At 56.8% G+C, this 114218-nt stretch carries 108 protein-coding genes and 9 pseudogenes (2 of these 117 cut by a window edge); 53 read left to right on the top strand and 64 right to left on the bottom strand.

Features of this window, described 5'->3' with window-relative positions; translation table 11 throughout:
* From AC13RE_RS11455 to AC13RE_RS11465, 3 genes are all read right to left on the bottom strand, one after another.
* A protein-coding gene (locus tag AC13RE_RS11455) for a carbohydrate ABC transporter permease (RefSeq protein WP_488563000.1) crosses the window boundary here: on the bottom strand, nucleotides 1-149 show its start. Its footprint begins 763 nt before the window's first position; only the first 149 of its 912 coding nucleotides appear in the window; it begins with the start codon at nucleotides 147-149; the stop codon falls past the left edge of the window.
* Nucleotides 146-1012, bottom strand: coding sequence for a carbohydrate ABC transporter permease (locus AC13RE_RS11460; protein WP_488563001.1), 867 nt, complete (start codon nucleotides 1010-1012; stop codon nucleotides 146-148). The genes AC13RE_RS11455 and AC13RE_RS11460 overlap by 4 nt, the downstream gene beginning before the upstream one ends.
* A gap of 87 nt (nucleotides 1013-1099) precedes the next feature.
* Entirely contained in the window at nucleotides 1100-2332 is a 1233-nt protein-coding gene (locus AC13RE_RS11465) for an ABC transporter substrate-binding protein (RefSeq protein ID WP_488563002.1), read from the bottom strand.
* Between the two features lie 535 nt (nucleotides 2333-2867).
* Here AC13RE_RS11465 and AC13RE_RS11470 point away from each other — a divergent pair.
* Genes AC13RE_RS11470 through AC13RE_RS11480 form a run of 3 tightly spaced genes read left to right on the top strand, consistent with a single transcriptional unit; the run spans nucleotide 2868 to nucleotide 4511 of the window.
* Entirely contained in the window at nucleotides 2868-3455 is a 588-nt protein-coding gene (locus AC13RE_RS11470; RefSeq protein ID WP_488563003.1) for a helix-turn-helix domain-containing protein, read from the top strand.
* A gap of 5 nt (nucleotides 3456-3460) precedes the next feature.
* Nucleotides 3461-3805 carry a hypothetical protein gene (locus AC13RE_RS11475; RefSeq protein WP_488563004.1) on the top strand — a complete coding sequence of 115 codons (345 nt, stop codon included), beginning with the start codon at nucleotides 3461-3463 and terminating at the stop codon, nucleotides 3803-3805.
* 37 nt (nucleotides 3806-3842) lie between these two features.
* The gene (locus AC13RE_RS11480) at nucleotides 3843-4511 is read left to right on the top strand and encodes an MFS transporter (RefSeq protein WP_488563005.1); all 669 of its coding nucleotides are present in this window, start codon (nucleotides 3843-3845) and stop codon (nucleotides 4509-4511) included.
* Between the two features lie 591 nt (nucleotides 4512-5102).
* Here AC13RE_RS11480 and AC13RE_RS11485 read toward each other — a convergent pair.
* Nucleotides 5103-7300 (bottom strand): annotated as a pseudogene (locus AC13RE_RS11485) (hypothetical protein).
* 663 nt (nucleotides 7301-7963) lie between these two features.
* Between AC13RE_RS11485 and AC13RE_RS11490 the strand changes: the two are divergent.
* Complete coding sequence (locus tag AC13RE_RS11490; RefSeq protein ID WP_488563006.1) at nucleotides 7964-8593, top strand: class I SAM-dependent methyltransferase; 630 nt, start codon at nucleotides 7964-7966, stop codon at nucleotides 8591-8593.
* 380 nt (nucleotides 8594-8973) lie between these two features.
* Here AC13RE_RS11490 and AC13RE_RS11495 read toward each other — a convergent pair whose 3' ends face one another.
* Entirely contained in the window at nucleotides 8974-10071 is a 1098-nt protein-coding gene (locus AC13RE_RS11495) for a polysaccharide pyruvyl transferase family protein (protein ID WP_488563007.1), read from the bottom strand.
* Between the two features lie 871 nt (nucleotides 10072-10942).
* Here AC13RE_RS11495 and AC13RE_RS11500 point away from each other — a divergent pair.
* From AC13RE_RS11500 to AC13RE_RS11520, 5 genes are all read left to right on the top strand, one after another.
* On the top strand, nucleotides 10943-11614 hold the full coding sequence (locus tag AC13RE_RS11500; RefSeq protein ID WP_488563008.1) for a methyltransferase domain-containing protein: 672 nt from the start codon (nucleotides 10943-10945) through the stop codon (nucleotides 11612-11614).
* Nucleotides 11615-11888: 274 nt separating this feature from the next.
* Nucleotides 11889-13757 carry a class I SAM-dependent methyltransferase gene (locus tag AC13RE_RS11505; protein ID WP_488563009.1) on the top strand — a complete coding sequence of 623 codons (1869 nt, stop codon included), beginning with the start codon at nucleotides 11889-11891 and terminating at the stop codon, nucleotides 13755-13757.
* Nucleotides 13758-14114: 357 nt separating this feature from the next.
* On the top strand, nucleotides 14115-14870 hold the full coding sequence (locus AC13RE_RS11510; RefSeq protein WP_488563010.1) for a hypothetical protein: 756 nt from the start codon (nucleotides 14115-14117) through the stop codon (nucleotides 14868-14870).
* A 119-nt stretch (nucleotides 14871-14989) separates the two neighbouring features.
* Complete coding sequence (locus AC13RE_RS11515; protein ID WP_488563011.1) at nucleotides 14990-18793, top strand: glycosyltransferase; 3804 nt, start codon at nucleotides 14990-14992, stop codon at nucleotides 18791-18793.
* A gap of 58 nt (nucleotides 18794-18851) precedes the next feature.
* Entirely contained in the window at nucleotides 18852-20012 is a 1161-nt protein-coding gene (locus tag AC13RE_RS11520) for a hypothetical protein (RefSeq protein WP_488563012.1), read from the top strand.
* Between the two features lie 294 nt (nucleotides 20013-20306).
* On the opposite strand, the gene AC13RE_RS11525 is transcribed toward AC13RE_RS11520, so the two are convergent.
* Nucleotides 20307-21116 (bottom strand): ABC transporter permease, encoded by an 810-nt coding sequence (locus tag AC13RE_RS11525; RefSeq protein ID WP_488563013.1) that lies wholly within the window; start codon nucleotides 21114-21116, stop codon nucleotides 20307-20309.
* 658 nt (nucleotides 21117-21774) lie between these two features.
* Here AC13RE_RS11525 and AC13RE_RS11530 point away from each other — a divergent pair.
* Nucleotides 21775-22964 (top strand): IS3 family transposase gene (locus AC13RE_RS11530; RefSeq protein ID WP_488563014.1). Its coding sequence is split into 2 segments (ribosomal slippage): nucleotides 21775-22024 and nucleotides 22024-22964, totalling 1191 coding nucleotides; the frame shifts between segments, so codons are not numbered across the junction.
* Nucleotides 22965-23163: 199 nt separating this feature from the next.
* On the opposite strand, the gene AC13RE_RS11535 is transcribed toward AC13RE_RS11530, so the two are convergent.
* Nucleotides 23164-24954 (bottom strand): hypothetical protein, encoded by a 1791-nt coding sequence (locus tag AC13RE_RS11535; RefSeq protein ID WP_488563015.1) that lies wholly within the window; start codon nucleotides 24952-24954, stop codon nucleotides 23164-23166.
* A 653-nt stretch (nucleotides 24955-25607) separates the two neighbouring features.
* Here AC13RE_RS11535 and AC13RE_RS11540 point away from each other — a divergent pair.
* The 3 genes from AC13RE_RS11540 (at nucleotide 25608) to AC13RE_RS11550 (ending at nucleotide 28049) form a co-directional block, all read left to right on the top strand.
* Complete coding sequence (locus AC13RE_RS11540) at nucleotides 25608-25823, top strand: VOC family protein (protein WP_488563016.1); 216 nt, start codon at nucleotides 25608-25610, stop codon at nucleotides 25821-25823.
* Nucleotides 25824-26572: 749 nt separating this feature from the next.
* On the top strand, nucleotides 26573-26950 hold the full coding sequence (locus AC13RE_RS11545; RefSeq protein WP_132721975.1) for a DUF2255 family protein: 378 nt from the start codon (nucleotides 26573-26575) through the stop codon (nucleotides 26948-26950).
* 115 nt (nucleotides 26951-27065) lie between these two features.
* A complete protein-coding gene (locus AC13RE_RS11550) occupies nucleotides 27066-28049 on the top strand; it encodes an aldo/keto reductase (RefSeq protein ID WP_488563017.1) in 984 nt (327 codons plus the stop codon).
* Here AC13RE_RS11550 and AC13RE_RS11555 read toward each other — a convergent pair.
* Nucleotides 28046-28222, bottom strand: coding sequence for a hypothetical protein (locus AC13RE_RS11555; protein WP_165915371.1), 177 nt, complete (start codon nucleotides 28220-28222; stop codon nucleotides 28046-28048). The two genes, AC13RE_RS11550 and AC13RE_RS11555, sit on opposite strands and share 4 nt — an antisense overlap.
* Between AC13RE_RS11555 and AC13RE_RS11560 the strand changes: the two genes are divergently transcribed.
* A complete protein-coding gene (locus tag AC13RE_RS11560) occupies nucleotides 28200-28994 on the top strand; it encodes a carboxymuconolactone decarboxylase family protein (protein ID WP_132721979.1) in 795 nt (264 codons plus the stop codon). The genes AC13RE_RS11555 and AC13RE_RS11560 overlap by 23 nt on opposite strands.
* Before the next feature lie 133 nt (nucleotides 28995-29127).
* Nucleotides 29128-30021, top strand: coding sequence for a LysR family transcriptional regulator (locus AC13RE_RS11565; RefSeq protein WP_488563018.1), 894 nt, complete (start codon nucleotides 29128-29130; stop codon nucleotides 30019-30021).
* A 14-nt stretch (nucleotides 30022-30035) separates the two neighbouring features.
* Here AC13RE_RS11565 and AC13RE_RS11570 read toward each other — a convergent pair whose 3' ends face one another.
* Complete coding sequence (locus AC13RE_RS11570; RefSeq protein WP_488563019.1) at nucleotides 30036-30950, bottom strand: LysR family transcriptional regulator; 915 nt, start codon at nucleotides 30948-30950, stop codon at nucleotides 30036-30038.
* Nucleotides 30951-31138: 188 nt separating this feature from the next.
* Between AC13RE_RS11570 and AC13RE_RS11575 the strand changes: the two genes are divergently transcribed.
* The 5 genes from AC13RE_RS11575 (at nucleotide 31139) to AC13RE_RS11595 (ending at nucleotide 35023) form a co-directional block, all read left to right on the top strand.
* Entirely contained in the window at nucleotides 31139-31708 is a 570-nt protein-coding gene (locus AC13RE_RS11575; RefSeq protein ID WP_488563020.1) for a flavodoxin family protein, read from the top strand.
* A gap of 25 nt (nucleotides 31709-31733) precedes the next feature.
* Nucleotides 31734-32033: a superoxide dismutase gene (locus tag AC13RE_RS11580; protein ID WP_132721987.1), complete on the top strand. Its 300-nt coding sequence runs from the start codon at nucleotides 31734-31736 to the stop codon at nucleotides 32031-32033.
* 95 nt (nucleotides 32034-32128) lie between these two features.
* A complete protein-coding gene (locus AC13RE_RS11585) occupies nucleotides 32129-33178 on the top strand; it encodes an NAD(P)-dependent alcohol dehydrogenase (RefSeq protein ID WP_488563021.1) in 1050 nt (349 codons plus the stop codon).
* An 11-nt stretch (nucleotides 33179-33189) separates the two neighbouring features.
* Complete coding sequence (locus AC13RE_RS11590) at nucleotides 33190-33879, top strand: type 1 glutamine amidotransferase domain-containing protein (protein ID WP_488563022.1); 690 nt, start codon at nucleotides 33190-33192, stop codon at nucleotides 33877-33879.
* Nucleotides 33880-34015: 136 nt separating this feature from the next.
* Entirely contained in the window at nucleotides 34016-35023 is a 1008-nt protein-coding gene (locus tag AC13RE_RS11595) for an amidohydrolase family protein (RefSeq protein ID WP_488563023.1), read from the top strand.
* A gap of 268 nt (nucleotides 35024-35291) precedes the next feature.
* On the opposite strand, the gene AC13RE_RS11600 is transcribed toward AC13RE_RS11595, so the two are convergent.
* On the bottom strand, nucleotides 35292-35669 hold the full coding sequence (locus AC13RE_RS11600; RefSeq protein ID WP_132721632.1) for a winged helix-turn-helix transcriptional regulator: 378 nt from the start codon (nucleotides 35667-35669) through the stop codon (nucleotides 35292-35294).
* 86 nt (nucleotides 35670-35755) lie between these two features.
* Between AC13RE_RS11600 and AC13RE_RS11605 the strand changes: the two are divergent.
* From AC13RE_RS11605 to AC13RE_RS11620, 4 genes and pseudogenes are all read left to right on the top strand, one after another.
* A pseudogene (locus tag AC13RE_RS11605) lies at nucleotides 35756-36375 on the top strand (FMN-dependent NADH-azoreductase).
* A 94-nt stretch (nucleotides 36376-36469) separates the two neighbouring features.
* The gene (locus AC13RE_RS11610) at nucleotides 36470-37114 is read left to right on the top strand and encodes an NAD(P)-dependent oxidoreductase (RefSeq protein WP_488563024.1); all 645 of its coding nucleotides are present in this window, start codon (nucleotides 36470-36472) and stop codon (nucleotides 37112-37114) included.
* Nucleotides 37115-37266: 152 nt separating this feature from the next.
* Nucleotides 37267-38193 carry an oxidoreductase gene (locus AC13RE_RS11615; protein ID WP_488563025.1) on the top strand — a complete coding sequence of 309 codons (927 nt, stop codon included), beginning with the start codon at nucleotides 37267-37269 and terminating at the stop codon, nucleotides 38191-38193.
* 85 nt (nucleotides 38194-38278) lie between these two features.
* Nucleotides 38279-38921: pseudogene (locus tag AC13RE_RS11620) on the top strand (DsbA family oxidoreductase).
* A gap of 49 nt (nucleotides 38922-38970) precedes the next feature.
* Here the strand turns inward: AC13RE_RS11620 and AC13RE_RS11625 are convergent.
* The 8 genes from AC13RE_RS11625 to AC13RE_RS11660 form a co-directional block, all read right to left on the bottom strand.
* A complete protein-coding gene (locus AC13RE_RS11625) occupies nucleotides 38971-40416 on the bottom strand; it encodes an aldehyde dehydrogenase (RefSeq protein ID WP_488563026.1) in 1446 nt (481 codons plus the stop codon).
* A 27-nt stretch (nucleotides 40417-40443) separates the two neighbouring features.
* Nucleotides 40444-41229, bottom strand: a complete 786-nt coding sequence (locus AC13RE_RS11630; RefSeq protein ID WP_488563027.1) for a coniferyl-alcohol dehydrogenase — start codon at nucleotides 41227-41229, stop codon at nucleotides 40444-40446.
* Between the two features lie 38 nt (nucleotides 41230-41267).
* The gene (locus tag AC13RE_RS11635) at nucleotides 41268-42287 is read right to left on the bottom strand and encodes a branched-chain amino acid ABC transporter permease (protein ID WP_488563028.1); all 1020 of its coding nucleotides are present in this window, start codon (nucleotides 42285-42287) and stop codon (nucleotides 41268-41270) included.
* Nucleotides 42284-43180, bottom strand: a complete 897-nt coding sequence (locus AC13RE_RS11640; RefSeq protein ID WP_132721620.1) for a branched-chain amino acid ABC transporter permease — start codon at nucleotides 43178-43180, stop codon at nucleotides 42284-42286. Before AC13RE_RS11640 ends, AC13RE_RS11635 begins: the two co-directional genes overlap by 4 nt.
* Entirely contained in the window at nucleotides 43177-43905 is a 729-nt protein-coding gene (locus tag AC13RE_RS11645) for an ABC transporter ATP-binding protein (RefSeq protein ID WP_132721618.1), read from the bottom strand. Before AC13RE_RS11645 ends, AC13RE_RS11640 begins: the two co-directional genes overlap by 4 nt.
* The gene (locus AC13RE_RS11650; RefSeq protein ID WP_488563029.1) at nucleotides 43902-44654 is read right to left on the bottom strand and encodes an ABC transporter ATP-binding protein; all 753 of its coding nucleotides are present in this window, start codon (nucleotides 44652-44654) and stop codon (nucleotides 43902-43904) included. The genes AC13RE_RS11645 and AC13RE_RS11650 overlap by 4 nt, the downstream gene beginning before the upstream one ends.
* A 7-nt stretch (nucleotides 44655-44661) precedes the next feature.
* Complete coding sequence (locus AC13RE_RS11655; RefSeq protein WP_488563030.1) at nucleotides 44662-45972, bottom strand: ABC transporter substrate-binding protein; 1311 nt, start codon at nucleotides 45970-45972, stop codon at nucleotides 44662-44664.
* Between the two features lie 68 nt (nucleotides 45973-46040).
* Nucleotides 46041-47492 carry an aldehyde dehydrogenase gene (locus tag AC13RE_RS11660; protein ID WP_488563031.1) on the bottom strand — a complete coding sequence of 484 codons (1452 nt, stop codon included), beginning with the start codon at nucleotides 47490-47492 and terminating at the stop codon, nucleotides 46041-46043.
* 244 nt (nucleotides 47493-47736) lie between these two features.
* Here AC13RE_RS11660 and AC13RE_RS11665 point away from each other — a divergent pair, with 244 nt between their 5' ends.
* A complete protein-coding gene (locus tag AC13RE_RS11665) occupies nucleotides 47737-48636 on the top strand; it encodes a helix-turn-helix transcriptional regulator (RefSeq protein ID WP_488563032.1) in 900 nt (299 codons plus the stop codon).
* 29 nt (nucleotides 48637-48665) lie between these two features.
* Here AC13RE_RS11665 and AC13RE_RS11670 read toward each other — a convergent pair whose 3' ends face one another.
* Together AC13RE_RS11670 and AC13RE_RS11675 are read right to left on the bottom strand one after the other, a co-directional pair.
* Nucleotides 48666-50822, bottom strand: coding sequence for an acetate--CoA ligase family protein (locus AC13RE_RS11670; RefSeq protein WP_488563033.1), 2157 nt, complete (start codon nucleotides 50820-50822; stop codon nucleotides 48666-48668).
* 13 nt (nucleotides 50823-50835) lie between these two features.
* Nucleotides 50836-51675, bottom strand: a complete 840-nt coding sequence (locus AC13RE_RS11675) for a p-hydroxycinnamoyl CoA hydratase/lyase (protein ID WP_488563034.1) — start codon at nucleotides 51673-51675, stop codon at nucleotides 50836-50838.
* A gap of 309 nt (nucleotides 51676-51984) precedes the next feature.
* Between AC13RE_RS11675 and AC13RE_RS11680 the strand changes: the two genes are divergently transcribed.
* Nucleotides 51985-52488 carry a MarR family transcriptional regulator gene (locus AC13RE_RS11680; RefSeq protein ID WP_132721604.1) on the top strand — a complete coding sequence of 168 codons (504 nt, stop codon included), beginning with the start codon at nucleotides 51985-51987 and terminating at the stop codon, nucleotides 52486-52488.
* 233 nt (nucleotides 52489-52721) lie between these two features.
* On the opposite strand, the gene AC13RE_RS11685 is transcribed toward AC13RE_RS11680, so the two are convergent.
* From AC13RE_RS11685 to AC13RE_RS11700, 4 genes are all read right to left on the bottom strand, one after another.
* Nucleotides 52722-54275 (bottom strand): carboxylesterase/lipase family protein, encoded by a 1554-nt coding sequence (locus tag AC13RE_RS11685; protein ID WP_488563035.1) that lies wholly within the window; start codon nucleotides 54273-54275, stop codon nucleotides 52722-52724.
* Between the two features lie 181 nt (nucleotides 54276-54456).
* Nucleotides 54457-54606, bottom strand: a complete 150-nt coding sequence (locus tag AC13RE_RS11690; protein WP_488563036.1) for a nuclear transport factor 2 family protein — start codon at nucleotides 54604-54606, stop codon at nucleotides 54457-54459.
* Between the two features lie 246 nt (nucleotides 54607-54852).
* A complete protein-coding gene (locus AC13RE_RS11695) occupies nucleotides 54853-55686 on the bottom strand; it encodes an MBL fold metallo-hydrolase (RefSeq protein ID WP_488563149.1) in 834 nt (277 codons plus the stop codon).
* A 65-nt stretch (nucleotides 55687-55751) separates the two neighbouring features.
* Nucleotides 55752-56384: a DsbA family protein gene (locus AC13RE_RS11700; protein WP_488563037.1), complete on the bottom strand. Its 633-nt coding sequence runs from the start codon at nucleotides 56382-56384 to the stop codon at nucleotides 55752-55754.
* A gap of 112 nt (nucleotides 56385-56496) precedes the next feature.
* On the opposite strand from AC13RE_RS11700, the gene AC13RE_RS11705 reads away from it, so the two are divergent.
* A complete protein-coding gene (locus tag AC13RE_RS11705; protein ID WP_488563038.1) occupies nucleotides 56497-57408 on the top strand; it encodes a LysR family transcriptional regulator in 912 nt (303 codons plus the stop codon).
* An 83-nt stretch (nucleotides 57409-57491) separates the two neighbouring features.
* Here AC13RE_RS11705 and AC13RE_RS11710 read toward each other — a convergent pair whose 3' ends face one another.
* Entirely contained in the window at nucleotides 57492-58082 is a 591-nt protein-coding gene (locus tag AC13RE_RS11710; RefSeq protein WP_488563039.1) for a TetR/AcrR family transcriptional regulator, read from the bottom strand.
* A 323-nt stretch (nucleotides 58083-58405) separates the two neighbouring features.
* On the opposite strand from AC13RE_RS11710, the gene AC13RE_RS11715 reads away from it, so the two are divergent.
* Entirely contained in the window at nucleotides 58406-59203 is a 798-nt protein-coding gene (locus tag AC13RE_RS11715; protein ID WP_488563040.1) for an alpha/beta hydrolase, read from the top strand.
* A gap of 146 nt (nucleotides 59204-59349) precedes the next feature.
* Here AC13RE_RS11715 and AC13RE_RS11720 read toward each other — a convergent pair whose 3' ends face one another.
* Nucleotides 59350-60390: a GlxA family transcriptional regulator gene (locus AC13RE_RS11720; protein WP_488563150.1), complete on the bottom strand. Its 1041-nt coding sequence runs from the start codon at nucleotides 60388-60390 to the stop codon at nucleotides 59350-59352.
* A 25-nt stretch (nucleotides 60391-60415) separates the two neighbouring features.
* Nucleotides 60416-61165, bottom strand: a pseudogene (locus AC13RE_RS11725) (4-hydroxyproline epimerase); the annotation flags it as partial.
* Here AC13RE_RS11725 and AC13RE_RS11730 point away from each other — a divergent pair.
* A pseudogene (locus AC13RE_RS11730) lies at nucleotides 61166-61522 on the top strand (D-amino-acid oxidase); the annotation flags it as partial.
* Nucleotides 61523-61647: 125 nt separating this feature from the next.
* On the opposite strand, the gene AC13RE_RS11735 reads toward AC13RE_RS11730, so the two are convergent.
* Nucleotides 61648-62424, bottom strand: coding sequence for a TylF/MycF/NovP-related O-methyltransferase (locus AC13RE_RS11735; protein WP_488563041.1), 777 nt, complete (start codon nucleotides 62422-62424; stop codon nucleotides 61648-61650).
* Between the two features lie 586 nt (nucleotides 62425-63010).
* Nucleotides 63011-64054 (bottom strand): tetratricopeptide repeat protein, encoded by a 1044-nt coding sequence (locus AC13RE_RS11740; protein WP_488563042.1) that lies wholly within the window; start codon nucleotides 64052-64054, stop codon nucleotides 63011-63013.
* Nucleotides 64055-64476: 422 nt separating this feature from the next.
* Here AC13RE_RS11740 and AC13RE_RS11745 point away from each other — a divergent pair, with 422 nt between their 5' ends.
* Nucleotides 64477-64866 carry a hypothetical protein gene (locus tag AC13RE_RS11745; RefSeq protein ID WP_488563043.1) on the top strand — a complete coding sequence of 130 codons (390 nt, stop codon included), beginning with the start codon at nucleotides 64477-64479 and terminating at the stop codon, nucleotides 64864-64866.
* Nucleotides 64867-65369: 503 nt separating this feature from the next.
* The gene (locus AC13RE_RS11750; RefSeq protein WP_488563044.1) at nucleotides 65370-66155 is read left to right on the top strand and encodes a hypothetical protein; all 786 of its coding nucleotides are present in this window, start codon (nucleotides 65370-65372) and stop codon (nucleotides 66153-66155) included.
* 129 nt (nucleotides 66156-66284) lie between these two features.
* On the opposite strand, the gene AC13RE_RS11755 is transcribed toward AC13RE_RS11750, so the two are convergent.
* Nucleotides 66285-68180 (bottom strand): DUF4344 domain-containing metallopeptidase, encoded by a 1896-nt coding sequence (locus AC13RE_RS11755; protein WP_488563045.1) that lies wholly within the window; start codon nucleotides 68178-68180, stop codon nucleotides 66285-66287.
* A gap of 72 nt (nucleotides 68181-68252) precedes the next feature.
* A complete protein-coding gene (locus tag AC13RE_RS11760; RefSeq protein ID WP_488563046.1) occupies nucleotides 68253-69242 on the bottom strand; it encodes a DUF4424 domain-containing protein in 990 nt (329 codons plus the stop codon).
* Between the two features lie 826 nt (nucleotides 69243-70068).
* Between AC13RE_RS11760 and AC13RE_RS11765 the strand changes: the two genes are divergently transcribed.
* The gene (locus AC13RE_RS11765) at nucleotides 70069-70518 is read left to right on the top strand and encodes a lysozyme inhibitor LprI family protein (RefSeq protein WP_488563047.1); all 450 of its coding nucleotides are present in this window, start codon (nucleotides 70069-70071) and stop codon (nucleotides 70516-70518) included.
* Between the two features lie 32 nt (nucleotides 70519-70550).
* On the opposite strand, the gene AC13RE_RS11770 is transcribed toward AC13RE_RS11765, so the two are convergent.
* From AC13RE_RS11770 to AC13RE_RS11790, 5 genes are all read right to left on the bottom strand, one after another.
* Nucleotides 70551-71024, bottom strand: coding sequence for a hypothetical protein (locus AC13RE_RS11770; protein WP_488563048.1), 474 nt, complete (start codon nucleotides 71022-71024; stop codon nucleotides 70551-70553).
* Nucleotides 71021-71341 (bottom strand): lysozyme inhibitor LprI family protein, encoded by a 321-nt coding sequence (locus AC13RE_RS11775; protein ID WP_488563049.1) that lies wholly within the window; start codon nucleotides 71339-71341, stop codon nucleotides 71021-71023. The genes AC13RE_RS11770 and AC13RE_RS11775 overlap by 4 nt, the downstream gene beginning before the upstream one ends.
* Before the next feature lie 121 nt (nucleotides 71342-71462).
* Nucleotides 71463-72287, bottom strand: coding sequence for a lysozyme inhibitor LprI family protein (locus tag AC13RE_RS11780; protein WP_488563050.1), 825 nt, complete (start codon nucleotides 72285-72287; stop codon nucleotides 71463-71465).
* 155 nt (nucleotides 72288-72442) lie between these two features.
* On the bottom strand, nucleotides 72443-73132 hold the full coding sequence (locus AC13RE_RS11785) for a lysozyme inhibitor LprI family protein (protein WP_488563051.1): 690 nt from the start codon (nucleotides 73130-73132) through the stop codon (nucleotides 72443-72445).
* A 102-nt stretch (nucleotides 73133-73234) separates the two neighbouring features.
* Nucleotides 73235-73588: a hypothetical protein gene (locus AC13RE_RS11790; RefSeq protein WP_488563052.1), complete on the bottom strand. Its 354-nt coding sequence runs from the start codon at nucleotides 73586-73588 to the stop codon at nucleotides 73235-73237.
* A 322-nt stretch (nucleotides 73589-73910) separates the two neighbouring features.
* Here AC13RE_RS11790 and AC13RE_RS11795 point away from each other — a divergent pair, with 322 nt between their 5' ends.
* Nucleotides 73911-74369, top strand: coding sequence for a hypothetical protein (locus AC13RE_RS11795; protein ID WP_488563053.1), 459 nt, complete (start codon nucleotides 73911-73913; stop codon nucleotides 74367-74369).
* A gap of 105 nt (nucleotides 74370-74474) precedes the next feature.
* On the opposite strand, the gene AC13RE_RS11800 is transcribed toward AC13RE_RS11795, so the two are convergent.
* Nucleotides 74475-75062, bottom strand: a complete 588-nt coding sequence (locus AC13RE_RS11800; RefSeq protein WP_488563054.1) for a TetR/AcrR family transcriptional regulator — start codon at nucleotides 75060-75062, stop codon at nucleotides 74475-74477.
* Nucleotides 75063-75234: 172 nt separating this feature from the next.
* On the opposite strand from AC13RE_RS11800, the gene AC13RE_RS11805 reads away from it, so the two are divergent.
* The 3 genes from AC13RE_RS11805 to AC13RE_RS11815 all read left to right on the top strand — a co-directional run bounded on the left by AC13RE_RS11805 (nucleotide 75235) and on the right by AC13RE_RS11815 (nucleotide 77258).
* Nucleotides 75235-76287, top strand: coding sequence for a helix-turn-helix domain-containing protein (locus tag AC13RE_RS11805; protein ID WP_488563055.1), 1053 nt, complete (start codon nucleotides 75235-75237; stop codon nucleotides 76285-76287).
* A gap of 300 nt (nucleotides 76288-76587) precedes the next feature.
* Nucleotides 76588-76842 (top strand): FitA-like ribbon-helix-helix domain-containing protein, encoded by a 255-nt coding sequence (locus AC13RE_RS11810; RefSeq protein WP_037149590.1) that lies wholly within the window; start codon nucleotides 76588-76590, stop codon nucleotides 76840-76842.
* Nucleotides 76839-77258 (top strand): PIN domain-containing protein, encoded by a 420-nt coding sequence (locus tag AC13RE_RS11815; RefSeq protein ID WP_488563056.1) that lies wholly within the window; start codon nucleotides 76839-76841, stop codon nucleotides 77256-77258. The genes AC13RE_RS11810 and AC13RE_RS11815 overlap by 4 nt, the downstream gene beginning before the upstream one ends.
* Before the next feature lie 202 nt (nucleotides 77259-77460).
* Here the strand turns inward: AC13RE_RS11815 and AC13RE_RS11820 are convergent, their stop codons facing one another.
* From AC13RE_RS11820 to AC13RE_RS11875, 12 genes and pseudogenes are all read right to left on the bottom strand, one after another.
* Entirely contained in the window at nucleotides 77461-77859 is a 399-nt protein-coding gene (locus AC13RE_RS11820; RefSeq protein ID WP_488563057.1) for a hypothetical protein, read from the bottom strand.
* A 71-nt stretch (nucleotides 77860-77930) separates the two neighbouring features.
* Entirely contained in the window at nucleotides 77931-78650 is a 720-nt protein-coding gene (locus AC13RE_RS11825; RefSeq protein WP_488563058.1) for a hypothetical protein, read from the bottom strand.
* Nucleotides 78651-78798: 148 nt separating this feature from the next.
* Nucleotides 78799-79456: pseudogene (locus tag AC13RE_RS11830) on the bottom strand (hypothetical protein).
* A gap of 186 nt (nucleotides 79457-79642) precedes the next feature.
* Complete coding sequence (locus tag AC13RE_RS11835; RefSeq protein WP_488563059.1) at nucleotides 79643-79993, bottom strand: helix-turn-helix domain-containing protein; 351 nt, start codon at nucleotides 79991-79993, stop codon at nucleotides 79643-79645.
* Nucleotides 79994-80437: 444 nt separating this feature from the next.
* The gene (locus AC13RE_RS11840) at nucleotides 80438-81175 is read right to left on the bottom strand and encodes a tetratricopeptide repeat protein (protein WP_488563060.1); all 738 of its coding nucleotides are present in this window, start codon (nucleotides 81173-81175) and stop codon (nucleotides 80438-80440) included.
* A gap of 230 nt (nucleotides 81176-81405) precedes the next feature.
* Nucleotides 81406-81747 carry a hypothetical protein gene (locus AC13RE_RS11845; protein WP_488563061.1) on the bottom strand — a complete coding sequence of 114 codons (342 nt, stop codon included), beginning with the start codon at nucleotides 81745-81747 and terminating at the stop codon, nucleotides 81406-81408.
* Nucleotides 81748-82230: 483 nt separating this feature from the next.
* Nucleotides 82231-82692: a hypothetical protein gene (locus AC13RE_RS11850; RefSeq protein WP_488563062.1), complete on the bottom strand. Its 462-nt coding sequence runs from the start codon at nucleotides 82690-82692 to the stop codon at nucleotides 82231-82233.
* 464 nt (nucleotides 82693-83156) lie between these two features.
* Nucleotides 83157-83744, bottom strand: a complete 588-nt coding sequence (locus AC13RE_RS11855; protein WP_488563063.1) for a hypothetical protein — start codon at nucleotides 83742-83744, stop codon at nucleotides 83157-83159.
* Nucleotides 83737-83961 carry a hypothetical protein gene (locus AC13RE_RS11860; protein ID WP_488563064.1) on the bottom strand — a complete coding sequence of 75 codons (225 nt, stop codon included), beginning with the start codon at nucleotides 83959-83961 and terminating at the stop codon, nucleotides 83737-83739. Before AC13RE_RS11860 ends, AC13RE_RS11855 begins: the two co-directional genes overlap by 8 nt.
* A 1021-nt stretch (nucleotides 83962-84982) precedes the next feature.
* The gene (locus AC13RE_RS11865) at nucleotides 84983-85423 is read right to left on the bottom strand and encodes a toxin-activating lysine-acyltransferase (RefSeq protein WP_488563065.1); all 441 of its coding nucleotides are present in this window, start codon (nucleotides 85421-85423) and stop codon (nucleotides 84983-84985) included.
* 6 nt (nucleotides 85424-85429) lie between these two features.
* Nucleotides 85430-86749, bottom strand: coding sequence for an HlyD family type I secretion periplasmic adaptor subunit (locus tag AC13RE_RS11870; RefSeq protein ID WP_488563066.1), 1320 nt, complete (start codon nucleotides 86747-86749; stop codon nucleotides 85430-85432).
* Nucleotides 86750-86751: 2 nt separating this feature from the next.
* Nucleotides 86752-88410 carry a peptidase domain-containing ABC transporter gene (locus AC13RE_RS11875; protein ID WP_488563067.1) on the bottom strand — a complete coding sequence of 553 codons (1659 nt, stop codon included), beginning with the start codon at nucleotides 88408-88410 and terminating at the stop codon, nucleotides 86752-86754.
* Nucleotides 88411-89409: 999 nt separating this feature from the next.
* Here AC13RE_RS11875 and AC13RE_RS11880 point away from each other — a divergent pair.
* From AC13RE_RS11880 to AC13RE_RS11895, 4 genes and pseudogenes are all read left to right on the top strand, one after another.
* Nucleotides 89410-89859 (top strand): DUF932 domain-containing protein, encoded by a 450-nt coding sequence (locus tag AC13RE_RS11880; RefSeq protein ID WP_488563068.1) that lies wholly within the window; start codon nucleotides 89410-89412, stop codon nucleotides 89857-89859.
* A pseudogene (locus tag AC13RE_RS11885) lies at nucleotides 89856-89963 on the top strand (DUF932 domain-containing protein); the annotation flags it as partial. The gene AC13RE_RS11880 and the pseudogene AC13RE_RS11885, both read left to right, overlap by 4 nt.
* A gap of 68 nt (nucleotides 89964-90031) precedes the next feature.
* Nucleotides 90032-90256 carry a hypothetical protein gene (locus tag AC13RE_RS11890; protein WP_488563155.1) on the top strand — a complete coding sequence of 75 codons (225 nt, stop codon included), beginning with the start codon at nucleotides 90032-90034 and terminating at the stop codon, nucleotides 90254-90256.
* Between the two features lie 68 nt (nucleotides 90257-90324).
* Nucleotides 90325-90672, top strand: coding sequence for a hypothetical protein (locus AC13RE_RS11895; RefSeq protein ID WP_488563069.1), 348 nt, complete (start codon nucleotides 90325-90327; stop codon nucleotides 90670-90672).
* Nucleotides 90673-90787: 115 nt separating this feature from the next.
* On the opposite strand, the gene AC13RE_RS11900 is transcribed toward AC13RE_RS11895, so the two are convergent.
* Nucleotides 90788-91684, bottom strand: a complete 897-nt coding sequence (locus AC13RE_RS11900) for a LysR family transcriptional regulator (RefSeq protein WP_488563070.1) — start codon at nucleotides 91682-91684, stop codon at nucleotides 90788-90790.
* Between the two features lie 90 nt (nucleotides 91685-91774).
* Here AC13RE_RS11900 and AC13RE_RS11905 point away from each other — a divergent pair, with 90 nt between their 5' ends.
* Complete coding sequence (locus tag AC13RE_RS11905; RefSeq protein ID WP_488563071.1) at nucleotides 91775-92479, top strand: haloacid dehalogenase type II; 705 nt, start codon at nucleotides 91775-91777, stop codon at nucleotides 92477-92479.
* A gap of 27 nt (nucleotides 92480-92506) precedes the next feature.
* Nucleotides 92507-93298, top strand: coding sequence for an aldolase (locus AC13RE_RS11910; RefSeq protein ID WP_488563072.1), 792 nt, complete (start codon nucleotides 92507-92509; stop codon nucleotides 93296-93298).
* 100 nt (nucleotides 93299-93398) lie between these two features.
* Here AC13RE_RS11910 and AC13RE_RS11915 read toward each other — a convergent pair whose 3' ends face one another.
* From AC13RE_RS11915 to AC13RE_RS11930, 4 genes are all read right to left on the bottom strand, one after another.
* Nucleotides 93399-94421 carry a Gfo/Idh/MocA family protein gene (locus AC13RE_RS11915; RefSeq protein WP_488563073.1) on the bottom strand — a complete coding sequence of 341 codons (1023 nt, stop codon included), beginning with the start codon at nucleotides 94419-94421 and terminating at the stop codon, nucleotides 93399-93401.
* Between the two features lie 14 nt (nucleotides 94422-94435).
* Nucleotides 94436-94732: a putative quinol monooxygenase gene (locus tag AC13RE_RS11920; protein WP_488563074.1), complete on the bottom strand. Its 297-nt coding sequence runs from the start codon at nucleotides 94730-94732 to the stop codon at nucleotides 94436-94438.
* A gap of 124 nt (nucleotides 94733-94856) precedes the next feature.
* A complete protein-coding gene (locus tag AC13RE_RS11925) occupies nucleotides 94857-95696 on the bottom strand; it encodes a type 1 glutamine amidotransferase domain-containing protein (protein WP_488563075.1) in 840 nt (279 codons plus the stop codon).
* A gap of 81 nt (nucleotides 95697-95777) precedes the next feature.
* The gene (locus AC13RE_RS11930; RefSeq protein WP_488563076.1) at nucleotides 95778-96470 is read right to left on the bottom strand and encodes a type 1 glutamine amidotransferase domain-containing protein; all 693 of its coding nucleotides are present in this window, start codon (nucleotides 96468-96470) and stop codon (nucleotides 95778-95780) included.
* Between the two features lie 190 nt (nucleotides 96471-96660).
* Between AC13RE_RS11930 and AC13RE_RS11935 the strand changes: the two genes are divergently transcribed.
* Complete coding sequence (locus AC13RE_RS11935) at nucleotides 96661-97560, top strand: LysR substrate-binding domain-containing protein (protein ID WP_488563077.1); 900 nt, start codon at nucleotides 96661-96663, stop codon at nucleotides 97558-97560.
* 25 nt (nucleotides 97561-97585) lie between these two features.
* Here AC13RE_RS11935 and AC13RE_RS11940 read toward each other — a convergent pair whose 3' ends face one another.
* Together AC13RE_RS11940 and AC13RE_RS11945 are read right to left on the bottom strand one after the other, a co-directional pair.
* Nucleotides 97586-98710, bottom strand: coding sequence for a zinc-dependent alcohol dehydrogenase family protein (locus AC13RE_RS11940; protein WP_488563078.1), 1125 nt, complete (start codon nucleotides 98708-98710; stop codon nucleotides 97586-97588).
* Nucleotides 98711-98788: 78 nt separating this feature from the next.
* Nucleotides 98789-99697 carry a LysR family transcriptional regulator gene (locus tag AC13RE_RS11945; protein ID WP_488563079.1) on the bottom strand — a complete coding sequence of 303 codons (909 nt, stop codon included), beginning with the start codon at nucleotides 99695-99697 and terminating at the stop codon, nucleotides 98789-98791.
* Between the two features lie 153 nt (nucleotides 99698-99850).
* On the opposite strand from AC13RE_RS11945, the gene AC13RE_RS11950 reads away from it, so the two are divergent.
* The 7 genes and pseudogenes from AC13RE_RS11950 (at nucleotide 99851) to AC13RE_RS11980 (ending at nucleotide 104800) form a co-directional block, all read left to right on the top strand.
* On the top strand, nucleotides 99851-101032 hold the full coding sequence (locus tag AC13RE_RS11950) for an MFS transporter (protein ID WP_488484627.1): 1182 nt from the start codon (nucleotides 99851-99853) through the stop codon (nucleotides 101030-101032).
* Between the two features lie 58 nt (nucleotides 101033-101090).
* On the top strand, nucleotides 101091-102116 hold the full coding sequence (locus AC13RE_RS11955) for an LLM class oxidoreductase (RefSeq protein WP_488563080.1): 1026 nt from the start codon (nucleotides 101091-101093) through the stop codon (nucleotides 102114-102116).
* A gap of 15 nt (nucleotides 102117-102131) precedes the next feature.
* Entirely contained in the window at nucleotides 102132-102965 is an 834-nt protein-coding gene (locus tag AC13RE_RS11960; protein ID WP_488563081.1) for an aldo/keto reductase, read from the top strand.
* Nucleotides 102966-103037: 72 nt separating this feature from the next.
* Nucleotides 103038-103361, top strand: a complete 324-nt coding sequence (locus AC13RE_RS11965) for a MoaF-related domain-containing protein (protein WP_488563082.1) — start codon at nucleotides 103038-103040, stop codon at nucleotides 103359-103361.
* Nucleotides 103362-103939: 578 nt separating this feature from the next.
* Nucleotides 103940-104035: pseudogene (locus AC13RE_RS11970) on the top strand (SDR family oxidoreductase); the annotation flags it as partial.
* Nucleotides 104036-104054: 19 nt separating this feature from the next.
* Nucleotides 104055-104300: an SDR family oxidoreductase gene (locus AC13RE_RS11975; RefSeq protein ID WP_488563151.1), complete on the top strand. Its 246-nt coding sequence runs from the start codon at nucleotides 104055-104057 to the stop codon at nucleotides 104298-104300.
* Nucleotides 104301-104347: 47 nt separating this feature from the next.
* Nucleotides 104348-104800: a PPC domain-containing DNA-binding protein gene (locus AC13RE_RS11980; RefSeq protein WP_488563083.1), complete on the top strand. Its 453-nt coding sequence runs from the start codon at nucleotides 104348-104350 to the stop codon at nucleotides 104798-104800.
* Between the two features lie 291 nt (nucleotides 104801-105091).
* On the opposite strand, the gene AC13RE_RS11985 is transcribed toward AC13RE_RS11980, so the two are convergent.
* Nucleotides 105092-105253, bottom strand: a complete 162-nt coding sequence (locus tag AC13RE_RS11985; RefSeq protein WP_488563084.1) for a hypothetical protein — start codon at nucleotides 105251-105253, stop codon at nucleotides 105092-105094.
* 418 nt (nucleotides 105254-105671) lie between these two features.
* Here AC13RE_RS11985 and AC13RE_RS11990 point away from each other — a divergent pair.
* The 3 genes and pseudogenes from AC13RE_RS11990 to AC13RE_RS12000 all read left to right on the top strand — a co-directional run.
* A pseudogene (locus AC13RE_RS11990) lies at nucleotides 105672-105743 on the top strand (IS6 family transposase); the annotation flags it as partial.
* 341 nt (nucleotides 105744-106084) lie between these two features.
* Entirely contained in the window at nucleotides 106085-106426 is a 342-nt protein-coding gene (gene fdxA / locus AC13RE_RS11995) for a ferredoxin (protein ID WP_488563085.1), read from the top strand.
* Nucleotides 106427-106445: 19 nt separating this feature from the next.
* Nucleotides 106446-107336, top strand: coding sequence for a dihydrodipicolinate synthase family protein (locus AC13RE_RS12000; RefSeq protein WP_488563086.1), 891 nt, complete (start codon nucleotides 106446-106448; stop codon nucleotides 107334-107336).
* 18 nt (nucleotides 107337-107354) lie between these two features.
* Here the strand turns inward: AC13RE_RS12000 and AC13RE_RS12005 are convergent, their stop codons facing one another.
* The 7 genes in view from AC13RE_RS12005 to AC13RE_RS12035 are tightly spaced (at most 35 nt apart) and all read right to left on the bottom strand, a layout consistent with a single transcriptional unit that may run on beyond the window.
* Nucleotides 107355-108752: an amidohydrolase family protein gene (locus AC13RE_RS12005; protein WP_488563087.1), complete on the bottom strand. Its 1398-nt coding sequence runs from the start codon at nucleotides 108750-108752 to the stop codon at nucleotides 107355-107357.
* Between the two features lie 7 nt (nucleotides 108753-108759).
* Nucleotides 108760-109683: a LysR family transcriptional regulator gene (locus AC13RE_RS12010; RefSeq protein ID WP_488484632.1), complete on the bottom strand. Its 924-nt coding sequence runs from the start codon at nucleotides 109681-109683 to the stop codon at nucleotides 108760-108762.
* A 35-nt stretch (nucleotides 109684-109718) separates the two neighbouring features.
* Complete coding sequence (locus AC13RE_RS12015; protein WP_488563088.1) at nucleotides 109719-110495, bottom strand: enoyl-CoA hydratase-related protein; 777 nt, start codon at nucleotides 110493-110495, stop codon at nucleotides 109719-109721.
* Complete coding sequence (locus AC13RE_RS12020; RefSeq protein WP_488563089.1) at nucleotides 110492-111649, bottom strand: CaiB/BaiF CoA transferase family protein; 1158 nt, start codon at nucleotides 111647-111649, stop codon at nucleotides 110492-110494. The genes AC13RE_RS12015 and AC13RE_RS12020 overlap by 4 nt, the downstream gene beginning before the upstream one ends.
* Nucleotides 111646-113004 (bottom strand): FAD-dependent oxidoreductase, encoded by a 1359-nt coding sequence (locus AC13RE_RS12025; RefSeq protein WP_488563090.1) that lies wholly within the window; start codon nucleotides 113002-113004, stop codon nucleotides 111646-111648. The genes AC13RE_RS12020 and AC13RE_RS12025 overlap by 4 nt, the downstream gene beginning before the upstream one ends.
* A 26-nt stretch (nucleotides 113005-113030) precedes the next feature.
* Nucleotides 113031-113864, bottom strand: coding sequence for an ABC transporter permease (locus tag AC13RE_RS12030; protein WP_488563091.1), 834 nt, complete (start codon nucleotides 113862-113864; stop codon nucleotides 113031-113033).
* Nucleotides 113861-114218, bottom strand: the end of a protein-coding gene (locus AC13RE_RS12035; protein WP_488563092.1) for an ABC transporter ATP-binding protein. Its footprint extends 461 nt past the window's final position; only the last 358 of its 819 coding nucleotides appear in the window; the start codon falls outside the window, past its right edge; the stop codon is at nucleotides 113861-113863. The genes AC13RE_RS12030 and AC13RE_RS12035 overlap by 4 nt, the downstream gene beginning before the upstream one ends.

Raw genomic sequence — 114218 nt, forward strand, 5'->3', positions numbered from 1 at the left:
GAGATTACCAGCAGAAGAGGTATCGCGTAATAGATCAGTGCGAGCGATAGGATAATATAGAGAAGAACCCGGCCGGTCTTGGTGCTTTTCACTTTGGGCACGGCATAGACGATCGGCACGCCTGGCTGGGAGAGAGGGGTCGCACTCATCGCTTCTGCCTCTTGAGCTCGATGTAGACATAGGGAGAAAGCGCGCAGATGACCGTTACCAGCATCAGAATGGCGGCGGTAGCCGCCGTGCTGATATTGGCGCGCTGGAAAAGGAGATCCACGACAAACTTTCCGGGGACATCCGTGCTGATACCCGGGCCACCGCCCGTCATCGCGACGACGAGATCATAGCTTTTGACCACAGCCGTTGCCAGAAGGATGACGCAGGTCAGAATTAGAGGCCGCAGCATGGGAAGCACGATGCTGATATAGGAGCGCCAGACGGGGATGCCGTCGATCTTCGCTGCTTTCCAGATATCGCCGTCGATGCCACGCAGGCCGGCCAGCATGATGGCCATGACAAGACCTGAGGATTGCCAGATGGCGGCGATGGAGACGGCGTAGATTGCCTTTTCCGGGCTCGCAAGCCAGTTAAAGCTGAAATCCTGCCAGCCGAGGCTGCGCACCAGTGCTTCGATACCCGTTGTCGGGTTCAGCAGCCATTGCCAGGCAAGGCCGGTGACGACAAAGGACATGGAGAGCGGATAGAGGAAGAAGACGCGGAAGAGGCCTTCGGCCTTGACGTTGCGATCGAGAAGAGCTGCAAGTGCCGTGCCGATGACGAGCGAGCCGGCAATGAACAGGCTTCCGAAGATCATCATGTTGGCAAAGGCCATGTGCCAGCGTGGCATTGACAGAAGCGTCGCATACTGTCCGAAACCGTAGAACTTGTAGTTCGGCAGCATCGTCGAATGCGTCAGCGAGATATAAAGCGTCCAGAGGATTGTGCCGTAGAAACAGACGGCGATGACCACGACACTGGGCACAAGCGTCAGCTTGGCTGCCAGGTTCTTCTTAAACATTGCTTGCCCCCGTTGGTCGACATCGCAACTCATTTACAAAAACTGCCCCGGCAATCGTGCCGGGGCAGCGGAGACTAGCGGCAGAACTTAGTTCCGCGCAACGATATCGGCATACTGCTTTGCAGCGTCGGCAGGCGTCATGGACGGGTTGCTCCAGAACTGGGTGACCAAGTCTTTGATGGCGCCGACAGTTTCGCTGCTAAAGGAAAGCTCAGCGTTCGGGGCAAGCGCGTTCGGGTCCTTGAGCAGACCGGCTGCCTTCTGGGTGCAGATGTCCGCATCCTTGAGGTTTACGTCCAGGCGCGGGGGCAGGGCGCCCTTGATGGAGTTGAAGGCCACTTGGGTTTCGGGATCGATCATCACGTCGACCAGCAGCTTGCGAGCCGCGACCTGTTCGGGCTTGTCGCCGACCGGGAAGACGAAGGTGTCGGAAACGATGTTCAGTACGCCGTTGGTACCCGGCGCGAGTTCGCATCCGTATTCCTTGCCGGGCGTCATCTTGGCAGCCTGGAATTCGCCCTTGGCCCAGTCGCCCATGATCTGCATCGCGGCCTTGCCGGTGATCACCATGTTGGTGGCGTCGTTCCAGTTTCGGTTGGTGTTGCCGTCATCGACATAGCCGCGCAACTTACCGAAAGTCTCGAAGGATCTGACCATCAGCAGACCGCCGGCGGCATCAACGTCATGTTTGGTGTAGACATCCGTGTAAAACTTGTTGCCGCCGGTCGCGATCATGATCGAGCGGAAGACGAGGGCCTCTTGCCAGGCCTGGCCACCAAAAGCGAGAGGGATGTAGCCCTTGGCCTTGATCTTATCCGCCGCGGCAAAGAACTCGTCCCAGGTCGCCGGCGGCTTGACGCCGACATCGTCCAGCACCTTCCTGGAATACCACATCCAGTTAGCAGTGCCGATATCGATCGGAACGGCGTAAAGGTGGCCGTCAACGCTTGCCTTATCGACGACTAGCTTAGGAAGGAATGTCTGCCAGCCCTTGGTGGAGGCTATATTGTCGATCGGAGCGAGGACGCCTTGTTCGACCAGCGGCTTGATTTCGCCGAGATCGACGACCATCGAAGTCGGTGCGTCACCACCAGCGAGACGGCTGAGAACAGCGGCCCGGGCGGCTTCATAGCCGGTAACCGGGCTGTCCTTCCAGGTGCCGCTCTTCTTGGCGACATCATCGGCGATGACTTTGATGGCGGCGGCTTCGCTTCCGCTTGTCCAATAGTGCATGACTTCAGCAGTCTGCGCGAAGGTCTGGCTCGAAAGCAGGAGCGCAATTGCTGTGCTTGCGCCGGCCAGTGACAGTTTCATTCCCATTTTGATCCCCCTTATTGGCTTGATTTCCGGGGTCGAGTTAATTTCGCCACCAGTCGAATAGCAATTTCGATTTTATGTGCCATTGCGTCGCTAAAACCGATCTTCTTGAGGCCGCGGGCGTTCACAAAGTTCAGCAAAGACAAATCGAGTCACGCCGATACGCGTTCGTGACGGCTAATATCTTGAAGAAATTGCCTATTGGAGCCAACTCCATAGCAGGGGAGTTACGCCGCAGCCGGTCCTTCACATAGGAAGTCCTCAGGCTATCAATCTCTTAGAGCAACTAAGGCATGGATTTACGGTTCGATTCCACTCAAGGCGAGACATTTCGCTCGGCTTTGTTGGCCGCGCACCTGGCGCGTTCGCACGTAGAGCCATCGGTCAACGCTTGCCCACGTCGTGCAGGACGAACTGAGTTTCTATAACTTCAGACCTAACTTTCGGCAGAACGTTGCAACACACCGATGTGATATTACAAAGAAACCTTTGCAAAGATTTCTTTGTGATGTAAGCTCCTCTGCTACGGGAGAACTTCATGACAGAACGTCGTTCCATTAGTCTCATAAAACCGGATGCCACCGCTTTACGCGCGCTGGCCCACCCGCAACGGCTGCGCATGCTCGGCATCCTGCGAGTGAATGGCCCCGCAACTGCGACCAGTCTTGCGGCTCGGCTGAGTATGAATACCGGCGCCACGAGCTATCATTTGAGACAGCTCGCCAAGCATGGCTTCATTGAGGAGGATGAGGGTAGGGGAAATGCCAGAGATCGGTGGTGGCGCGCGCGGCACGAATTAACGGCATTTCCTCCGGCCGACGAAAATGAGGAGGCATTGGATGCAGGTATTGCTTTTGCGCAGGCCGCACTCACCGCCCAAATTACACAGATGAAGCGCGCCTTGGCGCGCTATGCCGAATTACCGCGAGAATGGCGTCTGGCGTCGACTGTCAGTAACTATTGCATTCAGCTTACCGCAGCTCAGGCGGAGGCATTGGTCAAAAGGCTTCATGCCATCCTGGACGAAGCTATGGAAACGGCACCGAAACTGGGCGGCTCGTACGAGCTTGACGTTCAGCCTGTCACATTTATCTTGCACGCGTTTCCGCATCCCCCTGAGGACTGAAAAAAGTGAGTGACAAGAAACCGGTCGTCGCTTTGGCTGCGGGCACCGTTGCATCTATCGGCGGCATGCGACTTTCGGCAATTGCTGTCCCATGGTTGGTATTGACGTCGACTGGCGACCCGGTGCTGACCGGTGTGGTAGGGATGGCGGAATTGCTGCCATATGTGGCGGCAAAGGCGTTCGGCGGGCCGCTCATCGATCGTATTGGAGCACGGCGGGTTGCAATTTGGAGCGATGCTTTGTCAGCGATCGCCATTGCTTCCGTGCCTTTGTTGTTTTGGATGGGGCTGTTGTCAGTTTGGCTGTTGCTGCCGGCGGTGGCCCTTCGGAATATTGCGCGCCCCGTCTGATGCCGCCAAACAAGCCTTGGTTCCCAGTGTGGCGTCTATGGGAAAAATACCCCTTGAGCGAGCAACAGGTATTCTGGGAGCCAGTGATCGGCTTGCCGGTACGTTGGGAGCGGCTGGAGGAGGGGCGTTGATCGCCTTGATCGGAGCAGCGCCAGCATTGCTGGCCAATGCGGTTGCATTTCTCTTATCCTCCCTTGTGGTTGGGTTGGGCATTCCGCGACCGACAGTGACGGAGATAGCGACGCCGAGCACTTCTGCGACCTATCTGTATGATCTGACGGCGGGATGGTCGACCTTGCGCAGTGAACCTATCTTGATGGCACTGGTCTTGATGGCACTGGTCTTGATGCTCGGAATTACAAATCTCTTCGACCAGGCCTATGCCATGGTGTTGCTACCTGTCTGGGTGCGATCGTCGGGCTTGGACGTAACATGGGTAGGTATATTCCTCGCGATTTTTTCGGGCGCAGCAGTCGCCGGTGCGGCAATGGCCGCGGCTTTTGCAGAGCGTCTCCCCCGGATGCTTGTTTATACGACTGGTTTTCTTTGTGCCGGACCTGCGCCAATGGCAGCGCTTGCCTTGGATCCCGGTCTTCATGGTATCCTCATGGTTTTGTTGACCGGTGGGTTTGCCGCCGGGTTTATCAATCCGATTTCGGGGCCATTTTGTTCGAACGCATTCCGGCAGCATTGGTGGGGCGGGTGATCGCACTCGTGGGGGCGCTAGCTTGGGCTCTTATGCCATTCGGAGGCGTCTATGCCGGCCTGTTGGTCGACACTTTCGGCATAACATTGGCATTGGGCATAACGATGCTGCTCTATTTGCTTGCGACACTCGCCCCGCTGGCGATGCCGAGCTTTCGTCAAATGAACCGAAGGCCGATCGAAAAGGTGCCGTCGACGTAAGCTGCCGGTGCAACTGGGCCTGACAAGAATGTTCGCTCACGTCGTCGCTGGAAACAACGATTTACCGAGCGCCGGAACCCTCTACGAAGCCACTTTCGCGACATTCATGGGCAACCCCGGTCGATGGATGTAAGGGGCTTTCAGTGGAGTTTATCAAATCCACTCGCGAGTTCTGGAGATCGCGAGCGGTTGGCGACGTATCTAAGATTCGCGGCCGGCCGGAATCCGGAATTTGCATCGAGGTCTCGATGTCTGCTTCCCCGACCATCTAAGCATCCGGCAATATAAGCACCTGCCGTCGAGGATATTGGGCCAGGATGCTGGCGCGTCACATCACCGCGCCAGCCCCAATAGATCAAGCAGACGTCTACCGACCCTGCGAACCTGAAGCTTATGCCGCCTCCCAAACCTGATTCAGTATCTTGGCGGCGAGCGCTGCCTTGTCTGCGGCAGGAAGCGCCCGTAGTGCTGTTGGATCATGTCTGGTGTATCCTGGATCGCATAGCTCACCTGCTCGTAGGATTCCGTCAGCTTGAGAATATGGGTGGCTAAGACATCCCGGACGTTATGGGGACCGTGTGGCAGCAAGCCTTTGATCGCCCCGCGGCCGGTATAGGGATTGTAGATCCCGTATCGCTGAATGGTCAGCCGCCAAGCCTCATAGAAGGTGGTCTGGTTGTACGAAGCCTCCGTGCTCGATTGCTTTACCGTCTTTATAAAGAAGGTTCTTGGATCATTGGCATTCGCCAGCAGGATGCGCCGGTGCCGATCGATATAGGCATTGATGTAATAATAGAGATCAAGCAGATCTGGCAGGATGAGCCGGAACGGCTTGGAGCCGAAGAAGGATAAGTTCGAATTCTTGAAGGCATTGGCGGGGATCAAAACCTCCCAGCCATTGTCCCGGTCGCTCCAGCGGATTTCGCCGCGTTTCAGTTCTTCAAGCCGGCGCTCCGAGGTTGGAATATGGCCGCGCGGGCAAAGCAGGAGCTGCCGGAGGTTCTTCTGGCGAAGTCCCAGATGAAGACCTAGCCGCAGCATCAGAAACGATCTCACGGATTCGGCTGCTGCTCTTGGATATCGATCCTTGTCGAGCATCCTGAGAAGGATCTCGTCCGTGATCTTTCGATACTCCGCCAGTGGACTTGGCGCCTCGAGCACGCACATGATCGGTTCGAATGGGTCGCGATGTATGCGCATCACACGCTGGATTTCCTTGATGCGATTGCGCGCATGGGAATGAAACGCGTCACAGCAGGCGTGCCAGTCACGCTTCGCTAAAGCGATCTGCTCCGCCGAAACCAAACCTTCAATCGGAATAACCCTCTCGATCAGTTCCGGATGCTGTCTGAGCCAGCCGGTTTCTTCGCGCGTTAGCGACAAGGCGATGCTCAGCATGTCCGCTTCCCAGGCGGTGTAAAACCCACGCCGGCGCTCGCGCCATTGCAGGTGCCAGTCCCAGATACCCGGAAACACCAGAAGACCGAAGGTGAGGGCACCCAGCGGAATACCTCGCCCCGCCACCTGACTATCGGGAGATGCGGCAAGGGCTCCGAACATGAGACCAAGGTGTTCCAGCTTCTGCGAGGCCGTTTCTTCGCCCCAGACACTGTTCCGCTGAAACCCGACCGCCGTAAGCGTCGATGTCTTGAACGAAATCAGATTTGCCATCTCGAGCGCAAGGCGGGGAGGGGCATCGATGACGTCTGACAGCAAATCCGGATCACCAAGGTCTCCAATGGGATTGCCCTGGTTCGAAGCGCCGCGTCCGATTGGGACCGCCGACGCCCGTCCACCATAAGCCATTGCCGGGAAGCGGATTGCATATCGTTGTCTGATTGCCGCCGCCTGGAAACGGCGGTAGTCGGTTGCGCCGGTGATGATGACCCTGCGAACCCATTCGAGGATCTCCTGGCGCTTTGCTTTCGGCAGCCTGTTGAAATTGTCAGGAAGATGCCAGGCCAGCCGGCGGCGCTCAGCGGGAGAAATATCTTCGTCGACGTCGTGGCCGGTGCCGGCGCGAGACCGATGCGGAAGCTTTGCCTTGAAGTAGCCAGACGGCAACCGATACCGTTGCTCGACACGATCCAGGATCTCGAAGCTTTCGACGCTGCGCGGCACCTTTGTGCCCTTCAGCCAACTGAGAAGAGTCTTCGCATCGAAATTGTCGCCAGGTCGCACAACGGCACGATGAAGATGGTAATAGGTCTCGCCGAAGCGCCTGATATGCAGCTCCAATGCCGCCTGAAACGAGACAGGCTCTGGATAGTCATCGAACAGCGCAACGGGGAATTCCTCAATCGGCTTGGGCTTTGCTCCAGGTTTTGAATTCCTATTGGCAGAGCGGCTGCAGCGAGCGGCTCGAGCTTTCGAGATCTGCGCCGAACCCGATGGTGAACTTGTGCGGTTGCGAGGTGTCGCGGTGTTCATATTCACCCAGCGGATAATGGCATCGAAGCCGTGCTGTCCAACGCGCATTAGCTTCGTGCTTGGCTTAGCAGCCAGCCGGCATGCGGCGGCGATCTCGGTCCAATCGACTGTCTTGCCCTCCATCGGAGGAAGGGCTTGATCGTTGACCAGCGCCAACATGTAAGCGGTTAGACACTCGAGCTCAGCCGGACTTACCAGTGGTGCCAGCCGGATCTCGCAATCGGATTCCTGATCATTCAGGTTTCCCTTACAGATAAGATTCCAGCCCCGGCCACGGCCTGCTAAGGAGTGAACGTTAGCGAAGGGTTAAGATCGGGCGTTCTGGGACGTGGCGGGGATTGCGCGTCAATTCGTCGATAGGACAGAGACCAGCCGTCGCAAAGGCCGAAGTCAACGGCAATCGATCGTGTCGCCGCTGTCCCGGAGCGCCATAAGGCGTTCCCGCTAAAAACGTGCAATTCCGGTAATTTTGTCTTCGAGCAAGGGACTGCTTGAGTTCTTCGGTCCATATTTCTCGCCTGACGTGGACCTTCAAGGCGCATGAGCTTCTGGCGTCGTGGCATACGTGATGAACGGCGGATTCAAGGTGCCATAGCTATATGTTTTTCCCCTTCGATCTCCATGGGTGGCGTTATGCAGAGCAAATTAAGGCCCGGGCAATTGTAATCTTAGGTAGCAACTCGCGCACAATTCTGTGAACGCGGCGGCATTTTATCCTGTCTGAGTTGCGAAATGCACCGTTGAATAAACGTCCGTGAGTTGCTATTTCTCCCTAGTGTTACAGCCAGAAGACTGCAATTTTCGCGCTATTTCTTGAGGAAAATGATGACGCTTGATGAGATTGGCCTAGAGAATGGCACTGATAAAGCCTCCACCAAAAATGACTTTTTGAGAAGATACGAGCCATTTCTCGCGTCGATGCGGGATGATCCTATCAAATTGCTGGAAATCGGAGTGCTTGGAGGCGCTTCGATCCGCACATGGCGAGACTACTTCAAGAACGGGGTGATTATCGGGGCCGACATCAATCCAGAAGTTAAGAAATACGCGGACGACCGCATCGCCATTGAGATAATTGATCAAAGCATGCCGTCCGATTTAGACGCACTCGCTTCGAAGGGCCTTTTCGATGTGATCATTGATGATGGTTCGCATATTTGGTCGCACCAAATCTTGACGCTTCGTAAGCTACTGCCTGTCTTGAAACCCAACGGAATTTTCATCATCGAAGATCTGGATACAAGCCATGGCAAATACAAGAGGACCTACGGAAGTCCCGGTTATGTCACAGCACATGACTATCTGCAGCGCATATCAGAATGGACGGTGGGAATTTGGGTTAAGGATAGAGCGGAAATTGAAGATGAGTTTCTGATCGCGGCTGCCGACACGCTTGAGTTCGTAGCGTTCACCCGCGGCGCTGCAATATTGAAGAAAAAAGCTCCACGCTGACACCCATGATGCATATGATTGCGCCTGTGCTTGTCAGTTTGGGCGTAGTCGGCGAGCAGTCGAAGGTTTGAACCAGCACCCTTTTCCGACGATGACGATAGGAACTGCGGCATGACCGCGGACAGCTACTCTGCCTCCGATCCCCAGCCTGAACTTCGACCTCATCGGAAAACTCTTCTCGAAGCTCAAAGCCTTCCTGCAAACCTGAGCAAAACCGCACCGTCGAAGAACTATGGTACATAGTCGGCGAGATCCTCACGTTCGTCAAACGCTAAGAGCGCGCTAACCACCTCAAGGCCGATATGGCACCGAATAAAATGAACGCGCCCTAGCATTGGAAAAATCAACTTGGAGATGAGATCAATTTATCGATCATATTGTCAAGTCAATTGTGCACCAATGCTTGTTGCAAGACCATTAGTCCTAAAAAATTCGAAGAATTCCTCTCGATACTTTTTGTAGGAAACGCCGAAGTCGTTATTGGCAAATGTTTCGTATAAATGAGCGAAATCCAAGTCTCGATCTATGTTAACTTGGGTGCTGAGAACATGAGGAATATTCATCGTTTTAGCAAGCTCAACCGTTCTTGCGTCATGAGCAATAAGTACTGCTGGCGTACCTGCAATCAATGACATAATTGTCCCATGAATACGGCTGCCTACGAAGAAATCCTTTGATTTGGCATACTCAAGCCATTCCTCGAAATTATGAAAGAATGCGGCATTGCTACGGAGATAACTAATTAAAGCCTCATAATTTGGCGTCCCGTAAGTGACCCCGACCATGTGTGCTACATCAAAGTCAATGTCGAACGGATCACCCCCGAACGCAATATGCAGATCTGCAAGTTCGGATTGCAGCAATATTCCAGTGCCAAGCTTGTAAGCTTGTCGATACAGAAAATTCTGAAAATCATCTGTGCCCTGTATGCCGTGGCGGGTGCCGTGGACCACTACCTGCTGCCCGATTTCCGTTGATGTGAAGTACGGGCCTTTGGCGCCGCAGAGCAGCAAGGAAGGGCAGCCCGTCGGGCTTGAGTTCTTGATACCGTAGTACTCAAGAACTTCCGAGGAAAATCGCCCACGGGTGGAAATGAGCTTTGACCGTTCCGAGACAATATTGAGGAGTCGAAGAGTCCCCGCGTTAACCTGAGGAATAGAATTGTCTAGTTCGGATTGGGCGCCGACTCCGACCAGAAAAACTGGTATGTCTGACTTCTCGATGAGATCGGCCAACCAACCATAGTCCGCGATTGTACTCAGCCAATTCGCCGCAGCAATTACGATGCAGTCTGCCTCGCCGTAGCTATCAGCGTCAGACGGACACCATGCGCTGCCGGGGAGGATCCGCAACAACGACTCAGTAAAGAGCATATTGCCAGAATTACCTCCGAGCCTTTGAAGGAGAAATTCCTTGTCCGAGACAACTGAATCGGAGATCGACAGAGAGCCCATTATCAATGCTTTAGATAGCATCATTTTCCTCTTCTTAAAAAGAGTTGGTTAAACTTAAGATCTAGCCCTTTGAGAGGGCCAGGAATGACGCGGAGCTGAAGGGCTTTCCACGACAAGCAGTCGCTAGCGCTCCAAATACAACAACACACCGCAGTTGGAGCGAACTCAGGATTGAATAAAACTCGGTGAAGTTGTCGACAGGTTGTACTGAAATTCAGTGAATTGTTCAAGTTTGCTTTTGGTGAGCCTTGATTGTTGGTTTCCGGTAGCAACTGATTCGGCACGCGTGGTCTCCGCCGCGGTGTTTAGCCGTGCATGGCCACAACGTGGTATGGGCCCAAGCTGATGACCCCATCCGCCCTAATAGGTCATTGGCGCCGCGCTTGACACTTTTTGCCTCTACGCGCGGCTGCCGACGGCATGACCATCAGCCTCGCCGGCGGTGTAAAGACCGCGGTTAACGTTGGCCGCGATGGCCTTGCCGGACGCATCAAGTCTCAGCCATCGGCTTAGACGCTGGCGCGTTGAGCTTGCTGCATCCCTCCCTTATCAATCTGTCGCGGAGCGGCACTCACGACAGCAGCTTTTCCGCGTATTCGGCGCCAATATATGGCGGCTATAATTGCTAGGCACCTGGGTGCCAAGATTGGTGCTGTCTTCGCAGGCATCTTGGGTGGTGTTCCACGTGGCCTGTCACGCCGCCGCTATATGGGGCGCGAGATATTCATTGCATAGAATTACGGAAAAGTATCGGGAGCTACCCCAATGTTGAGCGTGATTGGGGTCCGAATGTGTGCATTCGAATGCGATATAGATGGACAACCACGTCATGCTATCGGATATCCAATCCTCGTAGCAACGTCATTAAAATTTTGACCGTTTGAGGATAAGGCGCATGCACGATACCGCAATGGCGATAGGACAAAAATTTTTCAGCAACTACGCAGAGAGCTGCTGGAGAACTGTAATTGAAGTTGGATCCATGGACGTGAACGGTAGCTTACGATCAGTCGCGCCCGACAATGTAACTTATCTTGGCTTGGATACCGAATACGGAAAATCTGTAGACATCAAAGTAAAAATTGGCGATCCGCTTCCTTTTCGCGATAATTTTGCGGATTGCTTGGTCTCTTCCTCGCAGCTTGAGCATGATGAATTCTTTTGGATGACCTTTCTCGAGTATGCTCGAGTAATTAGGCCGGGTGGGCTGATTTATATCAATGCGCCATCCAACGGTGACTACCATAGGTATCCTGACGACAACTGGCGGTTCTATCCTGATTGCGGCAAAGTTCTAAAAAAATGGGCTCAGAAGAATGGTTATGCTATTGAATTGGTTGAGTCGTTTGTCGCAAATCGCCAGAATGACGTTTGGAATGACTTTGTTTGCATTTTCAGGAAGGGCTCTGAATATGTCGAGAAAGGCAAGTTTGTGGCAGATGAAATCTCTTGCAGAAACGTATGGAAGATAGGTGCTCAAGAACCAGAACGTTTTTCGGCCATCGTAGAGGATAGGGAGTTGTTTTCAAGTTTGCCTGAGAGCATACGATCATCTGATAGCAATTAAGCCAATCGATGGGTAACTGACGAAGAGGAGAGCTTTGGCGCTAGCTCCAGGAGGTAGGAGATATTCATCTCCGGAGATCGAAAGGAGATGCTTTTCGGCTGCGGTCGAACAAGAAGTTTGCATTGCGGGAATGTGGAGATAGGGTACTTCTTCATGCAAGACTGATGTTAAAACCCAGAACATTTAGGCTCAAAAAATCGTTGATAAAAGTTGAGCCGTTCTTTATTGCAGGCCAACCTATGCGAGCTGTGTCTTCGCCCGAATTGAGGATGGGATGATTGAAAGTGATATGGTGTTGTCGGACTTCCTGTCTGATTTATCGCTCCGCTCTCCGGAAATTTTAGTTCCATCTGCATGGCAGGAGCACGCTCCTTTCGCGTTCTGGTTGGTTGGTAAGCTCAGGCCAAAAATGATTGTTGAGCTAGGAACGCACCATGGCTTTTCCTACTTCACGTTCTGCCAGGCGATCAAAATGTCAGGTCTGGCGGCCTCAGCGTATGCGGTAGACCAGTGGACTGGAGATGAGCACGCTGGTTTCTACGGTTCCAATGTGTACCAAAGTGTCCAGGATATTAATGAAAACAACTATAGCGAATTTTCGAACTTAATGCGATGCGCATTTGCCGAGGCGCTACCCTACTTTGAAAACAATACTATTGATCTGCTCCATATAGATGGTCGGCATCACTATGATGATGTAAAAGAGGATTTTATGTCATGGCTACCAAAGTTGTCCAATTCGTCCGTCGTACTATTTCATGATATTAATGTTCGCGAGCGTGGTTTTGGCGTCTATAAATTTTGGTCTGAGCTTCAAGAGCAGTACCCCAGTTTCTCATTTATTCACGGATATGGCCTTGGAGTGCTAGGCGTCGGCAAAGAATTGCCTGATAGCATCGCTCAGCTATTTTCTCCAGATATGAGCGACAATCTTATCGCCTCAATCAGGTCGACATATTCACGTTTGGGGCGCGCGATAAGCTCGAGCTATAAATTGTCGAACTCGCTTGAACGTGAGACGGCGGCAGTTTCGAACATTAATATACGTAATGGCCAATTGCAGGATCTTCGAACCGAGATTCAATTTCTACGTCATGAAGGCTCAAATACTCAGGCTGGATTGGAAGAAGCTCTCGCGCGAAACGTGCTGTTGGAACAGGCGGTCAACAGAGTTGAGCTTGCACTCCTGCAGGCCGCCGAACAACATGAGAACCTCGAGAAGGCGTTGGATAAGTCGAATTTCGAGCTTCACGAAGTTAACGAGTTAGTTCGCTCATTGCGAGGCGATCTTACAGAGGCAAACGAGGCTGCGGAAATGAAGGACGCTGAGATAGCGTCTCTACGCGATGAAAGGGAAAAGCTTTCGGCCGATCGGAGCTTAGCGCTCGATGATTTGACGGCAAGCAAATCGGAGATTGTGCAGATGATGTCTATCGTCTCGCGCGAGCGCGAACGGGCATCAGATTTCTTTTATCAACTTTCCGCAGAACGGCAAAGATCCGCTGAGTTGTCAGATGCGATTGACGAATTGCGCGCCTCCGCTGAACGAAACATTGAAAAAGCACAACGTTTGCATGAAGAGAAGATCCATCTTGAGCAGCTAAATGCGAATTTGAAATTGCAAAATGAGGAAAGTATACTTGCTATTGCCGCACTTTCCGGTGAGAAAAATAAGGCAATTACTCACGCGTTGCGAATGGAGGCAGCGTTTTCTCGGCTGGAGAGATGGCGAACACAAAGTTTCGCAAGTCGGGCAAAGGAAACCAGTCACATTGTTAAATCTGCTGTCAAGAGTGGATTATTTGACGTCGCTTGGTATCTAAAAACGTATAGGGATGTCGGAGGAAATGCTGCGGAGCATTACATCAACTTTGGCTTTTGCAATAACTATAATCCTAACGAATACTTCGATACTGGCTGGTATCTCGGAGAGTATTCCGATGTTCGGAGGTCTGGAATGAATCCGCTTGTTCACTTCGACCTATATGGTTGGCGTGAAGGAAGAAATCCGGGCACTGCATTTGATACGAAATACTATCTGAGTGAAAATGAGGACGTCAATCGAAGCGGTGTAAATCCCCTCCTGCATTTCCTTAAACATGGCCGGCACGAAGGACGACGTCCATGCCCAAAGCTGTGTTAGCTAATTTCATTCGATCCCGAGCCGTGCGGTGGGAAGTAAAATTCAGGCGTTTTATCAAACATGTTACATATATCGGAGCTAGGAAGGTACCCTTTAATTGCGTACGTCTGTGTGCCTGGCGTTCGCAGTGAGGAAGTAAGTTCGTACTTGCGCGCCTGTTCCCCATATGGCTGTAGCTTAGATTCAGATGTGAATCTGCGACTTCTAGACGAAGCGGGCAAAAGTGATTGGATTTCGGTTCGTTCGACCCAGTCACATATCGCCGAATGCCTTAGTGGAATAAGCAGGAGAATTAGTTATTTTTCGTGCGTAATGGAGCCTACAAAACATGTTGCCGCTCTATTGAATGAGTTATATTTGGAAGCGAATCTGGCGAAAAGCCGCGGGCAGGACGTCACGGAATTTCAAAAAGAATTGCTCATCGTTGGAGACGACGAAAGACGGCCTATTATTGGGTTTCTGGAAAAGAATTCTGACTGCCTTTTTAATATACAATCGCGGTATATTGTCGGTGATTCCGAAGGACTTGTTAGCGTAGACTTGCCATCAAGGCTAAGTATATTTAACGCCGTAGTTTCAGATGAAAATATTACATCTATATTCGATGCGTTTGGGTTTGCCGCTTCACCGCAAGTATCCCCGATTGCGCACCTCCCTCATAATCCGTTCGACGTTCGTATTCGCTTAGATAAATCGGCGCTAGATTTGATTATTTCAAAAAGTACAGCCGATTGTGCTCTGCTGAAGGCCGTTGGTGACCTGTCGAACACGAAACCTCCGCTGCATGAAAAGAGGCCCTCTTTCCTGGAGGCGGGTTATTTTTCAGACGCAAACTTTTCCGAGAATGCTTATTTGGACTCGAATCCCGATATCGCCGGGGCAGTGGTACTGGGTCTCTTGCCGTCAGGGAAGGCACATTTTGTTGAGCACGGCTATCAAGAGGGTAGACGGATGCGATTTAAGTTCTCTCCTGGTAAAGCAGCTAATCCAGCCGCTGTCGCGCCTGTCGTGTTGAACGAGGTAGCTGAACGATACATTTTGAAATTGAAGACTGTAGTTGAACAAGATTGCTTCGCGGGCAAGAGTACACCCGTAGTTGCGCAGCCACATTGATGCCATCGGTCAGGAACAACGGAAAGCTCTGGCCTGCGATCTGGCAATAACCTTCGCGGAGACAAGACAACATGGTATTTGGGTTCTCTTCACGGCTGCGTCGTGCGGACAGGAGGAAATTGTCTGAGCAGATCGAACTGGTGCGCTCCTCCCCATTGCTAGATCCAATTTGGTATCGGGAAACTTATTCTGATCTCTCTTCGAAGCCTTTAGACGTTGCCATTCACTATCTTACCTACGGAGCTGCTGAAGGTCGTAATCCGGGGCCGAATTTCGACACGAAACTTTATCTGACGCGATATCCTGATGTGGCGGCGCGCGGAATAAACCCGCTGATTCATTTTATTCTCCATGGGGAGGCTGAAGGTCGAAGTGGTTCGATTAAGTTCAATGCTACTTTTTATACACGGCTATACCCCGACGTGGTTCTGTCGAAACTTGACCCCCTGGACCATTTTAATCTTATAGGACGTCGGCAATTCCGCCAGGCTAGTTTTGATGCCCGCTGGTACAAGAGCGAGTATGACATGCAGTCATATAGCGATGAGGAGGTCGAACGACATTTCTTCAGTTTCGGAAGAGAGCACGGTTTTCACCCTGCATTTGACCCCGACTGGTATCGATCTGAATATCCGGATATAGCGGACGGGAATATCGAACCATATCGTCACTATGTCGATCATGGGGCAGGCGAGGGACGGCATCCAGCTTTCGATCGGGACTTTTATATTAGGGAATATCCGGATATAGCGAGTTCCACATTAGATCCGTATGAGCACTATGTTTCTCACGGAAAAGGCGAAAATCGATACCCCGCATTCAACCGAAAATGGTATTCGCGTACTTACAAAATAAGTGATACGCCGGAACAGGACCTGTATGAGCATTACTCAAACGTTGGAAAGTTTCGAGGTTTCAAATTAAGCCCGCGAAGCTGGGCGAGAACACCTCTTGCAGCCGGACTGGCGCCAGTCTCCGATTATAGCAAGTCACTATCCCTCTACGGTGTCCCTCCTGCCGCAAATAACAGTTTCGAACCAAAAGTATCGGTCATTATCCCGAATTTTAACCACGGTCCGTTTCTGCGTGATAGGTTGGAATCCGTTTATGGCCAAATTTACAAGAATTTCGAAGTCATACTATTGGACGATTGCTCAACTGACGATAGTATTGAGATACTTGATGAATACGCTCGGAAGTATAGAGATAAAACAGTCTGTGCGTTTAACAAGAAGAATTCCGGCGGCGTTTTCAATCAATGGAAACATGGACTGGAATTGGCAACGGGTGAACTTGTTTGGATCGCAGAGAGCGACGATTTCTGCTCATCCAACTTTCTTCAGGAGTTGGTTCGCTTCTTCATCAATCCCGCGGTAAAGCTAGCCTTTGCGAGAACGGATTTTGTTCAAGGGAATCCCTTGAAGAAAATTTGGACGTCAGAAGATTACCTGGCGGAGATTAATTTGGATCTGGGGAGTCGGCCGGTTATTCGCTCTGCGGCGGAACTTATGAATGCCGGATGGGGCGCCCGAAACATTATCCCAAATGTCAGCGCGTCCGTTTTCCGCCATCCAGGCCATATGGCGCTTTTTGCCGATTTAAATTGGTTGAAATTGCGCATGTGCGGAGATTGGGTCTTCTACATGCATCTAATCCGCGGTGGGTTGGTCGGCTATAGCCCGGATGCGACGAATTTCTATCGACGGCATGAAGACAATACGTCGATAAATATACACGATAAAGACGTTTATTACACTGAGCATGAGGTAACGGCGAATTATATGGTTCGCCTGTTCAAAGCAGATTTGCAACTTGTTCTTACTCACGAACAGGTCTTGTACCGCCATTGGTGCATGAAGCGAGGCGAGCACACTCAAGATCAATTTCGCAAGCTCTTTGACCGAGAGAAAATTATGTCTGGCGCTATAGGGCGTTCGCCTAACATTGCAATTGCAGTGTACGCGTTGGTTTCGGGGGGAGGCGAGACATTCCCCGTGAACTTAGCGAACTTGTTGCATGACAGTGGATTTTCTGTCTCGGTCCTTAACTTTGGGATGGAGCCGACGAATCTTGGCGTTCGTAGAATGTTGCGGCCAGCGGTTCCACTAATAGAACCCTCAAATAACGCGATGGCAGCCGATATACTCGCGGACTTGGATATAGAAGTTGTCCATACTCATCATTCTTGGGTAGATATTACCTTAGGGATGCAGCTCTCACGGTATCCGCATATTCAGCAGGTCATAACTCTTCATGGAATGTATGAGCTTATGGATGCAACAGAAGTCAAGCACTACGAGAAGCATCTGGAGAAGGTGCGTGAGCTTGTTTATATCGCGGATAAGAATCTTTCGCATTTCACGGAGAATTTCCGTGCGTCGAGAAATTGGACAAAAATAGCCAACACGGTGCCGAGGCAAGAGTCGGCTTTTCAGCGTCCCAATTGGTCATCTACCGATGATGGCGGTGATTTCATTGTTTGCCTTGCGTCACGTGCGGTTGAAGAAAAGGGCTGGGAAGAAGCAATTCAAGCTGTTACGGAGGCTAACGGCCTGCCGGGGCGAAGGATCAAATTGCTGTTGGTTGGAGATGGACCGGTTGCTGAGCGGCTGCAAAAGCGCCAGCTTCCCGATTACGTCCAACTTTTAGGCTTTCAGACCAATGTGACAGAAACGTTCGCAAAGGCTCACATAGGGCTGTTAGCTTCTCGCTTTAAAGGTGAGAGCTGCCCGCTTGTGCTAATCGAATGCTTGAATGCAGGTCGTCCGATGATCGCGACGGACATAGGCGAAGTCGGCGCCATGTTGACTTCAGATAAAGGCCTTGCGGGTGTGCTCCACAAGCTCACGGATTGGCAAATTAATGTACGCGATTTGGCCTCTATCATGCGAAAGTTGGCCGACGATGGGGAGGCATATCAAAAGATTTTGGATCGCGTGGTTGCGGCTGCAACCAAATTTGACCCGAGCGAGATGCTGGAACATTATCTAAAAGTCTATGACAGAGCCTCGGCAGGCAAAAGCTATCCAGCTAAATCGCCGAAAATATCGGTTGTCCTCGTTACATACAATATGGCCCGCGAGCTGCCACGAACTCTGCTATCGTTTAGCGCCGAATACCAGACATCAATGGATGTTGCTGATTTTGAAATCGTTGTCGTTGATAATGGTTCAAAGCAAGACTACGATTGGCAAAGCTTTTTGGATCGATACGAAAATATAAGAATATGTTCCTATCTCGATCCAAAGCAGTCTCCGATCGATGCTCTTAATTATGGGATATCCATAGCTCGCGGTGAGGTGGTTTGCGCTTGTATTGATGGTGCGCGTATGGCTTCTCCAGGCCTGCTTTCCCTCGGTTACGAAGCCTGCATGTCCGCGCAAGACGTAATTGTTGGATCTTATTCATTTCATTTGGGGCTCTCACCGCAAAATGATAGTGTTAAAACTGGCTACAATCAATCGGTTGAAGACGAGCTCCTTGAATCCGTTGATTGGGAAGGTGATGGGTACCAGCTGTTCAATATTGCGAGCTTTGACCCCTCCTCGCGCTTCGGTTTGTCCAATTGCCCGGCGGAGACTAACGCACTATTTTTGCGTCGTGAAAAATGGGCAGAGCTCGGGGGCTTCGATCCGCTATTCGTCGGGCGCGGAGGTGGTTTGGCCAATCTCGATCTTTGGCGGCGGCTATGCGATGAGCCGAATAATTCCGTAGTGATGCTGATGGGGGAAGGCACATTCCATCAATTTCATGGCGGTACCGCGACAAACGCACCTGAGAGCCCATGGGGTGAATTTCATGACGAATATGTCAAAATCAGGGGGGTTGAATATGCCGTACCCACCCGAAAGCCTTACATGTTTGGTTCGCTGCGAAAAGAGTTGGTTGCGTTTTCCATGCGCGTGGATGGTGCATTGGGGTAGTAAACACCAATTTGCTGACCGAGGCGTTTAGAGAGTATGCTAATTAAGGAAACCTCGAATGAAGTATGGGGCATTTCTTAGCTTGGGACTGCTTGCTTTAGCGTCGATAGCTACAGCTCAGACCTTGCCATCTCCTTCCTATAACAGTGTCACCAGCAAGAAGGCCCTAATTGGCTCGGCGTCCACTTGGTGGAATAGGTATTTGCCAGGATCCGCAGATAATATTGTTTCGGCGGTGACAAATCCAACTGCAAAATGGGGGTCATTTCTCACGGCAACTCGCTCCAGTGAGAATGTGGGATCTCAAGACAATATTATCTCGGATACTTGCCTTGGCGTCGCAGATAACACGAAGGTTCCGCATCGCGTTTGGTGCCGCTATTCGGAAGGAGTAATTCCTTCGGATAGTTTGTATGCCAGTTATTTGGGGGAGGAGAACAGTGTAAAGAATCTCTCCGCTGATGCACCAGCGCTTGATCCCTTTTCGACAATACGCGGCGGTAATCCGCCCCGCATGATTGTGAATCTTCGGTTAAATAATGGAATTGGCGACGGAACTGTTTCGAGAAAGGTAAGTGCTTTTCTTAATTTATCGAATAATTCCAAAGCGACTGGTGGTGACGGCGGATATGCGAAGGCAGGTATCGTAATTGCCGCAGACGCACTAGACACCTCAAGCGGCACAGGCAGCGCGATCCAGATGGGTCCGAACCACGCGATCGACTGGTACAATTCTGCGTCGACACGTGGTTGGCGTATCCTGCGTCAAGGGAATACTGGCACTGGGCAAATCATCCTTGGAAATAATCGGTTTGATCTGCAGTTGAACAATGGCCTCTCGCAGCCATTCCACGTCACCGCAAATGGAGTTGGAATCAATGTGGATGCGTCTTATGCCTTCGACGTGGCCGGCACCACCCGATACTCGTACACTACAATCGCTGGTGGCTCTGCACCTGCCATCTCCGGAACATGCGCAGCGACATTCGTTGCAGGCGGTAATGTGGCGGGGAAGATGAACCTAACGTCGTCGTGCACTGCAACTTTGATAACTTTGACGTTTACCCAGAAAACGCCAAATGGCTATTTCTGCGATGCAACGAACGAAAACAATGTAAGCGCCATTGTGAAGCAGACCGCAGATACGACAACATCCGTGACGTTGACGACGACCGGCACCGCCAACGACAAGATCCTCTACAAATGCGTCGGTTTCTGATCTTTCCCTATGCCAGTTTGCTGGTGGGGAGTATAAGAAAGTATCCGCTGGGATTGATGGGCAATTTGACTGCCGCCACCAATGATGCCGTCGATTCTTCCGATCTGATCAGCCACCTTTGCGTAAGCGGTGTTTTCCTCTGACCTGCCAGCGAACTTTCATCCAACGGCGATTAGAACCTCGGTGGTTTTGACGTGCACCCCGATTTTGGGCCAGCGGGAGCTGGAATTTTCTGGGAGCACATCAGACGCACCACAACCACTCCTTTGTTCTGACACAGAGTATCGCGGTCTATCAGGTATCGTAGAGAACCCTCCGGGAAAGGCGCTCAGCGATCAGCCCGATAAACAAAGTCCCTAGGCCCACGTAGATAAGGTATTCCTTATCAAGGAGGTGGTCACTATAATTGTCGAAGTATGCTGTACGCATCCATTCGACACACTGCACAACCGGATTGTATGAAAGTGGAACGGCTATCTGTTCAGGAAGATTTGATATAAGAAACACAGCACCCGAAGAGATATATACTACGATACCGAAAAGCGCGTAAGCCGTTGCGAAAATAGGAAGAAACGAAGTGATTACGCCTGCTATCGTGCCGATCCCGAGAGCGAGTAGGATTGTGGCTAGGTACGCCATTATCGCTTGAGCTGGGTCTGCAGGATAGGGGCTAAGTCCCATCACCATAAATATAAACCAAAGAAAAAGTAAAGTAATGCACCCAGCTATTACTTCTAAAGCTGCTCGCGCGAATAATATGTCTGTCACCTTTACGATCGGAAACGAGAGCATATTCTTATTCATCAGGACGGAAAGCGACATAAATCGCGATATGTAAGTAAATGTTAGTGTGGGAATCAGGCCCGCGCCAAAGAAAATCCAGGGGCTATCTCCATATGGTGCGGCGCGACCACTGAAAGTATTGATGGATATGATAACTAGCATATGGACCAGGGGCCACAGTGACTGCACCAAAAATCCTAATCCGTGATTGAAAAAGCGTGTTCGCATATCACGCAAAATAACCGCGACCATTACATTTCGTTTTTGCTTTAGGGCGTCTACGAACGTCATCCGCTTGCGGCGCTTTTTTCCCGGTTCCATTAAGTTATCCTAAAAAAATGCAGGCACGTCATACCCCAACATACGAAATATAAAAAGGAAAATTCCAGCTATCGCAGTGGCTTTCAAAAGCAATAGGTTAAAGTTGTTGTAGGCAGCGATCCGGGATGCTCTTTAGAGATACCATCCTGCCGGTGAAATGTCTCTCTGGTTTTGGGGTAGGTTAGAATTTGGTCCAGGCGGCAGCGAGACATCAAAAGCTCCTAAAGTTTTATGTCTTTCCACACCGGCTTGCGAATAATCCGGATCTCGGTAAGACGACGGACGCTCAAGCCGACGCGCTCTTTCGCGGGCGGGCTTACCAAATCGGCGGTCAGGTAGTCCTTGCGCTGGCACCCCTCGCAGCGGAACTGGTTTGCGATTTGCCGAACCGAGAATGTTGCCGCACAGCTGCATGATGTTCACCGGCTCATAAAAGTGCTTTATCCTGCAGAACTCACAGGTGATTTTGACGAAGTGTGAGCCTTGCGCATAGCTGGACAGCGTGGGCGCCGAAAGCACATCCATTCGGCTCGGGGCCTTCTCGGGTATTCACGCGGCAGAAGGCTCGTCATCGTCGTTGCCATAGGTTTCGGTTGACCTTGCCCCGTTGAAATAATCCATTTTGAAGTAAGCTCTGGCCTATCGAGAGGACCAGAGAATGAAGCGCAACCGTTTCACAGACGAACAGATCATCGGGATTCTGAAGGAGCATGAGGCTGGAACGCCGGTCTCGGAGCTTTGCCGCAAGCACGGCGTCAGCGATGCCAGCATCTATAAACGGAAGGCCAAATTCGGCGGCATGGACGTATCCGAAGCCAAGCGGCTGAAGACGCTGGAGGACGAGAACACGAAGCTGAAACGGCTCCTGGCAGATGCGATGCTCGACAATGCGGTTTTGAAAGACCTTTTGGGAAAGAAGTGGTGACGCCCGCAATAAGGCAGAAAGCTGTCGCTCATCTGATGGATCACCACCAGATGAGCGAACGGCGGGCGTGTAAAGCCATCGGCTTTTGCCGGATGACGATCCGTTACGAAACCAGGCGCAGCGATGACCATAACCTTCGCGAGCGGATGAAGGCGCTGGCGCATGAACGACGCCGCTTTGGATATCGCTGCCTTCATGTGCTACTCAGGCGCGAAGGTCACCTTGTGAACCACAAGCGGCTCTTCCGGCTCTATCGGGAAGAGAAGTTGACGGTACGCAAGCGCGGCGGCCGCAAGCGAGCGATAGGCACGCGAGCACCGATGCTGATCCCGCTTGCCGCCAATGATCGCTGGTCCCTCGACTTCGTGTCGGATCAATTCACCGATGGCCGCAGGTTCCGGGTTCTTACGGTCGTCGACGACTGCACCAGGGAATGCCTGGCACTCGTCGCCGATACGTCTCTTTCCGGCCTGCGGGTTGCTCGTGAGTTGGATCGGATCATCGAGGGACGAGGCAAGCCGAAGATGATCGTCAGCGACAATGGCAGCGAGTTCACCAGCAATGCGATCCTGCAATGGACGGATCGGAGCAAGGTGGAATGGCACTACATCGCACCGGGCAAACCGATCCAGAACGCCTTCATCGAAAGCTTCAATGGGCGATTGCGAGACGAGTTCCTGAATGAAACGCTCATCTCGTCACTGGCCCATGCTCGATCAGCGCTTTCAAACTGGCGCAGCGATTACAACGATCATCGACCACACTCTGGACTCGGCTGGATGACACCTGCCGAGTTAGCTCAGACCAACGACCCGCGACGTGATGCGGTGCTGCGCAGCCGGAATGGCTCCGCACCGCAACCCGCCGCTACCGCCCCAAATACAGCAACCCAAAACTGCTGGAGCCAACTCAAAACTGGATAAAACTTGGGGGCAAGGTCACGGTCCAAGGCACCACGAATTCTTCGCACCACCGATCTATAAAACAAACTCAATAAGATCGATTCCAATTTGTCATGGTTTGTGCGAATATTCCTTGGCGGGACTGCTACTGGGATTGTGGCCTTTCTGATGAATGGCGGTTTTTCTGTTTGTATCGCTGACGTGATCGGCTTTAAACGGATCAGTTGAAAGTAACGCTCTTCCAGCCGCCGTCGTAGATCCAAAATTTGTGATTGGTTTTATCGTATTGCATGGGCACCATACCTGTCACGGCGTCCGGTATGCCTGTCGGAGTGCCGGTTGTCGCGGGAATATACGGGAAGCCATTTGTACCGGTTGTGGATAGGGATTGGTTTCCCATTTGAACACTGCCTCCAGAGGGGTTTAACGCCAATGGACGCGTTGAAATCCCAGCCTCGACGCTCTGAAGCACAAATAGGTTGTTGACCGGGTCGTATCCCATACCCAGACGTTTCCCAGAATTGGCAAAATCCGAAATATATACATTACCGCTATTGGGACAGGCGTTATCTCCGTAAGCGCAAGTCTTCCACGATGCATTAGGAAATGAGGCCTGTTGTCTGACCGACCCCAGGAAATCCCAGGGATAGGAAGCAGCAGGATTGTTATAACCAACACCATGCACTGATTTGCTAATGATTTGCAGTCCGGTAATCGAGCTGGCGATATTGTACGCTGCATCGACGCCTGACATCAGGCCAACTGTAATCAAACCTGTTATGTTGTTTGTTCCTGTTGCTTGAACAGCAAACCTGTGATTTTGCCCGGAGACGCTATAGTTGTTCACCGTCAAGCTCTGCGGCCAAGGGCCGCCTGAGGTATCGATAAGCAGTGCAGGGTAAAGTCCCTGTCCTCCCATACTCGAATCACTACATTGCAAATTGTTGAACGTCGCTGGCCCCTTGAATTTTATGCAGTATTTTTGAGATCCCTTGACCAAGACATTCGTCCAGATGGTGTCGAAAGAATAAAAATCGGTCCATATGCCGTAGTTCTGTGGATCATAGACGGAGACATTGCTAAAGGTTGAATTTGGGGAAAAGTTTGCAAATCCGATTCCGGATTGATCCAATCCAACGTTGTTTGGGTCAGCTAGTGCATTAATCGATATGATGTCGCTCCAGCTGCCAAATGCTCCGCCACCGACATCATTCAAGAAGCCGGCATATGACTGAACATCGATCGCATTTGAAATTATTGCGGCGCCGCCGGTCCCATTGTCGATTCCCGCTCCATTGTGTCCTAAGATTGGGCCGTTCGTTTCGTTGCCGGAGCCGCATAACGAGGTGTGAATATTGTCGAGAATTACGAAATTTGGCCTTCCGGTTATCCCATTGTTGTTACCGTCTATAGCTCCTATCCCAACACAATTATTGTACCCTTGGGTGACCCATAGGTTGTAACCGCGGAAGCGATCGCCTTCTATGACAAGTGCAACGCCGCCCCAGGGATTGGTACCAAAATATGTCGGCGTGGTATAAGAAGATCCGGCCGGCAGCGCATCCACACTGAGATCATGAATAATAGTATCTTGTGCTGACGCGAGCACGTCGATGACAGGCGCCGCCGGTGATCCGTTCGGCGCATTCCATTGGATAATTGTGGTCGCGCCCTGTCCTTGGATCTCGGTCGTCGCAGCAATCTCTAAGGTGCTTGCCGCGGTGTTCAGACAAAAGGTGCCTGAGGGCAAGAGAAGCTTCCTGCCTGCCGCGGCGGAAATCGCTGCATTTAATGATATCGTTGCGTCGATCGAGCAGGACGGATCGCTAACGAGCCCATAATCGAGCGCGTTCACCACGCCCATAGGAGATGGTGTGACGTTTAAGGCGGTTCTCGCTGCCGATGGCTTCGCGGCGATTGGTTTTTCTTGCGAGTAACTGTTGGATGCAGATAGAAAGCAGAATAGAACGCACGCGAAAATGGCTTTGAAGCCAGCAACTTCGTTCCGCATCGACATGGTCTCCCGCAAATAATTTATGCGTGCTGACAGCCGTAAACTCTTCAGGACAATATCGGGATGCACTCCGCCGGCAATGCAGTCCGCGTCACAACTATACGTTTATCCCGACAAGCGTGCTAACGGTTGTAGGGCAGCAGACAGAAATCCCTTGCAACAGGCCGTTTGGTCGAGCGTTGACTGCCTTCAGTGCTTGATCGTGTTGCGTCCTAAAGCTTCACGTCCTTCCAAACCGGTTTGCGAATAATTCTGATCTCGGTAAGACGGCGGACATTCATGCCGACACGCTCCGCTGCAGAAGGGTTCACCAGGTCGACGGTCTGGTAATCCTTCCGCTCGCACTTCTCACAACAGAACTGCTTTGCGATTTGCCGAACCGAAATGTTTCCACACAGCTGCAAGACGTTCGCGATTGGCCTACATCGTCTGATATTCCATTGAAAATGCTGCCAAAGCCATCATTGTTCTGGCCCTGGGGTCATCGGAAATGGATCGCTCGTTGCAAAAAACACCGTCGATTATGTCGACCGCCTGATTCTCACATTAAATGCCAAAATCCAAGCTGAATTCTCAGATTAAGTGCCGGTTCTCAATTTAAGTGTCTTACCAACTAGTTGAAATTGTTGGCGCAGCCTTGTCATAATTAAATGCCAAGCGACATAATCCAATTCCAGAAGATCGGCGATGTGCCGACGCAGCGGAATCGCGTCCATGTCGATGTCAAAACGCCGGATCTCGATGGCGAGACTGCTCGGTTAGTCAGCCTCGGTGCCACGGTCGTACAAAAGTTCGACCTGCCGCAAATTCGGTATACGACCCTGGCTGATCCTGACGGCAACAAGTTCGATCTCGTCGCAGAATAGCTCAGCAAGGCGACAAAGTGGGGCGACGCTTATTAAGCGACGCCGCTCCGTCCTCCACCGTAACAGCATGCCGGCATACGCCGCATCCCCTATCTCATCTCACTAGCGGCAAGCTTTGCTGTTACAGTGTGCCGGCGATGCCATTGATGTTGAAGGGTCGGTTGCATAGCCGCATCTCGCGGGTGTCTGCTTGCTGCTGGAGAAAGCCGACCTCTCAGTACCGGCTGTTAACCGACTTTGTCACGTCGTGCCACGCACCTTCAATTCCGTCGCAGTGAACTTTCAGACCTGACTCGCTAGATCGGCTTCGTCCGATGCGATCCACTCGGATATCCCTGAGCAAGGGGATTCGGTCAGCTGTTATCGAAAATGAAGAGGCACATCCGCGCCATCGTCTCGAGAAAATCGAAGCCGCAGCATTACTGCACGGCAAGCATCGGGTAGTTCGAGTCCCCTTCCGCCTCGGTTGATAAAACGTCGGGTAATTGGGGCCGTCTCGTATCAAAAGCCTTGATTAATTAGCCACGGTCATAAGCCCATGCGAATTGCTGCGCCTAATCGAACGATGGTAATCGCGCTATATTCAACTGGGCTCGTGACTGCGAAAGTGGAACGTCGAGATCATTGCAGTTTGAGGCTCCGACGAAAGCAAGTCCGCCTCGGCCGTCTGCAGGAGTATCAGCGGCTTCCATAGGCTTCCGTCCAGCGAATACGGTTGTTGACTGGCGAACGATTGATGAGGAATGGCCATGAACTGGTCACAGGATGAGCTTGCGAAAATCGATCAGGCGGACGATCTGAAGATCGCACCATTTCGCGGGGATGGTGCCACCTACGGTACCCCGACATGGATCTGGGAGGTCGTGGTTGATGGTAGTCTCTATGTGCGTGGGTACCACGGTCAGAAGTCGCGCTGGTATCAGGCCGCGCTTCATCAGAAGGCCGGCCGGATTATTGCCGCCGGCATGACGCGGGACGTCGCCTTCGAGCCGGTCGACGGGCCGATCAACGACCGCATCGACGATGCCTATCGCGCAAAATATGGCAAAAGTCCTTATCTGTCGCCGATGATCAGCGCCCGGGCGCGCGCGGCGACCGTGAGGATCGACCCCCGCGAGAAACGCTGAGGGCGAGATCGGATCGCTCGGCGGTTGTGGCGCGCAGTCCTGAGAGGCACGGATGCCTCATCCGCATCTTAGTGATGTCGGCCGTCCAACACCACTCCATAGAGGGAGACACAACATGATTAAGCGCAAACTGGGGCAAGGTCTCGAGGTTTCCGCTCTGTCGCTGGGCGCCATGGGTTACGGCAAAGCGCGCGAGCTGCCCGACCGAGCGGAAATGATCGCGCTTATCCGAACCGCGGTCGAACGCGGTATGGATTTTTTCGACACCGCCGAGGTCTACGGTCCTTGGACCAATGAGGAGATGGTGGGCGAGGCGCTCGCCCCGGTCCGCGACAAGGTCAAGATCGCGACGAAATTCGGCTGGGATATCGACCAGGAAACCGGCCGGCATCGCGGCGGCGTCAATAGCAGGCCGGCGCAGATACGCAGCTCCATCGAAGGAAGCCTGAAACGGCTACGCACCGACCATATCGACCTCTATTACCAGCATCGGGTCGACCCAGACGTGCCGATGGAAGATGTCGCCGGTACGGTGAAGGACCTGATCGCCGAGGGCAAGGTGCTGTGGTTTGGCCTGTCAGAAGCGGGCGCACAGTCCATTCGCCGGGCACATGCAGTGCAGCCGGTTGCCGCACTGCAGAGCGAATATTCGCTCTGGACCCGCGAACCGGAAGAGGAAATCATTCCGACGATCGAGGAACTCGGTATCGGGCTCGTTCCGTTCAGCCCGCTGGGCAAGGGATTTCTGACCGGAAAAATCGACGTCAGCACTACATTCGATAGCTCCGATATCCGCGCCGACATCCCGCGCTTCTCCGAGGAGGCGCGCACTGCCAACCAGAAGCTGATCGACCTGATCCGCAAGATCGGCGAGAAGCATGCTGCGACACTGGCGCAGGTTGCGCTTGCCTGGCTTTTGGCGCGGAAGCCCTGGATTGTTCCTCTGTTCGGCACACGTAAGCTGGAGCGGTTCGAGGAGAACATCGGTGCGTTGAACGTCGCTCTGGATAAGTCCGATCTCGAGGAGATCGAAAAGGCCAACATCGTGATCCAGGGCGCACGCTATCCGGAAGCCATGCTGCGCCGTTCGGGGCTCTAGATGTCATCGGTCTGAATGTCAAGCCGCCGCCACAGCCAAACATGTGGCATGTCTACACCAGTATCGCGAAGCGCCACCGAAGCCGTGTTCACGCGGATGGAGACGCGCTTGACGCGATGCTCGACAACAATCGAATTGAAAGGAATATCCATGAAACGGATCTTGGTGGCCACGGCGATCTCGCTCACCATGGGTGAGCCGGTCTTCGCTCAGGAAGGTACGGGAGGCGGAGGTATGCCGGAAAGGGCTTCGTCGCTGTCGGTCAGCGACATCCGCTCCGTATCGCCGGCTCTTGCCCGCTATGCGGAAGAAGATGTGATTGGCAATCTGTGGCAACGGCCGCAGCTCTCGCGGCGCGACCGCAGCATCGTCACGCTCTCCGTGCTGATCGCCCGAAACCAGACCATCGACCTCAAGCACTATGCAAATGTCGCTCTCGATAACGGCGTCACCCCAGGTGAAGTCTCTGAGATCATAACTCATCTTGCCTTCTACTCAGGTTGGTCGAACGCCATGTCGGCGATCGCCGCGACGAAGGAGGTATTTGCCGCACGAAACATCGCGGCCGATCAACTCCCTGCCGCCTCGCCGCAATTGCTGCCTTTGAATGAGGAGGTGGAACAGCGGCGCGCCGAGGCCGTCGAGAAAAACGTCGGGCAGATTTCGCCAGGACTGGTGCAATTTACCGCCGATCCGCTGTTTCGTGATCTCTGGCAGCGGCCGGGTCTTGCGCCACGAGACCGGAGCCTTGTGACTGTAAGCTCGCTGATCGCCTTAGGGCAGAGCGCCCAAATTACCTACCATCTCAACCGCGCCATGGATAACGGCCTAACCGCCGAAGAAGCCGGAGAAATCGTGGCTCAAACTGCCTTCTATGCCGGATGGCCGAACGCATTTTCCGCTTCGACCGTTGTCGGCGAGGTCCTGCGCAACCGGATGAAATAAATTCCGAAGTGGTGGCCGCCGGCATGCAGACGGGCGAAGGTGATCGGCGTCGTCGCCGTTCCAATCGGGGCTGCTACTATTTCATGGCCATGTGTTTTATAAATGAGCATGTGGTCATGACAAGGAATCATGAGTGGAACGACAGAACATCAATGACCTGATGGTGTTCCTGCTGGTTGCGAGAGAGCGCAGTTTCACGAAAGCGGCTGCTAAACTCGGCGTTTCGCAGTCGGCGCTTAGCCACACGATCCGTCAGCTCGAGGAGCGGCTCGGCGTGCGGCTGCTGACGAGAACGACGCGCAGTGTCTCACCGACCGAGGCCGGCGAGCGGATGCTGATCAGCATCGGTCCGCTTTTTGACGAAATCGGAATGGCGATCGATGGGCTCAACGCCTTGCGTGAAAGGCCTGCCGGAACAGTCCGGCTGACCGCTGGGGACTATCAGATCCAGCATTACATCTGGCCAAAGCTTCGCGGCTTTCTCCATCAATATCCGGACATCAGGCTGGAGCTCGATGTGAATTACGGTCTGCAGGACATTGTCAGCGATCGATATGACGCCGGCGTGCGGTTTGGCGAACAGATCGCCAAGGATATGATATCCGTCCGGATCGGCCCGGATGTGCGCTTTGCGGTCGTCGCCGCAGAATCCTATTTTGCGTCTCGGGATATTCCGGCTCACCCGAAGGAGCTTACTCTACACCGCTGTATCAATCTTCGACTTCCCACTTATGGGGGCCTTTACGCCTGGGAATTTGAGGAGAATGGACGCGAGATCAAGGTCAGGGTGGACGGGCAACTCGTCTTCAACACGATCTATAATGTTCTCGAGGCGGCACTTGATGGTTTCGGTTTTGCCTATGTTCCGGAGGATATCGCCAGGCCGTATCTCGAGACCGGGCGCCTGCATCGGTTTCTCGAAGACTATTCGCCCTACTGGGAGGGGTTTCACGTCTACTATCCCAGCCGCCGTCAGTCCTCGCCGGCCTTTTCCCTTCTTGTGAACGCGTTACGCCATTCTGGCTGATGCGGCTGGAGGAACTAAACGGCCTCCTGACCGAACCGCTTCGGCAATTCGCTCGCAAGAGCGTCGATCGCCAGCCTGGACCGTAAAGGCAGATGCTGTGCAGCCGGCCAGACGGCATAGGCTTCGATCGTCGCACTTGGCCTGTCCGCCCAAAGCTCAACCAGTCTGCCAGCACGTATGTGATCGCTGATGAGCCAATGGGGCTGCCAAGCAAGCCCCATGCCTTCGATCGCGGCATCCGTAATGGCTTCAAGGTCATCGAAACGGAGCCTCGAACTGACGGGCACATCGACGAGATCCCCCGATGCGTCCGGAAGCCGCCAGGGTAACGCGTAATCGTTGCGCCAATAGACGAGCGTGTCGTGATCCCTCAAATCGGCAAGAGTATGCGGCTGTCCACGGTCCGCAAGATATGCGGGAGACGCGCACAGCGCCTTGCGTTGGCCGACGAGCCGCCGAGCGCGCAATGACGTTCCATTGCCAAGCGCGCCGTTGCGCACCGCAAGGTCGAAGCCGTCGGCGATCATATCAACCTGGCGATCATTGAAGCTGAGTTCGAGTTCGAGCTTCGGATGCTGGCGAGCATAGGAACGCAGAATGGGCGCAACGCAATAACGGCCGAACAATACCGGCAGCGATACGCGAAGCTTGCCGACGACCTCGCGCCGTCCGGTTTCCAGCAGGGATTCGCCCGTGCGCAATTCCTCGATGGCGCGCAGGCACCGCTCGTAATATTGTTGACCGTCTTCTGTCAGGGATTGCGTGCGCGTCGTTCGTTGAAACAGGCGGACGCCAAGCCGCTCTTCCAGGCGCGCGATGGCCTTGCCGACCGCCGAAGGCGTGAGGGAGAGCCGATCGGCCGCACGTTTGAACCCACCAGCTTCGACCGCCTCCACAAACACTTCTATCCCGTCAAATCTGTCGCGCATGGCGAAACCTTTTTGGATGCTTTCGTGACGCGATTGTGGAATTTCCGGAAGTAAACAAGTGAAAAACAATCGCCACTACTGAACATCATTCTATTGTAACGATGATATCAAGCAAGTGACGTTTTCAGGGCGCTCGACCCAAATCGTCCTTCCGTCCTATGAATTCTCCTCGCAGGAAGGCGAGCAAGTTGTTGATTTCAATCGTATACGACAGCGGATTTGGTCATACCGCACGCGTCGCAGAAGCGGTGGCGGCCGGGATTGGCGAAGTAGAAGGGGCAGAGGCGAAACTGATGGCCGTCGCGGACGGCTCGATAGACTGGGAAGCACTTGAGCGAAGCGACGCCATCATCTTCGGATCGCCGACCTATAACGGCATGATTAGCGCCAAGCTCAAGCAGTTCTTCGAAGATTCGACCAAGGCGGCCTGGTCGGCGCAGAAGTGGTGCAACAAGATCGCGGCCGGCTTTACGAATTCCGGAGCCCAGCACGGCGACAAGCTGAACTCGCTGATATCCATGGCTCTATTCGCCGCTCAGCACGGCATGATCTGGGTCGGCCTCGATATAATGCCTGGCAACAGCAGCAGCACCGGCAGCGTGGACGATCTCAACCGGCTGGGAAGCTGGCTGGGGGTTATGACCCAGTCGAACGTGGACCAGGCTCCAGACGTCGCTCTGACGGATAGCGATTTGAAGACGGCTCGATACCTCGGCCGGCGCGTGACGGAGACCGCCAGCCGGTTTCAGCCGGCCTAATCATAGCGCAACTAAGGAGTCCCCTATGAAATTGCTTTGCCTTGATGTCCCGCAGCCCGGCGCCGCGCTTGAGAAGTATCAGCCGCATATGCAGGATGAGGCGCGCCATGCGTGGCAGATGTACAAGGGTGGCATCATCCGTGACATCTATTTCCGGCAGGACCGACCCGGTGTTGCTATTATCGCGGAAGCCGCCTCCGTCGATGCAGCCAAAGCGGCACTTGCCGAATTCCCCCTCGCCAAGGCCGGCCTGATCGGTTGGGAAGTAATCCCGCTCGGTCCCTTTACGAATTGGGAATCGCTGTTCGCGCCTGGGAATGCGTAGCGCGCAAACGCCCCTCGGGCTCTGCGTGCGCAGGAAGGCGACGCGGTGCGGACCGGTAGCCTGCGCACCGGCGCGACAACTCGGAGAAAGCAATCATGAACGCACTGGGCGTTGCAGCTCGATCAGCCGCCGGACCGCTTGAGCGTTTCGTCTTCGAACGGCGCTCGCCACGGTCGGATGACGTTGTTATCGACATTCTCTATTGCGGTGTCTGTCATACCGACGTCCATATGGTCCGCGACCATTTCGGCTTCACGAACTACCCCATCGTGCCGGGCCACGAAATTATCGGGCGGGTGCGGGAGGTCGGAACGGGCGTATCCCGCTTCAAGGCTGGCGACATGGTCGGGATAGGTTGCATGGTCGATTCCTGCCAGCGCTGCAAGCCCTGCCTCAAAGGCTGGGAGCAGGACTGTGTCGAGGGGCCGACCTTTAGCTATGCGAGCAGCGATCGTCAGGATGGTACGCCGACCTATGGCGGCTATTCCGACTCGATCGTGGTGCGTAACAAGTTCGTATTGTCGTTGCCCGACGGGCTCGATCCGGCCGGCGCCGCACCGTTGCTTTGCGCGGGCATCACGACCTGGTCGCCGCTGCATCGCTGGAATGTCGGCAAGAACAGCAAGGTCGCGGTGATCGGGCTGGGTGGGCTCGGCCACATGGCTCTGAAGCTTGCCAAGGCGCTCGGGGCCGATGTCACCCTGTTCACGCGTTCTGCCGGGAAGGAGGAAGACGCCTTCCGTCTCGGCGCGGACCATGTGGTGCGGTCGAGCGATGCGCAGCAGATGGAAGCCGTTGCCGGTCGCTTCGACGTCATCATCGACACCATTCCTTACGATCATGACGTCAATCCCTACATGCCGACATTGACGCTGGAAGGCGTGCTCGTTCTCGTCGGCTATCTCGGGCTGCTTGGCACGCCGGTAAACGCCGGCGGGCTGGTGCGCGGTCGCCGGGCGATCTCCGGCTCCTTCATCGGTGGCGTGCCGGAAACCCAGCAAATGCTCGATTTCTGCGGGGAGCACGGCATCGTTTCGGACATAGAGATCATTCCCATCCAGAAGATCAATGAAGCTTATGAGCGCATGTTGAAGAGCGACGTGAAATATCGCTTCGTCATCGACGTGACCTCGCTCAAATCCTGAGGAAACCGAATATGACAAACACGATCAAGCCCATCCTGTGTGTGGTGACCAGCCATCCGATCCGCGGTGACAGCGGCGAACCGACCGGCTTTGCCATGGTCGAACTCACCCATCCCCTCCAGGTCTTCGACAAAGCGGGAATCCCATACGAGATCGCCTCGATCCGCGGCGGCCACCCGCCGATTGATTTCTTCGATCTATCCGATGCCGCCAACGCCCATTATTGGAAGGACAAGGACTTCCGCAGCGCCCTTGCCGACTCGCTGATCCTGAAGGATCTCGATCCATCTCGCTACTCGGCAGTCTTCTTTGCCGGCGGTCATGGCACAATGTGGGACTTCGCCGACGACAAGGCGGTGCAAAATGTCATCCGTGACATATGGGAAGCAGGCGGCATCGTCTCCGCGGTCTGCCACGGCCCAGCCGCGCTGGTGAACGCGACACTGTCCGACGGCAGCTATCTCGTCGCCGGCAAGAAGCTTGCCTCCTTTACCGATGAGGAGGAGGCGGAGGTCAAGTATACAAAGGTGGTGCCGTATCTCCTTGCCACCACTCTCAAGCAGCGCGGGGCGCTGCATCAACCGGCACCCAACTGGTCGGAGAATGTCGTCACCGATGGCCGCCTGATCACGGGCCAGAACCCGGCTTCCGCCCATGGCGTCGGCCAGGTTCTCGTCGATCAGTTGGCTGCGAAGCAATAAGGCCGATCTCCGCATCTTCGGTCCAGCAACGGAACCCCTACGCGAGGCGATTGGCTTATTCTCACATCCACGCGGCATGATGAAACATGGCGCATCGTCTGGCGCCGCAGATGACACTGACTGAAGGGTTTCAGAGATGAAGATCATCGCGATCGAAGAGCATGTCCTTCCCGATGAGGTGAAGGATGCGTGGAAGACCATACCCGGCGCGGATGACGGGACGCTCGGCCTCAATCCGGGTATAATCGGCGAGCGGCTCGCAGATCTCGGAGAGCAGCGGTTGGCGCTGATGGATGAGACGGGCGTCGATGTTCAGGTTCTCTCCCTGACGACACCAGGTCTCAACAATCTAGGTAGTCACGGCATCGATCTCGCCCGCCGCGCCAATGATCTGCTGGCGGGGGCAGTGGCTGCCAATCCATCGCGCTTTCAGGCGATGGCGGCTTTGCCATCCGCAGATGCAGACGCGGCGGCGCCGGAATTGCGGCGATCCGTCGAGCAACTCGGATGTAAGGGTGCGGTTCTTTTCGGACGGGTCGGCGACAAAAATCTTGATCATCCGATCTTCGAGCCCACATTCGCCTGCGCGGCCGAACTCAACGTTCCGCTCCTGATCCACCCGCAAATTCCGCAGACGAGCGTGCGCGACTCCTATTATGCGGGCTTCGGCGCGCCCGTCGATCTCGCGCTGTCGACATTCGCGCTCGGATGGCATTTGGAGGCTGGCATCCAGTTCGTGCGCCTGATCCTGGGAGGCGTTTTCGACCGCTATACGAACCTCCAGGTAATTCTGGGTCACTGGGGCGAGTTGGTGATCTTCTATCTTGAGCGGCTTGTCATGCTTGATCGGGTGTCCAAGCTCCAGCGGCCGTTCATCGAATATGTTCGCAGCAATCTTTATCTGACTGCAAGCGGGATGTTCAGCCCGGCTTATTTACAGCAGGCGGTCGATGTTGTCGGCGTCGATCGCATCCTGTTTTCGACCGACTATCCCTATCAGTATCATCCGGGCGGCGATGCACGCGGTTTCCTTGCGAGGCTGGGGTTGGATGATACCAGCAAAGCGAAATTCGCTCATCGGAACTGGGAGCACTTGACCGCAGTCGGTGCCGAGATTCGGGCCCCGCTCCATCCAGGTATCTGACTAGCAGCAATACGGACTCTCTCAGGCAAGCACTGAACCTGAGGCACCTCAGCCATATTGAGCTGGAACGAAAGGCACAGTGCAGAGATTGTTATCTGGTTGTTGAGATAGGAGTTTAACACCCAAACAACGGGCCGACGGTTCTTATCCCTTCCCATCAGACGGATCCGGTTTTGTTGACTGTGAGCCGACCAATTGCCTAACAGCTTTCACGGCATGGTCCATCTCGCCGCCGCCAGATACTGGCTCAAAGCTGTCCCCACGCGCCTTAGCTCGCGTCATATCGGACGCGAGCGTCCTGGATGTTCTCCTGATTGGTGTTCGCCCACGTCACGAGACCCATGACTGGCGCAAGAAGCGTCCGTCCCACATCCGTCAATTCATAATCCACGCGCGGCGGAATAGTGGGAAACAATGTCCGCTTCACCAACCCGTCGCGCTCGAGGCCGCGCAAGTTAATCGTCAGCATCCGTTGTGAGATGCCGTCGATCCGACGCCGCAGTTCATTGAAGCGAACTGGCCCATCCTTGAGCGTTGCGATGATGTACAGGGTCCATTTGTCGCCGACGAGATCGAGGATTTCCCGGACCATCCGGCAGTCGTCACCTTCGCTCGGGGTAGGAAAATCAATGTCACCAAGTGTCATAAGAGTGCCTTCTTGCGAGGGATATGGCGGTTACCTTAATAGTGTCGGTAACAAGAGTTTACTACCCAATTCACGTCGGAGCAACCATGACCAACATCCTCCTCGTTACCTCGAGCCCTCGTGGCGCCGAAGGCCTGTCCACCCGTTTTGCGACCGAGATCGCCGAAGGCTTAAAGGCTCGCTTGGGCGGCACGCTTATGACTCGCGATCTGGCGGCCAACCCACTGCCGCATATCGCGCAAGCCTATATTAACGGCCGCGTCGCGGCTCCCGAGGCGCGCACGCCCGAGCAGGTCAAGGCGGTCGGCCTTGCCGAGGAGCTCATCGACGAGGTGAAGGCTGCTGACGTGATCGTCTTGGTTCGGGCATGATCAATTTCGGCCTGTCGTCGCAGCTCAAGGCCTGGTTCGATCATATCACTTGGCCGGGCGTGACTTTTGGTTACAGCGAAGCCGGCAGGCCGCAGGGATTGCTGACGGGCAAGAAGGTCTATCTCGTCGCTGCCGCAGGCGGCGTCTTCGCGGAAGGCGAGTGGGCCCCTTTTGATTTCCAGACCGCCTATCTGCGCCACCTCCTGGGCTTCATCGGCCTGACCGACGTCGAAATCGTCCGCGTAGAAGGCACCGTCTTCGGCCCTGAGGCGGCCAAGGCCGCCATCGCAGCCGCCGAAGTCCAGGTTCGTACGGTCTTGGAAAAGGCAGTTTGAAGGCCGGCCGGTCGGCTGCTCAGGCTGCGGGCGGTCACGCACATGTCGGCAGCCAGAGCCGCTGCACCAGCCAGAAGACGAAAAGGAAAATGAGATGAAGATTGCTCTCTTTGGAGGGACCGGACCAACCGGAAGACACATTATCGAAGAGGCACTCCGGCAAGGTTATGAGCTGTCCGTCTACACGCGTGACGCCGGAAAGCTCTCTCCATTTGGTAGCAAGATTGGGGTCGTCGTCGGCGACCTCAACAATCGCGAAGCGATCAAAGCATGCGTCGCGGGCGCAGACGCTGTCATCAGCTCGCTCGGGCCAAACAGTCTGAAAGCGCGCGAGAAGCGGCCGATCATGCGCGGCCTCGGCACGATCATCTCTGTCATGGAAGAGCTAAACGTTCGTCGCCTCATTCAGATCTCGACGGCCGCCTATCGTGATCCGAAGGACGGTTTCGACTTCAAGTCGCAAGCATTCGTCATGCTGTTCAAGCTGATTGTTCACAACGCCTATGACGACATCAAGGCGACCGCCGAACTGGTGAGCAACTCGCATCTCGATTGGACCCTGGTTCGGATTCCCAACCTCAAGGATAGGCCCGCAACAGGTCAAGTGGACGTCGGCTGGTACGGCAAGACGAAGCTCGGCATGAAGCTGTCCCGCGGTAACCTTGCGAAATTCCTGGTCGATCAGGTCGCAGCCAGGGAGTTCGTGCACGCCGCGCCGGGTATAGCCGATCGCAGCTGAGGAGAGATGGTTCATCAATTTGCGGGCATGCGCGCTGCAATTGCCGTCGATGCACCACTCGATTCGGCATAGTGGCCCATAACATCGAGTGCATCCGGTGCGGCATTCAGGAGCGACAGACCCAAACGCGCGTCGCAAGGAAGGAGAAATCTGTGTCATCCAAGGGATTTACGACGGCCGATGTGCCCGATCAGTTAGGCAGATGCTTTATTGTCACGGGGGCCAATACCGGCATAGGCTTTGAGGTGGCGAGCGCGCTGGCCGCGCGGCGTGGGCGGGTGCTGCTTGCCTGCCGCGACGAAACGAAGGCGAAGGCCGCGATGAGTCGGATTCGTCAAGAGACTTCGGGTGCTGATCTCGCGTTCCTGCCGCTTGACCTGGCGGATTTGGCGAGTGTGTTGAGCGCAGCCGAACTCGCCGCCAAGGAGCCACGTATTGACGTGCTGATCAACAATGCCGGCGTCCAGGGGCCAACGCTGAAGCACACGGCGCAGGGCTTCGAGCAGACCTTCGGCGTCAATCATCTTGGCTGCTTCGCGTTCACCGCGCTGCTACTGCCCAAGCTCATGGAAACGCCCGGATCGCGCATCGTCGTCACGAGCAGCGGTCTCCATAAGGGCGCAGAGATCGAGTGGGACGACCTCAACGCGCAGAAGAGCTTCAAATGGCTGCCGCGTTATAACGCCAGCAAGCTTGCAAACCTGCTCTTCGTTTTCGAGTTGGATCGGCGGTTGCGAGCGGCAGGAGCGCTGGCAACGGCGGTAGCCTGCCATCCGGGTCTTGTCGGAACGAACCTCGCCCGCGGCAGTTGGTGGGGCAACATAGCGATGTCCCTGATCGGCTTGCTATTCGCCACGCCCGCTATGGGCGCCTGGGGCGCGCTGCACGCAGCGACCGGACGTATAAAGCCTGGCGGTTACTACGGGCCGACGGGATTATCCGGGCTGCGGGGTCCTTCCGGTGAAGGTGCTCCCTCTGAGGAGGCGAGAAATCCGCAGCTCGCCAGGCGACTGTGGGATGTGTCCGTCAAGATGACCGGGATCGACCCCGCCTTGCCTCCCGTCAATGGCGCGTCCTGACTTATATGTACAAAGCGTCGCAGTCGCCGCCAAGCGGCTCAGATCAATCCAAGACTGTCGATTCAACGATCAGAAGGATAACGTAATGCTGCAAATCGATCTTTACACCGAGATCAGCTGCCCGTGGTGCATCATCGGGCACCACCGTCTCGATAAGGTTCTGGCCGAACGTTTCCCTGAGCTGGACGTGGATATCCGTCAGCACCCGGTCCTTCTGCTTCCCGATGCGCCAGCGGAGGGCCTCTACATCCCCGATCTTCTCCTCTCGCGCTATGGCGTGACGGATCCGAAGGCTGCATTCAGTCGGCCGGAGGCCGAAGCGCGGATATCCGGCTTTGACCTCGACCTGAGCCGCCAGCCCTGGACTTACAGGACGCAGGCAGCGCACGGATTGATCCTTGCAGCGCAAGCGCGAGGCACGCGAGCATCAGCTCGCCGTCGCGATCACCGATGCTTACTTTCTGGAAGCAAAGAACATCTCGGACGGCGATGTCCTCGCGGATATCGCCGTTGCCTATGGGGTCGAACGCGAAGAAGCCCGCGCGATAGCGCTCGATCCCGAACAACATAGACGTGTCGAGCAGGAGGCGGCCCGGTCGATGGCGGCCGGAGTCGGGTCAGTTCCTCACTTCGTCTTCGGCGGACGCACCGCTATCAACGGGGGACGCAGCGAAGACGAGATTGCAGCCGCTATCCGTGAGGCTGCTGGTGTCGCCGCGTCCGCCTGATGTCAAACTCCTCTTGTACATCAGCGATCATGAAGGGCTGCCGTGACCCTCAGAAGGGATAATGCTGGGCCGGATCCTCGATGGTAATCCACCGGAGATCGGTGAATTCGGCAATGGCTGCCTTGCCGCCGAAGCGACCGTAGCCGCTGCCTTTGACGCCGCCGAAGGGCATTTGCGCTTCGTCATGCAGGGTCGGACCATTGATGTGGCAGATGCCGGACTGGATGCGGCCCGCGACCGCAAGCGCGCGCTGCACGTCGCGGCAGAAGACGGCGGACGACAGGCCATATTCCGTATCGTTGGCAACACGCACCGCCTCATCCTCGTCTGCGACGCGGATGATCGGTTTTACCGGACCGAAGGATTCCTCCGAATAGACCCGCATGTCAGGTGTGACAAAATCGAGCAAAGTTGCTTCGACCACGGTGCCGTTACGCTTGCCGCCGGCCACGAGCTTGGCACCCTTCGCCTGCGCATCGGCGATCAACTCCTCCATCTTCTTGGCAGCCTCAAGGCTGATCAGCGAGCCGAGGACAACGTGGCCGCGCGGATCGCCGGCTGGCAGAACGGCGGCACGCGCCGCAAGCTTGGCGACGAAAGCATCCGCGATCGCCTGATGCACGATGATGCGTTCGGTCGACATGCAAATCTGGCCCTGATGCATGAAGGCGCCGAAGATCGCCGCATTGACGGCGCCGTCGATATCCGCGTCCTCAAGCACGACCAGAGGTGCCTTGCCACCGAGTTCCAGAAGAGCGGGCTTCAGGTGCTTGCCGCTCAGCTCGGCGATGATCTTGCCGACCTTCGTCGAGCCGGTGAAATTGACACGGCGAACGGCGGGATGGGCAATCAGCGCCTCGACGATCCCAGGCGCGTCTTCCGGCGCATTGGTGATGACATTGATGACGCCGGCAGGTAGACCCGCCTCCGTCAGCGTCGTCGCGATCAGCCGCTGCGTGCCGGGGCACTGCTCGGAGGCCTTGAGGATCACGGTGTTGCCGCAGGCGATCGGCATTGCAATGGCGCGCGTTGCCAGGATCACAGGCGCATTCCAGGGTGCGATGGCAAGGCAGACGCCGGCGGCCTGACGCACGCCCATGGCGAGCGTACCGGGCTTATCGGACGGAATGATCTCGCCGCCGATCTGTGTCGTCATGGCGGCCGCCTCACGCAGGATATTGGCCGCGAGCATGACGTTGAAACCGGCCCACGGCGCCGTCGCGCCCGTCTCCTCCATCATCAGCTTGGTAAACTCGCCGACCTTGGCATCCATGATATCGGCAGCCTTGGCCAGGATCGTGCGGCGTTGTCCGGGGCCTGTGCTCGACCATGCGGAAAAGGCACTGGAGGCAGCCTCAATCGCGGCGGCGACATCCTCGGGTCCTGCTGCCGGCGCCGTGCTTGCCAGCTCTCCGGTGAACGGATCGCGACGGTCGTAGGTGCGGCCACTGGCGGCCGGCTTGTCGACGCCGTTGATGAGAAGGGAAATGTTCATCTCTTGTCTCCTGATGAGGATGGTATTTCAAAAACCAAGCACGTCGGCGTTAATGGAGGCTTCCAACCCGCCATCAACCGGCAGGTTGGCGCCGTTGATCCAGCGCGCGCCGTCCGAGCAAAGGAACAGAATGGCGGGCGCGATATCAGCCGATGTGCCGGCGCGGCCGACACGGGTGATATCGCTGTCGACGCGGGCATCGCCGAGCACGGCGCGGAACTGTTTCAAAATCGGCGTCTCGACCGGACCGGGGCTGACGGCATTGACGCGAATGCCACGATCTTTGAAGAGGCCTTGATGCGCTGCGCGCATCGTCCAGAGCAGCAACAGTTCCTTGGAAAGCGGATAGCCCGCTTCGTCCTTCAGTCCGTGCTCGCTGACCAGAGAGGCCACATCCGGAAAGCCCTGGATGGCAGTCAACGTCTTTGCCCGTTCCAGATTGGCGCGCCAGCCATAGCCGGCGATCGAGGCGACGTTGACGATCGCTCCACCCTCGCGCAGCCGAGGTGCGACAGTTTCCGAAAGAGCGCGCAGACCATAGAAGTTGACGGCCAGTGTCGCCGCGACGCCGGTGCTTCCGGAGAGGCCGGCGACATTGGCCAAGGCATCGATGCGGTTCGGCAGTTGATTGACTATTTCCTCGACGCCAGCGGCGGTCGAAAGATCCCCTTTGATGAAGGAGCTGATGGCCGATGACGGTTCCCGGACATCGACGCCGATGACATCTGCCCCCATCTGTCCCGCAAGCTCCGCGACACGCGCGCCAATGCCCGAGGCAACGCCGGTAATGAGGATGATCTTGCCGAAAAGCATGATTTTACCTTTCCCATGAAATGCAGCGAATGCTGCCGCTATTGTTTGGCCTTGAAGAGATCCGAAATCGTCAGTCGATAGCCCACGGGTAAAAGCTGCAGATCGAAGCGGCGTTCGATTTCGCCCCAGAGGCCGCGCGGTAAATAGAGGGAGAAGAGCACCGCCGTCGCGCCGAGGCCGACCAGATACCAAACTCCCGCTCCGCCGAAGACAGTCTCGACGATGAAGAAGAGAATAGCGCCGAGGATCGCGCCCTCGAACTTGCCGATGCCGCCGACCAGCACCATGAAAATCATGTAGGCGGTCCACTGCACGCTGAAATAGGTCTTGGGCTGGAAGGTGACCGCCGTTGCCAGCCACAGGCCACCGGCAACAGCAATGCCGAAAGCGGCAAGAACGAAGAGCAGGCGCTTTGTTGCCGCGACGCGAACGCCCACGGAGGTTGCCGCATCCTCATTATCGCGGATCGCCTGCATGGCCGCCCCAGCTCTGCTCCGCATCAAAGCAAAGAGCGCGCCCAGGAGGGCGATCATGGCCGTCAGCGCCAGCCAATAGATCGCTACGCGCCGTGTGCTGCTGTCATAGGCGTTCAGGGAAATCAGCGAGGTTCCGGTTTCGCCCTGAATGAGCCGATCAAGATTGACGAGCAGATGCGCAAGCTCGGCCAGCACCCACATGCCGATGGCAAACTCACCGCCCTTCAGCCGCAACATCAGCCACGAGAGCAGTAGCGATATGACGCCGGTGACGACTGCCGCGGCGACGAGCGAAACGAACGGATCGAGCCCCGCATCTGCCAGACGGATGGTAAAATAGGCGCCAAGTCCGAAGAAGACCTGCTGGCCAACGGAGACAAGGCCACCGAAGCCTGCGAGCGCATTCCACATGGCCGCCAGGATCACGTAAATGAAGAGGGCGGTCATGCGATCGGTGACGCCAGCGCTGGCGATGGTGGGCACAGCGGCGAGAAGGCCGATTGCCAGCATCATGGCAGCCAGGGTCATTCGCGAGGACGCAGTCCAGCGCTCGACTGAAATTCCAGGCTCGATCGTACTCATGATTGACTCCGAAGACGTGGGCGGATTTTACCGAGGCTCAGGAGGCCGAACTGGTGCAGCCGCACGAAAAGAACGAGAAGGAAGGCGATATGGCCGCCGATCAGAAAGCCCTGTGGATGGATCTGGGCACCGATCGACTGCGCCAGTCCCAGCACGATGCCGCCTAGCAAAGTTCCCCAGAGCGAACCGGCGCCGCCGATAACGGCTGCCTCGAAGGCAAACAGCAGCTGTGGTCCGCCTGAATAGGGATTGAAGGTCGCCCGCATGGCCAGAAACGCACCGGCAATACCGACCGTGACCATAGTGATCGCAGTCGCGACAGCGTTGACGCGGCGCGCATCGATGCCGACGAGGCCGGCTGTATCTGGATCCTCCGCCGTGGCGCGGATCGAACGGCCGAGTGCAAAGCGGCTCAAGAAGAACTGCAGCCCGCCGATGACCACGATTGCTGTCACCATCATCAGGACGGCAAGCTTGCCGACGAAAACGTGACCCGGCAGCTGCCAGGACGCGTAGGAGAGATTGCCGATGAAGGGCGCGAGCGAGCGCGTATCCGCCCCGAATTGTTCGAACAGCAGATTATCGATAACGATCGACAGGCCGAAGGTCGTCAGGATCGGCAGCAATGTTCCGCCGCGCGCGCTGCGCTCCAGCACGAAGCGCTGCAGAAGCCAGCCGATGATTGCCATGACAGGCAACACGATCAGCAGGCCGACGAAGGGCGGAATGCCGAGTTTCGCCGCCAGCAGCCAGAGGCCATAGGCGGCGGCAACGGCAAGGCTGCCATGCGCGAGATTGATGATGCGCATGACGGAGAACATGAAGGACAGGCCGCAGGCGATGACGGCATAGTAACCGCCGAGCAGAATGCCTTGGATGAGGGTGTTGGTCACGAGACGCTCCTCTCGGCTGTCGTCCGATGCAGGCCGAAATAGGCCCGGGTCACCTCCTCGCGCGTTACGCCACTCGCCGGCCTGTCGAGCACGATACCGCCCTCCAGCATGCAAATGACACGGGTTGCGACGCTCATAGCGCGTGCCAAATCCTGTTCGACGAGCACGATGGTCGTACCCGACGACAATAGCCCTTGCAGTTGCTGGTAGACCCGATCGACGACGAGCGGCGACAGGCCGAGGGAGACCTCGTCGAGAAGCAGGATGTCGGGATTGCTCATCAGCGCCCGCCCGATAGCCGTTGCCTGCTGCTCACCACCCGACAGATGGCTGGTTTTGGCGTGCCGCCGCGGCTTCAGGTTCGGAAAGGCATCGAAGACCCGCTCGACCGTCCACTCACCCTTACGGCCGGCGCTGGTGCCGAGCAACAGATTTTCCTCGACCGTCATCTGTGAGAACAGTCGTCGTCCTTCCGGAACGAGCGCAATGCCCCTGGCGATGCGCTTGTGCGAGGGAACCGCCGTGACATCTTCGCCGTCGAGCAGGATCTGGCCGGAATCGGGTAGATGCGCACCGGCGATGGAACGCAGCAGCGTCGTCTTGCCCGCGCCATTGGCGCCGACGAGCGCCAGCACCTCGCCCTTGGCGAGATCGAAACTGATGCCACGCACCGCCTGCAAAAGGCCATGTCGGACATCGAGATTGCGAATGGAAAGAATGCTCATGCGGGCGTTCCTCCAAGATAGGCGCGCACCACTTCGGCATCGCTCATGACCGCCTTCGGATCGCCGTCGGCGATGATCTTGCCCGCATCCATGCAGATCAGCCTTTCGACGACCTGCAGGAGAATGTGAACGATATGCTCGATCCAGACGATGCCGATGCCGCGCCGCCGCAGTTCGAGAATGGTGCCGACGAGTTCGCTTGCCTCGCCGTCCGTCAGCCCGCCACCGATCTCGTCGAGCAGCAGCAGGCGCGGACCGGTCGCAAGCGCGCGGGCCAGCTCAAGCCGCTTGCGATCGAGCAGGCCGAGCGTGTCGGCGCGGCGATTGGCGACGCCGAGCATGCCACAGAGCCGCAAAGAATCGACAACGCGCTCGTAGGCCTCTTCGCGGCTCGACGCCTTGCCGTGCGCGGCGGCAACAAAGACATTCTCGAATGTCGTCATGCCGCTGAACGGTTTTGGAATCTGATGCGTCCTGACAAGACCCGCCCGGCAACGGTCGGCGGCCGTCAAAGCCGTCACATTCCGGCCATCGAAGGTGATCGTTCCCTCGTTCAGCGGAAATGCGCCTGCCAGCGCGCTCAGCAAGGTTGTCTTGCCGGCGCCGTTCGGGCCTACGATGCCGACGGCATCGCCTTCTCCCATGGAAAAGTCGAGGTTTTCGAGGACCACAAGCGCTCCGAAGCGCTTGTGGATCCTCTTGGCCGAGAGAAACTCGCCTCCCGGCCGATGTCCTTCTTGTCCCTGCACGATAGCATTACCCATTGTAGGCGATGAGCTTGGCCGCAACGGGCACGTTCGGATCGGTGGCGTGTTCGGTCACGACATAGTCGAGCGCGAATTTCGATCCGGCCGGCGCCTTGACCCATTGCGTGCCGATGATCGGCCCTGGAGAGACATTGGCGACAGGACCGCTGGTAAAATCCACCTTGCCGGCGATGGTCGTCGTTTTCAGCGCGCTCAAGGCCTTGGCAACGGCTTCCTTGCTCTTCGCATCCGAGGCGACTTTGAGCGCATCGAACCCCGCGTCGATAAGCGCCAGGCTCGCGCCAAGCTGTTGCGTCCATTGCTTGCCGCTTGCCACCTCGTAGCCGTCAGCAAGCTCGGCTCCGGAAACGCCCGTCAGCGACGACTTGTAAGGGAAGGCCTTGTGCCAATAGGCGGCGCTGGCGATATTGACGCCGAGGTCGCCGAGCGCCTCGATATCGGACGGAAACAGCCCGGTCTTGGCGACCTGGCAGATCTTGATCTGCTGGATAAGGCCCTGCTGCGCCGCCTGACGCCAGAAGGCGGCAAAATCCGGCGGAATCGGGAAGCTGTTGAAGATCTCGACGCCTTCCTGACGGAAGAGCGCGATCTGGGAAGAGAAATCCGTAGTTCCCGTCTCATAGGCGCCGGGATCGACGATGGTAAAGCCGGCCTTGGCAAGCGCCGGCGCCAGATTGGCGCGGATGGCATTGCCATCGGCATCGTTCGGATACATGACCCCGACCTTCTTGTTGGTCTCGATCAGATTCCATTGCGAGATATAGGTCTTCAGGAACTCGCCAACACCGAAGCCGAAGTGATAGGTCCATTTGAACGGCGAAGGCGCGCTGGGCTTGGCACCGCGCCCGAAATACCAGGCCTCCCATGGCATGACCGTCGACAGGCACGGCACGCCCGCCGCCTCGCAGGCATCGGCGACAGGATTGATGGTTTCAGGCGTCGAGACCGCCAGCATCAGGTCGACCGCCTGGTTGTTGATCAGGTCCTTTGCCAACTGGCCGGCGCGCGACGGATCGGACTGCGTGTCGCGGTCGAGAATTTCGACCTTCCAGGTCTTGCCGCCGGCCTGCAATCCATTGGCCAGCGCCTTGCGCGCGAGATCGAGCACATAGCCATCGGTTTCGCCGAAGCCACCGAGCGGCCCGGTGCGCGGACTGATGAAACCGACCTTCAGCGTGTCATCGGCGGCAAAAGCCTTGCGTCCGCCGAAGGCCAATGCGCTCGTCCCGGCCGCAGCGGCGGTCATAAAATCGCGCCGTGTCAGTCCCACGCCCGAAATCCTTCCCTTGAAACCAGTCATGCAATTCCCTCCCTCTTTTGCGGAGCCCTCTTAACTCCGTGTTCCCTTGTGTTTTGCCGATCCAAAACTCAGATCGGATAGTCACGCCTGCCCGAAGCAAGCGTGATCCAGCGCAGTTCCATGAATTCGTCGATTGCCGCCTTACCGCCGAACCGGCCATAACCGCTCGACTTGACCCCGCCGAAGGGCATTTGCGGCTCATCGGAAACCGTCGCCTCGTTGATGTGGCAGATGCCGGCCTCGATACGTTTTGCAACGGCCAGCGCCTGGTTGATGTCGCGGCCGAACACCGCCGAGGACAGTCCGTACTCGTTGTCGTTGGCGATAGTGATGGCCTCCTCGACAGTGTCGACGCGGATGATCGCCGCCAGCGGTCCAAAGCTTTCCTCCCGATAGAGGCGCATGGCGGGCGTCACATGATCGACAACGGTCGCATCCACCAGCATGCCGTTCGCATGCCCACCGCAGACGACGACCGCTCCCTTCTGCAGGGCATCGTCAACGAGCGCCCTGATCCGCCGCACCGCTTCGGCGTTGATCATGGTTCCAAGCGGCGTATTTCCTTGACTTGGATCTCCGGCCACGAGCGTTGCGGCCTTCGCCTTGAATTTCTCGACGAATTCGTCAGCGATCTCCTCAAGCAGGATAATGCGTTCCGTCGACATGCAGATCTGGCCCTGGTTCATGAAGGCGCCGAAGGCGGCGGCGCGGACCGCCTCGTCGATATCGGCATCGGCGAGCACGATGAAGGGCGCCTTGCCGCCGAGCTCGAGCAGGCAGCGCTTCAGATATCTCGCCGATGTCTCGGCAATGATCCGCCCGACGCGCGTCGAGCCGGTGAAGTTGATCCGCCGCACCGCTGGATGGGCGATCAGGGCCTCGACGACGGTGGCGGCATCCTTGGGAGCATTGGTGACGACATTGATCACACCCGGCGGAAAGCCCGCCTCGCGCATGACCTCCCCGATCAGGCAATGGGTCTTCGGGCAGAGTTCGGAAGCCTTGAGCACGACCGTGTTGCCGCAGGCAAGCGGCATGGCGATCGCCCGCACGCCAAGGATGATCGGCGCGTTCCAGGGTGCGATGCCGACGCAGACGCCGGCGGGCTGGCGCATCGCCATGGAGACGTTGCCGGGAATGCCAGAGGGGATGATCTCACCTGCGATCTGCGTGGTCATCGAGGCCGCCTCGCGCAATATGTCGACGGCAAGATCGCAATTGATCCTGGCCCAGAGGGCGGTTGCCCCGGTCTCTGCAATCATCGCCGCTACGAAATCCGCCGATCGCGCAAGTAGAACGTCTGCTGCCCGATTGAGCATGACGCGGCGTTCACCCGGTCTCAGTTCCGACCATGCGGGAAAGGCAGCAGCCGCGGCATTGGCCGCCCGCGCTGCGTCCGATACCGAAGCCGCCGGCGCGATGGTCGCGACATCTCCGGTCGCCGGATCAAGGCATTCGAAAGTGGATGCATCTGACGCATCGACCGTCTCGTCATTGATCAGAAGCTTTGCCATAAACATCGCGATCGTCCAATCCTTCGCCGGTCTTCCTTCAAGCACATCAACGGGAGAAGGCGCGCACAGACACGCGCGGCCAGGATAGGGCCTCGCAATCGGGATCTGTTGTGTGGAGTCCTCCTCCCAGAGGCTCATGAGATGAGATTACGCCATTGCAATTGGGAAGGAATGTGTTTTTCTGGGTTAATGTTGTAATTATTTGGCATTCCCGGCGACAATATCGCGATGCCGGCAGGAGGAGAGCTTCATGGTTTCCGATGGTGGTATCCATCACCATGCACACGGCGAGTGGCGAGAGCCATCGCTGTCGCACCGGACGATTCGTTTCCAAAAAGGCATCTATGCCGATTTTCACCATCTGTTTCTGCTGCAGTCTGGAAGGGCTGTCTTGTTGTTCGAGCCGGAGGAGCAACGATCGCTACAAGGACCGGCGCTCGCTTATCTGCCACCGCAGGCACGGTGCGAGCTCCAAATGGCTGCGGGCGCCGCAGGCTTCCTGATCGGCGCGTCGCCACAGATCATGGTGGACGCGATCGGCGACCAGGCGGAATCCTATGCGCTGCGGACTTTCAGCGAGCGGCCCTGGCTGACGGACGAACCGAAGCCGCATGCCGTCGAAGAGACGCAGCCGCTAGTGGCGGGCTTCGTGCGGGAGCTCGGCGATCCCTCTCGCGCCTCTTGGATGGTCATCTCCGCCTATTTGCGGCTGATCCTCATGACGGTGTGGCGCACCGGCGGCAGTGAGGCGGCCGAGCAGCGCGGCCGTGGAGGCGGCGCCTCGATCCTGCAGCGGTACCGGCAATTGGTGGAGATCTGGTTCCGGCAGCACCGGCCGATCAGCGATTATGCGCGGGAGCTCGGCGTCACCACCGATCGCTTGCATTCCATATGCAGCAATGCGCTCTCGCGCTCTCCCGTACAGCTCCTGCATGAACGCGTCGTCCAGGAGGCGAAGCTGAGGCTGGAACGCTCAGCCAGAACCGTCCAGGAGATTTCGGACAGTCTTGGATTTCGGGATCCCACCTATTTCAGTCATTTCTTCAAGAGAAAGACCGGATTTTCACCCGCAAGCTACCGCGATTTTGCCAGGAAGGCGGAAATCGCGCGCAGCGACATGCTCTCGTCGGGCTATTCGGACTGGCCGTGATCAGATTTCGGACAGGCAGGCCCTGCAGCTCAGGCGTGGGTGGGCCTGGATGCCGTCAGCATCAAGGCATCCAGCGCCGCAACACCTTCGCCGTCGGGATAGATCACGACCGGATTGAGGTCTATTTCCCGGATCGTCGGTTCGGCCAGCAACAGCTGGCTGAGTGTGGCGATGATGCGGGCGGCGGCATTCACGTCGAGCGGCGGCGAGCCACGAAATCCGCGCAGCAACGGCGCATTCTTCAGCCGATGTAGCTCGCGAACGATAGCGTCATAAGGCAGATCGGGTGTCAGAATGCGGACGTCCCCGAGAATCTCCGCCGTAATGCCGCCGAAGCCCGCGAGGATCACAGGTCCCCAATCCGGATCGTTGCGGGCGCCGATGATCAGCTCGATGCCGCGTTTGCCCATGGCTTCGATTAGCACGCCGTCCAGAGTGAGACCCGGGCGATGGCGCGCGACATCGGCATGCAGCTTGGCCCAGCCCTCCTTGAGGCTGGTTGCGTCCGCCAATCCGATAACGACGCCACCCGCATCGCTCTTGTGGCTGAGATCGGGGGATTGCGCCTTCAGCACCACCGGATACCCGATCGCGTCAGCTGCCGCGAGAGCTTGCTCAAGGGTTGTCACCAGGCGGCCTTCAGGAAAGGGAATTCCGAGTGGCGCCAGGATTTGCTTGGCTCGATATTCGGGAATGAGACCTCCCTGCGAGGGGAGGCCGGTAATCGCGACCGGAGCTGCCGTGCGGGTGGCAATGTCGCGAGCCGCGAATGCGTCTATGCGTTTCAGCGCCCGGAAGGCCCGTTCGGTCGACGGGAAATACACGATGCCGAGCGCGCGCAACTGCGCGATATAATCGGCCGGGATAGGGGCACCCTCGTCGAGTCCGGCAAAGATCAGCGGTTTCGCCGGCTTGTGCTCTTGCACTGCTTTCAGGATCGGCGGCAGCTTGATGGCCGAGGTGACAGGGTCGGTCTGGATAATGCAGGCGACAATGCTGGCGAAACGGGTATCGTCGAAGAGGGCGGTGAGCGTTCGGTGGTAAAGGTCCGGCTCCACGAGGCCCTGTGCGGTTAGATCCAGCGGATTGCTTACGGCGACGAAGGGCGGCAGGACGGTGCGCAGCGCTGGCGCGGTCTGATCGTTAATGGGAAGAAGATCCAGCCCAAGCTCCTCACACAGATCGAGCGTCAGCGCCTTGAACGCGCCGGATTCGCCAAGCACTGCCGGGCCTCCGGCCCGGAGTACCGGGCATCGCAGAGCGATCTCGGCGACGTCACCAAGTTCCTCAAGCGTCTCGACCAGAATAACGCCGGCACTTGCGACTTTGGTGCGCATGACCTGATAGTCACCGGCCATGGCGCCGGTGTGGGTTGCGGCGGATTCACGCGCCGCACTGCTCCGTCCGGGATGAAGAAGGACGATACGCTTTCCCTTCGCATGTACTTTGTGCGCCGCGGCAAGGAAACGGGCGGGCTTGCGAAACTGCTCGACGATCATCGCGATGACCCTCGTGGAGGTATCCTCCACCAGAAACTCCACATAGTCTTCGACGCCACTTGCGGCTTCGTTGCCGGTCGAAATGGAATAGGAGAGGCCGAGATCGCGGCTGGCGAAGGTGACGCCGAGGACGGCAGCCATGGCACCACTCTGCGACACGATAGCAATGCCCGCCCGGGCGCCTAGTGCCTCTGACGCGGTTTCGATGAAGGTGAGGGGGATGCGATCAACATGGTTGACCATGCCGAGGCAGTTCGGCCCCTCGATCACCATTCCCACTTCGGTCGCTATGCGGGTGATCTCACGTTGATCGGCCAATCCTTCCTCACCGCCCTCGGCAAAGCCCGCCGAAAAGATCACCGCCGCACCGACACGTCGGCGGGCAAGCGCCTCGATTGAGGGAAGCACGGCAGCCCGCGGCACGGCAAGAACGGCCGCATCCACCCCGTCCGGCAAGTCATCTATCGAGGCGAGGCAGGGCCGGTCGCCGATCTCGGTTCGTTTGGGGTTGATCAGATGAATGGCACCGGCATAGCCGCTGCGGTCGAGATTGGACAATACCGAAGCGCCAAGCGCGCCGGGCTTGTCGGAGGCGCCGACGATCGCCACCGATCTCGGACGCAGCAGCCGTTCCATCGAACCGCTGGGAAGAGCCGATGGGGGTGCACTGGTGGTCTCGACCGTCATGGTGGGGCGCTCCTCAGGCCTGGTGCTTGGATTTGTCATAGGCACCCAGCCCGGGTTTATAGGTCTTGTCGTCGATGAACTGCTTGATACCTTCCTTGCGTCCCTCGTTATCATAACTGTTGGCCGCTTCCTGGGCGCGGACGAGGTAGTCCTCCGCATTGTCGTAGGTCATCTCCCGCACGCGGCGAATGGCATCCTTGGTGGCTTTGAGCGCGACGGGGTTCTTCTGCAGCAGGATATTGGCGACATCGGTCACGCGCGCCTTCAACTGCGCAAGCGGCAGGGACTCGTTGACGAAGCCCCATTCGGCCGCCTTCTTGCCGCCGATGTTCTCGCCGGTCAGCGCGTGGTACATGGCGTTGCGGAAGGATGTGAGTTCGGTCGCCACCTTGGCGGCGCCACCGCCGGGCAGGATGCCCCAGTTGATTTCGCTCAGTCCGAATTTGGCTTCATCGGCGGCAAAGGCGAGGTCGCAGGCGAAAAGAGGTCCATAACCCCCGCCGAAGCACCAGCCGTTCACCATGGCGATGGTCGGTTTTTGATACCAGCGCAACCGGCGCCACCAGCCATAGCTCTCACGCTGTGCCTTTCGCGTACCCTGTAGACCGTGAGCCTCGGTCTCGCGGAAATACTCCTTGAGATCCATACCTGCTGACCAGGCCGTACCCTCACCGGACAGAACCAGCACACCGACATCGGCCCGAAACTCGAGTTCGTCCAGAACCTCCATCATGCGTCGATTGAGCGTGGGGCTCATGGCATTGCGTTTCTCCGGGCGGTTGAAGCTGACCCAGGCGATGCCGGCTTCAACGACAAAGGCGACGGTATCTTTTTCGGGATGTTCTGTTGTCATGATGTTGTCCTTCTTGCCGTTTGGGCCTGCACCTCAAAAAGGGAACCGGCCGCAAAGTCGTGACCTGCGTTGAATTGGGTAAAGCCTCACCAGAGCCTGGCGAGCCGCAGTGAAATCCAAGATGAGGCGCTTTGCGCCGGCTGGTGCGAATGTGCAGAAAGCTGTTGCGATCGTTGATCGACGGATCGCGGCGTATCTGCAGATATCTAAAAGAAGTTCCTCTAATACCGGCATGTGACCTCCTCGTCGGTAATGTTATGTCTCATAGCATCATTTGATTGTTATGCGCAATAGCATTATAGCCGGATTATGGATATCGACGCCCGTACATCGAAGTTGAGCGACCCGTTAGAGACCTTGCTTGGCTATCAGCTGAGGAGGGCGTCCAATGTGATGATGGCCGACCTGGGCTCAAGGCTTCAGGCAATCGAACTCAGGCCGGTAGAAGCTTCCATTCTGACGCTGATCGATGCCAATCCCGGCTGCACCCAGAGCGATCTTGGACGTAGCCTCGGCATTCAGCGCGCCAACATGGTTCCCTTGATGTTCGGGCTGACCAAAGCCGGGCTTGTCGACCGGGTTCCGCTAGGTGGTCGATCGCAGGCTCTTCGCCTCACGAGGACCGGTATGGAGAGGGTGGAGACGGTACATGCCATCATCGACGCGCACGAGGCGCGATTTCTTCGCCTTTTCGCGCCCGAGCTGCGGGATGCAGCATTGGAAGTCCTACGAAGTATCCGGCAAGAGGGCGAAGGAGCCTTGCGCGATGATAACCTGGAGCTCCAGACCTCGGTTGATGGACTGAAACCATAATATCCGGTTCTGGCACGTCGAGGTCCTTTTCAACGCTCCCGCCGAATGATCTGGTTGTCCCTGGCAGCCTCCAGCCATGCGGCAAGCTTTCGCTCGGTGTTCCAGCGGACAATGGATGCGAAGGTACCAACGCCGTCCGACGGACGATCAGCCCGGGGGACGTTTACTTAGATCGCCTTGATAGGGTTGCCTCTTGACGAAGCGTTGCTTCCGGGCCGATCGACAGCTTGACGTCAGAGTACAACATCCTTCCATAGGGTGCGTGTCGCCTTCTCCGGATCGGCAACCAAAGAAGATGTCGCGTCAAAGCGCCTCGTCTCCCTGGTCGTAAGGTCGTATACCGGCCAGCCGGGATCACCCGTCTTGGCGAAAGAAACCCATGCACTATGCATCGCTTCAGCCAGAGACAAGGGTGGCGCATCACCGATGAATGTCTTGGCTTGACCTGAGGTGAGAGCGTTGAAGCTGAATGGCACATCGACAAAATGCGCAGCACCCAGACGACCACCAAATCCAGGCGACTTCCAAGAGAAATTATAGTGCCAAGTCTTTCGGTTACCACTCCTCAGCTCGGCAATTCGAAGTGCAGCCATCCGGAAGGTATAGTCAGATTGGAGGGCTGTATAAACTTCGCCCGGACTGGGATTTGATGAGGCAGCTCGATAGACGTCGATCGAATTGGTAGGAAGATTCAGATCTGCCACGAACTGATCGACCACCTCTTGGGTGATATGGTCGAGGGCGCCGCCAGGGACCATGTAAATGCGAGCTTCCTCGTCGGTGCTGCCGACGATGACAGGGCAATCCGGCTTCGGCCCAAGCGCCAGCATGTCGATCGGCGAGGCGCTGAGTACGTCTCCGTCGATCACGGGCAGAAAGGCAGTGCCACCGAGCGACAACCTACCCCATTTGGCGCGGTCCTTGAGTTCCTCCTCCAGGCCGGGGCCAGCCGCGATCAGTGTGTCAAATGGCACTCCGGCGAGCCCGGCGACCGTGGGTGCGACGCCGAGCCCTTTGGCGAAGACCTCAGCCAATCGCGCGGCATCGTCGCCGGTCATCGACTGCATGGGCGGGCTCTGCAGAATAGCGCGGCTGAAAAGTCCCTTGGTCTTCGGTGAGGCAAGAAGGATGGCAACACTTTCCGCGCCAGCCGACTGGCCGAACAAAGTGACGTTGGCCGCATCGCCGCCAAAGGCCGCAATGTTGTCTTGCACCCAGTTTAGTGCCGCTATCTGGTCGAGAAGACCTCGGTTTGCCGGCGCGCCCTCTATCGCCATGAAGCCGTCGACGCCCACACGATAATTGACCGTTACAACGACAATCCCATCTTTCGCAAAGCGCGTGCCGTCATAGACAGGTTCGCCAGCATCGGCGCGGACGAAGGCGCCGCCGGGTATCCACACCATGACCGGCAACTCCTTGGCATTCGGGTCCGGCGTCCATATGTTCAGCGTCAGGTCGTCCGGGCCGCCAAACAGCACGGGCTTCGGATCGCGGCTCGGCTGCGGCGGCGGCGGGCCAAAGGCGGAAGCATCGTGGATGCCATCCCAGGGCACGACCGGCCTCGGTGCTTGAAAGCGGGTCGCCGCCAGGAACGGATTGGCGGCATACGGAATTCGCTTGAACGATGATACGCCGTCCATACTCGTTCCGCGTATGCGACCGGAGCGCAGCGTGACCACGGGCTGGCCGATGGCGGCCATCGAGGTGGTAGGGCGAAGCGTCAAGGCGAGCACCGAAGCCATGCCGGCGCCGAATACGGCGCGGCGCGATAAAAGGAAGGGCATTTCGATCTCCCAATTTGGGTCAAGGCAGTACCTACTCCAGGTTTGGCGCGGCGGGTTGTCAGTCCGGTCGTCGCCTGACATCGCTATTGTCGTCTTATCATCATCCCCGACGAAGCGATGGTCGTTGAAATTTTAACGCACTACCATCGGGCATTGTCGACCGGCCGATAGCGCAATCGCTTTAGTACATCGAACGCTTGTTGACCGCATTGTCCGGAACCGCCTGGATAACGTCCCAGTGTTCGGTAATCTTGCCGTTCTCGACGCGGAACATGTCGACGATGGCGGTCTCCGGCGTAGCCTCGGTCTTCGGCTGCACGACCTCGATCATGACAAGTGCGCCCTCGGCGATTACGCGCTTGAACTCTACCTTCTGCTTCGGCCTGCAGGTTCCGGATTAGACGCCGAAGATAGCGACACTGTCGCCATAAGCGCATGGACTCCAGCATAAGTTCCTGCATATGCCAAACCTTCGGGCTCGATATACTCCACGTCCGGAGGGCTGCCACGGGATTGGACCGTTCTGCTCGCGAAGCCTTCATCAATAGCGCGGATCAGGTCGAGAGTGCGGGCCATGTCAGCCCCACTTCATCTCGCCTTTGGCCACTTTTGAGCCGATATCGAGTGCAACCCCCATGCCTAGTCCGGGGAAACGTGCTTCCATCGCGGCCTTCAGCGCGTTGGCATCGGCGGCTTTGGCCAGTTCCTCTTCGAAGGCGAGGAGATAAGCCCGGGTGTAAGCGACGGCGGAGAGGTCGGTCGCCGCCTGCGGATCGAGATGGCCGGGCACGACGACCGACGGCTTCAGCGCGGCGATCCTGTCGAGGTTGGCGAGCCAGGCGGCAAAAGCTTCCTTCGTCTGCGTGTCGGCCGTCCACACATGAACGCCAGAAAAGATCAGCACGCCGCCAAACACAGCGTCGAGCGCGGCAACGTGCAGATAGCGCCGGTTGGCCAGCCCTTCGGCGGTGATGATCTCAACTGTCTCTCCGTCGACTGTTAACGCCGGGCCGTCGAAGGCCTCGGGCAACACGACGTCAGCCAGCGTCTGCGGGCCGTTCTCCTTCAACTGCGGCCCCCAGACGGCGAGCTTTTTCTCAACGTTGCCGTTGATAGCGGCAATCGTGTCGGAGGCGGCGATCACCTTGGCGTTTGGGAAGGCTTCGTGGACCGGCTTGAGGCTGAAATAGTAGTCCGGGTCGGATTGGCTCACATAGATCGTGGTCAGCGTCTTGCCTGTCGCTTTGATCGCGTCGGCTAGCGCGCGGCCATCCGAATAGGTGAAGCCGCCGTCGATCAGCAGCGCTTCGGTCGGGCCGGTGATCAGCACGGGGGCACGGAAGAAACCTGCCTGGCCTGCGGGGAAATGCTTCCAGCTCAGTTTGGATGAGGTCTTCGTGGTCATTTCGATCTCCTCTGTGGCGAAGCGAGTGTCACTCTGTTGGGCTGATAAAGGCCGAGCCGCAGTTGCGCGTGTCAGGCAGCGCGCAACTGCGCAGCCAGCAGGTCGAAAGCACCGAATACCGCATTGGCGCGCAGCAGGCGCGGACCCGCATCACCGTCGACGATCAAGGCGGGGACGCCGTCGGCGCCGAAGCGTGCCATTTCGGCGTGCGCCGCCGAAATCCGGCTCCGGTAGGAAGCAAGAAGTGCTTCGTCCGGAGCTTTAATCCGCTCGGCTGCCTCGATAAAGCCAGCCGCGGCTAAGGTTTCAGCGACGACGTTGAGGTCGGCGTTGTTGCGGCCGTCTTGATAGCGGACGCGCTGTAGGGCCTTCAGCGCTTCGAACTCGCGCGCCGGCTCGGTAATGCCAACGGCAATTAGACCGAGTGTGGCCGGCGCGGAGTCGAACAGACTTCCAACAGCGCCGAGCACATGCTCGCGATAAGCGTCTGAAAAAGGTTGGCCGGTCAACTGGGCGATCCGCTGGTCGTTCTGCCACGCATAGGCGGCAAAGTGCTTGTCCATCGGACGCGAGCTCTCGTCGGCGAACAGCCCGGTCGGTGCCAGTGTAAGCGTTACGCCGTCGAGTTGCGACAGCTTCTCAAGCGTCGGGCCGGCACCGTAGCACCAGCCGCAGAGGGGGTCGTACAGGTAGGTGATCTGCATATCCATTTTCCCGTGGGTGGCTGGCAACAGAGATACGCGATCGGGATTGCGTTGAATATAGCGACTAATTATACAGGCTGTGCACCAAAGGCTAACAATAGCGGCCCGCAGCATGGGAACGATCAATCTCAATCGACTTGCCTATTTTGCCGCCGTGGTCGACGCGGGCTCCTTCACGCGTGCCGCCGAGCGGCTGGGCATCACCAAGACCGTTGTCAGCCAACAGGTGGCTCGGCTGGAGGCAGACTTGCGGACCAGTCTGCTTCTCCGGACGACCAGACGAGTTGAGCCGACCGAAGCGGGGCGGTTGCTGCACGCGCGGGCCGTCTTGATCTTGAGCGAAGCCGAGGATGCTTTCGGCGAAGTCGCGGAGGTCACGGCAAGCCCTCTGGGGAAACTGCGGATCGCCGCGCCGAACGACTTCGGCACATCGACCATTGCGCCGCTGGTGGCGAAGTTCTGCCGGACCTATCCAGGATGCGCAATCGACCTCGTTTTGTCGGACGCCAGGATCGACCTAATCACCCACCAGATGGACCTTTCTATCCGGGTCGGCTGGCTCGAGGATTCCAGTCAGCAGGCGCGCTGTATCGGCACATTTCGACAATTTCTCGTTGCTTCGCCGAACTTCGCTCGCACGCTCTCGGTCGATGTCCCCGAGGATCTTGCCCAGCAGTCGTTTATCGCCAACGGCGCCCTGCGCGAGCCGTTGGTCTGGCATTTCTCGCGAGCCGGCTTCGATCGCCGCACCGTCCGTATGCGACCATCAATGACCATTAATGCAACACCCGCCGTGCTTGCGGCGACCGCAGCCGGAGGTGGACTTTCGGTACTGCCTGACTTCCTGGTGGCTGCCTCACTGCAAGATGGTGCTCTCGTCCAAATCTTGCCCGATTGGTCTTTGCCATCGGGCGGCATTCACACGGTTTATCCAGCCGCTCGGTTTCGCCCACCGAAGGTGACCGCCTTCGTGGACATGCTGACGGTCCATCTCAATCATGAACAAAATTGGCAAGGGGATTGATGCTATATTCGGTGGCTCTCAGGCATAGCTCTTCCGGCGATTTTCACCAACCGCCGACTGTGTGGAGCTATTTGCGAGACGGTTCACGTCCTAATCAGGCCTAAACCCCGCAATGTGGTCTCCGTCAGCAGCCACAGGTCGCTTTCGTCCCGCACGACTTTAGAGAGGACATTGAGCCCAACCATTAGATTTTGCAGAGCAAGCGCCAGCGCTTGAACATCTGCACGGCTGTCAATTTCGCCTTGTTCCCGCGCTATTGCCAATAGCTCTGCTATCCGCTTCGTTGAATTCGTAGCCAAGCTGGTCAGCATTGGCGCCGGTCCCTCCTCTGATGGGCAGAGTTCAGCAATCGAATTCACGATGATGCAGCCTTTTCCCTCCGGATCAGCAGCACGAATACGGCAAATGTTTCGCAGGACACCATGAAGAAGAGGTAGGATAGGTCCTTCCACCTCCTGATATAGTGGTGCATCCGGCGCAGTGGCTGCATATCGGGAGATGATTTCGGCAAACAGCTCATCGCGCGAACCGAAGGCGTTGTAGAAACTTGATCGCGGAATGCCGAGTCGCTCGGACAGAGACTTCACGGACGCTTGCTCGTAGCCACCTCGTCGGATGATTTCCGTGGCGATATCCAACGCTTCATTGCGGTCAAACTTACTTGGTCGTGCCAATTTTCGAGCTCACTTTTTAGTTTTGTACATATGTGGACAAAACAATCGAAATACAATATTCGTGCGGCAAGACGGACATAGAGCCTTCATTCAGGAGATGAAAGTAACCGCTTTGATTATGGTCCAAGCACGCCAGAAGGTCATCAGAAAACAGGGTAGGGTTTCGGCACGTTCTCTCACCTGGAATTGGCATCATTGCAAGCCGCGTGAGGTCGTGACTCGGCGCCAATGACGCTGGCCGGCACGTGAAAACGAAGGCGGCCTAGCTCCGTCTTTGAAGGCGCACGCCTCCTCAATATTGATATCGCTACGGAGTATTATCTATGTTCAATTTCTTCCCATCGCGACGAATTGCAGTTCTCGCGCGGCTTTTGGCGTTGTCGTTCACCGCGACCACGACGCTGCTTGCTGCTTCGGCATGGGCGGCTGACAGGGCGCCGGGAGTGAATAGCATTGTCCTCGTGCATGGAGCCTTCGCCGATGGGGGGATCTGGTCCGATGTCATCCGACTGCTGCAGGCTCGAGGTTATCACGTTACGGCCGTTCAGAATCCCTTGACGTCGCTGGCAAACGACGTAGAGGCAACGCGCCGGGTTCTCGCAAGGCAGAAAGGCGATGTTCTGCTGGTGGGGCATTCTTGGGCAGGCGCGGTTGTGACCGAAGCCGGGAACGCTGCCAATGTGAAGGGTATCGTTTATCTCTCGGCTCTCGCTCCGGATAGCAATGAATCCGTCGCGGAATTACTGAAGAAGCGCAATGCGCCCATGGAAGGTCTCCTGCCGGACGCGAATGGTCTCATTTGGCTCGATGATCCAACCGTATTTGCTCACGTCATGGCAGGGGATGTTTCCAGCAAACGCGCTGCGGTCCTTGCTGCGACCCAACAGCCGATGGCGGCAAAAGCATTCGGCGAAAGCATCACCCACGCCGCGTGGCGAGACAAGCCCACCTGGTATCTGGTGACGCAGGGAGACAATGCTCTACCGACCCCTGTGCAGGAATGGATTGCTAAACACATCGGTGCCAAGACTGCGACTATCAAGTCGAGCCACATGTCTATGATCTCCCATCCTTATTTTGTCGCGGATTTGATCGCTAAGGCGGCAAGAGAGGCGAGGTGAATGCCGATTTCGGTGACAGACCCACTAAGAGTTCACGCGTCATTTGACTAAGGCACCAGTTCACCGCTGGTCCAATCGGATGGTGGATATCGCTTGCGGTCGCCGACACCACCGCTACTTATCGGCGGGTTACCCTGTTATCGGAATCACCTTCGCTGAGTTTCATCCGAACAATCGTCCACAATCACGGGCATTGCGTTTGCGATACGTGAACGGCGCAACTCCGTCGGTGATTGCCCAAATTGCCTGCGAAACAGCCTGGCAAAATGAGAAGCGCTGTCAAACCCGATCTCGAGAGCGATGTCGATGAGTGATGCCTTCGTCTGGAGAACCAGTTGCCTTGCACGTTCCATGCGGATGCGCGTGTAAATCGCTCCAGGAGATGTTTTCATTTCCTCGGTGAACAGACGTTCGAGCTGCCGCCGGGACAGCCCGACCGATGCGGCAAGATCTTCGGTCGGCACCACATCCTCGATATGGCTCTCCATGGTAATCAACACGGCCTTGAGGCGTGGGTCCTGGCATTCGATCGCCAGCGGCTTGCGCGGCTGAATATCCAGCCCGGATCGGGCGCGCTCGATCTGCAGCACTTCAAGCGCGTTTCGTTCGGCATCCCGGCTGATGTGCCGTCTGACGAGAAAGGCAGCCATATCGGCAGCGCTACTTCCGCCAGCACATGATCCGCGGCTCCGGTCGAGATTGAACAGGCGATCGGAGCGAACGGGGTTTTCGGGGAATTGCTCCCGGTAGGCCTGATAATGCAGCCAGCTGACGCAGGTCTGGTGTGTTTTCATCAAGCCGAGGCGCGCTAGAATGAACGTGCCGGTGCAAACCCCAATCAGCGGGATTTTCTCAGCTGCAGCCTTCTTCAGATAATCGGAAGTCTGATGGTCGATGGTGATGTCGGCGTTCAGAAGTCCGCCGACCACGACGATGTAGTGGAACTCCTTCGGGTCGATAAAGTCCGATGTCGGTGCCACTTGAACACCGCAGCTCGACGTAATGAGATGCCGGGTGCTCCCCAATACCTGCCAGTCGGCGAGCACTCTGCCCGATTTGTCGGCTTCATCGCTTGCCAATCTCAATGTATCGACGAACAGAGCGAAAGCGGAAAGCGTAAATGATCGTGCGAGGATGAAGCCGACCTTCAAGGGATCGTGCTTAGTCTCCTGTTTAACGGATTTCATGCAATGCCTCGCCGGATCGACCTCTTTATTTAATCTGGAAACCATAGGCCAAGGGATCACGATCGTCGACGAAGATCGTATTGTGACCTATAATCTGCGCCCAGCCTTCGACGCTGGGCCTGATGCCCCCGAAATCTCCGATCTTGACCTCTGACTCGATACGCCCTTCGAATATCGTGCCGATCAGGCTCTCCTGCCGAAAGGTGTCGCCGACCTTCAGCCGGCCTTTGCCATGCAGTTGAGCGAGGCGTGCGGATGTACCGGTACCGCCAGGGGAGCGATCTATAGCCTTGTCGCCATAGAACACCGCACCGCGCCCATCGGCTTTGTCGCTCGTCGGCGCGTCGCACCATAGGGCATGGTGGACGCCTCTTATCCTTTCATCCTCGGGATGAACCGGATGGCAGATCGGCTCGAGGGCATCGCGCAACTTCCTGCTGATGTCGACGATGTCATCACCCGACATGCCGTCCAATCCAGGCCAGTTCCTCTGCGGTTCGACGACGGCATAATAGTTGCCGCCATAGGCGACGTCGATCGTCAGGGCGCCGAGCCCCGGCACATCGACTTCGATGTCTGCCGCGTGCAGGTAGCTTGCGACATTGAACATGCGGACGGCATCGACGAATTCGCCGGGCTTCTCATAGGTTACGTCCACTCGGCCGGCGGGCGTTTCGATGGAGAGCTTGCCGGGAACGCGTGGCGTGACGAGGCCCTCCTCGATTGCCGCAGTCACAAGACCGATCGTTCCGGCTCCGCACATTGGCAGGCAGCCGACGGCGCCTTTGCGCTGGATTCGGTCTGGTCGGAGGAAGAGGTGATCAAAAATGTCGACGGTAGCTACGAAATCAAGCCCTCAACGCTCGAAGGCTTGCTGCTTGAAGCCTCCAAGGTGCTGGAAGGGAATCCGAAGCTCGAAATCGGCGACTACGGCGTCGGCCCCAAACCTATTCCGGGCGATGGCGAGCCGGTATTCGGCGAATTGCAGGCGATCCCGGGGTACTTCGTCGCCTTCAGCCATAGCGGTGCCACTCTCGGCTTAATCGCGGGCGAGTTGCTTGCCGACGAGATCGCCACCGGTAAACGGCATCCGCTTCTGGCTTCCTTCCGGCCGGAACGCTTCGCGAGGTAGTGCGATCGGAAAGTGCCAGATCTTCCGATCCTCGCCATTGCCGGAGCAGGGCGAGGATCAAACCGTCAGAAATATGTCGGATATGGGCGGATGCCTCCGCACGGAACAGATGGAACAATCGTAATTCAATGCTTGCGGAAAAAGGCGTGCGTGAATGCCCCTGAATAGATATAGGACATCTGTTCGGGCTTGTCGCACAGGAAATCGTCACAGGCCTTTTTTACGCCGGGAAGATAGTTCCATCCGTCCGGATTGATCTCGGTGTCGCAATAGTCATCGACAAGACAAATCCCGCCTTTGGAAAGCCGCGGATAAACATTTTCCAGGCTGATCATGATCGAGTCGTAGAGATCTCCATCCAGATAGGCGAAGCTTATCTTTTTCGGTAGCCCGTCGGCCAACGTATCCTTGAACCAGCCTTTGTGAATTATCGGGAGGCGTAATCCATGCAACTTGAAATTGTGAACCAGAACCTCTTCCGAGGTTGCGAGATCGCCCTCCCTGTAGGAAGCACCATCCACATCGCTCGCCGGTGGAAGGCCTTCGAAACTATCGAAAACGTGAAGCTGCTTTGAAGATCCGAAATCGCTGATCACCTTTGCGATCAGCACGGAGGACTGGCCCTGATTGCAGCCAACCTCCACCAGGTCTCCCTCCACGTCATAGGCGATTGTCTGGGAGACCAGATGGAACATGTTCATTCTCTGCTCGACATTGGTGGAAACACCTGAATGCACAGCAGAAAATTTCATGCCTGTTATCCGGTATAAGATCGCATCGACAAAAGAAGCGGTTCGCGATTCGACGCCGAAGCGCCTTGTTATGAGATTAAGCGCTCGATCGGCATGAGATGATCTCCGTAAACCCCAATCGAAATTTCTTGTGATAAAGAAATTGTCCACGTTAATCCTCCCAATGTTCTCCCATGATGACAATATCATCATGGAATTATACTTTCTATGTTCAGTTGGCAGCGAGAATTGCAAATGTGAATTCTGCTCCCACAGGCGTTGCGGGCCCGTAAGATCTCTAAAGTGCATAGTGGCTGTTAAGCCGGGAGCGTGAGCTCGCTCTATTCAAGGAAACCATAGTTGGGGGAGGAATGGATGATCGCCATCACGAGAGGAGTGAATTCGGCGACACCTGCCGGAAGTAAGTTCGCATCGATAAGGCTGGGCGGCTAGTCGAGAGGCTGTCCTATTCACCATGGCTTGCTATCATAAGCTGACATTCCGTTCTCGGCCTCTGGCACTCCATCGAGATCAAGCCGATGTATGCTATCGAAAAATTTGAGATGAAGAACTTTCTTAAAGTCGGGTTCGAGGTTCGATCCCGTCAAGAGCAACACCAGTCAGTCCCTGTTCAGCGTCGATCATGGAATGAGCGCAAGAGCATCCGGCGGGCTGAGGCGACTACGATGATCAGTCGCTTTACCGGCAAATGGAAACACGGGTGAAAATGTCGTGAGACTCGACATTTCTAGGGCCTCTAACGCTTTACGGAGGCAATTGCCAGCAGGATGTTGGAGCGTGCCGGATCATCGTTCGACGTTAGGTCGAGTGCTTTTTGAAAGTCAGCCAAAGCTGCCCCAAAATCTGATTTGCTGCGGTGAACTTCACCTCGCACGAAGTAAGCCGAACTGGATTCATTGTTCAATTCGATTCCCTTGTTGAGGTCGAGCAGAGCTTGGTCGTTGTTGCCAGTCTTAAAATAGGAAAGGCCACGATTGATATAAGCGTAGGGATAAGATGGGTCGCTCTCGATGGCTTTGGTGAAATCCGCAATGGCGCGGTCGAAATCGCCACTCATGTTGTAGGCATCGCCCCGATCGTTGAGCGCCCTTGTGTTGAGAGGGTTTAGCTGCAAAACCTTCGTATAATCGTCGATCGCCGCACCATAGTTCCCCTCTTTTCCCCTCATGCCGCCTCGTTCGATATAAACAAGCTCGAAATTCTGCTGCAGCGGGCCTGACAATTCGGGCTTGAGGGCAACCGCCTTGTTGAAGTCGGCCAAAGCTAAATCGTATTTGTCCTGTGCAAGATAACCGTTACCGCGTCCTGCATAGGCTTCCGCATATTCCGGCGCCAGTGCGATGGCCTTATTCATATAGCCGATTCTGGCTTCGTGGTCGCCATTGCGGTCGGCGAGAGTTCCAAGGATGAGATAGGAGTCAGGATGGTCGTCAGGCTTCAATTCCACCGCTTTTTCGGCATCCGCAATGGCTTGCTCGTAGGCGCCTTTCGCAAATTCCGCAACGCTCCGCCCCGCATAAGCGACGTCAGAATTCGCATCGAGCGTTAGCGCTCGACTGAAGTAATCTTCGGCGAGATTAAGGTCCTGGCTCCCAATCTTAATATAGCCCGCGCTACTGTAGGCAAATGATCGGTCCTCAAGTGTCTGGGTCTCGTCTTGGGCGACGGCCAGGCAAGCAGGCAAGGTGACTGCCGCCTCTTGTCCAGTTTTGCATATGTCCTTGGCATATGCGGGGTTTACGGCGCCAAGAAGGACAAGCAACAGTGCAAACCTTCGCATCGGTCCCTCAGCTACTAAACAGGAATGTTTACTCCATGTTGGGATGGAGTCTTTATCGCACAGCAGGGAGTAGTTAGTGTCTGCCGAGATTTTCCTCCAGTCGAATCTTGAAATCCAAACACAGATGCACCTGTTGTGGACGATCGTGCACGCGGCGAACTCTTGTCCAATCGGCGATCAGCACGATTTGAAATGGAGCCGAACTTCTGAGAATGCCGAGAGCATGAAATTTGATTGGAATGATTAGTGCCGTTCACTTTATCCGCAAAAGATCGCCGAACCTGCAAGCGAATTAAACCTGTCGACGTCCAGTTGCAGATCTGAGACGAACCTCAAGGCGGCATCGGTCACCGAGAGCTGCCAGCAACCTCACGCATATCACCATTCTCCCTCGTGTTTCATATTGACCTCTAGGCTCTCCGATGAAATTTGCGACGTTGCTTCCGCTTGTAATTCTTGGCTTTTTAGCATCCTGTGCGACACAGCCGAACGAGGTTGTTACCGACCTCTATTCGCCGAGCAAACGGTATCACGTTGAGATACGAAAATGCCCACAGGTCGGGTCGCTTGTGCGGGGCGAGGAGGTCCAGGCCACCGTTCTGGAGGCCGGGAGGGTCGGTGTCTGTCATTCATCTGCAAATGTGATCGAACAGTTCAGCGTGAATTCGCCGGAAGATCAGCTCGAGCTCGAATGGGTTTCGGAAACACAGCTCAGGGCATGGCATCCTAAATTTAATCCCAGCTATGGCCCGCAAACATACGTTTCCGGTCAAAACGAGCCTGTGAAGGTCATCTTCCGTCCTAAAAGATAACGGGGCACCGGTCACTGAAATCAGCAGCCTCTCGATCAGCATGGGACTCCCGTCAACAACAATGCTGGTCCGGCTAAGACATCGAATTAATAGGCAGCGAAAGGCGAGCCTTAAGCAGCTTGATGTGCCGCTTGGTGGCACTTTACCAGTCACCGGTTACCCTGCCATTTGGGATACCAAGCTATTTGACCATGGCAGCCGCCCTGAATTGCGGCCGGTGCGGATGCATCAGTGGTGGCCTCGCAGTGGCGGAGCAGGCCGGATAGCTTCCTTAAGTGCGCGTTGTTTTCGACGCATGCGCACTTAACGACGCATGTGCACCTAAGATGGAGCCGAGTGAACGCAGATCAGCTTACCGGGTGTTGAAGCCCACGCGCTGCGTGAAGTAGACCTTGAAGTATCTTTCATGATTCAAAATTGAGCCGCCGATGCTATTTAAATGCCATTTCCTCTTGGCCACCAGTGCGGTGTTGATTTCCACTAGTCTTGCGGGTGGTCAGCTGATGGCGCAACAGAGCGCCGATCCCAGGGGTAGCTCCAAGGTTCCAGGGATAGAAATCAGGCATTTGACACAACTTTCGAAGGCACCGCCGTCTGCTCAGTCTCAGGACGAGTGCAATGCGGTCTTCCCTCCAACGACCGCAGGTGGGCAAGTTATCAATGGGCTTGGTTGGGGCGTAACTGGGGAGGCAAAGCTCGGACCCTATGACGCGGTGAGCTTTGCTGGAGAATTCGAGCCTTCAACTGCCGGTTCCTGTGAGATTAATCAAGGCAACATCGCGCTCTTCAACGGCTCGCAACTGGTTATGATCATCTACGTCGCCAAGAGCAGCAAGCTATCAATCGGCAGAGTTATCGCCGACGACGATGGGCTGCGCATTGTTGATGGCAGTCCTGTCCAGATGCCTCTCGGCGACGTACGGCTGGTCGGCGACCACGCCGTCGAGGTCACACCGATAACGGCCGAACAATCCGTCTGCGGCGGCAAAGAAGTGGTGCCGAAAGTCGATGGCAAGCCGGTCAGTGAGGCGCGCAAGCAGATCATTGCCAAGGGGTGGAAGCCGTTTCGAAGCCCACCGCCCAATTATCAGGATTTCGTCGGCGACAGTATTCGCAAAAGCGGCATCGTCGAGGCGACCGACTGTTCCGAGACCGACTCGGCGTCGTGCAGTTACTACTATCGAAAAGACGATATGGAATTGAGCCTCACCACTCACGGGGACCACAGGCCGACGGTCGACGGCCATCAGATCGCGTGTGATCGGTCTAAATGGCATAAGGCCAATTAATCACGGCGAGATTCCTGCTTCTGCCTTGAGCATAAGCGGAAACTAACCGAACAATTGTTGGCCAATATATCACGGTCGAAGTTGCGCTTTTTTGCACTTGCATCATGCCACATTGGCATGTGACCGCGTCTATTTGCCGAACGGGTTGGAATTCCTGTCCCATTCGAGAGGATTGCCACCTGTTGCCGGCGGCTGCGCGGAAGAGGTATTCTGCTGATTACCCGCGTTGTCGTTGTCCGACTTCGGCGCAAACCTTGGCGAGAAATGCGGCAGCAGCAATCGTGCCCAGGAGCGATTGATCTTGGAGGCTTCATCGGGACAGCGCGCCGCTCGCTCCTTGGGTAGCATCCCATTGTCGACAATTGCGCCGTTGTTATTCGGATCAAGCCCATAGATCATACATAGCAGGTTGAAGTAGCGCTGGGCATCAAGCGAATGTTCATCGGCAAAGGCGGACACATCTTGAGTGTTCGTCGATTGGCTGTTGACTTTGAACCATATCGACGCCAGCTGGAGGACACGAGTTATGTCGTTCTTGCTCTCGCTGTCGTCGACATGGGAAAGCAGCATGACGGCTGCCAGTTGATCGACGGAATCTTCTTCGCGTCCGACGGCCGGAAGATCCAGCAAGTCGATCAATGCATGGCCCGACTCGTGCAGCAGAATGAAACGCAGATTGTCGCGCACGAACTCGATCGTCAGTGCCTTGGGGTCGGATGCTCCCTTTGACAGAGCCTGGCCCATTTGCAGCAGGCTGTCGATCATCTCGTAGCAGAGAAATACCGCGCCGTTTTCCTTGTTATAGAAGGCGTTGATGGTGCCGCATTGCCGCGTCACGTAATGCAGGGGACGCGGAGTGACGAAGAGCCCGTCGAGGCCGTCTATTTCGGGAATGTTGGAAAACAGGTGCGTATCGACAGCCCATTGATAGGCGTAGTTGAAATTGGAATCCTGCGGCGGAAAATAGTGATAGACGAAACGCAGACCCTTGCCATCTGTCGTAATCAGCTTGCCGTCGGAGGGCGGGGGCAACGCATTGTCCTTCTGTTCCGTCACACCATCCTTGTCGTCGCTCAACCGCTTGGTCGGCGTGTCGGCCTGCTGCGACTGTCCTTGTTGCGGCTGTTCAGGTGTGCTTGAGCTGTCCGAAGGGGCGTTCTGGTTTGCCTGTTTACTATCATTGTCGTTTGCGCTGGCCAGCTCGGCGAGCTTTGCCAGCGTCGGATAGCTGGGTTCACCGTCGGCAGAATCATCGCCGAAGGGATAGAAGCCGTTGGAGATGAGCACGGAGATATTTTGTACCAGCTTGTCATTCTTATCGTCGTTCCAGGTCAAATCGTAGCCGCGAATTTCATTGCTCCGCTGCTCGAAGCGGGAATAGAAGTTCCGGTCTCCCGATTTGCCTGACACGATGAACCAGTTTCGCCGCTTGAGCTGATAGGTGATCGTACTGCCCTGCTCCGCGGAAAGGGTCTGGAACAGATTGTCCAGCTGGGTAATGCCGCTATTGCCGAAGCGCGCGGTCTTCAACGAAATCGAGCCGTTTCTCGCTTCGAGCGTCTCGCCGCCAAGACTGTTGTCCTGCCGTTCAGTGAGCAGCCCGGCGGGATAGGAGATGGTCAGACCGGCTTTGGAATTATCGAGGCTTTGCCACTGCAGCTGCTTGCGGACATCAAGAGCTGCTTTGGACAGTTCCAACGCATCCAGCGGTGACAGCATGCCGGTGGCGGCGCGATTGTGATCGCGTTGATAGCTTGCGATGCCATTGCGGCTGGCTTGTCCGAAGTTGCCGTCGGCAAAACCGGTATAGTAGCCGAGCAGGATCAGGCCTTCCTGGCTGAGCCGTTTCTCCCATATGTTCAGAGCATCCTCGATCGAACCAGAGCTGGCCTGATCGAGCTGACCGCCTTGGGCCGATATCTGGGCAAATGCCGGCTGTAGCCAAACCGCACAGGGAATGGCGGAAGCCAGGGTGAGGGCGAAGATCGCAGTCTTCGAAAAATCAAACTTCAAAGCGAATTTCATTTTGCGCGAATTCCGGTTTTCCATAGGAAACGTCACGAAAAGCTCAGGCGGGCACCGCGTTTGCTGGCTGGCTTATTGAACCGGCGTGGTTCTAAGAAGCAGCACATCGATGTCGCGCTTGGGTGTGTAGTTCTTGATATCCATTTCGAATTGGGTCGGGCCAATCTTCTTCACGCCGTCGCCGCAAAAGGACACCAGGGTCTTTGGATCGCCTTTGTCGACGATTAGTTTGAACTCGCCGATCGGTCCCGCCCAATTGCCGCCGGATGTGATGACGTAGGACAGATATTGCTCGAAAGCCTGGAACGTCGGGTTGGCGTCGCCCAGTTTTTTGTAAAGCGAGCGGGCTGCCTTCAGAAAGGCCTCATCGGTGCAGAAGGTGTCGCGGTAGTGTTTGAGCTGATCGCTGTCCATGTCCGGGGAACCCAGCGACAGGGTGGATTGGCTGCCGAGGATCGGGACATAGCTTTGCTCCACGATGACGTCTTTTCCCTTGGGAAAGGTCTGCTGCCGCCAATATTTGGAACGCAGCGTCCAGAGCGGGTAAAGAGTGGTTGGCTGTCCGGTGTAGTCGCCTTCGCCGGTATCGAAGAAACCGGCATCCACCAGCTCCTTACGTTGAGCGTTTGTCAGGCGGCCGATCGCTGCCTCGCTTGCCTCCACCGTCGGCACCAGGGATATGTGCAGTGCCTTCAGCTTATCCGTAATTTCTTCGTCCGGTTGCCCATCCGCAACGAGGAAGGCGCGCTGTTCGAGCTGCGAAGGAACGGGCTGCCCGTCGACGACAGTCTTGAATTTCATGAAATTGTCGCTCGCCGGGTCCGGAACGACGGTCGTGGAATTAGAGCCGCCGCCCGGAAATGCCGGCATCGGGAAGGCAATCGTTGTGGCGTAGTCTGCGTTCGTCAGATTGTGGAACCGATAGGAAATTCGAATGCCTGTGGGGGACAAATAGAGTTCCTCGGAGATGAGCGCGATCTTATCTGTTTTCTGAAGAACGAGACCGCCGGTCCCCAATGTCGCCGAACTGTCGTCGGCGAAGACCTGCGTGGACAGGAGCATCAAAGCGCCAAAGGCACATGGAATAAAACGCATTGCTGATCTTTCGGAATGAGGGCGGATTTGGCCGGTTTCGGCATCGGGATTTGTTCTTTCGGTAGGCCGTGCCATCGAAACCGTAGGTATGCATATCGGCATTGTCAGCGACCACCTCCTTGTCGCCGTCACGGAGCAGAACCGGAACTTGCTTAGCCGCAGCATTCCCCAATGCTGCTCGAGCCACCGATCCGGGCGGCATGGCTGCTATCGGGCGCATTAGGCAGCCGCTAACACGTATGAAAGCTGTGAGCCGTGGTTTCCGAAGGTGCGCGTTCTCTATTGGTCCAAGCATGCGAATCCAACGCCCAACAATGGTTTAATCACTACAGCCGCATCTCTCCGAGCCTTGTCTCAAGAGCCACCGCCGCAGGATTACTGAGGTTACGTCGGCAATTATCAGAGCGCCTTCGATGCACCGATATTCCTGCGTCCGTCATTGGTGTACATCCGTCTACATTTCTCAATTTCGCATCTTAACGACTGGCGGGTAGCTCCCGTGTACCGTAGTGGCGCAAGGGAATTTGATGCGCGGGATGACAAATTTATTTGCTATTCCGATCCGACAACGCGGACGGTCTTGCAGATAGCAACTTTGGTAGATTGATTACACGATGAGACGCGTTAAGGCCCGAGCACCGTATTCAGCCGCGGGCAAACAGGAGAGCTCGCCATTTTTCATGAGTATGGGCGACGAGCATTCGACTTGGGACGAAACGTCGCTCCTTCGCCGTAATAAAATCGCAGCCAGTCCAACGCATCAAACGGCCTATCTCGTTAAAAGGATATCAGCATGAATGTCCGCCATCGTGCCATTTTCCGCCTCTCACTAACCGCTTTGATGTTGTTTGTTCCGACGCTTGTTTTGGCGGTCGAGCAGAAGATAGCCGAAACGTCAAAATCAACCATGGCGCAGAAGCAGGTCGACACGAGCCGCCCCTCCTACAAGGCCTGCATGGACAAATCCGAAGGTATTACCGTTTCCATGCGCGACTGCACAGGCACGGAACTTGAATATCAAGACAATCGCCTCAATCGAGCCTATCGCACCTTGCGGACAAAGCTGAAACAGTCCAGCGCCATGCATCTGCGTGACGAACAACGGGCCTGGATTGCCGAACGCGACGAGCAATGTGCCGTGGACAAAGACGGCGGCACTGCCGCTTTGATCGTTGCCGACGATTGTTTAATACAAGTGACATCCGAGCGGGCCATCGAGCTGGAGAAGCGGATTCCGCGATAGGGAGGCGAAATTCATTCGTGAGAGCTGGCCCTCTATGGGGCCGGCTCAATTGCCGGAAGGTAGTAGCCACGTTGCATTGTTCCACTAAAGGTGGGGCCATCACAGCTCAGGGAATAGCGCTCCCAGGAAATGTTCGTGACAACAGACTGTGTTCGTGTGTCCACAGCCCGGTTCTGATCGTCGACCTCCGCCTCATAAAGGGCCTGTTCACCCGGTCCTCGCGAGACACCGTTCGTCGAGACAAGTGTTTGACGTGTGCCGCCCTCCTGCGTTGCGACGGGCTCCGGCATAGCAAGGGCCGCCTGCTCCTTGTCCATTGCCGTCAGATAGCTCAGACATGCCGCAAAGTCCGGGAAGGGGCCGGCCACGAGCGGCTCCGGCGGCAACGATCCGCTGGCAAGGGCTGATTGTGCCGCCAGCAGGACGTAGGCGCCCACCATCGCCGACCACAGGAGCGCCAGGGCAAGGCAGCAATCTCGTCGTGTGCAGGGTCGGAAAGTGGTCATTGGTTGGACGGCTCCAGCGCTTCAGCCCAGTTCTTCCGCATATCAGACAGACGGGCTGTGTAGGCATTCCTCAGGCAGCCGATATCCGTGCACGTGTCGCGGACCGTCTTGCGCCAGAGAGTTTGCTCCTTATCGACCGGATCGATGATCTCTCCGGTCTCCCCATCGCGCCCGGCCGTTTCGTTCCGGATCTTATCAAATAGCGCATTCATCTGCTCGTCCAGTCTGGAAAGGCCGGCATCGGTGCAGATCAGCTTTTCGACCTTGCTTTTGGCAAACCTGCAGTCGAAGCCGGCACTCAAGGCGGTTGTCGACATCGAAAGCAATCCGGCGACAACCAAAGCGCATAAGCCTAGCCCGCCTGTGATTGTGCGGCCGACACTGGTCGTGAACGCGGTTGCAATGCTCATCCGTGCGGTCCTTCAGGAAGGATATTGTTTACTGCGCCGGCGGATATGTCGGGCTGGTCAGGCACCGGTCGAACCAAGTGGCATCGGATTCTGTCAGCGGCCAGTCGACCTCGGCGTCAAGTTTCGGAAGGTCTCTCTTCGGGACCGGGAAGTGGTTGGGATCGGGGTCGAGGTCCCATTTACCGTTCTTGCCATTTTCACAGACATCTCCCGATTGATCACCGCAAAATGCGACGGGTTTGGCCTGCTCTGCCGCAATGGTGCTGACACCGTAATATTGGTAGAGCGCCCAGGATGCGAACTCCGCACTCAGGCTGCAAACTCGATCCTTATTCTGCGCGTGAACGGCGCCGGTGCACTGATAGGAATAGCTCTTCTGGTTATTGTCGTCTGGAATGAATTCGCAGCTCGCGTCAAAGCCGGAAAATGCCCCGCCGGTATATTTTGTGAGAAACCGGCGCTGGGCCTCTGCCTGGGCAACAAAGCCCTTGTCTGATCGGTCGGCAAGCCCGGTTGTTCGATCCGTGATGGCCTTGCGAAGTTGGCTGATCGGCAATGGGCGATCGCCAGAATTACTGCTGAACCATGCATTGCGGGCTGCAACCCAGCGGCGTTGGCTGTTTATAAGCATTGAACGGACCTCGGCATCCGGCGCAGATTTTAGCAGTGCGCTATAGGCCTGCCCCAGGGCGGCATCGGCCGCCTTCAGGCCTGCATCGCCGCAAATCCTTTTGTCGATGGCATCGCTGGCCTTTGTGCAGTCGATTGCCCAGGCCGGCATACTCGCGCCGAAGGTCGTCATCAGACAAATCATCGCGAGCCGAATTTGCTTCTTAAGTCGATGGATGGGCATGCCGTTTGTTCCTCGATTTTCTATCCGCCTGCAAATAGCGCCTCAGAGCTATCTGGAGCATCGGTTTCTGCGGTTGAAATATATGCGCGCTCGTTATGGGCGCTTCTGCATCCGACGGGTCGTCATTCGGCCAAGATGATCGCTCGCCAGTCCGATTATCCACCGAAGCACTGCCGATTGGTGAAGTCGATCAGGTCGTGATCCGGCTCTTCGCGTCGTTCGAGAGGCTCGATTGCAAAACGCCCGAGCATCAAATCGTTACAGATTCGGACATTAGTTCTCTTCGAGTGGCTTTCGAGCACGCAGTCGCCGCCGAAGCTATGGTTGCCGTCTGCCATTCCGACCGGCAAATCGATCAGCTTTTTGCAGCCGATGATCTTCCCGTAGATGTTTCGGTCGGACATGGACTGATCGAAGGACTGAAGCCGGCTGTTGGGGTCGCGAAGAACGACGATGCTGCGGCAGGAATTGCCATCCGGAATCTCGCACGACGGCTTGTCGACGATGTACCTCTCGTTGCGTGCAAGAATATCGATCCGCTTGAGATACGCCTCTTCGATGCAGGCGGCATCCTCGCATATGTCGCGAGTGTGATTGATCCAGTTTCGCTGCTCTGTGACCAAGGCCTGTTTGCTGGAGGGTGCCACCGCGGTCAGGGCCGTCTCGAAAACAGTTGTCAACTGGCTGTCGAGTTGCGAAAGGCTTGGGGTTCCGCAGATCAATTTCTCTATGCGGACAGTCGTCTTCTCACAATCGAAACCGGCAGCGCCAGCGCCGGCAGGCATCCAGACAATCAGGAGGAAATAAAGCAGAGAAAGTACATTTCTACGCATAATGAAGGCCACCTTGGCGCACCTCGCTAGACCGGTCCTCGACAGATTGGAAATCCCGCAATGCTATCCCGCGGGGTCGAGTATGGAGAGCTTCATATTGGTGAGGAGAGACGACTATTCCGCGATAGCCTCGTCGAGTGCTGACTTTTGGGCCGCGGACGGCTCACCCAAATAGAGAGTAGGTTTTCCTTCCTCCTGGACCTCAGCCCATGCCTGCGTCCCGTTCATGTTGAAAAGAATGGAGGCTTGGCCGTCGTTCGTTGCATGTTGCTTGGATATGATGCTGATCTGGTAGTTGACTGCGTCGATGGATATGATCTTCAAAGCCCCGGCGATGAACCTGTTCTCGTCACGCACCCAGGCGGGCGTCTCTTTGGCTGAGGTCAGCGTCTTCCACGACTGTGCGTAGACGGAGTTCTTCAGCAGATCGTAGATGTAGGTGTCCCCGGCACGGGCGATGTCCGCCATTCCGAGAAGTGCAAGAGATAGTATCAGCCGACGCATAGATCCCTCAGCTTCGAACAAATAAGTTACCGCGCGGTCATCCGCTGTCGCTCCAGACAGTCGCCTGCGGTAAGGCTGCTTGCCCCGTAAGGCTACAAATGTCGATGGGCGACAGTTCGGACGTTTGCGATTTGAACGCAAGTGCAGCTCTTTTGGATGAAGTTGCACTTGGGAGCGTTAGATTATCACCATGCAAGGTTCTATTTGCGTTTCTGTCCAACTGTGCTCGACCGATGGATGAAATTGAGTTTTCACAGCCAATCTTTCGATACAAATGAGGGCTAGATTGAACAAGAAAGCGTACGCGGCTAAGCTTCTGATCCTGTGTGCAGTGGTTTTCCATGCCGCCGATACCAATGCTGTCGATCAGGAGCATATCTACCAGAGAGCGAGCGGTAATTTTGGAGAGGGGATGGTCAAGGTCATGCTTCTCGACGAAAAATCGTCACGTACCCGGTTGACGGTACAAGTCGGCGGTATTCCCAATAGAGAAGCAACCTCCGTCGATTGTGGATTTATCGCCGAAGGAAAGCTCGTTGCGAACGTTTTCAACGGTACCGTGACCCGCATCAACGTTGTTGCCGATCTTGCTCCTGAAGGGAATCCGGCTGATGCAACGCTGCCGGCTCTGGTGGCGGTTGTCAAGCGAGACGCGCTGACCTTCAACGCGACGAAAGCGGCGGTGGCTAAGTTCTGTGGAGGAGATGGTTCTTCGCTCGACGGAGTCTTTCGCCTGAAAGACTGAAGGGCCAAGCACTGACGAGTGCAAGGGAGCGAAGCGGTCCACAGGAGAGACGTCGCAACCGCGAACTGTGAAGCCGCCGCATGCCTCGCTACCGGGGCGTCATCGCTAACGCCGCGCCGGGTTCGATGAGGTTAGCGCTATTTCCCGTTCGATAATGGCTTCCGCAGCGCCCCATGCCCTTGTAGCAACGGTCGGATCATGAAAGGCGCGAGCATCAATCGTGGCGCCATCCAGCAGTATCAAGAGGATCGAGGCGAGGCGTGTTGCGGTGTGCTCCGGTAGAAGGGTTTTCAGCATGTCGCCCATCCACGCCGTCATGGTTTTCTTGTATTGAATGGCGACATCGGAGATCTTTGGATAATCGGTGCTAAATTCAGCAAGCGCACGCTCGAACAGGCAGCCAGAAAATTCGGGAGTAGCGAACCATGCCTCGTGCCATGCAAAAATAGCTCTTAGCTGTTCCATTGCCGAAGACGTTGGTTCGACGCAGGCGCGAAGGCTGGCCATGATGTCGTGGTAGCGGCGATCAAGGACGGCGCTGATCAGATCGTCCTTGCCGGGAAAATGATTGTAGAGCGTCATGCGGGCGACACCGGCCTCGGACAAAATCCGGTCGACTCCGACTGGATGAAAGCCATGCCTTGAAAACAAGTCGGTCGCGACCGCGATAAGCTGCTCCTTTTTCGGGCTCATTGATGCCTCAAGTCAAATTCATCCATAGGCCTTTATCAGACTTCCTTGTCGCGCCGATTTGCATATGGACATCTTATACTGATCGTTCTATCTATTCCACCAATCGTCCAGATCAGCCCTTCAACTTAATGCTGCATATATTGGAAGACCGTGGCCGTTAAAGGCAAGTTCAATGGCGCAGATTTCCCCTTTAATGTTCAGTTTCTCGACACTCGAGTTTCCTAAAAGAGATCGGTTTCACGCGTGGGTCGACGACAATCACTGCGACTGCATATTGCGGAGCGATGCTTCTATCGCGTTCGATGCCGAAGCAACCGGTGCTGCCCTCGGCCCTCTTATCCTATCCGGTAGACGGTGGCTCAATCAGACCCGATTTTCCATCCACGAAACCAATCGAGCCGAGCGGCGTATCCGAGCAGACGGTCATGATTTCTTTCGGTTCGTCTTGATGGTGAGTGGCCGATATTTGTGTCGATGGAGCACGCCTCAACCCATAAAGGCGGCTGGGGATCTGTTTGTCCTTGATGCCGCTCAAGTGAATGAAGGCCTGGTTGAGGCTGGCGACGTGATTTCTTTGGTGGTGCCGAGAGATCTGCTGCCAAGCCAAACCGCGCTTTTGCACGGGCAGACACTTGTGGATGGCGTTGCTTGTCTGCTCGGCGACCATCTTCTTTCCTTGTTGCGAAACCTCGCAAGCCTTACCGAGAATAAAATTCCCTATATCGTTCAATCGACCCTGCAGCTCGTCACCGCCGCGGTGTCCCCGATGCCGGATGCGCTGGTTAAGGCAAATAGTCCGATCCGAGATGCACTACGCGAGCGGGTCCTGCGTTACATTGATACGCATTTGCTGAATGTCGACCTCACGCCTGATCGGATTTGCCGGGATGTCGGCCTGTCGCGGGCAAAACTCTACCAACTATTCGAAGGCAGCGGCGGCGTCATGCGGCAAATACAACGCAGGAGGCTGCGCCGTGCCTACCAAATGTTGGCAGATCCCACCCGGCCGCACCCTCATATAGCCGAGATCGCCTGGAGGCACGGCTTCCCGAACGAGAAATACTTCTACCGCCTGTTCAAGACCGAGTTCGGCCACACCCCAAGCGAGACGCTGGAGAATATGCGGGCCGCGTCCGTGCTGAAACCGGCCGCTCGTCGTGGTCAACAAGAGCATGTCGAGCGACCCTCGGGCTGGACATTGCCGTTTGGAGTGCCCGGCAATTGAGGCTTCCGAGACGTATTTTATAATGTCTCAGATCTGCCCAGCGCGCTCTTTTTAGATTGTAAGCTGCCAATCCACCTGCAGGTTGTGCCAATTCATTTACGTTGATGCGCCAAAGGTTTGGGCGCGGGATTTGCTTGAATAATGTACGCTGAGCATTTGTGGTGACGGTGGTTCGATTCTCTTCAAGGCGAGGTGGCTGACCGGACACGGTATCGTCCTCATTATTTTGAAACTCTTGAAAGTTAGCATCATTCTGTATATTTTGATAGCAAAGCCATCATTTCTATTGAGGTGATATCAATGCCGGCGGTCACCATTCGAAATCTTTCTGACGAAACACATCGTGCTCTACGCCTGCGAGCGGCTCATCATGGCCGAAGCACCGAGGCCGAGATCCGCGACATTATTGAGGCCGCTGTTCGTCCCCCTGAACGTGTTAAACTCGGCTCTTTACTAGCGGCTATCGGTCGCGACGCTGAGCTTTCCGACAGCGACGTTGAAGCCCTGCAGAAAAGTCGCGATAAGACGCCTGCTGAACCGATGACCTTCGAATGATCTTGCTGGACACCAATGTTATATCCGAGCCGTGGAAACCGGTTCCCAATGAGGCAGTGGTCGCTTGGTTGGACGCCCAAGCAATCGAAACGCTGTTCATTTCCGCAATAACGATTGCTGAACTTCGCTTCGGGATCGCAGCTATGCCCTTGGGGAAACGGCAAACTATCCTCCGCGACCGCCTTGAGGGCGAAGTACTGCCTCACTTTTCCGAGCGCATCCTGCCCTTCAATCGTGCGACTTCGCAGTTTTACTCGGAACTGATGGCACGCGCTCGAGTATCTGGAAAAGCGATCGGCACGGCTGATGGCTATATTGCCGCCACAGCAGCAGCAAATCGTCTGGCAATCGCAACCCGCGACACAAGCCCGTTCGAGGCGGCTGGGTTGCATGTGATTAATCCCTGGTCCCGATAATGGCGGTGTAGATCTAGGTATCCTAGGTTCGATACCCTTCAAGAGCAAAAATAAAATTTACCGCTTTCGTGGGCGCACTGGACTAGGGGTCGAAAGTTCGGGTACCTCAACGTAGCTTTTGGGAGACGGGATCATTCTACCTCTCCTCACTTGGACTGACGTCCAATGAGGAGAGGGAATCCTGGCTGTTAGACGACCGCAACTACTGACAGGCCGTCAAGCCGCCCGGGTTCTGAATTGCTGCGAAACCGACAGTGTTGATGGTGGGATCGTTGCGAGCGATGAAGCAATAGTCGTCGTTCGCATGTGGGGCGGCAACGATACATGAGTTGGATCCTGCCGGAATAACATATGTGTCCAGGTTATTGATCGCGAAAACCGAAGCTGTTCCGTTGGGATGCGGTACGGGCTGTTTGGTGAACAGGATTGCGTTCTGTGGTGGTACGACCGCAATGGGTTGGTGGTTTCGGCAATCGGATGAAAAGGCCAGTTGCGCCGAGGCCGGCATAGTCGTTGCCAGCATGGTTATGGCACTTAGTGCCAGCCCGATAATCAACTTGCGGTCGTGCCTGGCAGGTTTCGATTGGGGATGGGTCGACATACCATGTTCCTTTGTGGTTTGAGAGTTTGATGGGTTGTTCAAGCTTCAAGGTTGGATAGGATCTTCTGGGTCTATGATCCTCCTGTGGTTGAAAACGTTCCGTTGGAATTGTAGGTGGCGATAATCGTGGCAAAGCCTGTTGTGAAATCGCAGCGCGCCGAGTTGCTTTCGTCATAGGTCAGGAGGTTGCCGGCGGGTTGATAGCCCGTCTTTACGAAAAAGATCTGTGTCGGCGAGCAACTCATCGTGGCGTTGGGTAAGGGCGCCACGAAGCTTGAGAGGATAACGGCCTGGTTAGCGTTCACCGCAGCGACGCCGCTGAAGAGCACGGGAAGTGGTGCCGGTGTATAGGGCGGCACATTGATCGCAAATGCTCCAACTGAGATCCCCGATTGATAGATGGGCGCTGACAGCCCCAGCGGACTGAGTGTCAATTCCGTAAAATTTGTCGGCGGATTGCTGCCGGTGCCGGTTGTGAGCGAGATTGCTTGTTTCGTCGTCGCGTTGCTGACCAAGAGCCGCGAAGTTCCGGACGAGACCGACGCGGTAGGCAGCGATGGCGGCGGTGGCGGCGCCGCGGTGCTGATTGCGCCCGCGTAGATCTGTTTATCCAGGCCGAAGACTATCTGTGCGCCAGAGCTGACGTAGTTGCCGACATTTTGGCAGCCGAGGCTGCAGCAATAGATGGTGCTGGTAGATGGTTCGAAGGTCGCCCTTTTCTGGAAGACATAGAAATACTGCGCAGTCTGCGAGAGATTCTGAACGATGATCTGATAGGACAAGCTGCTCATGGTGTTCTGACAATCCCGTTCAAGATTTAGGCCGCCTGGATGAGGCTGTCCGACGCGTCTGCCGGCGGCGGACATCAGGTGGCGCGTGCTGGGCACACGCGGGTGAGGGTGAGGAGACACGTTTTTCACCCGCGTGTCCGCAGTCGGCCTACTGCAGCTGCGTGCTCCAGTTGCCGTTAGCCTGCAAGCTAACGTTGCAGATGGTGTAGCCACCTGTGAAGTCGGAGAGCGCGGCATTCACACTCGACTGCGAGAAGTTCATGACGTTGCCCGGAGTGTAGGCACCGATCTGAACGAAGTATTTGAGGATCGGCTGGCAATCGATGTTGTTCATCGGGTTTGCCTGCACGAAGTTGGACAGCACGATGCCGCCATTGACGGCGATCGCCGAGCCGACATTGTAGTAGGGAGGCGAGGTGAAGCTTGGCGTCGTGATACGGAAGGCGCCCGGCTGGACGCCCTGGCCGTTGACCGGTGCGGAAAGACCCAGCGGCGATACGGTTGCGGTCGTCCAATCGTTCGGAGATCCGCCGCCTGCACTCGGGGCTAGGTCGATGGCACGACTGGCGGAGGCAAAGCCCGAGGACGATCCGATCTGCGGCGGCGTGTTCGCCTGCTGGATGCCGGCATAATATTGCAGATTGACCTGGAAGGTCAGGATTGCGCCGGTTGCATCATAGTTGCCGAGAGATTGCGAAAAGAGGCTGTTTGAATAAACTTGTCCGCCGCCGGTATAGATGGCCGGCTGCTGGAAAAAGTGTCTGCGGCTGGTAGTTCTTCACGTTGATGGTCAGCAATGTAGACATGGTCAACAATCCTTTTGCGTTGAGAGTGAAGCACAGGGTCTCTCCCGCGGCTGAAGCTCGAAGAGCTTGCCGCCCGATCATTCGGTGCTTTGTTTGAAACCCTGATTAGAAATATCTAATATAAATTATTCCTAATCAACTTGAAGCTGTTGAGCTCAGGGTAAAAATGGAGAACACATTTTGCGCTCAGCGCAATTCAAGTTCGGGAGGAATGGCCTCCAAGATCCGCATGAGGCAAGACTGGATAGTCGTGGATCGGCTGCGGAATGCCCGTACCCATTCCAGTTCAGTTGTCGAGACTGATGTGTCCTCATGCCGGTCAATAGTGCCGCGCCCAAGAAGTAGCCAGTCGAGGGAAACATCCAACAGGCTGGCTAGGGCGCAGGCGCTTTCCAGCGAGGTGTGGCCGCCATTTTGCCAGCGTGAGACGGCGGCAACAGATACATTGAGCTCAGCGGCAACCGCGTGAATTTTCCGGATGTTACTGCGAGACATTGCCTCGCGAATACGTCTACCGCGAGCGAGATCGTAAGCCACAGAATACTCCCTTACTGGTTGCATTGAAATCCGCAGCCAGTGAAAGGCGGAACCATATGTTATGGAGTGCTGATGCTGGGAGTGGACGGCATGTGGATTCTATTCGCCGTCCGTCTTATTAATGCAGCCTATTGGAGATTGTCCTGGTGCTACAATCAAATGCAATAGCGCGCGCGTCAAAGCTATACCACAAGCCCCATAAAGCGGCGCAGATGCGTTTGTAGCGCCTGGTGCCAATGGAGGGGTCAGAACAAGAGCAGTCCGAAATCGATGGGATGGATCAGGCGGCCGAACCCGTTAGCTACGGATCGGCAACACTTTCAGCGTCGCCTCAGCGCGATACGCAGGCACGCCGTGTGCACGATATGCCGTGGGGAGACTATCGATCAGAAATTGTCGGGACGCAACCAAAAGCCATTTTGCTGAGAACAAGCTGTTGCGAAATTACGCCCTCTCGATAGGAAACAGTCTCTGCAAATTGAGCTTTGCAGAAGGATCTCCGTGCCCCGCCGCCTTTCGGTACCAGGCAACGGCCTCGTCCATGTCTCGTGGTATACCAAGGCCAACTTCCAACATGTAACCTATACTATTTTCGGAGGCAGCGTCGCCTTGCGCGGCAGCCTTGCGGAACCAGAAGATGGCCTGTGCATAATCTTGAGCCGTGCCGCGACCATACTCATACATTGCGCCAAGGTTATTTTGAGCTCTAGCATGTCCCTGCTGTGCCGCCTTCCGAAACCAAATGACAGCCTGTGCGTCGTCCTGGTTCACGCCTCGCCCCCACAGATACATGCAACCCAGATTGAGCTCAGCATCCGAAATACCTACCGCGGCAGATTTGGAAAACCACATCGCCGCCGTAGCATCATTTTGCGAAACGCCGTGGCCTAGTAGATATAGCAAGCCGAGATTGTCCTGTGCCCTGAATTCCCCTTGCTCTGCTGCTTTCTGGTACCAAGCGGCAGCCGCCTCATAGCTTTGGGTCACCCCATAGCCGTGCTCATAGAGAAGACCGAGACCAAATTCAGCCGGCGCATTGTTTTGGGCAGCTAGTGCTTGCCAAGCGTCCAGGGCCTTCTTGTAGTCCCCACGCAAATAGGCATCTTTCCCATCGTCAACAAAACTCCCTGTCGCTAAGCAAAGCACGGCTATCAAAGCCACGGCAATCCTTGACCAGCGCATGCCCTCTTCCTCGAATTTTCCCGAAGGTCCCGCGTTGATAATATACCGTCTTTGGCGGCCTGCAATATTCCTGAAGTGAGCATGAAAGCTCCGTGTGTACCGTTGCACGACCAAGTTCGGCCAGCAAAGCTTCTCAGTGATGTATAGGGCCAAGCACCAAGGAGGCATCGCTGGGGTCATCGCCGGTAGATTTCAGGATTGCCAATCCCAGCTCGGTTTGAACCGCGCAGTCAGCCTTGGACAGCCTTCCGACAGCAGACATCGTCAATATGCATTTTCCTTTGCCCTTCAGCGGGCGCTGTACATAGACGATCGCTGATCGCAAGTATGTTTGAATCAACTTTCTTCCCACTCAAGCTGAAATCGCCAAGGTCTGTTTTTGCAATGATCGATTCACCACCAATGGGAAAGTTCTTCATGTAAAGTAGCTGGTTGCACTTGTGGCTCGGCCCATCGCCGATCTTGGCATAACAGATGCGATGGGACGAATGATGGTGTGCCGCGCCGATGGCGTGGCTCAGCGTCGGACAAGTTAAAGCGATTGCCGCACCTAATGCCAAAACGGTTCTCATCCAAATATCCTCTGTTCTCAGGTGCTTTTAGCGGACCAAGCACTACGCCATTATGCGACCTAGCCTCGTTGTGATCGAAAGCCATTCCAAATGAAAAGAAACAGTCGGTAAGGAGCGATAAATCGGTAGGGAATAAAGAACTTATCGCCGAACTGAGACTGGAGCTGCTCATTGAGCAATCCAGGCAGGCATGCCAAAAGAACGACTGCCAAAACCTTAATTGTTTCTATCCAGATCATAAGCGCCACCACACAAAGTGCGACCAGCAATGTCCTGTAGATTATCAGCTTCGTCGAAGTTCCCGGGAAATTCATCTGACGGTCCGGCGATTGTCTCAGCTCTAGGTGCCCTTGGCATGTTCGAAGGGTGATTTCCTCATTGCAATCTCTCCGTTCGCGATGACGCTCTATAAGCTTGCCTCAAATAGGATAATCATGCGCATAATGAACTTCAGCCGCATGACCGAAAGAAAGGCCCGGAACCCTATAAACCTCTGAGTTTCGAAGAGCGCGGCAGCCGTGATGATTTTTTTACGACCGTGATGTTTATAACGTGCTCTGAGTGATCGAAGGTTCGAACGGTGACCTTGTCGGTGCCGATGAAGCCCGGATCAGATCGATAAATTACGGCAACGCCTCTCGTCGTTTTGCCAGCGCAGACATAGGAGGTATCTTTTTTGAAATGGCCGTTAGCCAATTTGTAGCTGACTTGGCCGTGGGCGGGATAGCCCGGGGTCTCCGGGTAAATAAAGGTGGCTGTTGCTGATGTGCAGCTTTTATCGATGGCCATAGCCATGCCGATGAGAGTTCTTTCACCGGACCTGGCGGTGACCGAATCTGCAGCCGCCGCGCATCCAGAGAATAACACTCCGATGCCCGTAAATAGAGCTGGCCAAATTCTTATGTCCCTGTACTTGCACTTTGCTGGACGTGTCATTGTTGTCACGAAGCCCTCATCTCCTGCCGTTCCACTGATGGCATCTTGTATGGTTGCACGCAAAAGTCGAGCGGAATGTGCCGGAGTTTCACGTCTTTCCACACCGGCTCACGGACAATCCTTATCCAATAAGTGGGAGCTGTTCGCGTAATTGCGCAGCGTTGCGCGGAGAGCACGTCTGCCTGGGTCGGAGCTTTCTCAAGCGTCTATCATGCGTAAGATCCAGCCCATCCTCTTCGTTAAGCGACATTGCGTCGGTGAAGATGCCGATCGTATTATTTAGATCCGCCCCAGCTTTCATCCAGGTCGTTGCACCCGTCAGAACCCAGCGCATTCTATCCCGCGAAGCTTCGCCGATCTGAGGTCGGGCCAAGCGTTGCGGGAAGCTCGAGTGATATGAGTAAAAGATCACTCGCGGAATGAACTGGTAGCCGTCCGGATTGATTTCGGAGGTACCTGCGTTTGGTGAACCGTTAGGCGACTTTCGCAGCCAGCATCCCGTTGATGCAGTCCTCGTTGCGCGCTTCCAATTCCAGCAGCGGAAAGGCCCTGAGGAACATGCGGATCGTCTCGTCCAAATCGGTCCCCGATTGAGACCAGCCGGGACCGCAACTGACCTGCTGGCCAGCGACATCCTCGACCTCAAAAAGACCACAGGTCTCGCCAGCCTCGTCATCGACGGCAAGCTGAAGCGATCCGAAGTTTCGGTGTTCGTCATTCCAGTAAACCAAAATCTCGAGAAGCCGGATGCCGGGTCGGTTGCCGATCTCGGTCAGCAGCAAGCCATGAACCTCGTCTGTCGCGAGCGGCTTCGGCTCATCCCAGCAAAGTTCCTCGTCCAAGGTCGGGTAGTCGATGACGTTTTCCAGCAGGTCGCGCATCCTGCCGAGATGGCGCAGCATGTCTGGCGACTTTCCACGGAAGCCGGGTCGGTCGTCTCTGAACGTATCGAAGGCATGTCGGCCCAAATAGCCGACGAAATCATATAGCGCCTGCGCGTCGTCCTGGCTTATGGTGAGAACATCGTCTCTTGGCCGTGGATCTCTTGAATATTCAAACATTGCTTCCTCCTTCGCTTTCAAAGCGCGGAACCCAGCCGCGCGTAAAGCCGACACTCATTCCAGCCTCGCAGAGGGCCAGCTGTTCACGGACGAACTGCAGTTCGGCGAGCAGAGCGCCGATCGCGGCGTTGGTGTCACCTGCGAAGAGCTCAAGCACGGAAGCGACCTGATCGAAGTGCGGTTCATGTGTTTGAGCGGCTGCGCTGTCATGAGGCAATACGTCTCCTGCACCCCTGGAATCATGGGGGTTCGAACTGCTGATGTGTCGATATGGAAATTGCGCGGCCGGTGATTGCCCCGGCAAGTTGTTCTCATTTGGAATGGAGTCAAGGGTGCTCCCTCAATGAACACCCACCTGCCCATGAAAAGCGGAGCGCAAGGGGCGGAGGCAGTCGGTCCCGCTTCACTTCGTTGAAGCTCCTGCGGCTACCCTTATACCGCTCCTTGCGCGTCGAGAATTCCCGAAATCCCGGCCTGCAGCCGGCGCCATGCTGATTTCTCCGATGCTCTCCATTCTAGGATTCGAAGCGCCTCTGGCGCTCTGCGCACAGCGTTATGAACTCGTGGCGACGCAACAACGTTGTGGCCGGAGCCACAGCTGAGCTGCGCCCGGTCCCACTGCTTGCCGTCACTCTGCGCAAATCAGACACTCTGGCGGAAGCAGATTATGCCGCAGATTTCATACGCAGCGCGCCTATATAACGGCGAGCTGAAAAATATAGGAGAACCATGACGAGATCGTAAGCGATAAAACCAATCGACCCAAATACGTAGTAGTTTAGGCTAAGAGTTGGAAGATTATATGTGAATATATTCGTGATGTAATGAAATACAGTGCAGTAAATTATAGGAATTATAATTGTATTCGATTTCAGATAAATGAAACTCGTTGCCACATGAAAGTTCTTTGTCGATATTAATAATATTCCTGTAAATAGATATAGCAAAAATCCTGAAACTCCCATCTCCGTGAGGTGATCAACGATCCCGACATAGTGACCTACACCCTCTATAATAGCAAATATGAAAATTGATATCCAAGGTCTAAACTTTATCACCTTGAATCCGAGAACGATCATACACTTAATGAATTCTTCGAGAGCCGCGAGTAGAAAGATATCAAGTACAAAAATGTTGTTTGGCACGTTTCGACCCTTCCTGAGGCACGTCGCCGCTTCGACCACGATGGTACGGCAATGAACTATCGAATGAAAATAATCCGGGCAGCGCGCTCGCTTCTATCGGATATTTCTCCATTTTTTTATTCTATTTATAGATCCGTCTGGATTACGCTTGATGGAATGTCCACGAAGATAATGAGAGAAATAATTGAGCCGCATATCGCGGATCACCATGGCAGCATCCCCAAATGGGGCCACAATATCGATGAACCAAAGATTATCCCCTGATCTCCACTTATCCTCTTGGGGCGTGATCCCATCTTTGAGCATCTGCAGATGCGTATCTTCATCGACGAGCGCCCAAGTAACGAAAGCGAACGGATCATCCTTATCATGAAAGTATACCTTGCACTGACCAGTCCGCAGTGCTGGCACGAAATTGCTCTCCATGTCGACAACACTCCAGCTTCGATGCAAGGGTGATTGTAAGGCCAGCAGCGTCATACTACCGAGTGCTTCGATCGGCGGAAGTGATTTCGAATGCGGTTTGGCTTCCATGGAATATTATCTCTCCTTCAATCCGTTCTGTATGGCCTTGGTTACCGGCTCAAAAAAGTACGAGATAAGCCGTCGCTCTGAAGTCACGACGTCGATCGTGGCGGTCATGCCGGGTGAGAATGCGATCTCTTTGCCATCCACATGCAAGGCCGGCTGATCGAGTTGCAGTCGGGCGGCGTAGACCCATTGTGATGCGCCGTTCTGTCGAGCATCTGCGCCGATACTCGAAACACGGCCCTTGACGACCCCGAAACGCTCCGAGGGAAAGGCATCAAATTTCGCATATGCTTGTTGACCGACTTCAAGGAAGCCAACATCGCGATTGTCAAAGAATGCTTCAATCTCCATGCCGCCTTGAGTAGGGACAACACCCATCAGGGTTGATCCCGCCTGGACGAAGCCACCGACTGTGTGGACAGTCATATTTTCTATTCTACCCGCCACGGGCGCCCGAAGGATCGTGTTGCTCAACCGCTCTTGGGCAGCATGTAAGATGGCACTTGAGCTATTGCGGGCGATTTTCGCCTCCTGAAGGCTACGGTGCTGTGTCGCCAGATTCTCCGAGATCGTCGCCATTCTCTGGCGTTTTAGAGCCTCAGCGGATGCAACCAGCACAGCGAGCTCTTGCTCCGTTACGCCAATGTCGCCCTCGATGGCTTTCAATTCCCTCTGCCTATCGAGATATTCGTTGCGGCTCACGATACCTTGTCTCGCCAGGGTGCTCGCCGATTCCAGCTTCTGCAGAACGATATCCCGATCGACCTTCGCCTTTGCGATTCGCGCGGACTGAGCGCGCTGCTGGACCTCCAAATAATTGAGTTGTGCATCGATCTGCAAAACCTGATCTTTCAAGGCAGTTAAAGTGGCGCGAACAAGCATCTCGCCCTCTGCTTCTCTTCCCGCTTCCACATGCCAATCCCGCTCGAATTTCTGGATTCCAGCCTCAACGAAACCTTCGGTAACCGGATCATACTCCGTCAACGGATGAATAAGCGCTGCCGCGACGGCGGCATTGAGTGACTGCTGCTCGATATCGGACTGGATCCGCTGGATATCGCTTTGGGCGCTAGTCGGATCGAGCGCCACCAACACCTGCCCTTTGGTGACAACTTGCCCCTCATCCACATCCAGTTGCGCGATCTTGCCGTCAGCAAGAGGCTGAATCTGTTGGATGCGCGCCTTCGGAACCACCTTGCCCAAACCGCGCGCAACAACTTCAGTTTTCGCCATGATGCTTCCTCCGACTACGCTGGCGAACATTGCCAGAAGAAGCCAAGCCGTCATCCTTACCGTCGGGGATGTTTGGGGTATGGATAGCGACGTCATTGTCAGTTGCGCTCCAGTAGTTTAGCGAGGTCGACAATTGTGACATCGGTCCCAAACAATTCCGGTCGATGGCTTATAATGACAATAGTGCGAGTTCGCGCCAACTCACGCAATGCCGCAACGATGAGCCTCGAGGATTGTTCATCTAGCGCACTTGTCGGTTCATCAAGTATCAAGACGTTTGGAGCGCTTAGAAGCAGGCGCGCGAGCGCTAATCTTTGCCGCTGCCCCCCTGAAAGGGACGAACCATATTCGCCAACATGGGTATCTATCCCATCGGGCATCAGCTCGATCATTTCGGCGCATGCACTGGCCTTCAAAGCCGCTTCCATCTCCTTCTCAGTCGCCCCTCCATTGGCAAGGAGGAGATTTTCTCGGATCGTTCCGGCGAATAGCGCCGGCTCTTGGGGCAGATAGGCTAGGTTGGCTCTAACGCTTTCGACGGTAAAATTGCCGATCGCTTGATCATTAACCAACACGGTGCCGCTGTCCGGCTGATACAGGCCGCTCATGACCTTGGCCAAGGTGGACTTACCAAAACCCGACGGCCCAACCATGATGGTCAGATGCCCTGGATTGATTGTCAGGTTCACATTGTCGAGTACAAGCCGTGCCGGGGAGTATCCAAAAGAAACCGCATCCAGACGTAGGCTGGCTGGCTCGCGCAGGAAAAAATTCTGTTTCGCCGTGCCTGCTTCGGGGTGAGCGTTGAGGATATCGCCGAGGCGCAGCCGAGCGATTTTGATCTCCTGCCAATGCTCCCACAGGGAGGTGAGGCCAAGAATCGGGCCGGACACGTGTCCCGCAAGGAGATGAAATGCAATAAGTTGTCCAAGTGATATCGAGTTTTCCAGCACGTACATCGCACCGAAGAAGATGAGTAAGATGTCGAACACACTGCCGAAAGCATCACCGATTACCTCATTAATAATGTGAAGTTTCGTGATTTTGAAACGGAGTGTGAGGGAGGCGGACATTGTTTCGTCTAGTCGTCCGACGTGAAGGCTCTCCGATGCTTGCGCTTTTACCGTTTCGAGATTCTGGAACGTTTCAATCATGCGAGATTGATGCGCCGAATTCGTAAGAAAGGACTGCTTCAAACGTTGACGTATGAACGGCCCAACCAAAGCGATTGCCGCCATTTGCGTGGGCAGAACCACAATGATGATCAAGGTCAGCGGAGGGCTGATAGAAAAAAGCGCCCCAAAATATATAAATGAAAACAATATATCGATCGCTACCCCGGATATGGTCCCGGTCAGGAACTGACGGATCGTTTCGATCTCACCCATGCGCGCGAAGAGTTCACCCACTTGCCACTTCTGCAGCGTAAGCAGTGGCAAACGCAGAACGTGATTGAAAATTCGAAGACTGAATTCGCGCGTCAGACGATTGAGTAAATGCGCTCCGAGATATGTCGAGATCGATTTAAATGAGCTTTGGAAGAGCGCCACCGCGACCAAGACCGCAACAACAATGTAGAGACTGCTCTCACGCTGAAATGGAATAATTCTATCTATAAGTGCTTGAAACACGAATGGCTGAACTAGTCCGAGAAAGCGAAGAACGATAGAAATAATTGATAGTTCAAATATGTGGCCCGCATATGCGCCGGTGGTCTTCGTAAACCACGAAAAAGATGCAGGTTTTTCCTCTTCCAATTTTCTCTATCTAGCTCTAATTTTTGAGTTGAAATGTGTAACGATTAACATACTAATGGTTGCTGTAACGTCTTATCGTTATGTTTTCAACAGCAAAGTCTAGAAAGGATACTTTTATGGGCGGCTCTTCGAACTCTGGTGGTTCTAGCTCATTCAACAAGGGTGTCGGTGTTGGCGTCGACGTCGGCTATAGCTTCGATGGTCAGGTCAACGCATCGAAAAATCCCGGAAACAATCAGGGCTATGCTCGATCTTATCTTGGCCAGTTTACTGGGAAGATTAACGACTCATTCCGGGCGATGGGTTATCCAAACAGTGGGGCGACCAAGGGCGGTCGCCTTGGTGGCGGCCGAGATCCGTCTAGCGGAAGGTAAGATAGCTTCTAGGTAGCCTGGCAGCGGCAGTTTCGGGACATCAGGTTGTGTCGCGAACTGCCGCTTTTCGCACGTAAGGCCGCGGTTGCACTATGCCCAGGAAATATAGCGACTGCGGATCGGCTATCCTGGGCAATGCATCGGCTAGCCGCCAGGCTTTTGCGCGTGTCTGTTCAAGATTCTCCCGGAACGTGACGAGAATGCCGCAAACCCGCTTGCGGCGGCGCTATGCTGATTTCTCCTAAACTCTCCATTTTTCAGGACTGCGTTGGCCCAGGAGCGATCATTTGATGATCGCTCGTCAATCGCGCTGCTGACGCAGCTGATCATGAGGCCCGCTCCGGGCCGCTTCCATTTGTTCGCCCCATGACATCGCCGCCCAGGCCGGTCAAGAGGCCCGCGAAGCCGGTTCATCTTCCGCGCCAGTCCGCAAAGCGGACCCGTGAAGATACCCCGCCTTCCGCTCCACGCCGCTTGACAGTCCCGTTCGCCGCCGCGGGGCGGGCTTTCGCCCTCCCCCTCTGTCCCGGGGAATGTCAGAGGCCATTCCCCGGAAAAGATCGGGGAGGCTTCGCCCGAGGAGGCTTGCCCTTCGGGGTGGCAACGAGAAATTTGGAGAGAGATGATGAGCATCTATACCGAGACCGCACGTTTCGACTCTGGCCGGGCACTGACCGAAACCGAAATGCGCCGCATTGCACCGTCGATCTTTGCCGTGACCGCCCACGAAAGCCGGTCCGAACGGTTCCGACCCATTCCCACTATCGAGATTCTGCGCGGTCTCATGCGGGAAGGTTTCATGCCAGTTGGAGCGAAGCAATCACGCAGCCGCGTAGAGGGGAAGGCCGACTTCACCAAGCACCTTATCCGCCTGCGCCGTACCGATGATGGCAAGGTCTACAATGTCGGCGATACCGTTTGCGAAATCCTTCTGAAGAATGCCAATGACGGAACCAGCGCCTACGAATTGATGGCGGGGTTGTTCCCGGTCCGTTGCCTCATTCCCTGGTCACACAGACCGGCACCATCGATGCTATCAAGGTACGCCATTCCGGCGACGTGCAGCATAAGGTGATCGAAGGCACGTACCGCGTCCTTGGCGAGGCCGAACGGACCCTTGCCGCTCCGCAGGATTGGTCAACCCTACGGTTGAACCGAGATGAGAGGGGTATTCTGGCGGACGCCGCCCACGTCCTGCGATTGGTGACAGCGAAGGCGAAACGACGACGCCGATCAAGGCCGAACAGTTGCTGGTCCCCCCTCGTCATGACGACCGCGCCGACGATCTATGGACGATCTGGAATGTGGTGCAGGAAAACGCCATCAAGGGCGGATTGCGTGGTGTTGGCCGCGACGATCTCGGCAGGCTGCGTCGCGTCAAGTCCCGCGGTGCGAACGGTATCGATCAAGATATCAAGCTCAACAAGGCGCTTTGGCTGCTCGGCGAACGGATGGCCGCACTAAAATCCTGACCCGGTTGCAGGAGCGCCGCCGCGCTGGCGGCGCTCTCAATCCATCACCACTCTATCGGAGAGCATCTATGAACACCGCGCACCCTGTCGCCATCCCCAATCTGCGAGAAATCACTGGGCATGTTCGTCCCGTGGCATTGGCTAACGCAATCCACGCCCGCGTCCCCTCATCGTGGGGCGGCGCATTTTTTGTCACGTTAAACAATATTCGCGACTGCATTGAAGCCGGTGACCGATGGTTCGAGGAGGTCCCGGAAGGGTTTCGAATTTCGACTGATAGCGGCCTTTCCTGCATCGTCCGGTATCGCCTTGCGTTTTGTTCAGCCCTCCGCACGGACGCTGAGCTCATCACACTCGCCAAGGATGAGAACGAGGCCTTGGTAGCCGCAACATCGAAGGAAAACGACCACGGCTGAAATCGTGATGATTTGGCGGCGGATATTAAGGGACCAGCAGTGCGATCGCGCCGTAACCTGATCTTATCAAAGGGCGCCGATCATATTACCTCGCGCGAGGCAGTCGAAATTCAAATCAAATCGGGAGCCTCGGCCGATCTGTGGGAGCCTGTAGCGCTGTCAGCTTTGCCTCCAGGAAATCGCCCAGTTCGCGGACGGCCGGTTCCAGCTTTTTCGTCAAGGCGATGAGCGCGAGTTCCGAACAGGCTTCAGGCGGAAAGCCATCCGCGCAGGTCAATACGTGGTGCTCCGGCAGCACTGCATCGTGAGGTAGCAGGCTGATGCCGAGGCCAGAGGCGACGGCTGCCTGTACCCCCATGAGGCCTTGGCTGGAAAAAGCGATACGCCAGGCTTTGCCGCTGCGCTCCACCGCCCGTATCACCCTTTCTCGATAGATGCAGCCTGCTGGGAAGACCGCAAGCGGAACCGGATCGTTCCCGATAGCGAGCAATGGATCGCCGACCCAGACCAATCGTTCTTCCCATTTGGCGATGCAGGCGCCGTCCCCCGGCTCACGCTTGACGAGGGCGAGGTCGATTTCTCCTGCCTGCAGGAGTCGACGAAGCTCGAAGCTCCAACCGCTGATCGTATCGAGCCTTGCGCCTGGGCGAGCCTGCGCGAAGCCGGAAAGCAGATCGATCATGCGCTGACCTGCGAAGTCTTCGGGAACCCCAAGGCGAACAGTTTTCGGCAAGGGTATGGATCGGCCGAGCGCTTCGTTTGCTTCGGCAGAAACCGACAATATCCGCCGGGCATAGCTCATCAGAACCTCGCCCTCTTCGGTGGCGCGAACGCGCCCAGTTGCGCGGTCGCGGATAAGAAGAACATGGCCGAGGTTGGTCTCGAGCTTTTTGATCTGCTGGCTGATGGTCGATTGGGTGAGATGCACGCGGTCTGCTGCTCGCGTGAACCCGCTCGTTTCCACCACAGCGGCGAACGTTCGCAGAAGATCGAGATCAAATCCGAAGGTCATTTAATTTTCCAATGATGAATATCGCGACATCCAATTTCCAAATAATGCCGCTGTATGTCAATCCTGCCGGCAGTTCATCAGGAGAGCGACATGACACTTTCAGGACCGCGGCCGGAATGGCTGACTTTCGATTGCTACGGCACCCTCATCCAGTGGGACGAAGGCTTGCTGGCGGCGATGGATAGCATCCTTGCCGGAAAAGACCGTTCCATCGACCGCGATGCCTTTATTTCCGTGTACGATCGGCACGAACATCGCTTGGAGGAGGAGCGCCCGCACCGGTCGTTCAAGGAGGTGAGCGCGACGGCCCTTGAGCTGGCGATGGGCGAGTTTTCCCTTGATGCATCGCCTGACGATGCAGACATCCTGACATCGTCCATCAGCCGCATGCCGCCCTTTCCGGAGGTGGTTTCCACGCTGACGAGGCTGAAGGCGGCAGGTTTCAAGCTCGCCATCGTCTCGAACACCGACGACGAGATCATCGCCGGAAACGTCGTGCAACTCGGTGGTTCGGTCGATCGTGTCATTACGGCGGAGCAGGCCGGTGCTTACAAGCCGACAAGGCAGATATTCCAGTACGCCTGGAAAGAGTTGGGTATCGAAAAGGAACAGCTGGTCCACATCTGCGCCAGTCCGCATCTCGATCTCGCCGCGGCAAGGGAACTTGGGTTCAGAACGATCTGGGTTGATCGCGGAACCGGCCGGAAGCCGCTTGCCGACTACGTGCCGAATAAAACGGTCACCCGGCTTGACGAGGTTTGCCGCTTGCTTTCCGCTGCGGGCTGGATGGAATAGGCGATTGTTCTGACGGAGATAATATTCATGGCGCATGAACTTAAACGCGGCGAGGCCGCACCGGCCATCCTGCGAAACACCGATCTCGACGGGGAGGTGATTTGGCAGGCGCGCGTCGATCTTGCCGCCTGTTTGCGAGCTGCGGCACGATATGGCCTCGAAGAGGGCATCTGCAACCATTTTTCGGCACTTGTGCCTGGACATGCCGATCTCTTCCTGGTCAACCGGCTCGGCTGGGCTTTCGAGGAGGCGACGGCGTCCAGCCTGCTGATCTGTGATTTCGACGGCAATGTGCTGTCCGGCGACGGCGAGCCAGAGGCGACGGCCTTCTACATCCATGCCCGCCTGCATAAGATGGCGCCGCACATCGGTGCGGCATTCCATACCCATATGCCGAATGCGACTGCGCTCAGCATGGTTGAAGGGGAGCCGCTCATCTGGGCCGGGCAGACCGCGTTGAAATTTTATGGCCGCACGGTCGTCGACGAGGACTATAACGGTCTCGCGCTCGACGAAAGTGAGGGGGATCGTCTGGCGCGTGTGCTTGGCGACAAGGCTATTCTCTTCATGAAAAATCATGGCGTCATGGTCTGCGCGCCGAACATCGCGGAAGCCTGGGACGATCTCTATTATCTTGAGCGCGCGGCAGAAGTGCAGTTAAAGGCGATGAGCACGGGGCGGCGGCTTCTCCCGGTCGATCCCGACATCGCGGAAGCGACCGCCAGACAGATGCGGGAGGGTGATCCCGAGAGCGCACGGCTGCATCTGGAAAGCATCAAGCGCCGGCTCGACGTCCAGGCGCCCGACTATCGGCTGTGACTGCTCGGTGCGATAAAGATGGAGCGGCGGCGGTATGTAGCACGCCGCTGTTCATGGATTTTGTCTCATGTTCCGATTTGAGGTTCATTGTCGGGAGGGCTCAGCCCTGCGTCTGGATTTCTCGCCAGATCGCGTCGAGGAAGCTTTGCGTCTTCGCGGTCGCCTCAAGCCATTTCTCCCGTCCGGCGGCGTTGCCGTTGCGGATCAGATCGGCGAAATTCTCGATCATTAGGCCATGCTGCGATCGTTCGCTCGGCGTTTCGACGAAGGCGAAATCTTTCCTCGTGGCCATGCCGGAACGATGGACGAAACCCGTCGGAATGTCGGGATTGTCGAAGCCGAAGCCGCTGCGCCAGTCGAGAACGAAGTCGTCCTGCGTCAGGATGCCGGAGGTTCCGGCGACGGTCAGGTCCATCACTGCGGCGCCTGCGGTATAGCCGACATCGAAGATAGCGGTCTTGCCGGCGTCGAATTTCAGCACGCCGGTCGCGCGGATGACCGCATTCGACTGCAGATCGCGCTCGCCAAAGACCTTGATATCCTCGAGGGTGTCCGGTGCGAGATATTCGACGACGGCCCGCATCGAGTACCAGGCCATGTCGCCAACCGCGCCCATCGGCTCGTCGGTCAGGTCGAAGCGGATGTTCTCCCGGTCTGAGAAGGGGAAATAGAACATGGTGTGCAGCGAGCGCGCGGAGCCGATCAGTTCGCCAAGACGCTGACGCATCGCGGACGTGCGCGGATGATGGACAAAGTGGGTCGCGTCCATCAGCACGAGGCCCTTCTCGCGGGCGAGAGCCGACAGGCGCTTGAAAGAGTCCGCGGAATGCAGCGGTTTTTCGATGAGAACGTGCTTGCGGGCGGCCAGTGCGCGGCTTGCGACGTATTCCTTCGCTGAGGTGGGGGTCGCGACATAGACGGCATCGACATCGCCGCGTGCGATCAATTGATCGGCGCCCTCGATGGCGATGGTGCCCGGATAATGAGCGACGAAGTCCTCCGCCTTCGCAAGCGTCCGGCTCGAAACGGCGGCAAACCGTGCGTTGCCGGACAACTGGATTTCCGGGGCGAGGATGGTCGCGATGAAACCTGTGCCGATGATTCCGATGTTCATCTTAGTCATTGTTATGTCCCTTCTCAGGCGATCTGTTCGAGGGGATGGATCTCGATGTTAGCGATCGTTCCTGGCGGCAGTTGCGCATTGAAGACGCGGATGGCTTCGCCGGACATGTGCTGTTCCCATACCTGACGGGACGCCCATTCCTCGATGAAGACGTAAACACCCTTCTGGTTGAGGTTGCGATGGAGATGATAGGAGAGGCATCCCTCCTCAGCTCGTGTCGAGACGGACAGTTCCGCCGCATATGTCTCGAATGCGCCTTCCTTGCCGGGCGTTATCACGACGCGCGCCATGACTTTGATGCTGCTGGTCATTTTTTGTCCTGTCGAACCGGTTTCAGCTCGCGATATGGAGCGCCGGTCAAGCTGTGTGCTGAGGTGAATGACGCCGGGACGCCGCTCCGGATTGGGAGCGGTGCCGGCTGATCGTCCGGCTGGGTTATTTCAGCCGCTTGAGCAGTTCGGCGGCCACGGCCGGGGCGGAAGCGGGGTTCTGGCCGGTAATCAATTCGCGATCGGTCACGATGTGTGAGGTGAAAGGCGTCTGGTTGCTGATGAAGTCACCCCCGGCCGCTTCCAGGGCCGTCTGCGGGTAGAATTTCATTTCGCCGCCATTCAGCAGGCCCTTGGCGAGACCCTCTTCCTCATTGCTGATGACGGTCATTTTATAGCCTGCGTAAATCCAGCCGTCGGCTTTCGCCGAACCGCTTGTCTCAAGCTTCGTGGTGAAGCCCTCGGCGTCTGGAAGGGCCGAGAGCAGGGCGATCGGGCCGTGACAGGCGAGCGCGGTTGTCTTGCCCTTGATATGGAAGGCGGTCAGAAGCTTGCCCAGTTCCGGGCTGACCAGAAGATCCTGCATCGGGGCATGACCGCCCGGCACATAGATGGCATCAAAATGGTCGTAGCCGATCTGCTCGACGCGGGCGAGGCTGATGACCGGCGACTTCTCTGACGATGTCAGGTTGAGCTTTTCGAGCAGCGCACTGCTTTCTTCCATAGCGGCAACGTCGTCACCGAAATGCATCTTGTCCACCGAGGATTTGTCGAGGGTAGGGGCGCTTCCCTTCGGCGTGGCGAAGGTAATGTCGTGGCCGGCGTCCTGCAGCGCCTTTACCGGCTGCATCAGTTCGTTGAGATAAAAGCCGGTCTGGAAAACCTTGCCGTCCTTCAGGTCGAGGTGATCGGAATCCGAGAGGACGATCAGGACATTGGCTGCCTGTGCGCTGAATGCGCTTGTTCCAAGAGCAAGGGCGAGGGCGAAAGTGCGGATGGGTTTCATGTTCTTTCTCCAGACATAGGCACTCCCTGCCCCGCATGGGCGGGGAGCGCTGATGTGTTATTCGTGGTGTGGTGACGCCGCTCAGGCGGTCAGGAGGTCGCGTAAGGCTTCGCCCACGCCGGTCGCCGATTGTGGGTTCTGACCCGTGACCAGCCTTCCGTCGACAACAACCTTCGCCGTCCAGTCGGCGGCCGGATGATGATGTGCGCCGCGCGCGGTGAGCGTGCTAGCGAGCAAGAAGGGAACGGTCTTGTCCAGCTTGACAGCCCGTTCCTCGTCATCGGTGAAGGCAGCGACATTTTTGCCGGCGACAAGATTGGCACCATTGCTGAGCGTGACATTGACCAGCGCGGCCGGGCCGTGACAGACGGCGGCGACAACGCCGCCCGCTTCGTAAATGCCGCGGGTAATGTCGTTGACCGCCGGGCTTGTCGGGAAGTCCCACATCGCACCGTGCCCGCCGGCGAAAAAGATCGCCGCGTAATTTTTCGGGTCGACTTCGGCGAGGCGCGACGTGTTGCGAATAGCATTACGGAAGCCTTCGCTGTTCCAGTAGCGCGCATTGGTCGGGTCATTGAGATCGAGGCCATCGACCGGCGGTTCTCCCCCCTCAATTGAGGCGAATTCGACAGGGATACCAGCGGCATCGAGGACGGCAAGAGGATGGGTGACTTCGCCGAGGTAGAAGCCGGTGGGTTCACCCGTCTCGCCCTTGGTGCCGTGGCTGGTGAGGACGAAGAGAACCGGTTTGATAGGCTGAGTTGCGCTTGACATGAATTGCTCCTGACATCAGAGGGTGAGACTGGATCGCATTTGATGAGGCAAATGTATTGAAGCCTGCCGAGTGGATAAATGAGCCTTCGGGGAATTCATTTGTTCTCAAAGGGACGAAATCTCTTTGTTGACGCGATGATCGGGGATAAGACTTACCCAAGGGAAGCTGACTTATTCGCAAGGGGCCAAAATGGGGCGGCGATTTGATCATCTCGGCGACGTGGAGGCATTCATCATCGTTGCCGAAAAAGGTTCGATGACGGAGGCAGCCGTTGGGCTTGCGACGACAGCATCGGTCCTCAGCAGGGCGATCACCCGTCTGGAGGCCCGGCTTGGCGCGCAGCTGATGCGGCGATCCACACGGCGTCTGAGTTTGACGGATGAGGGCCGGGCCTATCTCGAACAGGCACGTGCGGCGTTTTCGATGATCGACGATGCGGAACGGGCAATTCAGGGGTCGACGGGAGCCTCATTGACGGGCCATGTCCGCATCAGCGTGCCGACGACCTATGGCCATTACCGGCTGCCTGCCATGCTGGAGCGTTTTATGCAGGCCTATCCTGAAGTCCAGATCGAATTGAGCATCACCAATCGCAATGTCGATCTGGTGGCGGAAGGTTACGATCTGGCGATCCGCCTCGGCCCCTTGCCCGATAGCGGACTGGTGGCGCGCAAACTGGAGGACGCGCCATTGCGTCTTGTCGCCGCCCCGCATTATCTCGAACGGGCGGGCATGCCCCTGCATGTCGAAGACCTGGCTAAACACCAGTGTCTGCCTTTCGTGATGCCGAGCACGGGGCGCTGCGCGCCGTGGCTGTTTCGTGTCGGGGGGCGTGATCTGGACTGGACGCCAACCGGCCGCATCCGTGTGTTTGACGATGTGCTGGGTGTCGTGTCCTTGGCCGAAAGCGGTCTCGGCATCTGCCAGACCTATGATTTCATCGTTCGCGACCGCGTCAAAGAGGGACGTCTTGTCGAGGTGCTGGACCATGCGCAGGGCCGCTCCCGGCCTTTTTCGCTGATCTTCGCCCCGCACCGGCGTCTGTCGGCCGCGACACGCACGCTCATCGACTTTCTCGTGGAGAGATAATCGCGAGCGGGCTGTGCGGCCGGTTTCAGAATTCGATGACTTGCCGAACGGCGCTGCCGTCGTGCAGGCGGTCGAACCCTTCATTGATGTCTTCGAGCTTCAGCCTCCCGCTCAGCAGGCGGTTCACCGGCAACCGGCCATCGCGATAGAGGGCGATGAAGCGCGGAATATCCCGTAGAGGCACGCAGGTGCCGATATAGCTGCCCTTGAGCGTTCGCTCCTCACCGACCAGCTGGACGACATTGACTGGCAGAGCCGCGCCTGACGGCGGCAGACCAGCGGTAACGGTGGTGCCGCCACGCCGGGTCATCCTGAAGGCGTTTTCGAGGGCGCGAATGGAACCGGCCATCTCGAAGGCATAATCGGCACCGCCGGAGGTGATCTCGCGAACCTGCTCCACGGCATCCTCATCGCGTCCGTTCACCACCGCGGTCGCGCCAAGTTCGCCGGCAAGCGCAAGCTTTTCCTCGGAAAGATCGACGGCGACGATCTTGCTGGCGCCCGCCGCCCGGGCTCCGAGAACCGCGGCAAGGCCAACACCGCCAAGCCCGATGATGACGGCGATCGAGCCGGCCCTGATCCTGGCGGTATTCACCACAGCGCCGACGCCCGTCAGAACCGCGCAGCCGAAAAGTGCTGCCTCGACAAAGGGCAGATCCCGTTCGATCTTGACCAGTGAATTGCGCGACACGACGGCATATTCGGCGAAGGCCGACACACCCAGGTGATGATGGACGGCCCTGCCATGATAGTTCAGGCGGGTGGCGCCACCCAGCAGCCTGCCTGCGGCATTGGCGGCGGCGCCCGGTTCGCACAAAGCGGGCCTGCCTTCCGCGCAGGGCATGCAATGGCCGCAACTCGGCATGAAGACCATGACCACATGATCGCCGCGCGCAAGATCGCGCACACCTTCGCCCAGCGCCTCGACGACACCCGCCGCTTCATGCCCGAGCGCCATTGGCATCGGACGGGGCCTGTCACCGTTGATGACGGAAAGATCGGAATGGCACAGGCCTGCGGCACGGATGCGGACGAGGACTTCGCCCGGGCCGGGCGGAGCAAGCTCGATTTCTTCGATCGCAAGCGGTTTGCTGGTGGCGTAAGGGCGAGACATATTCATCTCTCGCAATATCGCGGCTTTGACCTGCATTCTTTCTCCCTCCACGTAAAGTCGTTCATCGATGCCATCTTTCCACGTCATTGATGGCACGCGCAATTCCATCAACCGCTATGCCCGGTCCCTGCCGACATGTTCGGCGAGGAAGTCTATGAATGCGCGGATGCGGGTCGCAAGGTGCTCATGTCCGGCGAAGACGGCATGGATCTCTTCGATATCTTCGGGATTGTGGTCTTCCAGCACCGGCACGAGCGTCCCGGCATCGATATCGGGTTGGACATGGAACTGGCCCACGCGGCCGAGACCACTACCGGCAAGACAGAGCCGGCGCATGATCATGCCGCTGTTGACGGAGCTGTTGCCGGATACCGGCAGCCGATAGATTTCCGTCGATCCCGGATTGCGGAACGGCCATTCATTGAGGCTGCGACGGAAATTGAAACTGAAGCAATTATGGGCTGAAAGATCGGCCGGTGTCTTCGGCATGCCATGCTGTTCGAGGTAAGCCGGTGAGGCGATGATGACCCGCCGGCTGTCGAGAAGTTTCCTGGCTTTCAGGGACGAGTCATCCATGGCCCCGGAGCGGATGGCGATATCCGTCCGTTCCTCGATCAGGCCAATGATGCCGTCGGTCAGCGAGATATCGAGCTGGACTTCGGGATAGAGTTCCAGAAAGGCCGGTACGAGCGGGAGGAGATACCGTTCGCCGAAGCCAACGGACGCATTCACCCGCAACAGTCCCCTCGGCACCAGTTTTGCACCCGCCGCAACGATCTGCTCCGTCTCGGCGATATCGGCCAGAATTCTCCGGGCGCGTGCCAGATAGACCTCTCCCTCCGGCGTCAGCGTCATCATACGGGTGGAACGGACGAGCAGGCGGGTTCCGAGCCGGTCCTCGATGCGGGTGACAAGCTTACTGACGGCTGACGGCGAGAGCTTCAGGCGTCGTCCCGCTGCCGAAAAACTCTGCAATTCCGCAGCGCTTACAAACACTTCCATTTCGCCGGTGCGATTGTCCATGCGCCCTCCTGTGAATTCAATTCAAAGCTACTTATCCAATAGTGTCGATTATCACACAAGTCCTCTTCGACCATATTGCGTCACAGCAATTCCAACCGACAGCGACGCTGTCCAGCAACCCTCACCCGGGCGGTGAGTGGAGAGGAACCTGTCATGCCCTTAGCTATATTCGCCTTGACGATCGCTGCCTACGCGATCGGAACAACGGAATTTGTCATTGTCGGCCTGCTGCCGACTGTCGCGAACGACCTCCACATCACCTTGCCGCTTGCCGGCCTCATCGTCAGCGTCTACGCGCTCGGCGTCACCTTCGGTGCGCCGATCCTGACGGCACTTACCGGCAAGATTGAAAGAAAGCCGCTGCTGCTTGGTCTGATGGCCCTGTTCATCGTCGGTAACACCGTCGCGGCCCTGTCGCCAAGCTATGAGATTCTGCTCGTCGCCCGTGTCCTTGCCGCCTTCGCTCACGGCGTCTTCTTCTCGGTGGGCTCCACCATCGCCGCCGATCTCGTGCCGGAAAACCGCCGCGCCTCCGCCATCGCCATGATGTTCATGGGGTTGACCGTCGCCATCGTCACCGGCGTTCCGATCGGCACCTATATCGGCCAGGTCTTCGGCTGGCGCGCGACCTTCTGGGCCGTTGCCGCCCTCGGCGTCGTCGCCTTCGCCGGTATCGCCGCGCTGTTGCCAAACACGCTGAAGAAGGCACCTCCGGCAAGCATTCTCGATCAGGTCCGCGTGCTCGGCTCCGGCCGCCTGCTGATCGTCTTCGCCATGACCGCACTCGGCTACGGTGGCACCTTCGTAGCCTTCACTTTCCTGGCGCCGATCCTTCAGGATGTCACCGGCTTCTCCGAATCCAGCGTCAGCCTGATCCTTGTGCTCTACGGCATCGCCATTGCAGCCGGTAATATCGGCGGCGGCAAGATCGCCAACCACAACCCGGTCAAGGCACTGATCGGCCTCTTCTTGGCGCAAGCCATCGTGTTGCTCGTCTTTTCCTTCACGGCCGTCTCGCCGGTCTTGACCCTCATCACGCTGGTGGCGCTCGGCTTCCTGTCCTTTGCCAATGTCCCGGGCCTGCAGCTTTATGTCGTGCAGCTCGCCAAGGAACACCGTCCGGGTGCCGTCGATGTCGCCTCGGCACTGAACATCGCCGCCTTCAACCTCGGCATCGCCATCGGCGCATGGCTTGGCGGTCTGGTCGTTGAATCGCCGCTGGGCCTCGTATCGACCCCGTGGGTCGGCGCCATCCTCGTCGCCGTCGCCCTGCTGCTGACCATCTGGAGCGGCGCACTTGACCGCCGCGCGGCCCCGGTGCTGAAGGCCGCCTGATGCCTGAAGGCCTGGCGCATAGGCGCCAGGCCGACCCGATTTATTCCGGAGAATTCTGATGTCCCCTTCAAACACAGGCTGTTCTTCCGCGCTTGAGCTCATTCGCAAACCCGCGGGCGGCTTGACGCTCGGCATCGAACTGCCGCTCGACAATGACTGGTCGCCGGAGAGGGAAGAGCAGCGCGCCCGGGAAGGCTGTCCCTTCGGCGTTCCCGATCTCACCCGCTATCCCGATCTCATCCGCCAGGTCGACCGTTCCGGTTTTGCCGCCGTGTGGATGCGTGACGTGCCGGTTTTCGATCCAAATAATTTCGGCGATGCCGGTTCGGTCTACGATCCCTTCGTCAATCTCGGTTACCTCGCCGGCATCACCCAAAACGTGGCGCTGGGTACGGCCGCCGTCGTCCTGCCGCTGCGTCACCCGATGATGGTCGCCAAGGCCGCCGCCTCCGTCGACAGGCTGTCGGGAGGTCGCCTCATCCTCGGCGTCGCCTCCGGCGACCGGCCGGTGGAATATCCGCTGCTCGGTCTTGATTTCGAGGGTCGCGGCGAAGCGTTTCGTGGCGCCGTTTCCTATCTGCGCGATGCCTGGAAGACCGGCGGTCTGCCGATCGGCGACGGCCGGATCGAACCGAGCCTCGACCTGCTGCCAAAGCCGCAGCAACCCCAGATCCCGATGATTATCGCCGGGCAGGGCCAACAGTCACCGGACTGGATCGCCGCCAATATGGAAGGACGGTTCGTCTATCCGAACGGGCCGGAGCGGCTTGCCGCCCAAGCCCGCGATTGGACCGCTGCCCGTAAAGGTCTCGGCCTGCCGCGCGGCGCTTTTGTCAGCGCCTTCCATCTCGATCTCGCCAACGATCCGAACGAACAGCCGACACCGCGCCGTTTCGGCGCGCGGCTCGGGCGCAATGCCTTCATCGATCATCTCAATGCGCTGGAAGACGCCGGCGTCGATCATCTCGCACTGTTGCTGCGGCCGTCACGGCGGCCGCTCGATCAGGTGATCGACGAATTGTCGCGCGATGTCCTGCCTGTCCTCAACCGCCAACCCTCCCCGGCGAAGACCGCTGCGGAATAATCAAGGAGCAAATCCATGCACACTGTAACCGCAAACGGCGCCACCATTCCGGCCCTCGGCTTCGGCACGTTCCGCATGCCTGGTCCCGATGTTCTCAGGATCGTTCCGCATGCGCTGAAGGCCGGTTTCCGCCATGTGGATACCGCGCAGATTTACGGCAATGAAGCGGAAGTCGGCGAAGCCATCGCCAATTCCGGCGTCGCCCGTGGTGATATCTTCCTGACCACCAAGGTCTGGGTCGAGAACTACAGGCATGACGCCTTCATCAAATCCGTCGATGAGAGCCTGAAGAAGCTGAAGACCGATTATGTCGATCTGCTTCTGCTGCACTGGCCGAATGAAGCGGTTTCGCTTGCCGAGCAGATCGGCGCGCTGAACGAGGTGAAGGAAGCCGGCAAGGTTCGCCACATCGGCATTTCCAACTTCAACACGGAATTGATGGCTGAATCGGTCAAGCTCTCCAAGGCCTCGATCGTCACCAACCAGATCGAATACCATCCTTATCTCAACCAGGACGTCGTCATCGCCGCGGCGAAGAAGGCCGGCATGTCGATCACCGGCTATTACGGCATGGCCGACGGCAAGGTCTTCAACGACGCCGTCCTCAAGGAGATCGCCGCCAGCCACGGCAAGTCGGTCGCGCAGGTGGTTCTGCGATGGCTCGTTCAGAAGGAAGGCATCATCGCGCTGTCCAAGACGGTCGGCGAGGCCCGCGTAGTCGAGAACTTCGCGATTTTCGACTTCGCGCTCTCGGCGGATGAAATGGCCGCCATCGACGCACTGGCTGTTCCCGGCGGCCGCATCGTGTCGCCGGATGGCCTCGCGCCGGTCTGGGACAAGGCGGCCTGATATCCGGAAAGGAGGGCGGTCACGCCTCTCCCTTCATTTTCTCACCCCCCGATCGTCAATGGAAATATCCCAATGTCCACATTTCCCTTCGCAGGCCGAACCTTCGAGGTCGATTATGGCGATCTCGTCGCCACCAATGCCTATGCAGCCGACAAAGATAGTCTGACCTATGAAATCACCGGCGGCCCGCTCAAGGGCGCCACTGCGGAGGTCGCCTTCGAATGGCAGGAGCTCGGGTGCGGCGACTTCGTCATTTCTTGGCAGGAGGCCGATGGCTCGACCGTCGTGCATGTCGACAATTTCGGGAAGGGTTCGTCGCTGACCTTCTTCACCACCCTGAAATCGGACTTCTACCGGCTTTCCGGAACCCTGCGCCCGCTTACAGACAGGGCATGACGAGTCGGCGGGCGGTACGGTTAACTTGACGATGACGATGGCCGCGTTCCCCCTGCGGGCCGTCGACGGATCAAGCAGGATCTGAAGCACGGTCAGGAATTCTCGAAAGCCGGAGATCGAAAGGAGAACTGCTATGGGAATCGAGTGGGCCGCCGCCCTGATCGTCTTCGTCGTAACGGCCGTGACGTTGCTGGCACGACAAATGCGCATCGGGGATCCGATCCTGCTGGTGATAGCAGGCATCGAAAGCAGCAACATCATTTGCAAAAGAGGACAGGATGGATATTGGATTGAACGGGCGCACTGCGATCGTTCGTGCGTCAAGTGCCGGGTTCGGCCGGGCCTGCGCTTTGGCACTGGCGCGGGCGGACTGCATCGTCGTGATGCGGCAAGTCTTGAGCGGACGGCCGACGAAATCCGAAAGGAGACCGGCGCAACCGTGCACGCTGTCCTGGGGCGACATCAGCCGTGAGGAAACACAAGCGGCGCTGCTTGCGGGTGTCGTCAGCTATATGGTCACGCCGATCGAACTGGTGCAGAAGGTCATCGATGGCATGGTCGAGCGCCGGTTCGGTCGCATGGTCAACATAACCTCTGCTTCCGTGAGGATGCCGCTTTCGGGGCTCGACCTCTCCAATGGGGCGCGGGTCGGGCTGACCGGCTTTCTTGCCGGCGTTGCCCAATCAGTTGCCCATGCGAACGTTACCATCAACTTCCTGCTTCCCGCCGCCTGCGTCGGGCCAGCAGCTCAAGGAGCAATCATTGGGTTTGTCTGCCGACGCGGTTGCGGCTCAGTCGCGGGATGCCATTCCGGCCAGGCGGTTCGGCGAATCATCGGAGTTTGGGGCGACCTGTGCGTTTCTTTGCTCCACCCATGCCGGATACGTCACCGGGCAGAGCACTTTGATCGATGATGGTGCCTATCTCTGCATCTTGTAAGACCGCCTCCGGATTTTCTCGACCACTTCCATTTTGGGAATGCAAACATGACAAAGCTGCCTAACGACGGTCACGAAGCCGTCCGATACACGAAGACACCCACTGGTTATCTGATGGTGTTGCGACATGGCGACGATGCCTTTGCTCGACTGGAAAGTTTCATGGAGGCAGAACAGATACCGTCGGCGACACTGGTCGGCCTGGGTTTTGCCGGCCGAGTGACATTCGGGTTCTTCGATTTCTCCAGGAAGGCATATGATCCGGGTGTTTTCGAGAACGTGGAAATGGCCGGTATAACCGGCACGCTTGCATGGAAGGACGGCAAACCGTCCGTCCATGCGCACGGCGTCGCAGCGGGCGCGGATTTCTCAGCCGTCGGGGGCCATTTGCTGGCCCTTGAGGTTGGCACGGGCTCACTGGAGATCACGATCACCGTTCATGAGAAAACACTCGAACGTCGCGCTGACCCCGATATCGGCGCGAACGTGATGAACCTTTAGAGAATGCGCTTCGCGCGTGTCTGCTGCCAGTCTCCGGGCACCCTTTCGGGCCCATGCCTGACAGCAGCAAGCAGGACGGCGAATTATTTCGCAGAGATCTGCCTGATCGCCACGGCCCAGTCCTCGATGTGGTAGGAATGCGCAATCTTGCCATCTCGAACGGCCTGGATGTCGATGGACATGATCTTGAACTGATCTGACGTGCTCCCAATAAATTAGGCCATTCAGACTTGGAATTTTCCACACCATTTCCGGACGAACTTGATGATCACAACCTGGATGTCCAGAAGTTTATCGGGATATTCCTGCATCCGCATCGATGTTGTCAGGAGCTGCTTCCGTACCCTCGGACATCATTTTGCCGGAAATTTCTCTTGCCTGTAGCGCAAGGGCCTCAAGACAGGCTCTGATTTCATCTATGTCCAGAGCGGCAAGATCTTGGATCTCATCCATCGGAATGACCTCAATGTTTTCCGGAAGCTGTTGTCCACAAGAACTGCCGGTACGCTGCGCAGTGTACCGGCAGTCCTTGTGCGTGGTCAGAAACGAGCGGAGTACCGCAACTGATGCGGCACTCCGCAGATATCTTAAAAACTGTCACCAGGCGGCGGTGGGCGATTGCCGTCATCCACAGGCCTATAGTGGTGCCGAGACGGAGGAACGTCGTCGTCCCTGTAGCGCGGCTGATATCGCGCCCCTTGGATGTCGCGACAGGTCCCAACTGCGCTGGGCGTTGGCTTCAGTTTCCGATGAAGGGCTGATGCGCCATCGACCTTTTCCAGATTCCAGATATTTCGTTGGACGGTCTATTCGTTGTAATGGTGATGTCACGTTGCTGGTGGCTTAACGGTTGATGGCTGAGCGGTCGGGGATGAATTTATCGATCGTAAGCTACAAGAACCACCGCTTTCCACCGCAGATCATCGTCCATGCGGTCTGGCTTTAGTTTAGGTTCCCTTTGAGCCTGCGGCTGGTCGAGGAAATGCTTTTGGAGCGCGGCGGGGGCGCCAATACATCGCCGCGAGCTGCTTCACGACTTTTTTCAGCGCCCCATCTTCTAAGAAAAAGCCATTCTCGGATGATATTGCTGCAGATGAGTAGACCACGAGGCGGCCACTGAATGTCGGCTGAAAGGCCTATGCCATGTGCCTTTCGTACCCCTCTCTCGGCCCCGACCATTGCCGTTTCGGCAAGGAGAGAGCCGAAAATCGGCGCTTCTTAAGAACGCTTCACTTTGTCATAGTTTGCTAAAGGCGTCATTCAGAGCGCCGTGAGGTGAAGGTCATGGCTTACGTAATTACCGAACCCTGCATTGATATGAAAGATGGGGCCTGTACGGTCGCTTGTCCGGTCGACTGCATCTACGAGGGCGGTAGGATGTTCTACATTCAGCCGGAGGAATGCATCAATTGCGGACTCTGCCTTTCTGTTTGCCCGGTCGACGCCATCTTGTGGGACGAGGAAATGCCGGCGGAGCGGCTGTTCCTGCGCGAAGTCAATCGCGATTTCTTTGCCGATAGCGTCACCGGATGGGGCGCCCCCGGTGGTTGGGACAGGAGCCGCGTCACCAGCCTCGATCATCCTTTCGTGGCAGACTATCGCAGCCAGACCGAAAACAGGTTCTGATAGTAGGAGGAGCCTTCTCGTGACGCAGACCCGGATCGCCGGCGTGATCGCCGCCGTGCCCACACCTTTCGACAATCATGGCGACATCGATGGCGCCGCCTTCATCGAACATGGCCGCTGGTGCCTTAACAATGGCTGCGATTTCCTGAACGTGCTGGGCACGACAGGCGAGGCCAATTCCCTTTCTGCCACCCAGCGCAGCACCCTCATGACGACCGCGGCGCGGGAGTTGGATGGCAGCAGGCTGATGGTCGGAACCGGCACGCCGGATCTGGAAACGACGGTTGCGTTGACGCGCCGCGCATTCGATCTCGGCTTTGCGGCGGCGCTCGTGCTGCCGCCCTATTACTACAAGCCGGTCGAAGAAGACGGCTTGTTTGCCTGGTTTGCCGAGCTTGTGAGAATGACGGCGGAGACGCCGATCGCGATCTACCTCTATAACTTCCCGCAATTGACCGGCATCGAGTTTTCGCCCGCCTTGTCGGCGCGGCTTTCGCAGGCTTTTCCAAAGCGCATTCTTGGGGCGAAGGATAGTTCCGGAAATCTCGCCTATGCGCGCGAGCTTGCCAAGATCGCCGGCTTTGGCGTTTTCCCGAGCAGCGAGGCGGTACTTGCCGATGCCGGTCGTGATGGCTATGCCGGTTGCATCTCGGCGACCGTCAATATTGACCCTCGCTCGTCGCAGCGGCTGTGGTGCGACCAGGAGAATGCCAAGCTGCTGGAACAGGTGCGAGGTCTGCGGCAGACGATCGCCGCCCATCCCCTCATTCCGGCCGTCAAGCATCTCGTTGGCAAGCGCACCGGAAATGCTGTCTGGAGCAGGGTGCTGCCGCCGCAATTGCCGATCAGCGACGAGAAGAGGCTCGAAGGCCTCGATGCAATACGGATCGGTGCGCTGGTCGACGCATGATCTCCGCCTGGCCCGATATCACGAGATTCCGGGCCAGGTTGCATAATAGGCGCGAGTCGCTTCGGATAAAGCTCGGACAAGAGGACGCTGCTCTTCAAGCCTTGGCAGGTCAGCTCTTGCCTGTGCCCCAAGTTCGGACAGGGCTGCGTCGAAGTCGATGCCTGTCAATTCTCCCTGGCGCATCACCTCCCGGCCTGCGACGATGAGCCCCCTGGCGTACTTGGCGCTCATGCGCGTCAACAGGATTTCCGCTTCGTCGATATCGTCGAACAGGGCGTCGGCAATCAGGGCCTGATAGTCGACGATGGTGAAGTCTTCGGCTTGGTTGGCATTGATCACTTGGCCGCCCACGCGGATGGCGGCATCGAACACATTCTGCGCCGTCAATCGTCGTGTCAGGCCGCGACCGCCCTGCAGGAGATAGAGAAGCCGCATCTCGCGCCAGAGATCCTGATCGTCGTCCAATCCGGTACCATCAAGGCCGATCGCAAAGGGTGGGCCACCGATCTCTAGCGCGGAGGCGATCGGAGCGATGCCCGAGCGAAGGCGCAGATTGGCTGAGGGATTGCTAACAAGCTGCACCCCGCGCTCGGCAAGCAGTTCAAGCTCGTCTGGACGCAATTGGACGCCATGGGCAATGGCGAGCCGCGGCGACAGGAAGCCTATGCTGTCGAGATAGGTGACGACGCCCTCGGGAAAGCGGCGGTCGAGCCAGACGCGTTGGCGCGGACTTTCGAGCAGATGCATGTGGATGCGTCGATTATGATGCGCGGAAGCCTCGGCAATCGCCTCCAGAAGCGCGTTCGAGCACCATTGTGGTCCGATAGGCCCATACTGCACATCGACCAGTGGGCTGGTGTTGGCCGCAGCAACCGCCTCGACGGCCGCAAGCAGAGCGGAGGTCGGAGCGTAGCTTGGAATCGTTGATTCCAACGTCTGCCAATCACCCGCGGATAGAAACGGCTTCAGGCGTTGCGGCCCGCCATCATAGGCCCAGGCATCATGGTCGAGCAGCGGACAGGACAGTGCAAGTCGAATGCCGATATCTCCTGCGGCCCGCATGACCGCGCTTGCCTCATCGACCAGACGATCGACATTGAGCGAGTTATGGCAGTGCATCGTCGCCCCGACGCCGGTTTTGGCCAGCCGGCCGCAGGCGATAAGCGCCTCGAGATAGGGATCCGTTCGCGGCCGCAGCCTCAAGCCCGGTATCCACATCTCAAGCGCGTCGTCGACCGCGCCAAAATCAAGGGTACGGATGCCGTAGCCATGATCGTGGGCATTGACAGGTGTCGGCATGATCAGATCGCCAGCCAGTACCGCCGTTGCACCAAATTGCGATGGCAGGTCTGTCAATCTATCGAAGTGTATGGCCGGGCCATGACCAGGGCATTTTAGCAGGCGGATCTTTTTCATGCTTTTCTCATCTGCTGACGATGGCTCTCAAATCCTCGCCGAACCTGCGCAGCTCGGTATTAAGCAACTCGATGACTGCCTGGCTGGCATGGGTTAGATGCCGATCGCGCGGCACGAAAATAGCGATATCGACAGTGCTGAGTTTGAAGTCCCGAATCGGAATGGCAACGATTTCGCCCGTCTGGATTTCCGGCCAGAGTCCAACCGGGGTAAAAAAACCAATCCCATCACCCGACATGATGAGTGGTTTGAGGAGGATTGGATTGTTGGATGCGACCAAGGTTCGCCCCACGCGATTGAGTCCTGCAAGTTCGACTGCTATCGCCGAACTGACGACTTCGCTGTCGAGCGCCAGAAGCAGCTTATATTGAGCGCATTCTGGCAACGTCACCGATTTAGCCCGCGCCAGTGGATGCGATGAAGCGACCATGGCCATGAAGGCTGTGCGGATGGAGCCCACAAGCTTCAGATCATGTGGGGTCGCAAGGTCAAAGCTGATGCCGATATCAATGTCGCCAGCCGCCATGAAATGAAAAATATTGTTATAGGCTCCCGCTCGGACGCGAAAGTCGACCGCAGGATGCAGCCTATGAAACCTCTTGATGAAATCAGGAAGAAACGTAACGAGCAGGCTGTCGAGGGCGGCGATATGGACACGGCCCGTATTCTTTCCCTGAAGGTCACCGAGATTGGACTTCATTACTTCGAAGTCCTGCAGCGTCTCCTTGGCATGGCGCAGCACGATTTCGCCGGCAGATGTCAGCCGCAAACCGTCGGAAAAGCGCTCGAACAATGGTGTCCCAAGCTCGTCTTCCAGCTTCTTGATCTGGCGGCTGACGGCGGAGGTTGCCACATGCAGCTCTTCGGATGCCTTGCGGATGGATCCCGAGCGTGCGACCTCGGTGAAATATTTCAGGATGCTGGCATGCATGAAAAGCCCTCGGCGATCTCGAAGCTATAGCATGCCTATCTGCCGCGCCAAACGGGCGCACGCTTCTCGCGGAAGGCCGTAACCCCCTCTATGGCATCCTCGCTTCTCAACGCCTTGATGAGGGCCGGCGTCCGTAGCGCCTGCGCCTCGGCCGGGCTCAAATGCGCGGTGCGATTGACCGTCTGCTTGATCGCCCGCAGCGACAGCGGCGCGCAGGCGACGATGTCGGCGACCCAGCGATCGACAGCCGCATCGAGTTCGCCAGCCGACACGACTTCGTTGACGACACCAAAGCTTGCCATCTCGTGGGAGCTGAACTGCCGCCCCGTCAGCATCACGGCCATGGCGCGGTTGAACGGGATCTTGCGTTGCAGGAGCACCATGCCGCCATCGAGCGGCATGCGGCCGACGCGCGCTTCCGGCAGGCCGAAGCGTGCCGTTTCCACCGCAATGACGATATCGCAGCCGAGCACCATTTCGAAACCGCCGCCCAGCGCATAGCCGTTGACGCGGGCGATGACGGGCACGTCGAGCGAGCGGCGGAAGGCGAGGCCGCCAAAGCCGCTTTCCCGCCCGACGGTCCAATAATCGACGCCGGAACTGCCGCTTCCGCCCTTCAGATCCGCGCCTGTGCAAAAAGCCTTTTCGCCGGAGCCGGTCAGGACGACGCAGCTGATATCGTCACGCTTCTCGATCTCCGTCCAGATCGTTTCAAGTTCCGCTTCTGTTTGGGCATCGACGGCGTTCATCCGGTCGGGCCGGTCCAGCGTGACGCGGGCGACGCGATCTCCTACGGTGAAGGAGACGCTCATGCTGCGTCTCCCTGCACCTCGGAAAGTGAAGCCAGAATTTCGTCATTGTGCTGGCCGAGCTGCGGCGGAGAAATTCGAACGGTGACCTGTGCGGCCGACATGTCGATCGGCGAACCGATCAGGCGAATCGGACCGGCCGCGGTTTCGCCGGCCTCGAGGATCATCTTGTTGATGATCGTCTGCTCGTCCTTCAGCGCCTCGGGGAGCGAACGCACCGGCGCGCAGAGGATGTCGACGCCTTCCAGCCGTGCGATCCAGTGCGCCGTGCTGTTCTTGGCGAAGTTGTCGCGGAAGATCGCCTGCAATTCCGGTCGCCGTGCCATTTGCGCATCGAAATCCTTGTAGTGCGGATATTGCGAGAGGTCCTCGATCTCAAGCGCCTCGCAGATATCGCGCAAGGGGTTCTGCTTGAAAGCGCCGACCATGACGATTGCACTGTCCGTCGTTTCGAAGACGCCCGTCAGCGGGAAAGCACCCCAGTTCAGGTCCTTCTGCCGCATTAGATGCGTCGTACCCTCCTGCATCTGCATAGCGATCATGGAGTTGTAGAGGCTGACGGCCACCTGCTGTCCCACACCCGTCTTGTCGCGCTGCAGAAGGGCAAGCAGGATGCCCTGAACGAGGTGCATGCCGGCCGAATAATCGGCAAGCGGCGTGGCATAGATCGAGGTCGGGTGGCTGTTGTCGGACTTGCGGCGCATGACGCCGGAGACGGCTTGCGCCAGCACGTCCTGGCCGCCCTTGTGCTGGTAGGGGCCGGTCAGCCCGAAGCCGGTGCCGACGGCGTAGATCAGCCGCGGATTGATCTTCGTCAGGTCATCATAACCGAAGCCCATGCGTTCCATCACGCCTGGCCGGAAGTTGTTGACGACGACGTCAGCCGTTTCGAGCAGTGCCTGGACGGTCTTGCGGGCACCGGCATCCTTCAGATCCAGCGCCAGACTCTTCTTGTTGCGGTTGAGCGAGCAGAAGACCGGGTTGTTGAGCCCGTCAGGATCGGAGCCCAGCGACCAACGGGAGAGATCGCCGATCTTCACCTTTTCGATCTTGATGACTTCGGCGCCGTAATCGGCCAGGACCTGCGTGCAGGAAGGGCCGAGCATGACCTGCGTGAAGTCGATCACGCGGATTCCGTCGAGTGGCAAAGTCGTCATTCTGCAGCCTCCAAATAGGTCGCGTTCTCCGAGGGGATGTCGCCGGGATCGGCGCCCTGGGCCCGCATCTGTTTCTGAATTGCCCTGATATCGGCCCTGCGAACGGTCGTGCCGGCATTGAGGGCAACCGTTGCTGCGACACCCGCTGCTTCGCCCATCGCCATGCAGGGCGGGATCTCGCGGCTGGATTTCTGCGCCTGCGGCGTTGCCGAATAATGCCGGCCGGCAACGATCAGCTGGTCGATCTCCTTCGGCAGCATTGCGCGGTAGGGCGTATAGTAATCGCGGCCGCGGCAGACCGTGTCGGCAAAATGCCGCCGGGTCATGACGTCATCCTTCGTCACTACATAATCTCCCTGCAACAGCCGCGTCTGGCGCACACCGGTTTGCGGTGCGAAGTCGACGACATAGGCATTCTCGAAGCCCGGCATTTTTTCCCGCGCGAAATCGAGCAGCTTTGCGATCCTTGAGCGGCCTTCCATCTCCGCCTTGGTCAGATCATCGACCTTCAGACCACTCAGCGTTGGCATATGCGGGCAGTTCAGCCAGACGACGCCGGGAAGCGGTGTCTTCAGCCACCAGAAGGACCAGCAGCCACCGATCAGCCGCTTGGCTTCATGATCGAGCGCCTTGAAGGCTTGCGGCTCCTGCTGTTCGAAACGCTCCGCCGCTTCCGTATCGACGCCGCCCCAGCGCGAGACCGTCGTCAGGATGAAGTTAGATTCGACATGGGAAGCTCCCGCGCTTGCGGCGACATCGAGATCGCCCGTCGTATCGATGATGACATCGCCGAGGATCGCCTGCATGCCTTCCTTGGTCTGGCAGATCACGCCTTTGATTGCGCCATCCTCGACGATCGCCGAGGAGAACCAGCTATGGGTCCTGAGCTTGATCCTCGCTTCGGCAATCATGTCATAGGCGGCGCGCTTGAAGGCGTCGGGATCGAAGGCGGCCGAAAAGCAGATCGGATGCGGCATCGACTGGGTGTGGAAGTCGAAGAGGCCCCAGCGCGCCCAGCGCTGCCAGGCCTCCGGCGTATCGCGGAATTCGATCAGGCGATCGCGATCGGTCGGGGTAACACACAGTCCCCAGCGCTTCATGCGCCCGATCATCTCCATGCAGATGCCGCGCACGGTGATTTCGAGCTCGTTGATCATGTCGTCGAGCACGAGCACCATGCCGCCGGCAGCAAGTCCGCCGACATAGGGATAGCGTTCGAGAAGCGTGACGTTGGCGCCGTTGCGTGCGGCCGAGACAGCTGCGGCAATGCCTGCCGGGCCGCCGCCGACCACGACCACATCGGAGCGATCGACGACACGGATATCCCGTGCAGGCTGGTGAATAACCTGTTCCATTGGTGTTCCCTCGATGTTTCTAAGCTTTAGTGCTGTCCGGCCGGCTTCCAGCGGATCATCTTCGCCTCAGCGACCGAGACGATGAAGAAGAGGATCACGGCCAGCAGCGCGGCAATGACGACCGTCGCGTAAAGCAGCGGCGAGCGGAAATTGTAGGTCGCCTCGATAATGAGGGCGCCGAGCCCGAAGCTGGAGCCGATCCATTCCGCCACGATCGCGCCCATAACGCTACTCGTTGCGGCGATCTTCAGCGCGGCGAACAGGAATGGCAGCGAGCTGGGGAGACGAACCTTCCAGAGGATCTCTGAATTGCTGGCAGAAAGCACCCGCATCAGGTCGAGCATTGCAGGGCTCGCGGAGCGTAGCCCCTGGACCATGTTGACCAGCGTCGGGAAGAAGCAGATCAGGCCGGCGATGATGATCTTCGGGGCAACGCCGTTACCGAAGATCAGGACGAGGATCGGCGCCAGCGCGATGATCGGGATCGCCTTGACGAAGACGGCGATCGGATAGAAGGCCTTCTCGGCCGTCGTGCTGTGGACGAACCAGATCGCCAGCAAGATGGCGACGAGATTGCCGAAGACGAAACCGAGAACGGCCTCGAGCACGGTCGGCAGGAAGTTTCTCGTAAGCGTCGCGGCATTGTCGCGAAAGGCGTAGAGAACATCGAGCGGGCTCGGCGCCATGAAGGTCGGGATCTTGAAGATCCATATGACCGCCTGCCAAACCACGATGCAGCCGAGTGCCGCCAGGATCGCCGGCATGTGCGAGGAGAGAACGCCCACGGTTGCGTCGAGGATAGCGACTTTGCGCGGCGTCTTCGCGATACGGCCGAAGTCAGAGTGCACGGCGTTGCTCATATGCATTCCTCCAGCAGCGCGCGCAGATGCGCCGTTACCTTGATGAAGTCGATCGTGTCGCGCATCGCAAGGGCGCGGGGATAGGGAAGATCGACCTTCATGAACTCTTTCACCCGGCCGGGATGGGCCTGCAGCATCAGCACATGCTGGCCGAGGAAGACCGCCTCCGGAATGGAATGGGTGACGAAAACAATGGTCGTGCCGGTTTCGCGCCAGATGCGAAGCAGTTCCTCATTGAGCTTGTCACGGGTGATTTCATCCAGAGCTCCGAAGGGCTCGTCCATCAGCAGGATACGAGGCTTGGTTATCAGGGCGCGGGCGATCGCGACGCGCTGGCGCATGCCGCCGGACAAT

The organism is Martinezella sp. CNPSo 3959 (assembly GCF_057784355.1).

Coding starts and splice junctions, on each gene's coding strand:
- AC13RE_RS11775 (WP_488563049.1), bottom strand. CDS start 71,341: ATGTCGACAACCGCCTTGAGTGCCGGCTTCGACTGCAGGTTTGCCAAA.
- AC13RE_RS11935 (WP_488563077.1), top strand. CDS start 96,661: ATGGGGCGGCGATTTGATCATCTCGGCGACGTGGAGGCATTCATCATC.
- AC13RE_RS11750 (WP_488563044.1), top strand. CDS start 65,370: ATGGCGCAACAGAGCGCCGATCCCAGGGGTAGCTCCAAGGTTCCAGGG.
- AC13RE_RS11895 (WP_488563069.1), top strand. CDS start 90,325: ATGAACACCGCGCACCCTGTCGCCATCCCCAATCTGCGAGAAATCACT.
- AC13RE_RS11805 (WP_488563055.1), top strand. CDS start 75,235: ATGGCGCAGATTTCCCCTTTAATGTTCAGTTTCTCGACACTCGAGTTT.
- AC13RE_RS11800 (WP_488563054.1), bottom strand. CDS start 75,062: ATGAGCCCGAAAAAGGAGCAGCTTATCGCGGTCGCGACCGACTTGTTT.
- AC13RE_RS11630 (WP_488563027.1), bottom strand. CDS start 41,229: ATGCTTTTCGGCAAGATCATCCTCATTACCGGCGTTGCCTCGGGCATT.
- AC13RE_RS11520 (WP_488563012.1), top strand. CDS start 18,852: ATGAAGTATGGGGCATTTCTTAGCTTGGGACTGCTTGCTTTAGCGTCG.
- AC13RE_RS11965 (WP_488563082.1), top strand. CDS start 103,038: ATGTCCACATTTCCCTTCGCAGGCCGAACCTTCGAGGTCGATTATGGC.
- AC13RE_RS11470 (WP_488563003.1), top strand. CDS start 2,868: ATGACAGAACGTCGTTCCATTAGTCTCATAAAACCGGATGCCACCGCT.
- AC13RE_RS12030 (WP_488563091.1), bottom strand. CDS start 113,864: ATGAGCAACGCCGTGCACTCTGACTTCGGCCGTATCGCGAAGACGCCG.
- AC13RE_RS11820 (WP_488563057.1), bottom strand. CDS start 77,859: ATGTCGACCCATCCCCAATCGAAACCTGCCAGGCACGACCGCAAGTTG.
- AC13RE_RS12015 (WP_488563088.1), bottom strand. CDS start 110,495: ATGAGCGTCTCCTTCACCGTAGGAGATCGCGTCGCCCGCGTCACGCTG.
- AC13RE_RS11580 (WP_132721987.1), top strand. CDS start 31,734: ATGAAATTGCTTTGCCTTGATGTCCCGCAGCCCGGCGCCGCGCTTGAG.
- AC13RE_RS12005 (WP_488563087.1), bottom strand. CDS start 108,752: ATGAAAAAGATCCGCCTGCTAAAATGCCCTGGTCATGGCCCGGCCATA.
- AC13RE_RS11525 (WP_488563013.1), bottom strand. CDS start 21,116: ATGGAACCGGGAAAAAAGCGCCGCAAGCGGATGACGTTCGTAGACGCC.
- AC13RE_RS11980 (WP_488563083.1), top strand. CDS start 104,348: ATGACAAAGCTGCCTAACGACGGTCACGAAGCCGTCCGATACACGAAG.
- AC13RE_RS11880 (WP_488563068.1), top strand. CDS start 89,410: ATGAGCATCTATACCGAGACCGCACGTTTCGACTCTGGCCGGGCACTG.
- AC13RE_RS11495 (WP_488563007.1), bottom strand. CDS start 10,071: ATGATGCTATCTAAAGCATTGATAATGGGCTCTCTGTCGATCTCCGAT.
- AC13RE_RS11505 (WP_488563009.1), top strand. CDS start 11,889: ATGATTGAAAGTGATATGGTGTTGTCGGACTTCCTGTCTGATTTATCG.
- AC13RE_RS11465 (WP_488563002.1), bottom strand. CDS start 2,332: ATGGGAATGAAACTGTCACTGGCCGGCGCAAGCACAGCAATTGCGCTC.
- AC13RE_RS11550 (WP_488563017.1), top strand. CDS start 27,066: ATGATTAAGCGCAAACTGGGGCAAGGTCTCGAGGTTTCCGCTCTGTCG.
- AC13RE_RS12010 (WP_488484632.1), bottom strand. CDS start 109,683: ATGCATGCCAGCATCCTGAAATATTTCACCGAGGTCGCACGCTCGGGA.
- AC13RE_RS12020 (WP_488563089.1), bottom strand. CDS start 111,649: ATGACGACTTTGCCACTCGACGGAATCCGCGTGATCGACTTCACGCAG.
- AC13RE_RS11545 (WP_132721975.1), top strand. CDS start 26,573: ATGAACTGGTCACAGGATGAGCTTGCGAAAATCGATCAGGCGGACGAT.
- AC13RE_RS11665 (WP_488563032.1), top strand. CDS start 47,737: ATGGTTTCCGATGGTGGTATCCATCACCATGCACACGGCGAGTGGCGA.
- AC13RE_RS11915 (WP_488563073.1), bottom strand. CDS start 94,421: ATGACTAAGATGAACATCGGAATCATCGGCACAGGTTTCATCGCGACC.
- AC13RE_RS11460 (WP_488563001.1), bottom strand. CDS start 1,012: ATGTTTAAGAAGAACCTGGCAGCCAAGCTGACGCTTGTGCCCAGTGTC.
- AC13RE_RS11760 (WP_488563046.1), bottom strand. CDS start 69,242: ATGCTCCTGTCCACGCAGGTCTTCGCCGACGACAGTTCGGCGACATTG.
- AC13RE_RS11680 (WP_132721604.1), top strand. CDS start 51,985: ATGGATATCGACGCCCGTACATCGAAGTTGAGCGACCCGTTAGAGACC.
- AC13RE_RS11685 (WP_488563035.1), bottom strand. CDS start 54,275: ATGCCCTTCCTTTTATCGCGCCGCGCCGTATTCGGCGCCGGCATGGCT.
- AC13RE_RS11910 (WP_488563072.1), top strand. CDS start 92,507: ATGGCGCATGAACTTAAACGCGGCGAGGCCGCACCGGCCATCCTGCGA.
- AC13RE_RS11870 (WP_488563066.1), bottom strand. CDS start 86,749: ATGACGTCGCTATCCATACCCCAAACATCCCCGACGGTAAGGATGACG.
- AC13RE_RS11690 (WP_488563036.1), bottom strand. CDS start 54,606: ATGATCGAGGTCGTGCAGCCGAAGACCGAGGCTACGCCGGAGACCGCC.
- AC13RE_RS11845 (WP_488563061.1), bottom strand. CDS start 81,747: ATGAGAACCGTTTTGGCATTAGGTGCGGCAATCGCTTTAACTTGTCCG.
- AC13RE_RS11955 (WP_488563080.1), top strand. CDS start 101,091: ATGTCCCCTTCAAACACAGGCTGTTCTTCCGCGCTTGAGCTCATTCGC.
- AC13RE_RS11905 (WP_488563071.1), top strand. CDS start 91,775: ATGACACTTTCAGGACCGCGGCCGGAATGGCTGACTTTCGATTGCTAC.
- AC13RE_RS11700 (WP_488563037.1), bottom strand. CDS start 56,384: ATGCAGATCACCTACCTGTACGACCCCCTCTGCGGCTGGTGCTACGGT.
- AC13RE_RS11560 (WP_132721979.1), top strand. CDS start 28,200: ATGAAACGGATCTTGGTGGCCACGGCGATCTCGCTCACCATGGGTGAG.
- AC13RE_RS11595 (WP_488563023.1), top strand. CDS start 34,016: ATGAAGATCATCGCGATCGAAGAGCATGTCCTTCCCGATGAGGTGAAG.
- AC13RE_RS12025 (WP_488563090.1), bottom strand. CDS start 113,004: ATGGAACAGGTTATTCACCAGCCTGCACGGGATATCCGTGTCGTCGAT.
- AC13RE_RS11705 (WP_488563038.1), top strand. CDS start 56,497: ATGGGAACGATCAATCTCAATCGACTTGCCTATTTTGCCGCCGTGGTC.
- AC13RE_RS11720 (WP_488563150.1), bottom strand. CDS start 60,390: ATGAAATCCGTTAAACAGGAGACTAAGCACGATCCCTTGAAGGTCGGC.
- AC13RE_RS11500 (WP_488563008.1), top strand. CDS start 10,943: ATGCACGATACCGCAATGGCGATAGGACAAAAATTTTTCAGCAACTAC.
- AC13RE_RS11480 (WP_488563005.1), top strand. CDS start 3,843: ATGGGAAAAATACCCCTTGAGCGAGCAACAGGTATTCTGGGAGCCAGT.
- AC13RE_RS11900 (WP_488563070.1), bottom strand. CDS start 91,684: ATGACCTTCGGATTTGATCTCGATCTTCTGCGAACGTTCGCCGCTGTG.
- AC13RE_RS11670 (WP_488563033.1), bottom strand. CDS start 50,822: ATGACGGTCGAGACCACCAGTGCACCCCCATCGGCTCTTCCCAGCGGT.
- AC13RE_RS11755 (WP_488563045.1), bottom strand. CDS start 68,180: ATGAAATTCGCTTTGAAGTTTGATTTTTCGAAGACTGCGATCTTCGCC.
- AC13RE_RS11810 (WP_037149590.1), top strand. CDS start 76,588: ATGCCGGCGGTCACCATTCGAAATCTTTCTGACGAAACACATCGTGCT.
- AC13RE_RS11930 (WP_488563076.1), bottom strand. CDS start 96,470: ATGTCAAGCGCAACTCAGCCTATCAAACCGGTTCTCTTCGTCCTCACC.
- AC13RE_RS11715 (WP_488563040.1), top strand. CDS start 58,406: ATGTTCAATTTCTTCCCATCGCGACGAATTGCAGTTCTCGCGCGGCTT.
- AC13RE_RS11585 (WP_488563021.1), top strand. CDS start 32,129: ATGAACGCACTGGGCGTTGCAGCTCGATCAGCCGCCGGACCGCTTGAG.
- AC13RE_RS11790 (WP_488563052.1), bottom strand. CDS start 73,588: ATGGCGGACATCGCCCGTGCCGGGGACACCTACATCTACGATCTGCTG.
- AC13RE_RS11635 (WP_488563028.1), bottom strand. CDS start 42,287: ATGAGTACGATCGAGCCTGGAATTTCAGTCGAGCGCTGGACTGCGTCC.
- AC13RE_RS11740 (WP_488563042.1), bottom strand. CDS start 64,054: ATGCGAAGGTTTGCACTGTTGCTTGTCCTTCTTGGCGCCGTAAACCCC.
- AC13RE_RS11625 (WP_488563026.1), bottom strand. CDS start 40,416: ATGAACATTTCCCTTCTCATCAACGGCGTCGACAAGCCGGCCGCCAGT.
- AC13RE_RS11540 (WP_488563016.1), top strand. CDS start 25,608: ATGCCAAGCGACATAATCCAATTCCAGAAGATCGGCGATGTGCCGACG.
- AC13RE_RS11570 (WP_488563019.1), bottom strand. CDS start 30,950: ATGCGCGACAGATTTGACGGGATAGAAGTGTTTGTGGAGGCGGTCGAA.
- AC13RE_RS11840 (WP_488563060.1), bottom strand. CDS start 81,175: ATGCGCTGGTCAAGGATTGCCGTGGCTTTGATAGCCGTGCTTTGCTTA.
- AC13RE_RS11490 (WP_488563006.1), top strand. CDS start 7,964: ATGATGACGCTTGATGAGATTGGCCTAGAGAATGGCACTGATAAAGCC.
- AC13RE_RS11975 (WP_488563151.1), top strand. CDS start 104,055: ATGCGAACGTTACCATCAACTTCCTGCTTCCCGCCGCCTGCGTCGGGC.
- AC13RE_RS11815 (WP_488563056.1), top strand. CDS start 76,839: ATGATCTTGCTGGACACCAATGTTATATCCGAGCCGTGGAAACCGGTT.
- AC13RE_RS11645 (WP_132721618.1), bottom strand. CDS start 43,905: ATGAGCATTCTTTCCATTCGCAATCTCGATGTCCGACATGGCCTTTTG.
- AC13RE_RS11610 (WP_488563024.1), top strand. CDS start 36,470: ATGAAGATTGCTCTCTTTGGAGGGACCGGACCAACCGGAAGACACATT.
- AC13RE_RS11920 (WP_488563074.1), bottom strand. CDS start 94,732: ATGACCAGCAGCATCAAAGTCATGGCGCGCGTCGTGATAACGCCCGGC.
- AC13RE_RS11660 (WP_488563031.1), bottom strand. CDS start 47,492: ATGTTTATGGCAAAGCTTCTGATCAATGACGAGACGGTCGATGCGTCA.
- AC13RE_RS11535 (WP_488563015.1), bottom strand. CDS start 24,954: ATGCGGAACGAAGTTGCTGGCTTCAAAGCCATTTTCGCGTGCGTTCTA.
- AC13RE_RS11940 (WP_488563078.1), bottom strand. CDS start 98,710: ATGCAGGTCAAAGCCGCGATATTGCGAGAGATGAATATGTCTCGCCCT.
- AC13RE_RS11600 (WP_132721632.1), bottom strand. CDS start 35,669: ATGACACTTGGTGACATTGATTTTCCTACCCCGAGCGAAGGTGACGAC.
- AC13RE_RS11675 (WP_488563034.1), bottom strand. CDS start 51,675: ATGACAACAGAACATCCCGAAAAAGATACCGTCGCCTTTGTCGTTGAA.
- AC13RE_RS11655 (WP_488563030.1), bottom strand. CDS start 45,972: ATGACTGGTTTCAAGGGAAGGATTTCGGGCGTGGGACTGACACGGCGC.
- AC13RE_RS11950 (WP_488484627.1), top strand. CDS start 99,851: ATGCCCTTAGCTATATTCGCCTTGACGATCGCTGCCTACGCGATCGGA.
- AC13RE_RS11825 (WP_488563058.1), bottom strand. CDS start 78,650: ATGAGCAGCTTGTCCTATCAGATCATCGTTCAGAATCTCTCGCAGACT.
- AC13RE_RS11770 (WP_488563048.1), bottom strand. CDS start 71,024: ATGACCACTTTCCGACCCTGCACACGACGAGATTGCTGCCTTGCCCTG.
- AC13RE_RS11780 (WP_488563050.1), bottom strand. CDS start 72,287: ATGCCCATCCATCGACTTAAGAAGCAAATTCGGCTCGCGATGATTTGT.
- AC13RE_RS11865 (WP_488563065.1), bottom strand. CDS start 85,423: ATGGAAGCCAAACCGCATTCGAAATCACTTCCGCCGATCGAAGCACTC.
- AC13RE_RS11855 (WP_488563063.1), bottom strand. CDS start 83,744: ATGTTTGAATATTCAAGAGATCCACGGCCAAGAGACGATGTTCTCACC.
- AC13RE_RS11945 (WP_488563079.1), bottom strand. CDS start 99,697: ATGGACAATCGCACCGGCGAAATGGAAGTGTTTGTAAGCGCTGCGGAA.
- AC13RE_RS11745 (WP_488563043.1), top strand. CDS start 64,477: ATGAAATTTGCGACGTTGCTTCCGCTTGTAATTCTTGGCTTTTTAGCA.
- AC13RE_RS11925 (WP_488563075.1), bottom strand. CDS start 95,696: ATGAAACCCATCCGCACTTTCGCCCTCGCCCTTGCTCTTGGAACAAGC.
- AC13RE_RS11985 (WP_488563084.1), bottom strand. CDS start 105,253: ATGGATGAGATCCAAGATCTTGCCGCTCTGGACATAGATGAAATCAGA.
- AC13RE_RS11960 (WP_488563081.1), top strand. CDS start 102,132: ATGCACACTGTAACCGCAAACGGCGCCACCATTCCGGCCCTCGGCTTC.
- AC13RE_RS11765 (WP_488563047.1), top strand. CDS start 70,069: ATGAATGTCCGCCATCGTGCCATTTTCCGCCTCTCACTAACCGCTTTG.
- fdxA (WP_488563085.1), top strand. CDS start 106,085: ATGGCTTACGTAATTACCGAACCCTGCATTGATATGAAAGATGGGGCC.
- AC13RE_RS11590 (WP_488563022.1), top strand. CDS start 33,190: ATGACAAACACGATCAAGCCCATCCTGTGTGTGGTGACCAGCCATCCG.